Annotated in this window: 104 protein-coding genes, 1 rRNA gene and 1 pseudogene (1 of these 106 only partly in view); 44 read left to right on the top strand and 62 right to left on the bottom strand. The window is 71.0% G+C overall.

What is annotated here, in order from left to right:
• Together ACWDGI_RS00530 and ACWDGI_RS00525 are read left to right on the top strand one after the other, a co-directional pair.
• Positions 1–146, top strand: the end of a protein-coding gene (locus ACWDGI_RS00530; RefSeq protein WP_450753920.1) for a hypothetical protein. Its footprint begins 526 nt before the window's first position; 146 of the gene's 672 nt are visible here — the last part of the coding sequence; its start codon lies off the left edge, out of view; it ends in the stop codon at positions 144–146.
• Positions 143–1,228 carry a hypothetical protein gene (locus tag ACWDGI_RS00525; protein ID WP_450753919.1) on the top strand — a complete coding sequence of 362 codons (1,086 nt, stop codon included), beginning with the start codon at positions 143–145 and terminating at the stop codon, positions 1,226–1,228. Before ACWDGI_RS00530 ends, ACWDGI_RS00525 begins: the two co-directional genes overlap by 4 nt.
• Before the next feature lie 59 nt (positions 1,229–1,287).
• On the opposite strand, the gene ACWDGI_RS00520 is transcribed toward ACWDGI_RS00525, so the two are convergent.
• From ACWDGI_RS00520 to ACWDGI_RS00500, 5 genes are all read right to left on the bottom strand, one after another.
• On the bottom strand, positions 1,288–1,851 hold the full coding sequence (locus tag ACWDGI_RS00520) for a hypothetical protein (RefSeq protein ID WP_450753917.1): 564 nt from the start codon (positions 1,849–1,851) through the stop codon (positions 1,288–1,290).
• Positions 1,848–2,516, bottom strand: a complete 669-nt coding sequence (locus tag ACWDGI_RS00515; protein WP_450753915.1) for a hypothetical protein — start codon at positions 2,514–2,516, stop codon at positions 1,848–1,850. The genes ACWDGI_RS00520 and ACWDGI_RS00515 overlap by 4 nt, the downstream gene beginning before the upstream one ends.
• Positions 2,513–3,091 (bottom strand): hypothetical protein, encoded by a 579-nt coding sequence (locus tag ACWDGI_RS00510; RefSeq protein WP_450753913.1) that lies wholly within the window; start codon positions 3,089–3,091, stop codon positions 2,513–2,515. Before ACWDGI_RS00510 ends, ACWDGI_RS00515 begins: the two co-directional genes overlap by 4 nt.
• A gap of 51 nt (positions 3,092–3,142) precedes the next feature.
• The gene (locus ACWDGI_RS00505; protein ID WP_450753911.1) at positions 3,143–4,315 is read right to left on the bottom strand and encodes a putative T7SS-secreted protein; all 1,173 of its coding nucleotides are present in this window, start codon (positions 4,313–4,315) and stop codon (positions 3,143–3,145) included.
• Between the two features lie 95 nt (positions 4,316–4,410).
• Positions 4,411–4,716: a hypothetical protein gene (locus ACWDGI_RS00500; RefSeq protein ID WP_450753909.1), complete on the bottom strand. Its 306-nt coding sequence runs from the start codon at positions 4,714–4,716 to the stop codon at positions 4,411–4,413.
• A gap of 78 nt (positions 4,717–4,794) precedes the next feature.
• Here ACWDGI_RS00500 and ACWDGI_RS00495 point away from each other — a divergent pair, with 78 nt between their 5' ends.
• Positions 4,795–5,487, top strand: coding sequence for a hypothetical protein (locus tag ACWDGI_RS00495; protein WP_450753907.1), 693 nt, complete (start codon positions 4,795–4,797; stop codon positions 5,485–5,487).
• A 67-nt stretch (positions 5,488–5,554) separates the two neighbouring features.
• On the opposite strand, the gene ACWDGI_RS00490 is transcribed toward ACWDGI_RS00495, so the two are convergent.
• Positions 5,555–5,860, bottom strand: a complete 306-nt coding sequence (locus ACWDGI_RS00490) for a WXG100 family type VII secretion target (protein ID WP_351317920.1) — start codon at positions 5,858–5,860, stop codon at positions 5,555–5,557.
• Between the two features lie 237 nt (positions 5,861–6,097).
• On the opposite strand from ACWDGI_RS00490, the gene ACWDGI_RS00485 reads away from it, so the two are divergent.
• The gene (locus ACWDGI_RS00485; RefSeq protein WP_450753905.1) at positions 6,098–10,663 is read left to right on the top strand and encodes an FtsK/SpoIIIE domain-containing protein; all 4,566 of its coding nucleotides are present in this window, start codon (positions 6,098–6,100) and stop codon (positions 10,661–10,663) included.
• A gap of 46 nt (positions 10,664–10,709) precedes the next feature.
• Here ACWDGI_RS00485 and ACWDGI_RS00480 read toward each other — a convergent pair whose 3' ends face one another.
• Positions 10,710–12,464, bottom strand: a complete 1,755-nt coding sequence (locus ACWDGI_RS00480; protein ID WP_450753903.1) for a serine/threonine-protein kinase — start codon at positions 12,462–12,464, stop codon at positions 10,710–10,712.
• 42 nt (positions 12,465–12,506) lie between these two features.
• Positions 12,507–13,355 (bottom strand): menaquinone biosynthetic enzyme MqnA/MqnD family protein, encoded by an 849-nt coding sequence (locus tag ACWDGI_RS00475; RefSeq protein WP_360489078.1) that lies wholly within the window; start codon positions 13,353–13,355, stop codon positions 12,507–12,509.
• Positions 13,356–13,673: 318 nt separating this feature from the next.
• Here ACWDGI_RS00475 and ACWDGI_RS00470 point away from each other — a divergent pair, with 318 nt between their 5' ends.
• From ACWDGI_RS00470 to ACWDGI_RS00455, 4 genes are all read left to right on the top strand, one after another.
• On the top strand, positions 13,674–13,877 hold the full coding sequence (locus tag ACWDGI_RS00470) for a cold-shock protein (RefSeq protein ID WP_003992177.1): 204 nt from the start codon (positions 13,674–13,676) through the stop codon (positions 13,875–13,877).
• 467 nt (positions 13,878–14,344) lie between these two features.
• Positions 14,345–14,992, top strand: coding sequence for a class I SAM-dependent methyltransferase (locus tag ACWDGI_RS00465; protein ID WP_450753901.1), 648 nt, complete (start codon positions 14,345–14,347; stop codon positions 14,990–14,992).
• Between the two features lie 84 nt (positions 14,993–15,076).
• Positions 15,077–15,628 carry a TetR/AcrR family transcriptional regulator gene (locus ACWDGI_RS00460; protein ID WP_450753899.1) on the top strand — a complete coding sequence of 184 codons (552 nt, stop codon included), beginning with the start codon at positions 15,077–15,079 and terminating at the stop codon, positions 15,626–15,628.
• Between the two features lie 10 nt (positions 15,629–15,638).
• Positions 15,639–16,313, top strand: a complete 675-nt coding sequence (locus tag ACWDGI_RS00455; RefSeq protein ID WP_450753897.1) for a response regulator — start codon at positions 15,639–15,641, stop codon at positions 16,311–16,313.
• A 6-nt stretch (positions 16,314–16,319) separates the two neighbouring features.
• Here ACWDGI_RS00455 and ACWDGI_RS00450 read toward each other — a convergent pair whose 3' ends face one another.
• Positions 16,320–17,192: a sensor histidine kinase gene (locus tag ACWDGI_RS00450; protein ID WP_450753895.1), complete on the bottom strand. Its 873-nt coding sequence runs from the start codon at positions 17,190–17,192 to the stop codon at positions 16,320–16,322.
• A gap of 84 nt (positions 17,193–17,276) precedes the next feature.
• Positions 17,277–19,157: an AMP-dependent synthetase/ligase gene (locus ACWDGI_RS00445; RefSeq protein WP_450755239.1), complete on the bottom strand. Its 1,881-nt coding sequence runs from the start codon at positions 19,155–19,157 to the stop codon at positions 17,277–17,279.
• Positions 19,158–19,558: 401 nt separating this feature from the next.
• Here ACWDGI_RS00445 and ACWDGI_RS00440 point away from each other — a divergent pair, with 401 nt between their 5' ends.
• Positions 19,559–20,404 (top strand): MaoC/PaaZ C-terminal domain-containing protein, encoded by an 846-nt coding sequence (locus ACWDGI_RS00440; protein ID WP_450753893.1) that lies wholly within the window; start codon positions 19,559–19,561, stop codon positions 20,402–20,404.
• A 555-nt stretch (positions 20,405–20,959) separates the two neighbouring features.
• On the opposite strand, the gene ACWDGI_RS00435 is transcribed toward ACWDGI_RS00440, so the two are convergent.
• The 8 genes from ACWDGI_RS00435 to ACWDGI_RS00400 all read right to left on the bottom strand — a co-directional run bounded on the left by ACWDGI_RS00435 (position 20,960) and on the right by ACWDGI_RS00400 (position 27,740).
• Positions 20,960–21,673 (bottom strand): TetR/AcrR family transcriptional regulator, encoded by a 714-nt coding sequence (locus ACWDGI_RS00435; protein WP_450753891.1) that lies wholly within the window; start codon positions 21,671–21,673, stop codon positions 20,960–20,962.
• 38 nt (positions 21,674–21,711) lie between these two features.
• Entirely contained in the window at positions 21,712–22,029 is a 318-nt protein-coding gene (locus ACWDGI_RS00430) for a DUF4229 domain-containing protein (protein ID WP_450753889.1), read from the bottom strand.
• 75 nt (positions 22,030–22,104) lie between these two features.
• Entirely contained in the window at positions 22,105–22,629 is a 525-nt protein-coding gene (locus tag ACWDGI_RS00425) for an N-acetyltransferase family protein (RefSeq protein ID WP_450753887.1), read from the bottom strand.
• 234 nt (positions 22,630–22,863) lie between these two features.
• Complete coding sequence (gene mqnE, locus ACWDGI_RS00420) at positions 22,864–24,027, bottom strand: aminofutalosine synthase MqnE (RefSeq protein ID WP_384482077.1); 1,164 nt, start codon at positions 24,025–24,027, stop codon at positions 22,864–22,866.
• 42 nt (positions 24,028–24,069) lie between these two features.
• A complete protein-coding gene (locus ACWDGI_RS00415; RefSeq protein ID WP_073901832.1) occupies positions 24,070–24,525 on the bottom strand; it encodes an Lrp/AsnC family transcriptional regulator in 456 nt (151 codons plus the stop codon).
• A 134-nt stretch (positions 24,526–24,659) separates the two neighbouring features.
• The gene (locus ACWDGI_RS00410) at positions 24,660–25,304 is read right to left on the bottom strand and encodes a UbiX family flavin prenyltransferase (RefSeq protein WP_360489065.1); all 645 of its coding nucleotides are present in this window, start codon (positions 25,302–25,304) and stop codon (positions 24,660–24,662) included.
• Between the two features lie 85 nt (positions 25,305–25,389).
• Positions 25,390–26,292, bottom strand: coding sequence for a menaquinone biosynthesis prenyltransferase MqnP (gene mqnP, locus ACWDGI_RS00405; RefSeq protein WP_450753884.1), 903 nt, complete (start codon positions 26,290–26,292; stop codon positions 25,390–25,392).
• Complete coding sequence (locus ACWDGI_RS00400; RefSeq protein ID WP_450753882.1) at positions 26,289–27,740, bottom strand: menaquinone biosynthesis decarboxylase; 1,452 nt, start codon at positions 27,738–27,740, stop codon at positions 26,289–26,291. The genes mqnP and ACWDGI_RS00400 overlap by 4 nt, the downstream gene beginning before the upstream one ends.
• Before the next feature lie 76 nt (positions 27,741–27,816).
• Here ACWDGI_RS00400 and ACWDGI_RS00395 point away from each other — a divergent pair, with 76 nt between their 5' ends.
• Positions 27,817–28,377: a TlpA family protein disulfide reductase gene (locus ACWDGI_RS00395; protein WP_450753880.1), complete on the top strand. Its 561-nt coding sequence runs from the start codon at positions 27,817–27,819 to the stop codon at positions 28,375–28,377.
• On the opposite strand, the gene ACWDGI_RS00390 is transcribed toward ACWDGI_RS00395, so the two are convergent.
• Positions 28,378–28,878, bottom strand: a complete 501-nt coding sequence (locus tag ACWDGI_RS00390) for a DUF3515 family protein (protein WP_450753878.1) — start codon at positions 28,876–28,878, stop codon at positions 28,378–28,380. It lies immediately after the preceding gene.
• A gap of 86 nt (positions 28,879–28,964) precedes the next feature.
• On the opposite strand from ACWDGI_RS00390, the gene ACWDGI_RS00385 reads away from it, so the two are divergent.
• Positions 28,965–29,231: a PLD nuclease N-terminal domain-containing protein gene (locus tag ACWDGI_RS00385; RefSeq protein WP_450753876.1), complete on the top strand. Its 267-nt coding sequence runs from the start codon at positions 28,965–28,967 to the stop codon at positions 29,229–29,231.
• A 220-nt stretch (positions 29,232–29,451) separates the two neighbouring features.
• Here ACWDGI_RS00385 and ACWDGI_RS00380 read toward each other — a convergent pair whose 3' ends face one another.
• Positions 29,452–29,802, bottom strand: a complete 351-nt coding sequence (locus ACWDGI_RS00380) for a winged helix-turn-helix transcriptional regulator (protein ID WP_450753874.1) — start codon at positions 29,800–29,802, stop codon at positions 29,452–29,454.
• Between the two features lie 133 nt (positions 29,803–29,935).
• Between ACWDGI_RS00380 and ACWDGI_RS00375 the strand changes: the two genes are divergently transcribed.
• The 3 genes from ACWDGI_RS00375 (at position 29,936) to ACWDGI_RS00365 (ending at position 32,482) form a co-directional block, all read left to right on the top strand.
• Positions 29,936–30,586: an FMN-dependent NADH-azoreductase gene (locus tag ACWDGI_RS00375; RefSeq protein ID WP_450753872.1), complete on the top strand. Its 651-nt coding sequence runs from the start codon at positions 29,936–29,938 to the stop codon at positions 30,584–30,586.
• 105 nt (positions 30,587–30,691) lie between these two features.
• Positions 30,692–30,934 carry a chaplin gene (locus ACWDGI_RS00370; RefSeq protein WP_450753870.1) on the top strand — a complete coding sequence of 81 codons (243 nt, stop codon included), beginning with the start codon at positions 30,692–30,694 and terminating at the stop codon, positions 30,932–30,934.
• A 150-nt stretch (positions 30,935–31,084) separates the two neighbouring features.
• A complete protein-coding gene (locus ACWDGI_RS00365) occupies positions 31,085–32,482 on the top strand; it encodes a purine-cytosine permease family protein (protein WP_450753869.1) in 1,398 nt (465 codons plus the stop codon).
• Between the two features lie 39 nt (positions 32,483–32,521).
• Here the strand turns inward: ACWDGI_RS00365 and gcvH are convergent, their stop codons facing one another.
• The 3 genes from gcvH to ACWDGI_RS00350 all read right to left on the bottom strand — a co-directional run bounded on the left by gcvH (position 32,522) and on the right by ACWDGI_RS00350 (position 35,412).
• Positions 32,522–32,905 carry a glycine cleavage system protein GcvH gene (gcvH, locus tag ACWDGI_RS00360; RefSeq protein ID WP_450753867.1) on the bottom strand — a complete coding sequence of 128 codons (384 nt, stop codon included), beginning with the start codon at positions 32,903–32,905 and terminating at the stop codon, positions 32,522–32,524.
• 100 nt (positions 32,906–33,005) lie between these two features.
• Positions 33,006–34,007, bottom strand: a complete 1,002-nt coding sequence (locus ACWDGI_RS00355) for a magnesium transporter CorA family protein (RefSeq protein ID WP_450753865.1) — start codon at positions 34,005–34,007, stop codon at positions 33,006–33,008.
• 91 nt (positions 34,008–34,098) lie between these two features.
• Positions 34,099–35,412, bottom strand: a complete 1,314-nt coding sequence (locus ACWDGI_RS00350) for a PucR family transcriptional regulator (RefSeq protein WP_450753863.1) — start codon at positions 35,410–35,412, stop codon at positions 34,099–34,101.
• Positions 35,413–35,523: 111 nt separating this feature from the next.
• Between ACWDGI_RS00350 and ACWDGI_RS00345 the strand changes: the two genes are divergently transcribed.
• From ACWDGI_RS00345 to ACWDGI_RS00330, 4 genes are all read left to right on the top strand, one after another.
• Positions 35,524–35,976: a nucleoside deaminase gene (locus ACWDGI_RS00345; RefSeq protein WP_360489050.1), complete on the top strand. Its 453-nt coding sequence runs from the start codon at positions 35,524–35,526 to the stop codon at positions 35,974–35,976.
• Positions 35,966–36,949 carry an isopenicillin N synthase family dioxygenase gene (locus ACWDGI_RS00340; protein WP_450753861.1) on the top strand — a complete coding sequence of 328 codons (984 nt, stop codon included), beginning with the start codon at positions 35,966–35,968 and terminating at the stop codon, positions 36,947–36,949. Before ACWDGI_RS00345 ends, ACWDGI_RS00340 begins: the two co-directional genes overlap by 11 nt.
• A gap of 116 nt (positions 36,950–37,065) precedes the next feature.
• The gene (locus tag ACWDGI_RS00335; RefSeq protein WP_450753859.1) at positions 37,066–39,159 is read left to right on the top strand and encodes a hypothetical protein; all 2,094 of its coding nucleotides are present in this window, start codon (positions 37,066–37,068) and stop codon (positions 39,157–39,159) included.
• On the top strand, positions 39,159–40,706 hold the full coding sequence (locus ACWDGI_RS00330) for a hypothetical protein (RefSeq protein WP_450753857.1): 1,548 nt from the start codon (positions 39,159–39,161) through the stop codon (positions 40,704–40,706). Before ACWDGI_RS00335 ends, ACWDGI_RS00330 begins: the two co-directional genes overlap by 1 nt.
• Before the next feature lie 97 nt (positions 40,707–40,803).
• Here the strand turns inward: ACWDGI_RS00330 and ACWDGI_RS00325 are convergent, their stop codons facing one another.
• From ACWDGI_RS00325 to hemL, 8 genes are all read right to left on the bottom strand, one after another.
• On the bottom strand, positions 40,804–41,157 hold the full coding sequence (locus ACWDGI_RS00325; RefSeq protein WP_450753855.1) for an SRPBCC family protein: 354 nt from the start codon (positions 41,155–41,157) through the stop codon (positions 40,804–40,806).
• Positions 41,158–41,182: 25 nt separating this feature from the next.
• Positions 41,183–42,277 carry a c-type cytochrome biogenesis protein CcsB gene (gene ccsB, locus ACWDGI_RS00320; RefSeq protein WP_450753854.1) on the bottom strand — a complete coding sequence of 365 codons (1,095 nt, stop codon included), beginning with the start codon at positions 42,275–42,277 and terminating at the stop codon, positions 41,183–41,185.
• Positions 42,274–43,977, bottom strand: a complete 1,704-nt coding sequence (gene resB / locus ACWDGI_RS00315) for a cytochrome c biogenesis protein ResB (protein WP_450753852.1) — start codon at positions 43,975–43,977, stop codon at positions 42,274–42,276. Before resB ends, ccsB begins: the two co-directional genes overlap by 4 nt.
• A gap of 3 nt (positions 43,978–43,980) precedes the next feature.
• Positions 43,981–44,754: a cytochrome c biogenesis CcdA family protein gene (locus ACWDGI_RS00310; protein WP_450753850.1), complete on the bottom strand. Its 774-nt coding sequence runs from the start codon at positions 44,752–44,754 to the stop codon at positions 43,981–43,983.
• 1 nt (position 44,755) lies between these two features.
• Positions 44,756–45,346, bottom strand: a complete 591-nt coding sequence (locus tag ACWDGI_RS00305) for a TlpA family protein disulfide reductase (protein ID WP_450753848.1) — start codon at positions 45,344–45,346, stop codon at positions 44,756–44,758.
• A gap of 66 nt (positions 45,347–45,412) precedes the next feature.
• On the bottom strand, positions 45,413–46,675 hold the full coding sequence (locus tag ACWDGI_RS00300; RefSeq protein ID WP_450753847.1) for a hypothetical protein: 1,263 nt from the start codon (positions 46,673–46,675) through the stop codon (positions 45,413–45,415).
• Between the two features lie 136 nt (positions 46,676–46,811).
• The gene (locus ACWDGI_RS00295) at positions 46,812–47,495 is read right to left on the bottom strand and encodes a histidine phosphatase family protein (RefSeq protein WP_450753845.1); all 684 of its coding nucleotides are present in this window, start codon (positions 47,493–47,495) and stop codon (positions 46,812–46,814) included.
• Positions 47,492–48,820, bottom strand: a complete 1,329-nt coding sequence (gene hemL, locus ACWDGI_RS00290) for a glutamate-1-semialdehyde 2,1-aminomutase (RefSeq protein ID WP_450753843.1) — start codon at positions 48,818–48,820, stop codon at positions 47,492–47,494. Before hemL ends, ACWDGI_RS00295 begins: the two co-directional genes overlap by 4 nt.
• A gap of 374 nt (positions 48,821–49,194) precedes the next feature.
• Between hemL and ACWDGI_RS00285 the strand changes: the two genes are divergently transcribed.
• The gene (locus ACWDGI_RS00285) at positions 49,195–49,869 is read left to right on the top strand and encodes a hypothetical protein (RefSeq protein ID WP_450753841.1); all 675 of its coding nucleotides are present in this window, start codon (positions 49,195–49,197) and stop codon (positions 49,867–49,869) included.
• Between the two features lie 70 nt (positions 49,870–49,939).
• Here ACWDGI_RS00285 and ACWDGI_RS00280 read toward each other — a convergent pair whose 3' ends face one another.
• The 4 genes and pseudogenes from ACWDGI_RS00280 to ACWDGI_RS00265 all read right to left on the bottom strand — a co-directional run bounded on the left by ACWDGI_RS00280 (position 49,940) and on the right by ACWDGI_RS00265 (position 53,805).
• On the bottom strand, positions 49,940–50,728 hold the full coding sequence (locus ACWDGI_RS00280) for an SAM-dependent methyltransferase (protein WP_450753839.1): 789 nt from the start codon (positions 50,726–50,728) through the stop codon (positions 49,940–49,942).
• Between the two features lie 121 nt (positions 50,729–50,849).
• The gene (locus ACWDGI_RS00275) at positions 50,850–52,514 is read right to left on the bottom strand and encodes a dolichyl-phosphate-mannose--protein mannosyltransferase (RefSeq protein ID WP_450753837.1); all 1,665 of its coding nucleotides are present in this window, start codon (positions 52,512–52,514) and stop codon (positions 50,850–50,852) included.
• A 31-nt stretch (positions 52,515–52,545) separates the two neighbouring features.
• A pseudogene (locus ACWDGI_RS00270) lies at positions 52,546–52,773 on the bottom strand (hypothetical protein); the annotation flags it as partial.
• 21 nt (positions 52,774–52,794) lie between these two features.
• Positions 52,795–53,805, bottom strand: coding sequence for a cytochrome c oxidase assembly protein (locus tag ACWDGI_RS00265; RefSeq protein ID WP_450753835.1), 1,011 nt, complete (start codon positions 53,803–53,805; stop codon positions 52,795–52,797).
• A gap of 322 nt (positions 53,806–54,127) precedes the next feature.
• Between ACWDGI_RS00265 and ACWDGI_RS00260 the strand changes: the two genes are divergently transcribed.
• From ACWDGI_RS00260 to ACWDGI_RS00215, 10 genes are all read left to right on the top strand, one after another.
• The gene (locus ACWDGI_RS00260; RefSeq protein WP_450753833.1) at positions 54,128–54,793 is read left to right on the top strand and encodes a hypothetical protein; all 666 of its coding nucleotides are present in this window, start codon (positions 54,128–54,130) and stop codon (positions 54,791–54,793) included.
• 352 nt (positions 54,794–55,145) lie between these two features.
• Entirely contained in the window at positions 55,146–56,120 is a 975-nt protein-coding gene (pstC, locus tag ACWDGI_RS00255) for a phosphate ABC transporter permease subunit PstC (RefSeq protein ID WP_450753831.1), read from the top strand.
• Positions 56,121–56,122: 2 nt separating this feature from the next.
• On the top strand, positions 56,123–57,481 hold the full coding sequence (pstA, locus tag ACWDGI_RS00250) for a phosphate ABC transporter permease PstA (protein ID WP_450753829.1): 1,359 nt from the start codon (positions 56,123–56,125) through the stop codon (positions 57,479–57,481).
• A complete protein-coding gene (locus tag ACWDGI_RS00245) occupies positions 57,481–59,184 on the top strand; it encodes a phosphate ABC transporter substrate-binding protein PstS (protein ID WP_450753827.1) in 1,704 nt (567 codons plus the stop codon). Before pstA ends, ACWDGI_RS00245 begins: the two co-directional genes overlap by 1 nt.
• The gene (locus tag ACWDGI_RS00240) at positions 59,181–61,787 is read left to right on the top strand and encodes a hypothetical protein (RefSeq protein ID WP_450753825.1); all 2,607 of its coding nucleotides are present in this window, start codon (positions 59,181–59,183) and stop codon (positions 61,785–61,787) included. The genes ACWDGI_RS00245 and ACWDGI_RS00240 overlap by 4 nt, the downstream gene beginning before the upstream one ends.
• 172 nt (positions 61,788–61,959) lie before the next feature.
• Entirely contained in the window at positions 61,960–63,936 is a 1,977-nt protein-coding gene (locus ACWDGI_RS00235) for an Ig-like domain repeat protein (protein ID WP_450753823.1), read from the top strand.
• A 74-nt stretch (positions 63,937–64,010) separates the two neighbouring features.
• Positions 64,011–64,925 (top strand): sortase, encoded by a 915-nt coding sequence (locus tag ACWDGI_RS00230; RefSeq protein WP_450753821.1) that lies wholly within the window; start codon positions 64,011–64,013, stop codon positions 64,923–64,925.
• 14 nt (positions 64,926–64,939) lie between these two features.
• Positions 64,940–65,812 carry a phosphate ABC transporter ATP-binding protein PstB gene (pstB, locus tag ACWDGI_RS00225; protein ID WP_450753819.1) on the top strand — a complete coding sequence of 291 codons (873 nt, stop codon included), beginning with the start codon at positions 64,940–64,942 and terminating at the stop codon, positions 65,810–65,812.
• Positions 65,813–66,118: 306 nt separating this feature from the next.
• Positions 66,119–66,382 carry a hypothetical protein gene (locus ACWDGI_RS00220; RefSeq protein WP_450753817.1) on the top strand — a complete coding sequence of 88 codons (264 nt, stop codon included), beginning with the start codon at positions 66,119–66,121 and terminating at the stop codon, positions 66,380–66,382.
• A 347-nt stretch (positions 66,383–66,729) separates the two neighbouring features.
• The gene (locus tag ACWDGI_RS00215; RefSeq protein ID WP_450753815.1) at positions 66,730–68,529 is read left to right on the top strand and encodes a phosphatidylglycerol lysyltransferase domain-containing protein; all 1,800 of its coding nucleotides are present in this window, start codon (positions 66,730–66,732) and stop codon (positions 68,527–68,529) included.
• A 50-nt stretch (positions 68,530–68,579) separates the two neighbouring features.
• Here the strand turns inward: ACWDGI_RS00215 and ACWDGI_RS00210 are convergent, their stop codons facing one another.
• From ACWDGI_RS00210 to ACWDGI_RS00190, 5 genes are all read right to left on the bottom strand, one after another.
• Positions 68,580–70,031, bottom strand: coding sequence for a HAMP domain-containing sensor histidine kinase (locus ACWDGI_RS00210; protein WP_450753813.1), 1,452 nt, complete (start codon positions 70,029–70,031; stop codon positions 68,580–68,582).
• Positions 70,032–70,754: a response regulator transcription factor gene (locus ACWDGI_RS00205; RefSeq protein ID WP_450755237.1), complete on the bottom strand. Its 723-nt coding sequence runs from the start codon at positions 70,752–70,754 to the stop codon at positions 70,032–70,034.
• 189 nt (positions 70,755–70,943) lie between these two features.
• Positions 70,944–71,537: an FMN reductase gene (locus ACWDGI_RS00200; RefSeq protein WP_450753811.1), complete on the bottom strand. Its 594-nt coding sequence runs from the start codon at positions 71,535–71,537 to the stop codon at positions 70,944–70,946.
• Entirely contained in the window at positions 71,534–72,655 is a 1,122-nt protein-coding gene (locus tag ACWDGI_RS00195; RefSeq protein WP_450753809.1) for an LLM class flavin-dependent oxidoreductase, read from the bottom strand. Before ACWDGI_RS00195 ends, ACWDGI_RS00200 begins: the two co-directional genes overlap by 4 nt.
• A 440-nt stretch (positions 72,656–73,095) precedes the next feature.
• Positions 73,096–75,039 (bottom strand): sigma-70 family RNA polymerase sigma factor, encoded by a 1,944-nt coding sequence (locus ACWDGI_RS00190; protein WP_450753807.1) that lies wholly within the window; start codon positions 75,037–75,039, stop codon positions 73,096–73,098.
• 250 nt (positions 75,040–75,289) lie between these two features.
• Here ACWDGI_RS00190 and ACWDGI_RS00185 point away from each other — a divergent pair, with 250 nt between their 5' ends.
• On the top strand, positions 75,290–76,309 hold the full coding sequence (locus ACWDGI_RS00185) for a thaumatin family protein (RefSeq protein ID WP_450753805.1): 1,020 nt from the start codon (positions 75,290–75,292) through the stop codon (positions 76,307–76,309).
• Between the two features lie 34 nt (positions 76,310–76,343).
• On the opposite strand, the gene ACWDGI_RS00180 is transcribed toward ACWDGI_RS00185, so the two are convergent.
• Entirely contained in the window at positions 76,344–76,814 is a 471-nt protein-coding gene (locus ACWDGI_RS00180; RefSeq protein ID WP_450753803.1) for a hypothetical protein, read from the bottom strand.
• Between the two features lie 126 nt (positions 76,815–76,940).
• Between ACWDGI_RS00180 and ACWDGI_RS00175 the strand changes: the two genes are divergently transcribed.
• Genes ACWDGI_RS00175 through ACWDGI_RS00165 form a run of 3 tightly spaced genes read left to right on the top strand, consistent with a single transcriptional unit; the run spans position 76,941 to position 78,282 of the window.
• Positions 76,941–77,279, top strand: a complete 339-nt coding sequence (locus ACWDGI_RS00175) for a YnfA family protein (protein ID WP_360489005.1) — start codon at positions 76,941–76,943, stop codon at positions 77,277–77,279.
• Positions 77,280–77,332: 53 nt separating this feature from the next.
• Positions 77,333–78,106: an SDR family NAD(P)-dependent oxidoreductase gene (locus ACWDGI_RS00170; protein ID WP_450753801.1), complete on the top strand. Its 774-nt coding sequence runs from the start codon at positions 77,333–77,335 to the stop codon at positions 78,104–78,106.
• Complete coding sequence (locus tag ACWDGI_RS00165; protein WP_450753799.1) at positions 78,106–78,282, top strand: hypothetical protein; 177 nt, start codon at positions 78,106–78,108, stop codon at positions 78,280–78,282. Before ACWDGI_RS00170 ends, ACWDGI_RS00165 begins: the two co-directional genes overlap by 1 nt.
• Before the next feature lie 129 nt (positions 78,283–78,411).
• On the opposite strand, the gene ACWDGI_RS00160 is transcribed toward ACWDGI_RS00165, so the two are convergent.
• The gene (locus ACWDGI_RS00160; RefSeq protein ID WP_450753797.1) at positions 78,412–79,605 is read right to left on the bottom strand and encodes an RtcB family protein; all 1,194 of its coding nucleotides are present in this window, start codon (positions 79,603–79,605) and stop codon (positions 78,412–78,414) included.
• A 228-nt stretch (positions 79,606–79,833) separates the two neighbouring features.
• Between ACWDGI_RS00160 and ACWDGI_RS00155 the strand changes: the two genes are divergently transcribed.
• The 3 genes from ACWDGI_RS00155 to ACWDGI_RS00145 all read left to right on the top strand — a co-directional run bounded on the left by ACWDGI_RS00155 (position 79,834) and on the right by ACWDGI_RS00145 (position 83,214).
• The gene (locus ACWDGI_RS00155; protein ID WP_450753795.1) at positions 79,834–80,688 is read left to right on the top strand and encodes a DUF3558 domain-containing protein; all 855 of its coding nucleotides are present in this window, start codon (positions 79,834–79,836) and stop codon (positions 80,686–80,688) included.
• 132 nt (positions 80,689–80,820) lie between these two features.
• Entirely contained in the window at positions 80,821–81,714 is an 894-nt protein-coding gene (locus ACWDGI_RS00150; protein ID WP_450753793.1) for a DUF3558 family protein, read from the top strand.
• Between the two features lie 99 nt (positions 81,715–81,813).
• The gene (locus tag ACWDGI_RS00145; protein ID WP_450753791.1) at positions 81,814–83,214 is read left to right on the top strand and encodes a DUF2637 domain-containing protein; all 1,401 of its coding nucleotides are present in this window, start codon (positions 81,814–81,816) and stop codon (positions 83,212–83,214) included.
• A 63-nt stretch (positions 83,215–83,277) separates the two neighbouring features.
• On the opposite strand, the gene lysS is transcribed toward ACWDGI_RS00145, so the two are convergent.
• Positions 83,278–85,020 (bottom strand): lysine--tRNA ligase, encoded by a 1,743-nt coding sequence (lysS, locus tag ACWDGI_RS00140; RefSeq protein WP_450753789.1) that lies wholly within the window; start codon positions 85,018–85,020, stop codon positions 83,278–83,280.
• Between the two features lie 282 nt (positions 85,021–85,302).
• Here lysS and argS point away from each other — a divergent pair, with 282 nt between their 5' ends.
• Positions 85,303–87,060, top strand: a complete 1,758-nt coding sequence (gene argS, locus ACWDGI_RS00135) for an arginine--tRNA ligase (protein ID WP_450753787.1) — start codon at positions 85,303–85,305, stop codon at positions 87,058–87,060.
• Positions 87,061–87,103: 43 nt separating this feature from the next.
• Here argS and ACWDGI_RS00130 read toward each other — a convergent pair whose 3' ends face one another.
• Positions 87,104–87,553 carry a peptidoglycan-binding domain-containing protein gene (locus ACWDGI_RS00130; protein ID WP_450753785.1) on the bottom strand — a complete coding sequence of 150 codons (450 nt, stop codon included), beginning with the start codon at positions 87,551–87,553 and terminating at the stop codon, positions 87,104–87,106.
• A 223-nt stretch (positions 87,554–87,776) separates the two neighbouring features.
• On the opposite strand from ACWDGI_RS00130, the gene ACWDGI_RS00125 reads away from it, so the two are divergent.
• Positions 87,777–88,277, top strand: a complete 501-nt coding sequence (locus ACWDGI_RS00125) for a helix-turn-helix domain-containing protein (protein WP_450753783.1) — start codon at positions 87,777–87,779, stop codon at positions 88,275–88,277.
• Positions 88,278–88,346: 69 nt separating this feature from the next.
• Positions 88,347–89,120 carry a DUF4253 domain-containing protein gene (locus ACWDGI_RS00120; RefSeq protein ID WP_450753781.1) on the top strand — a complete coding sequence of 258 codons (774 nt, stop codon included), beginning with the start codon at positions 88,347–88,349 and terminating at the stop codon, positions 89,118–89,120.
• Between the two features lie 92 nt (positions 89,121–89,212).
• Here ACWDGI_RS00120 and ACWDGI_RS00115 read toward each other — a convergent pair whose 3' ends face one another.
• Positions 89,213–90,406, bottom strand: a complete 1,194-nt coding sequence (locus tag ACWDGI_RS00115; RefSeq protein ID WP_450753779.1) for an aminotransferase-like domain-containing protein — start codon at positions 90,404–90,406, stop codon at positions 89,213–89,215.
• A gap of 314 nt (positions 90,407–90,720) precedes the next feature.
• On the opposite strand from ACWDGI_RS00115, the gene ACWDGI_RS00110 reads away from it, so the two are divergent.
• Positions 90,721–90,924 (top strand): hypothetical protein, encoded by a 204-nt coding sequence (locus ACWDGI_RS00110; RefSeq protein WP_450753777.1) that lies wholly within the window; start codon positions 90,721–90,723, stop codon positions 90,922–90,924.
• Here ACWDGI_RS00110 and ACWDGI_RS00105 read toward each other — a convergent pair.
• The gene (locus tag ACWDGI_RS00105) at positions 90,870–92,294 is read right to left on the bottom strand and encodes a helix-turn-helix domain-containing protein (RefSeq protein ID WP_450753775.1); all 1,425 of its coding nucleotides are present in this window, start codon (positions 92,292–92,294) and stop codon (positions 90,870–90,872) included. The genes ACWDGI_RS00110 and ACWDGI_RS00105 overlap by 55 nt on opposite strands.
• 176 nt (positions 92,295–92,470) lie before the next feature.
• Between ACWDGI_RS00105 and ACWDGI_RS00100 the strand changes: the two genes are divergently transcribed.
• Positions 92,471–93,196 carry a DUF4232 domain-containing protein gene (locus tag ACWDGI_RS00100; protein ID WP_450753773.1) on the top strand — a complete coding sequence of 242 codons (726 nt, stop codon included), beginning with the start codon at positions 92,471–92,473 and terminating at the stop codon, positions 93,194–93,196.
• Between the two features lie 69 nt (positions 93,197–93,265).
• Here the strand turns inward: ACWDGI_RS00100 and hemB are convergent, their stop codons facing one another.
• From hemB to ACWDGI_RS00070, 6 genes are all read right to left on the bottom strand, one after another.
• Positions 93,266–94,258 (bottom strand): porphobilinogen synthase, encoded by a 993-nt coding sequence (hemB, locus tag ACWDGI_RS00095; protein WP_450753771.1) that lies wholly within the window; start codon positions 94,256–94,258, stop codon positions 93,266–93,268.
• Positions 94,259–94,472: 214 nt separating this feature from the next.
• A complete protein-coding gene (locus tag ACWDGI_RS00090; RefSeq protein ID WP_450753769.1) occupies positions 94,473–96,179 on the bottom strand; it encodes a uroporphyrinogen-III synthase in 1,707 nt (568 codons plus the stop codon).
• A complete protein-coding gene (gene hemC / locus ACWDGI_RS00085) occupies positions 96,176–97,135 on the bottom strand; it encodes a hydroxymethylbilane synthase (protein WP_450753767.1) in 960 nt (319 codons plus the stop codon). Before hemC ends, ACWDGI_RS00090 begins: the two co-directional genes overlap by 4 nt.
• Positions 97,132–98,898, bottom strand: a complete 1,767-nt coding sequence (locus ACWDGI_RS00080; RefSeq protein ID WP_450753765.1) for a glutamyl-tRNA reductase — start codon at positions 98,896–98,898, stop codon at positions 97,132–97,134. The genes hemC and ACWDGI_RS00080 overlap by 4 nt, the downstream gene beginning before the upstream one ends.
• On the bottom strand, positions 98,895–99,653 hold the full coding sequence (locus tag ACWDGI_RS00075) for a redox-sensing transcriptional repressor Rex (RefSeq protein ID WP_450753763.1): 759 nt from the start codon (positions 99,651–99,653) through the stop codon (positions 98,895–98,897). The genes ACWDGI_RS00080 and ACWDGI_RS00075 overlap by 4 nt, the downstream gene beginning before the upstream one ends.
• A 280-nt stretch (positions 99,654–99,933) precedes the next feature.
• On the bottom strand, positions 99,934–100,218 hold the full coding sequence (locus ACWDGI_RS00070; protein ID WP_450753761.1) for a glutaredoxin family protein: 285 nt from the start codon (positions 100,216–100,218) through the stop codon (positions 99,934–99,936).
• 118 nt (positions 100,219–100,336) lie between these two features.
• Between ACWDGI_RS00070 and ACWDGI_RS00065 the strand changes: the two genes are divergently transcribed.
• The 3 genes from ACWDGI_RS00065 (at position 100,337) to ACWDGI_RS00055 (ending at position 104,158) form a co-directional block, all read left to right on the top strand.
• Positions 100,337–101,287 carry an HAD family hydrolase gene (locus tag ACWDGI_RS00065; RefSeq protein WP_450753759.1) on the top strand — a complete coding sequence of 317 codons (951 nt, stop codon included), beginning with the start codon at positions 100,337–100,339 and terminating at the stop codon, positions 101,285–101,287.
• A gap of 540 nt (positions 101,288–101,827) precedes the next feature.
• Positions 101,828–102,670 (top strand): ECF subfamily RNA polymerase sigma factor, BldN family, encoded by an 843-nt coding sequence (locus ACWDGI_RS00060; RefSeq protein ID WP_450753757.1) that lies wholly within the window; start codon positions 101,828–101,830, stop codon positions 102,668–102,670.
• A 234-nt stretch (positions 102,671–102,904) separates the two neighbouring features.
• Positions 102,905–104,158: a DUF5667 domain-containing protein gene (locus tag ACWDGI_RS00055; protein WP_450753755.1), complete on the top strand. Its 1,254-nt coding sequence runs from the start codon at positions 102,905–102,907 to the stop codon at positions 104,156–104,158.
• Positions 104,159–104,262: 104 nt separating this feature from the next.
• On the opposite strand, the gene ACWDGI_RS00050 is transcribed toward ACWDGI_RS00055, so the two are convergent.
• The 10 genes from ACWDGI_RS00050 to rrf all read right to left on the bottom strand — a co-directional run.
• Entirely contained in the window at positions 104,263–105,342 is a 1,080-nt protein-coding gene (locus tag ACWDGI_RS00050; RefSeq protein WP_450753753.1) for a lysophospholipid acyltransferase family protein, read from the bottom strand.
• Positions 105,343–105,355: 13 nt separating this feature from the next.
• On the bottom strand, positions 105,356–106,417 hold the full coding sequence (locus ACWDGI_RS00045) for an NAD-dependent epimerase/dehydratase family protein (protein WP_450753751.1): 1,062 nt from the start codon (positions 106,415–106,417) through the stop codon (positions 105,356–105,358).
• 171 nt (positions 106,418–106,588) lie between these two features.
• Positions 106,589–106,687, bottom strand: a complete 99-nt coding sequence (locus ACWDGI_RS00040) for a 30S ribosomal protein bS22 (protein WP_003948845.1) — start codon at positions 106,685–106,687, stop codon at positions 106,589–106,591.
• 129 nt (positions 106,688–106,816) lie between these two features.
• Entirely contained in the window at positions 106,817–107,026 is a 210-nt protein-coding gene (locus ACWDGI_RS00035; protein ID WP_067299677.1) for a helix-turn-helix domain-containing protein, read from the bottom strand.
• Positions 107,027–107,156: 130 nt separating this feature from the next.
• Positions 107,157–107,972 (bottom strand): phosphatase, encoded by an 816-nt coding sequence (locus ACWDGI_RS00030; protein WP_450753749.1) that lies wholly within the window; start codon positions 107,970–107,972, stop codon positions 107,157–107,159.
• 84 nt (positions 107,973–108,056) lie between these two features.
• Positions 108,057–109,229 (bottom strand): acetoin utilization protein AcuC, encoded by a 1,173-nt coding sequence (locus ACWDGI_RS00025; protein ID WP_450753747.1) that lies wholly within the window; start codon positions 109,227–109,229, stop codon positions 108,057–108,059.
• Positions 109,180–110,409: an MFS transporter gene (locus ACWDGI_RS00020; RefSeq protein ID WP_450753745.1), complete on the bottom strand. Its 1,230-nt coding sequence runs from the start codon at positions 110,407–110,409 to the stop codon at positions 109,180–109,182. The genes ACWDGI_RS00025 and ACWDGI_RS00020 overlap by 50 nt, the downstream gene beginning before the upstream one ends.
• Positions 110,410–110,490: 81 nt before the next feature.
• On the bottom strand, positions 110,491–111,237 hold the full coding sequence (locus ACWDGI_RS00015; RefSeq protein ID WP_450753743.1) for a VC0807 family protein: 747 nt from the start codon (positions 111,235–111,237) through the stop codon (positions 110,491–110,493).
• A 93-nt stretch (positions 111,238–111,330) separates the two neighbouring features.
• The gene (locus tag ACWDGI_RS00010) at positions 111,331–111,975 is read right to left on the bottom strand and encodes an HAD family hydrolase (RefSeq protein ID WP_450753741.1); all 645 of its coding nucleotides are present in this window, start codon (positions 111,973–111,975) and stop codon (positions 111,331–111,333) included.
• Between the two features lie 73 nt (positions 111,976–112,048).
• Positions 112,049–112,143: ribosomal RNA gene (gene rrf, locus ACWDGI_RS00005) — 5S ribosomal RNA — on the bottom strand; the annotation flags it as partial.

The raw sequence follows: 112,143 nt of genomic DNA, 5'->3' as shown, positions 1-112,143 counted from the left end.
TCAAGACCGGGAAGATCCTGAAGACCAAGCCCAGCCTCAAGGACTACGGCTACTACAAGATCATCATGGTCAAGGTCGCCACGGGTGAGAGCCTCTGGCAGGCGTCCAAGGTGTATATCGAGACGGGAGCGAAGCAGTGCCAGTGAACGGATCACGGCGTACGCCCCTCGGTAGCTGCGCCATTGTCCTTGTCCTGGCGGTCAGCGCTCTCATGCTGGCAGCGCCCAACTCCACTGCAGAGCCGGTGGACTATGGCAAGGGCGGCGACTCGGACCAGAAAGGCGGCGCCGACGACACCAGCATCTACGCCGCCGCAAAGATCCAGTACTCCGGCGCCGTAACCAAGAGCGGCAGTACCGGCAACGTCACGTCCTCCGACGTCAGTTGGACGCCCCCACCCTGCTGGTACGCCCCCTACCTCGGTGCCAAGGACTTCAAGAAGAAGATGTCCGGGCAGATCGAGAGCGCCAAGAACACGCCCGGTATGGGCGGCACCGCGGGCGCGGCGATCGGCGAGATGCAGCGCCACTACGAGGACGATTACGGCTGGACCGACACCCCCGGCTACAAGGACTACAACGTCGACAAGGACGGCAAGGGGATGTTCTGGGCCGCCGTCGAGAACCCCGACGAACCCGACATACTCAAGCGCAGCTCCTGCAACGACCTCCCCTTCTGGGTCGACAACGGCGACACCCCACCCGCCCAGTACGAAGAGGCCATCAAACCGGAGATCCTCGCCGCCCTCGCGTACCAGCGCATGCAACTGCCCGACACCAAGGTGACCCTCGCCCCCGAGGCCACCACCAAGGTGAACCTGCCGACCTGGGCCTGGCTCGACAAGGCCGTCTTCGACGAGGTCCAGGCCACGGCGGCCATCAACGTCCCCGGCTTCGGCATCCAGGCAACGACCACCGCGAAGCCCGTCTCTCTCAAGCTCGAACCCGGCACCGCGGACGCCGAGACCTTCCCCGCCTCCGGCCAGTGCGCCATCAACTCCGACGGCTCCATCGGCCAGCCCTACGCCAAGGGCGACGCGGGCAGAACGCCACCCTGCGGGATCAGGTACCTGCGCTCCTCCGGTGACAGCGTCTTCAAACTCCGGGCGACGATCACCTGGAAGATCTCCTGGACGGGCACCGGCGGCGCGGGCGGAGACCTGCCCGACGGCACCTTCGGCACCACCCAGGATGTCACCGTCCAGGAAATCCAAGCCGTCAATCGCTGATCAGACGCAGGTGACCACGTCGGGGTGTCCGGTCAGGAGGGGCCCGAAAACGGTGCCCCTCACACGATCCACCGCAACGATTCCGCGATCGACTCGCAGAGTCGGCGCATGGGGCCGGTCACTCCGCTGAGCGGCACCGCGAAGGCCAGGGCCAGATAGCCGACGCCTCCGGGCATCCGGACGTAGAGGTCCAGAGTCGTCGGACCGAGGACCTGCACGGCCTCCCCCGCGGGAAGGACGACGGTCGAGACCTCTGCGGCGGACGCGTTCCGCCCTTGCTGCGCTTCGAGTGACTCCTGGAGATCCCGGGGGGTCAGTCCCCCGGGCCGCGGGATCAAGGAGACGATGAGCGAGGCGGGCAGGATGCCGCCGCCGTCCAGCTCCGGTCTCAGGAAGAACTCCAGCGCACCAGTCCTGACCCCCGCCTCGGCGGTGTTGCGCAGGGTGGCCCAGACCTCCTGTTTGAGCTCGGCCGGAACGTTCCTGCCCTCGGCCTGGTGGTCCACGAACGTCTTCAGCTGCGCACGCCACCGGTCCTGGGTGAGATCGATGCGAAACCAGTCCCGGGGGACCAGGAGCCGGTAGTCCTTGGGAGGTGCCGTGGCATCGGGTTCCGTGGTCATCCAGGCATCACCATCGGCTTGCCCGACTCGTTGAACAGGCGGACGCTCTTCACGACGCCGGCGAACATGGCCGAGAAGACCTCCCAGGCCTGCGGTGTGGGGGTGCCCATCTCCAGGACCAGGACCGTCCCGTTGCTGAGCGGTATCTGGACCTGGATGAAGGAGGTCACCACCGGCTCGTCGGCTCCGGACGCGGTGAGACTGCCGGGCAGACTCCCCTTCCGGGTCCCGATGCAGGAGACAGCAGGGCCGCACGGCAGCTCGATCTCGCTGACCTCTCCCATGTTGAGGTGACGCATCGTCGAGCCCAGGAACCCGACGGGATGGCTACCAGCCCTCTCGTCCAGATCGGTCATGCTGACGGAAACCGTCGCCGTGCACCGCTCCCCGTCGACCTCCGTCAGGACGAAGCCGGAGTACTGGATGCCGGCCTCGACGAAGGAGTCGTAGTGCGCGGCGACCATGACCGCCCACTCGAGTTGTACGTCGAAGGTGGCCTCCGGCATCACGGCGCGGGCCAGTTCGACGAGTTGCTCGGCGGTCTCGTCCAAGCTCTCCGAGTCCATCGGAATCTCGAAGAAGCCCTCCGGCATGATCCAGCGGACATCGATGCCCGGCCCACCGATGGAGCCCTGGACATCCTCTTCAGCTGCTACGGCGCTCACGACAGGCCTTCTCTATCGGTGGTTTCCGGTTCGTCCGCTTCGGGACGGAAGGTGGCCGCGAAGGGATACGGCCCGTAGTGGGGATAGTGGGCAGGGATATCCGCCCCTTCCCTGCGCGCGAGATGCGCCAGCTCGCGATATCTCCGCGCCCGGGCGCGGAGATTCTGGCGTACCGGGTCGCCCCAGTGAGCCACGGCGGTACGTACGTACACGACGAGCAGGACCAGGACTACGGCGGCGGCCACGGCCGCATAGGCAACGCGTGCGGTGGCCGACTCCCAGTACTGGACCACGCCGCCCCAGTACACCGCGCCGCCGAAGCCGATGATCGCCAACGGAACACCGGTCTTGAACCCCGCATTGAACATCGCGGTCTCGTCCTCGTGCCGAAGCCGCAGCATACGAAGGACCGCTCCGTCGTCCAGGAAGTCGAAGCGGAGTTCTCTGTCCGACCGGTCTGCGAGCGCCTTGGCGGCAGGGACGGCGGCGATGACCTCGCCAGGGACGAGCCGGACAGGATCCGTGCCCCTGCGGCCGACGAACTCCCCTTCACCGAGGTCAGTCGAGTCGCTCACTTGGATCGACCTCCTTTCGTGCGGTGTGCACCGGCTTCGGAACCACCACGGCTACGCGGCGAGAGCCGCGTGGAACGGCTTCGGCGAGGGCTGGGGCGACGGGCTGGGAGTCGGGGTCGGCTTCGCCGTTTCCGGCTCCTGGTAACCAGTGGTCCCGCCGTTCTCGCCACTGAACATCCGGTGGAGCGCGCTTGCGAGGCCGTTCCCCTTGATGACCGCCGTGATCTGCTTCCCGCCGATGGGTGCGAACCTCTCCGGCAGACCGGCGATGTTGAGCCGCTGCCCGAGTTTGAGGCCTTGGGAAAGGACCTTGTTCGTCATGCTCACACTGAGGCCGTTGAGGAAGTTGTGCCCGACACCGTCGAGCCCTCGGAGGGAGGCCTCTCCCCAGGTGCCGACCTTGCCGAAGGCCTTGAGCTTGGCCAGTCCCCTGAGTTTGGCCACGGCCTTGAATCCCTTGAGCGCGCCGAGCCCCGGGAGGACTCCGAGGAAGTCCGTTCCCAGCTTCAGCCAGTTGACCTTCCCACCGCGCACCGTCATGTCGTAGGCGTGGCCGGCCAGGGCCGCCGCACTGGTGAGCACCGCGAGGGTGGCGAAGATGGGCACCAGGAACTGCAGCGGCGGGATGAACGCACAGACGACCGCGAGGACGGACAGGATCGCGGAGATGTTGGAGAACGTGTCCGCCCAGTCGGCGAGCCAGTTCATGAACCCGCCCGGGTCGCGCACCGCGTCGTGGTGGACCACATCCTTGATATGGCGGGCGGCCCGGTCTCCGGCGTCGTCGAAGATATCCCGGGCGTCCTTGACTTCCTTACGCGCCTGGCCGATGCGGTGCAGCGCCTCGTCGCGCTTCCTCTCCCAGCGCTCGTACTCGGGCTTGTCCGCCTCGGGTATCTGGCTGACGAGGTATTTGTCCGTGAACTTCTTCACTTCCCGATCGGCGAGGTCGTGATCGGACTTGGCCTCACGGTAATCCGCCAAGGCCTTGTCGGCCTTCTTCTGAGCCCGGTGCAACTCTCCGGCGAATTCCTTTGATTCGCCTTCGGCCACCTTGGTGCCCACGGCCTTGGACGCCTCGTCGTACCGCTCGAACGCCTTCTTGAGCCGGTCGCCGGCACCGTCGGCGATCTCGTTGAAGGCTCGGCCGGCATCACTGTCCCAGCCCTCCACCGAGGACAGCGCCTTGATGACCCGCGCCTGTTCGTCGATCATGTCGGCCATCTGCCGCAACTTCCGCCCGAGGGCGGCGACTTCGTCGGGATCCCCCGGAGTGGGATCCTCGTCCCACAGCGGCGGCCAATCACCGGATCGCCTGCTCACTTCTTGCCCTTCCCCGTGTTCTCGGCAATTGCCTTGGCCAACTCATGGTCGATCTCTTCGTACTTCTGGGCCGCGGCTCCGGTGTACTCGGCCAGCTTCTTCAGTTCCTTCGACAGTTTCTTCCGCGTCTTCTTCCACGTGGTACTGAACTCGTCGAAGGCGTCTTTCAGGCCACCGTGCCCCAGTTCGTCCTCGTAACCGTCCGAGGGGTTCCCGTGCTGATCAAACTCATTGTGGAGCTTGCCCAGCGTCCGAGAGCACCCCTTGATCATGTCGAGGTCGTACCTGATTCTGTCCGCCATTGAAAAAATCCCCCATCATGGACATGAGACACTGCCGCGAGACTTCCTTCGGCAAACGACTTGGAAGGTGGAACGGATTTGTCCACGAGCACCGACCGCACCGTACGGGACCGACTCGGCGTCACACCCGACGCAGCAGCCTGGTGCACGATCGGCAAGATCCCCGAGCCTCCGGTCGAAGCACACCGGGCAGCAGGATCGGGGCCCTTGCGTCCGGCCTCCATACGACCGCTCGGCATGCTCGGCGTCGCTCTGGGATCGCCCCTGCTGTTCATCGGCAAGCTGCTGAGTCTCCTCGGCGCCGGTGAAGAGGCCCTCAAGCGCATGCTGTCGACCACAGGGGAACAGGAGCGCCACCGCGCCGCGAAGCTCGATGAGAAGCGGCGGGACGAAGCCGTCGTCGAACTCGGTCTCGACAGGACCTTCGACGGCGACTGGAACGGGGCCGCCGGCCGCTTTCTCCTGCTGTGGTACGGCCGTTCCTCCCACCACCAACGCCTGGTCGCGCTTGCCGGGGACCGCATCCTGCTGGCCGCTCCGCCCAAACGCGTGTCCATCCGCCGGGACGCCCTCATGCAGGTCGTCGCCGAGATTCCGGCCGGGGACGCCACCCTCGCCGACCCCCTCCCCGCGTTCGAGAACGACCGGCTGCTCCTGCGCTTCAAGGACGGTTCGTGGCTCACGCTCACGACCGAGGAATGGCGCAGCGAGCTGCACACCTACCTGATGCGTCGTCCGCAGCCGGGCGAGACCCAGGCCACCGAGGCCTGACAGCCGGGTGCGACGGAGCACTTGACGCGCTCCGTCGCATCCAGTCGTTCAAAGACCTCGGACTTTACTAACCCTTGGCCTGCTTCGCCAGCTGGTCGTCCAGCTGCTCGTACGCTTCCTTGGCCTTCTTCAGGAAGTCCGAGAGGCCGTGCAGGCCCTGGATCGTCTTCGTCGCACCCTTCGTGAAGTCCTTCATGGAGTCGTCGTACGCTCCCGAGGCCTTCTGGGTGGTGAAGCCCTCCTCCACCAGTGCCGAGACACGCTTCTCGATGTTCTTGATCTTGTCCTCGAGCTCGTGCATGTCCTTGATCAGGTCGCCTGCGACCTTCTCCATCTCGGCATAAGTAAGGTCCGTGTCTTTGCCCTTGCCCATGTCGGCATCCCTCCCGTTGTGTTGTGGCCGCCCCAGGGCTCGCCCCCGTGGCTTGCTCGGACGGATCGGCCGGTCCTGACCCGGCCGTCCCATGAGCAAAGATCCTACGGGTGGGAGGCACGTGGCCGCAGGGGCCTCGTGCGAGGGAATCGTGAACCGACGCAATCCCGTTGCGCCCGGGAAAGCCCGTCCGGCTAAGGTCACACCGAATGTGCCGGGCCTGCGAGGAGGACGAACGTGCGCCTGAGTCTGACCGTCGTCGACCCGGTCGGCGGTGCCACCGCCGACGTCGTACTCGACGCCGATCCCGAGTCGACGGTCGGTGACGTGGCCCGGGAGCTGGCCGGGCAGGTCGGTCTGCGCTACCCGGACAGCGGCGAGGTCGCCCAGGTCATACCCATCGGCGCCCCCAGGGGTGCCGCGGCCGTCCGGACGGCCGGTCCCCTCGCCTACGTCGACGGCTACGCCCTCGACCCCGCCGCCACCGTCGTCGGCTCGCCGCTGCGCGACGGTGTCGTCGTCAGCCTGCACGACCCCGCCGGTTGCCTGCTCGGCGAACCCACCGGGATCGTGGAGTTGCGGGTCGCGGGCGGTCCCGCGGCCGGTGCCGTGCACCGGCTCGGAGTCGGGCGGTACGACATCGGCACCGGCCCCGCCTCCCACATCCGCGTCGAGGACCCGGAGCTGCCGGCCCGCGCCGCCACCCTGACCATCGCCATCGACGGCACCTGCAAGGTACAGACACACACCGACAGAGCCAGACTGGACGGCGAGGAGTTCGAGAGCGGCGGTGACTGGCCGCTCGACACCCAACTCGCCCTCGGCAACACCTTGTTGGAGATCACCGGGTACGCCCCGCCCAACGCCGCCCTCAAGTGGTCCGACGACGGTGCCGGACTCGACTACAACCGGCCCCCGCGGCTGCGCCCCGCCGAGCACCAGACGCACTTCTCGCTCCCGAACCCACCCGGCGACTACGAGGCCCGCCCGCTGCCCTGGCTGATGGCGCTGCTGCCGCTCGTCGGCGCCGTCGTCTCCGTGCTGATGTTCGGGCGCTGGTACTACCTGATCATGGCCGTGATGAGCCCGGTCATGCTGTTCGGCAACTACTTCATGGACAAGAAGCACGGGCGCAAGTCCCATGCCAAGCAGCTGAAGGAGTACAAGGAGCACAAGGGGCGGATCGAGAACGACGCCCAGGACGCCCTGAAGACCGAACGGAGCGACCGGCGGGCCGCCGTGCCCGACCCCGCCGCCGTCCTGACGTACGGCACCGGGCCGCGCACCCGGCTCTGGGAGCGGCGCCGTACCGACGCCGACCATCTGCTGATCCGTTTCGGCACCGGGCGCGTGCCCTCCGAGGTCGAGCTCGACGACCCCGAGCAGGACGAGCACAAGCGCAAGGTCCGCTGGTACATCGAGGACGCCCCGGTCGCCCTGTCGCTGCGCGACCTCGGGGTGATCGGCGTGGCCGGGCCCGGTGACGCGGCGCATGCGCTGGGGCGGTGGGCGGTCGCCCAGACCGCCGTCCTGCACAGCCCGATGGACGTGCAGTTCTACGTCCTCACCGACAACGACGCCGGGACCCGCTGGGACTGGGTGCGCTGGCTGCCGCACTCCCGCCCGGGCGGCGGCCAGGACGTGAACGTCCTGATCGGCACCGACTCGGAGACGGTCGCCGCCCGCGTCGGCGAGCTCACCCAGCTCCTCGACGGCCGGCAGAAGGCCCTTCAGCAGGGCGGGCGCAGCAAGACCGACGGGCCCGCCTTCTCCGATCCGGACATCGTGATCGTGTGGGACGGGTCGCGGCGACTGCGGTCCATGCCGGGTGTGGTGCGGCTGCTGAAGGAGGGGCCGGGGGTGGCGCTGCGCTCCATCTGTCTCGACGAGGAGGAGCGGTTTCTGCCGGGCGAGTGCCAGGGCGTCGTCGTCGCCGAGCCGGTGGCGGCCAAGGACGCGCCCGCGACGGCCGTGGCGCAGCAGGCCGCCGGAGGGTTCCCGTCCTTCCAGGCCTGGCACCCGCAGGCGCAGCAGGCCGAGGAACAGGCCTCGCAGGACCTGGAGTTGCGGCTGCGGGTCGAGCAGAGCGGGGCGCTGCGCAAGCGCGACGTACGGCCCGACTTCGTCTCCCCCGCCTGGTGTGCCCGGCTCGCCCGCTCCCTCTCCCCGCTGCGTGACATCAGCGGGGAGGCCGAGGACTCGGCGCTGCCCGCCGCCAGCCGGCTGCTCGACGTGCTCCAGCTGGAGCCGCCGAACCGGGACGCGATCGCCGCGCGGTGGCGGATGGGCGGACAGTCGACGATGGCGGTCATCGGGGAGTCGTACGACGGCCCGTTCGGCATCGACCTGCGGCGCGACGGGCCGCACGGCCTCATCGCCGGTACGACCGGTTCCGGCAAGTCCGAGCTGCTGCAGACCATCGTGGCGGCGCTGGCGGTGGCGAACACGCCGGAGAACATGACCTTCGTGCTCGTCGACTACAAGGGCGGCTCGGCGTTCAAGGACTGTGTGAAGCTGCCGCACACCGTGGGCATGGTCACCGACCTCGACGCGCATCTCGTGGAGCGGGCGCTGGAGTCGCTGGGCGCGGAGCTGAAGCGCCGTGAGCACATCCTCGCCGCCTCCGACGCCAAAGACATCGAGGACTACCAGGACCTGGTGCGCCGCAACCCCTCGCACCCGCCCGTCCCCCGACTCCTCATCGTCATCGACGAGTTCGCCTCGATGGTGCGGGACCTTCCCGACTTCGTCACGGGCCTGGTGAACATCGCCCAGCGAGGCCGGTCCCTCGGGATCCACCTCCTGCTGGCCACGCAGCGGCCCTCCGGTGTGGTCTCCCCGGAGATCCGCGCGAACACCAACCTGCGGATCGCGCTCAGGGTGACCGACGCGGGTGAGTCGACCGACGTCATCGACGCGCCCGACGCCGGGCACATCGCCAAGAGCACGCCGGGCCGGGCGTACGTCCGGCTCGGGCACGCCTCGCTGATCCCCTTCCAGTCGGGCCGGGTCGGCGGCCGGCGGCCCGGTGCGGCCGACCCCGCGACCCTGGCGCCCTGGGCCGGGGCGCTGTCCTGGCAGGACCTCGGGCGGGCCGCGCTGCGCAAGCCCAAGTCCGAGGCCAAGGAGGACGACGAGATCACCGACCTGAAGGTGCTGGTCGACGCCGTGCGCGAGGCCAACACCGCGCTCGCCATCCCGGCCCAGCACTCGCCGTGGCTGCCCGCCCTGGACGACATGCTGCTGCTGGACGACGTGCCGGCCGTGCAGGCGCAGGGCGCGCTGCCCGCCGCCCCGTACGGTGTCGAGGACCTGCCCGCCGACCAGGCCCGCCGTGCGGTCGCCGTCGACTTCGCGAGCTTCGGGCACCTCATCGTCGCCGGTGCCCCGCGCACCGGACGCTCGCAGGTGCTGCGCACCATCGCGGGGTCGCTGGCCCGCACCAACTCCTGCGCGGACGTGCACCTGTACGGCATCGACTGCGGCAACGGCGCGCTCAACGCGCTGACCCGGCTGCCGCACTGCGGTGCGGTCGTCGGCCGTAACCAGACCGAGCGCGTGGAGCGGCTCATGGCCCGCCTCTCCGGCGAGCTGACCCGACGTCAGGAGCTGCTGGCCGACAAGGGGTTCGCGGACATCGGCGAGCAGCGGGCCGCCGTACCGGAGGCGGAGCGGCTGCCGCACATCGTGCTGCTCCTGGACCGCTGGGAGGGCTGGCTGCCCACCCTCGGCGAGCTGAACCACGGTGATCTCACCGACCAGATCATGGTGATGATGCGGGAGGGCGCGAGCGTCGGCATCCATCTCGTGCTCACCGGTGACCGGCAGATCCTGGCCGGGCGGATCTCGTCCCTCACCGAGGACAAGTACGGTCTGCGGCTGGCCGACCGCGCCGACTTCTCGATGCTGGACATCAACTCCCGCAAGGTGCCCGAGGAGATCCCGCCCGGCCGCGCCTTCCGCAGCGAGACGGCCGCCGAGACGCAGTTTGCGCTGCTGTCCGCGGACACCACCGGGCAGGGACAGGCCGCCGCGATCGTCGCGATCGGCGAGGCGGCCCAGACCCGGGACGCCGAGGTACCCCGTTCCCGGCGCCCGTTCCGGGTGGACGTGCTGCCCGGCCGGATCTCCTTCGAGGACGCCTGGGCGATGCGGGATCCCGCCGCGGCGGCTTCGCCGCTGTGGGCCCTGGTGGGTGTCGGCGGCGACGAACTGACCGCCTTCGGGCCGGACCTGGCGCAGGGCGTGCCGGCCTTCGTGATCGGCGGTCCCGCCAAGTCCGGGCGTTCCACGACCCTGTTGGGCTTCGCCCGCTCCTACCTGGCCAACGGCGTGCGGCTCGTCGTCGCCGCGCCGCGGATGTCGCCGCTGCGCGAACTCGACGGTCAGGAAGGCGTGTTGAAGGTCTTCACCGGGCGGGACATCGACGAGGACGAACTGACCGAGGTCATCGCGTCGGCGTCCCGGGCCGAGCCGATCGTCGTGCTGGTCGACGACGCCGAGGTGCTGGACGACTGCGACGCCGAGGACGTCTTCAAGCGGATCGTCGAGAGCGGCGCCGAGGAGGGTCTCGCCGTGGTCATCGCCGGTGACGAGGACGAGATCTGCGACGGCTTCTCCGGCTGGCAGGTCGACGCGAAGAAGGCCCGCCGGGGCATCCTGCTCTCCCCGCAGGAGTCCGGCTCCGGCGAGCTGATCGGCATCCGGACGACCCGCAACATGGTCGGCGGACCCGTCACCCCCGGCAAGGGCATGCTGCACCTGGGCAGCGGGGAGCACGTCACGGTGACCACCCCGCAGTAGTCCTGAGTCCTACGGCGGTCCGGCGGTCCGGCGGTCCGGCGGGGGCTCAGTCCCCCGCCCTCGACATGACCGCCACCGGATTTCCCTCCGCCGAGCTGTCCGACGTGTAGATCAGCTCGCCGTGGCTCGGGGTCAGGTACACCGTGGTGGAGTCCGGGTCGCAGCCGTCGTGGTTGCCCTCGACGCCCTTCGATGTCGCGACGAGCTTCTTGGCGGTGACCGACGTCAGGGTGAGCACGTCCGTGCAGACGCCGCCCAGCTGGTCGGTCTGGCGCAGGCGGCCCAGCTCCCGGCCGACCTCGGTCTGCCGGACGGTGACCCGGAAGGTGCCGATGGGCAGATTGCCGTCCAGGGCGGTGGCCGAGCCCTCCCAGGTGCCCAGGTAGGCGGCCGGGACGGGCCCACTGCCCGACGAGGACGACGAGGACGACGAGGACGACGAGGACGACGAGGACGACGACGCCGAGGGTGAGGTGGCAGAGGCGCCGGTGTCGCTGTTCGGGCCGCCGTCGCCGCCGCCCAGGTACGGCTTCAGCAGGAACCCGGCCCCGACCGTCACCACCGCCAGCGCCCCGGCCACCGCGAGCGCGACCGTACAGCTCACCCGGCGTCCGCGCCCGCCCTCCCCGGCCGGTACGGCGGTCGCGGCGACGCTCACCGAGACCTTCCCCGGGGGGACGCCCGGGGGCACGGCGTCACGCGGCTCGGGTACGACCGCGGGCGGCACCGCCGGCGGCGGCCCGAACTCCCCTGCCGTCACCGGAAGACCCGCGGGGACGCCCGCGGGAACGCCCGCAGAAGCACCCGTGACGGCACCCGTGGAAGCCCCCGTGGGACCGCCACCGGAGGCGTCCACCGAAGGCGTCCTGAACTCCACCGGACCGGAACCCGGTACCGCCGCCTCCGTCACCTCCAGGTTGAGCACCTCCACCGCGCTCCGGCTGACCCGCTCCACGAGCGCCCCCGGCAGCCAGCCGCCCGTCACCAGCCGCGCGGCCCCCTCCGGAGCCAGCCGCCGGGCCACCTCGCCGGGGGCCGGCCGCGCTCCCGCCTCCTTCACCAGGCAGGCCTCGGTGACCTCCCGCAGCTCTCCGCTCAGGGAGCCGAGTTCGGGCTCCTCGTGGACGACCTTGTAGAGGAGGGCGGCGGACGAGTCGCCGGGAAAGGGCGGTACGCCGTTCGCCGCGTAGGCCAGCACCGCGCCGAGCGAGAAGACGTCCGCGGCGCCGGTCACGCCCTTGCCGAGGATCTGCTCGGGCGACATGTATCCCGGGGAGCCGATCGAGACGCCCGACGACGTCAGCGAGGCCGTGCCGTCCGTGGCCCGGGCGATGCCGAAGTCGATGAGCAGCGGGCCGTCGAGGGTCAGCAGCACGTTGGACGGCTTCACGTCCCGGTGCACGAGCCCGAGCTCGTGGACGGCGGCCAGTGCCTCCGCGAGGCCCGCGCCCAGCGCCCGTACCGAATGCGCGGGCAGCGGGCCGCCGTCCACGACGGCGGCCGCCAGGGACGGGCCCGCCGCGTAGGCCGTGGCGACCCAGGGCACCGGCGCGTCCGGGTCGGCGTCCAGGACGGGTGCCGTCCAGGCGCCGCCGACCCGCCGGGCGGCCGCCACCTCGCGGCGGAAGCGGGCCCGGAACTCCTCGTCCAGGGCGAAGTGCGGATGCACGATCTTGACCGCGACGGTCCGGCCGCCGGCCGAACGGCCCAGATAGACGCGGCCCATGCCGCCGGAGCCGAGCCGGCCGAGCAGCCGGTACGGTCCGACGGTCGTAGGTTCGTCACCCGCGAGCGGCTGCATGTCCCCACCCCCCAGTAAGTCCGGGCAGCAGCCTATTGCCTGTCAGGCTTCCAGCAGATCGACCTTCACATCCGCCGCGAACCCGGTCGTCGGGCCGACCCGGCGGGCGAACTCCTCGACCGCGGCCAGCTGTGGCGCGCCGAAGCTGAAGTCGAGGGTGGTGAAGTACTGGGCCAGGGTCGCCTCGTCGAAGGCCTCCCAGCGGGCGGCCTGTTCGGCGACCTTGGCGACCTCTTCCAGGGAGAGGTTGCGGGAGTCCAGGAAGGCGCCGTGCACCTCGCGGGTGATGTGCGGCTCGCGCTCCAGGTAGTCCCGGCGCGCCGCCCACACCGCGAAGACGAACGGCAGTCCCGTCCACTCCTTCCAGAGCGCGCCGAGGTCGTGCACCTGGAGGCCGAAGCGCGGGGCGTCCAGCAGGTTGGCGCGCAGGGCCGCGTCGCCGATGAGCACCGCCGCCTCCGCCTCCTGCATCATCAGGCTGAGATCGGGCGGGCAGGTGTAGTAGTCGGGCTGGACGCCGTAGCGGTCGGCGAGCAGCAGCTGGGCCAGGCGGACCGAGGTGCGCGAGGTCGAGCCGAGGGCGACCCGGCGGCCGTCCAGCTGGTCCAGCGGCACCTGCGAGACGATCACGCAGGACATCACCGGGCCGTCGCAGCCGACGGCGATGTCCGGGAAGGCCACCAGGTCGCCGGCGTTGCGCAGGAACTCGACGAGGGTGATGGGCCCGATGTCGAGGTCGCCGCGCACCAGCTGCTCGCTGAGCTTCTCAGGGGTGTCCTTGGTCAGCTCGAAGTCGAGAAGGGTGCCGGTTCTCGCGAGCCCCCAGTAGAGGGGCAGGCAGTTCAGGAACTGGATGTGGCCGACGCGCGGCCGGGTGCGAGAATTGTCCACATCGCGACACTAGACCCCATGAGGTACGGTGCTGAGACCGCCCCCGCCGTTGGCGCCGAAGCCACCCCGGGCGTCAACCCACTTGCGAGGCCGTTCAAACGTCCGGGTGACGTGATCTTGGCCTCTGTTGCTTTCGGCTGCCCACATGCTAGGCTCGCCGCAAGTTGCAGTTTGGTTTCCCTTGCAGTACAGAGCCTGCGGAGCATGTAACCGCGGGCTCTCGTCGTTTTCAGACGTATGCAGTTGTGCGGCACTTAGTTTGTTTTCACACTTGCAGGTTCTGGAGCAGGGCGACCCTTTTGAGCCCAAGGAGGGCTTATGGCTACCGGAACCGTTAAGTGGTTCAACGCCGAAAAGGGCTTTGGCTTCATTGCCCAGGAGGGCGGCGGCCCGGACGTCTTCGTTCACTACTCCGCGATCAACGCGAGCGGCTTCCGCTCGCTCGAGGAGAACCAGCAGGTGAGCTTCGACGTCACGCAGGGTCCGAAGGGCCCGCAGGCTGAGAACGTCACCCCCGTCTGATCTCACTGATCCAGACACCCCAGAGTCTGATCTCAGACTGAGTGCAGTACCCAAGGAGCCCCGTGCCTTCCGGCGACGGGGCTCCTGCCTTTTCCCGGCCGCCGTATCGGGGGGCAATTCCGCATTCCCGAGAGCGCCGGCGCCCGGAACCACGTTCGCCCGCGTGACGCGGCACGTTCGGCCAGGCAATCCCCGAAGTCCACGGGTTTCCGTTCTCAGGGGCGAGCGTTGCCAGCGGGGGCCATTGCCCGTGGCCACCGTTGTCCGTGGAGGCCGTTGTTCGTGGCCACCGTTGTCCGTGGGGGTCGTTGCCCGTGGCCACCGTTGTCCGTGGGGGTCGTTGCCCGTGGCCACCGTTGTCCGTGGGGGTCGTTGCCCGTGGCCACCGTTGTCCGTGGGGGCCGTTGCCCGTGGCCACCGTGGCCCGTGGGGGCCGTTGTCAGTGGCGGCCGCTAGCGTCCGCGGGCATGACTGCCGACTTTCTCGCCGCCACCCGTACCTTCTACGACACGATCGCCGAGGACTACGCCGACCACTTCCGTGCGGATCTCGCCGACCGGCCGCTGGAGCGGGCCCTGTTGGCCGCGTTCGCCGAATGGGTCGGCGAGGGCGGTGAGGTGGCCGACCTGGGCTGCGGGCCGGGTCGGGTGACCGCCCGGCTGGCCGGCCTCGGGCTGTCGGTCTTCGGGCTCGACCTGTCCGAGTCGATGCTCGCCGTCGCCCGCCGGGAGAACCCCGGCCTCCGCTTCGTACCGGGCTCGATGCTCGAGCTGGCGGTGGCCGACGGGGCGCTGGACGGGGTGTTGTGCTGGTACTCGTCCATCCACACGCCCGACGAGCGGTTGCCGGCGCTGTTCGGGGAGTTCCGGAGGGTGCTGCGGCCGGACGGCCGGCTGCTGCTCGCGTTCCAGGTGGGTGACGTGGCACGGCGGCTGGAGGAGCCGTGGGGGCATCCGGTGGCGCTGGACTTCGAGCGCCGGCGGCCGGAGACCATGGCACGGCTGCTGACGGAGGCCGGCTTCACGCTCCACTCCAGCACCCTGCGGGAGGCCGACACCGCCCTCGACGAAACGAGCCCGCAGGCGTTCCTGTTCGCACGAGCCGGTACAAAATGAGAAGACTTCCCATTCTGTTACGGTTGCCGCGTTGGGCTGAGGGAGAAGAAGGCGCAGCAGGTCCGGGCGGCGATCTACGACGCCATGATCGCGCTCGCCGAGCGGGACGGGTACGAGGCGGCCACGCTGGAGCAGGTCGCCGAGCGCGCCGAGGTGGCGGTCTCCACGGTCTACCGCTACTTCGCCAACAAGGACGCGATCCTGCTCGACCCCGTCGAACGCACCGTCGGTGTGCTCGCCGGGCTCCTCCGGACCCGGCCCGAGGACGAGGCCGTCGCCGTCTCGCTGGGACGGGTCGTGCGCGCCGCCCTCGACCTGGATCCCGACGAACTGGCCCGGATCCGCCGGCTGCGGGCGCAGCTCGACCGCGCGCCCGGCCCGCGGGCGCGGCTGTGGGACCTGGTGTACCGGGAGCGGCTGCTGCTGGAGGACGCGATCGCCGAGCGCAGCGGCCGGGACCCGCTGTGGAACGCGGCCGCCGCCCACCTCACGCTCACGATCGTCGGCATGGCGCACGACCATGCGCGCGACGCCCTCGACGGGACGGCGCCCGCCGACTACGCGGACCGGATCATCGCGATGCTGCACGAGGGCGCCGAGGCACCGATCCCGGTGCCCGAACGGCGAGCGGGGTAGGGGGCCGCGCATGGCCGACGAACCGATCGACGTGGTGATCGCCGACGACCAGGAGCTGGTGCGGGCCGGCTTCGAGATGATCCTCGACGCCCAGCCGGGCATCCGGGTCGTGGGCGTGGCCCGCGACGGCGCCGAGTGCGTGGAGCTGGCCCGGCGGCTGAAGCCGCACGTCGTACTGGTCGACGTGCGGATGCCCCGGCTGGACGGGCTGGAGGTCACCCGGACGCTGACCGCCGGGCACAACGGCGGCCAGGGGCCGAACGTCGTCGTCATCACCACCTTCGACCAGGACGACTACGTACGGGACGCGCTGCGGTTCGGGGCCTGCGGGTTCCTGCTGAAGGACGCCTCGCCCGCGCTGCTGGTGGAGGCGGTGCGGGCCGCCGCGCGCGGCGACGCGCTGGTCGCGCCGGCCGTCACCGTCCGGCTGCTGCGGGAGCTGCGCGCGGGTCCCGGCCCGGACCCCGGCCCGGACACGGCCGGGCTGAGTGCCCGGGAGACGGAGATCATGCGGCTGGTGGCGGTGGGCCGTACCAACCAGGAGATCGGCGAGGCGCTGTTCCTGTCGCTGTCGTCGGTGAAGACGTATCTGGCCCGGATCCAGTCGAAGACCGGCGCCCGTAACCGGGTGGAGGTCGCGGCCTGGGCCTGGGAGCACGGCGTGGTCACCTCGCGGCACCACTGAGCGGGCTCATCCCGCCAGGCGCACCGGCGGGTCCGCCGGGGAGCGCGGCACGCTGGCGCGGACCTCCCACTGAGCGGGATCCACGGCCCCGGCCCAGAACTCGCCGTCGAGCGCCTCGATGCGCTCCCGCAACCCGATCAGCCCGAGCCCGCTCTGGCCGCCCGCCGGACTGCCGGTACGGCGGTGGGCCAGGCTGTTGGTGACCGTGACATGGAGCCAGTCCGGGTCGGCGTCCAGCCGTACGACGACCCGCTCGCCGGGGGCATGGCGGTGCACGTTGGTGAGGGCCTCCTGGACCACCCGGTACACGGAGGTCTCGACCTCGGGGCTGAACCTGCTGGTCCGGGCGGCAACGCCGGCTTCGAACCGGGCGGCGGGGGCGTCGGGGCGGCGCCCGGAGAAGTCGGTGACGAGGTCGCCGAGGCCGGAGAGCAGGTCGGCGGGGCGCAGGGCCTGGTGGTTGTCCTCGCGCAGGACGCGGACCAGACGCCGCATCGACTCCAGGGTCTCCGTCCCGGACCGGGCGATCGCCTCCAGGGCCGGATCGACCTTCTCCGGCGCCGTCGCGTGCACGGTCCGGGCCGCGTTGGCCTGCACGATGATCCCCGTCATGTGATGGGCGATGAGGTCGTGCAGGTCACGGGCGAGGGCGAGCCGCTCGGCGTACCGCACGTCCTGGACGGCCCGCTGTCTGCGGGCCTCCATGGCGCGCAGGAAGCACCCGATGAGGACCGCCAGGGCGAGGGCGACCGTCAGCACGTACTGCCCGGCCACCAAAGTGGCCACCGTACGGCCGCGCAGCGGCAGCATCAGCACGGCGGCGACCAGGGCGGCGACGGTCCATGCCGCGGTGCGGTCGGACTCGGTCTCGGCGAGCACCCGGACGATCAGGAACAGCAGCGCGAGGGTTTCGTCGTGAAGCCGGCCGAGACCTGCCCGAGGGGGCCCTGAGCGCTCCGCGGGCTACCTCTCCTTCGTGTAGAGGCTCTCGATCTCGGTCGCGAAGTCCTTCATGACCGCGTCCCGGCGGAGCTTCATCGAGGGGGTCAGATGCCCGGCCTCCTCGGTGAAGTCGACGGGGAGCATCGCGAAGCGGCGGATCGACTCGGGGCGCGAGACCAGCTTGTTGGCCTCGTCGACGGCCCGTTGCAGGATCGCCTGCAACTCCAGGTCGTCCAGCAGGAGTTCCGGGGGCACCGGGTGCTTGCCGTTCATCTGGCGCCAGTGGGTGAGGCCGTCCCGGTCGAGGGTGATCAGCGCGCTGACGTACGGCAGTCCGTCGCCGACCAGCATCACCTGGGAGATCAGCGGGTGGGAGCGGAGCCAGTTCTCCAGCGGGGCGGGGGCCACCGACTTGCCGCCGGCGGTGATCAGCATCTCCTTCTTGCGGCCGGTGATGGTGAGGTAGCCCTCGTCGTCGAGTTCACCGATGTCGCCGGTGGCCAGCCAGCCGTCCCGGGTCGCCGGGACGACCCCGCCGGCCTGCGGGTCCCAGTAGCCGCGCAGCACATGGTCGCCGGCGACCAGGATCTCGCCGTCGGCGGCGATCCGGACCTTGGTGCCGGGCATCGGCCAGCCGACCGTGCCCAGCCGGGGTTTGAGCGGCGGGGTGACGGTGGTGGCGGCGGTGGTCTCGGTCAGGCCGTAGCCCTCGTAGACCTCGATGCCGGCGCCGGCGTAGAACGCGGCGAGCCGGCGGCCCAGCGGGGAGCCTCCGCAGATGATGTGCCGGACCCGGCCGCCCATGGCGGCACGGATACGGCGGTACACCAGCGGGTCGTAGAAGGCGCGGGCGGTCTTCAGGGCGCGGCCGGGGCCGCTGCCGGTGCCGGTCTGTCTGGCCTCCAGGGCCTCACCGTACCGCTGGGCGACCGCGGTGGCCCGGTCGAAGACCGCGACCCGCCCGCCCGCCTCCGCCTTCGCCCGGGCGGAGTTGAAGACCTTCTCCAGCATGTAGGGGATGGTGAGCAGACAGGTCGGCTTGAAGGCGGCCAGATCCGGGAGCAGGTCCTCGGCCTTGAGGCTGGGGGCGTGGCCGAGGCGGACCCCGGCGCGGATGCAGGCGATCGCCACCATCCGCCCGAAGACGTGGGACATGGGCAGGAAGAGGAGGACGGAGACCTCCTCGTCGTTGCGGGCCTTGAAGATCGGGTAGAGGAGTTCGATCGCGTTGTCGACCTCGGCGAAGAAGTTGCCGTGCGAGAGCGCGCAGCCCTTGGGGCGGCCGGTGGTGCCCGAGGTGTAGATGAGGGTGGCGAGGGTGTCGGGGCCCAGCATGCCGCGCCGTACGCCCACCTCGGCCTCCGGCACCTGCGCACCGGCCTCCGCGAGCCGGTCCACGTGCCCCTTCTCCATCACCCACAGGTGGCGCAGGTCGGGCAGCCGGTCCAGTTCGGGACCGAGCGCGGCGGCCTGTCCGGAGGTCTCGGTGACCAGGGCCACGGCACCGGAGTCGTGCAGGATCCAGCGGGTCTGGAAGACCGACGAGGTCGGGTAGACCGGGACGGTCACCAGGCCGGCCGCCCAGGCGCCGAAGTCGAGGAGCGTCCACTCGTACGTCGTCCGGGCCATGACGGCGATCCGGTCGCCCGGCATCAGCCCTTCCGCTATCAGCCCCTTGGCCACCGCCAGCACCTGTGCGGCGAACTGGGCGGCCGTCACCTGCTCCCAACGGCCCTCACCCGTGGCCGGCTTGCGGCTGAGCACGATCGTGCCGGGCTCCAACTCCGCGTTCTCGAACGGCAGGTCGGCGAGCGAGCCGTGCCGGACCGGCGGCGCGAACGGCGGTACGGAGGCTTCCCGCACCACTCCGTCCAGCCGCTGGACGTGGGGTTCGACCAGGATCGGCTTCCCGTCGTAGTCCGTGGCCTGGACCGCGGCGCCCGGTGAGACAGGGACGGCGTTCTGGAAAGACGAAGTGGACACGGGGCGGCTCCTCGGGCGTGCAGCGAGTGAACTGCTTGCTGCATGTCGTACGCGCCTCGCGCACCGAGGCGTTCACCGGGGCCGGGCCTCAGCATGGCGTTACCGGCGGTTAGGTCTGGAGATCGTACGGGGCCGCTGTGGCGGGGATGTGGGGTTTCGGGGATGGTCCGGGGCCGGGCCTGTGCAATCCCGGAGGTTACGTGAGGGTCTCTCACATTAGGCCCCACTTCCGGACCTTTACAGCCGTGACATAGACTTACCTTCGGTAACCTTACTCCAAAGTAAGCACTTGGGGGCCAAAACCTCGCCGGCGTTGAAAGGTGAACCCCGTGATCGTGCTCAGCAGCGCACCCTCCCTCACGCCGCTTCTCGCGCGCGGTGCCCTGCTGTCGCCGTTCAAGAAGCCCGCCGCCGGTGCCGCGTTCCCCCGTACCCGGCTGGTCCTTCCCGGGCTTCGGCCCGAACTCGGCAGGCTCGCCGCCTACGAACGCGTCTGCGGGTTCGCCACCGGCGAGGAGGGCATGCCGGTCACCTATCCGCACGTGCTCGGGTTTCCGCTCGCCATGCGGCTGATGAGTGAGCGGGAGTTCCCGCTGCCCCTGCTGGGGCTCGTGCACACGTCCGTCGAGATCTCCCGGCACGCGGAGATGCCGGCCGGCGGGACGTACGAACTCTCCGTCCATGTCGCCGGGTTGGGCCCGCACCGGCGGGGGACCGAAGCCGTCGTCGTCACCGAGGTGCGGCACGGGGAGGCCGTCGTATGGGAGTCGCGGAGCAGGTATCTGGCGCGGCATCCGACCTCGCGGACGACCGAGGCCGCCCGGGAGGAGCGAGCACCGCTGCCCGCCGTCGCGCAGTGGCGGATCGCCGCCGACGTCGGGCGGCGGTACGGGGCCGCCTCCGGGGACCGGAACCCCATTCATCTGCACCCGCTCACCGCGCGGCTCTTCGGGTTTCCCCGGGCCATCGCGCACGGCATGTGGACCGCGGCCCGGTGTCTCGCCGCCCACGGGGTGCCGGAACGCGCCCGGGTGGAGGCGGAGTTCAGGACGCCGGTACTGCTGCCGGGGACGGTCACCTACGCGGCGGAGGGGGGACGGTTCGAGCTGCGCGGCGCGTCGGGCCGGGTGCACGTGGCGGGCCGTGTCCGACCGCACGCCGGCTGACCAACCCCCCGGCCCCTTCCGGCACAACGGTTTCGACGAGCAGGGCCGGCCACCCACTACCCGTGCCGCTGGGCACCGGCGACCGGGGGGGCGCGTGCGGCGGGAGGCGCGGAAGATTACCCGGCGAGGCACCGACGGCCCGGGGCGCACGCGGCGGGGGGCGGAAGACTGCTGCCGGGCGAGGCCCGACGGCCCGGGGCGCACGCGGCGCGCGGTGGGGGTACAGAAAGAGTGCCGGGCGAGGCACCGGCAGCCCGGGGCGCACGCGGCAGGGGGCGCGGAAGACTGCCGGGCGCGGCACCGACGGCCCGGGGCGCACGCGGCGCGCGGTGGGGGTACAGAAAGAGGGCCGGGCGAGGCACCGGCGGCCCGGGGCGCGCGCGGCGGGGGGCGCGGAAGACTGCCGGGCGCGGCACCGACGGCCCGGGGCGCACGCGGCGCGCGGTGGGGGTGCAGAAAGAGTGCCGGGCTCGGCACCGGCAGCCCAGGGCGCGCACGGCGGGGGGTGCGGGAGGTTGCCCGGTGGGGTGCCGGGCGGTTGTGCCGTGTGGGGTGTCAGCGGCTCGCGCTCGCCCTGCGCCGCTGGGGCGCCGTGCGGGAACCGGCGTCCGCCGTCCCGGCCGGGTCCGGTGGCGTCGGCGCCCAGGGGTGGCCGTCCATCAGGTTGCCCAGGCCCGCCCACGCGAAGTTCATCAGGGTCGTCGCCGCCTCTCGCGCGGTGACACCGGGAGTGACGTTCGCCCAGGCGGCGAGGGACTCGGCGGCACCGACCAGGGCCTCGGCGAGCCCCGCCACCTCGCGCTCGGGCAGATCGGGATCGCGCCGCGCCTCACGGGCGGCGACCACGATGAGCTGGGTCACGAACTCCACGATCTCCGTGCGCATCGCCGCGACCTCGGAGGCGAACCGCTCGCCGTGGGTGCGCGCCTGCAGATGCAGCACCGACCAGCCGTCGGGGTGTTCGGCGGTGTGCGCGAAGAACGCCTCGAGTCCGTCCCAGAGTTGACGGTCGGCGGGCAGGTCCCGGTGCACGCCGCCGCGGACCGCCTCGGTCAGCGCCTTCGACTCACGGCGGATGCACGCCGTGAACAGGTCGTCCTTGGAGTTGAGGTACAGATACACCAACGGCTTGGAGACACCGGCGAGTTCGGCGATCTCGTCCATCGACGCGGCCATGTAGCCGCGCTGCCCGAAGGTTCGCACGGCGGCGTCCAGCATCTGCTGCTCCCGGACCGCCCGCGGCATGCGCTTGGTCTTCACGGCACCCATGGGCAAAGCCTACGGGGGGCCGGCGGCGAGGGAGTCGCTCAGGAAGAGGTCTGGGCCCGTCCCTGGGGCTGCGCCTGCGCCGCCTCGTCGACGACCTCGTCCTCCTGGCTGCGGTTGGCCTCGATGTTGGCCTTCATCCGGTCGACCCGCTGCGAGACCTGTACCGACGCGCGGTCCCGCTCCTTGCGCAGCACGACGAAGCTGATCGGTGCCGACAGGACCAGGGAGAGCAGCAGGACCCACAGGAGGTTGGAGTCGCCGAAGCCACGCGGGAACGCGCCGGCGTAGACCAGGCCCCAGACGACAAGGAGGCAGCCCGCGAAGATACCGAGGCGCATCAGCGTGTAGCGGAGCATCTCAATCCAGTCTTCCGATGACGAAAAGGGGCACCGTCCAGTGAAGCACGGCCCGGGGCCGATCTTGCAGCGGGGTCAGACGAGCGGCAGCAGCATGGTGATGTCGTCGCGGTCGTCGCCCGGGGCCACGCGGATCGCGGCGGGGACGCGGCCGACCTCCTGGTAGCCGCAGGAGCCGTAGAACTTCTCCAGGCCGTGGCCGCCGCGGCAGCCGAGGCGTATCGCGGCTATGCCGTCGAAGCCGCGGGCCGCGTCGGCGGCGGCCGCGAGGAGGTCCCGGCCGTAGCCCTGCCCCTGGTGCTTCGGGTGCACCATCACCGTGTACAGCCACACCCAGTGCTTCATGAGGCGGTGGGTGTTGAAGGAGAAGAAGGCGGTGGCCGCGACGGTACCGGCCTCGTCGTGGCCGACGAGGAGCCGGTTGCGGCCCTCGGCCATGGCGACGAAGTGCTTGACCAGCTCCGGGCGGATCTCCCCGGGGGTCACCGGGGCGACGAACCCGACGGCTCCACCGGCGTTGGACACGTCCGTCCAGAGGTCGAGGATGCCGTCACGGAGGGCGGGGGTGACAGCCGGGTCCAGGGTAAAGGTAAGGGACACGTCAGGATGCTATCCCTTACACGGAGGCGGGTGCGACGACCATTCACCATGCGGACCGGGGTGCGCTGTCGACTGCGGGTGCGTCGCGGCTTGTCGCGCAGTTCCCCGCGCCTCCAAGGGGGCGCACTGCAGCGGGCCTTCTTTCAGGGGCGCGGGGAACTGCGCGATCAGCCCCCACGCACCCGCACCCGCACCCGCACCCGCACCCGCACCCGGGAACGCCCCCCGGCTCCCTCAGACCCGCATCGGCTGCGGAGACTCCCGGCGCGCCGGGTCGGGGCCGTCGTACTCGCGGATGATCTCGTAGCGCGTGTTCCGCTCCACCGGGCGGAAGCCCGCGTCGCGGATGAGGTCCAGCAGGTCCTCGCGGGTCAGCTTGTTCGGCGTGCCGTAGTTGTCCGCGTCGTGAGTGATCTTGTACTCGACGACCGACCCGTCCATGTCGTCGGCGCCGTGCTGGAGCGCCAGCTGCGCCGTCTGGACGCCGTGCATGACCCAGAAGACCTTGACGTGCGGCACATTGTCGAAGAGGAGACGCGAGACCGCGAAGGTCTTGAGGGCCTCCGCGCCGGTCGCCATCTGGGTGCGCGCCTGGAGCCGGTTGCGGACCTTGCCGTCCTTCATGTCCACGAAGTCGTGCTGGTAGCGGAGCGGGATGAAGACCTGGAAGCCGTTCGTCTCGTCCTGGAGTTCGCGGAGCCGGAGCACGTGGTCGACCCGGTGGCGGGGCTCCTCGATGTGGCCGTAGAGCATCGTGCAGGGCGTCTTGAGGCCCTTCTCGTGCGCCAGCCGGTGGATCCGGGACCAGTCCTCCCAGTGGGTGCGGTGGTCCACGATGTGCCGGCGGACCTCCCAGTCGAAGATCTCCGCGCCGCCGCCGGTGAGGGACTCCAGGCCCGCGTCGATCAGCTCGTCGAGGATCTCCGAGGCCGACAGCCCGCTGATCGTCTCGAAATGGTGGATCTCGGTGGCCGTGAAGGCCTTGAGGGAGACGTCCGGCAGGGCCGCCTTCAGCTCCCGCAGCGACCGCGGGTAGTACCGCCACGGCAGGTTCGGGTGCAGCCCGTTGACGATGTGCAGCTCGGTGAGGTTCTCGCCCTCCATCGCCTTGGCGAGCTTCACCGCCTCCTCGATGCGCATCGTGTACGCGTCCTTCTCGCCCGGCTTGCGCTGGAACGAGCAGTACGCGCAGGACGCGGTGCACACGTTGGTCATGTTGAGGTGACGGTTGACGTTGAAGTGGACGACGTCACCGTTCTTCCGCGTCCGCACCTCGTGCGCGAGGCCGCCCAGCCAGGCCAGGTCGTCCGACTCGTACAGCGCGATGCCGTCCTCGCGGGTCAGCCGCTCACCGGCCCTGACCTTCTCCTCCAGCTCACGCTTGAGCCCGACGTCCATGCCCACACCTTTCGTCACGACCACGACCACCCCACCGTACGGCTAGACCTCTTCGGGCAGTTCCCCGACCCGGTTCTCCCACTTCGTGGACAGCACGATGGTGGTACGGGTCCGGGAGACGCCCTTGGTCCCGGACAGCCGCCGGATGGTCTTCTCCAGGCCGTCGACGTCCGTCGAGCGCACCTTGAGCATGAAGGAGTCGTCGCCGGCGATGAACCAGCAGTCCTCGATCTCCGGCAGGTCCCGCAGCCGCTGCGCCACGTCCTCGTGGTCGGCCGCGTCGGACAGGGAGATGCCGATCAGGGCGATGACACCGAGGCCGAGCGAGGCCGCGTTCACGGTGGCGCGGTAGCCGGTGATGACACCGGCCGCCTCCAGCCGGTTGATGCGGTCGGTGACGCTTGGTCCCGACAGTCCGACGAGGCGCCCCAGCTCCGCGTACGAGGCCCGGCCGTTCTCCCTCAGGGCCTGGATGAGCTGCCTGTCCACGGCGTCCATGCGATCGAAGCCTTCCGCTGAAAGTTCCCGAAGTAGATGAGAGGTACTGCAGAGGTGGTGCCGGGTGATGCCGGGTGGTGCTGCCCCGGTGGTGCCGGGTGGTGCCGGGTGGTGCCGGGTGGTGCAGGGGCCTGCTACCTGCTGCCGCCCCCGAGGTCGCCCTCCCAGCGGCGGTACAGCCGGTGCCCCACACCGGCCGCGTCCAGCACCCGCCCGGCGACGAAGTCCACCAGGTCCTGGATGTGCGTCGCGCCCGCGTAGAACGCCGGGGAGGTGGGGACGACGACCGCCCCCAGGTCGTCCAGGGTGACGAGGTGCCGCAGGGTCTGGCCGTTCAGCGGGGTCTCGCGGACGGCGACGACGAGCGGCCGGCGCTCCTTCAGGTTGACACTGGCCGCCCGCTGGAGCAGGTCCTTGGAGAGCCCGAGCGCGACCCCGGCGACGGCGGCGGTGGAGGCCGGCACGATCAGCATGCCCTTGGTCCGGTACGACCCCGAGGACGGCCCGGCGGCCAGGTCCCCGGCGTTCCAGTACCGCACCCGCGCCAGGTCCGCCTGGAAGGTCCCCGGCTTGCCGTCGGCCCCCCGGGCCAGCCACTCCCCCAGGTCGTCCTGCCAGTGCGCGTCCCGGAAGGAGATCCCGGTCTCGTCCAGCAGGGTGAGCCGCGACGCCCGGCTGACCACCAGGTCCACGCTCTCGCCCGCGTCCAGCAGCGCACGCAGCACAGCGGCCGCGTACGGCGTACCGGACGCCCCGGACACCCCCACGATCCAAGGCACGCGCTGTGTTTCTCCTGCGTTCACACCTTGAGCGTACCGGCGCGCCCGACCGAGTTCAGGACGGGGCCGCGGTGGCCGACGGTACTCAGACCGTCAGGCCCCGGACCAGCAGGTCCAGCAGGGCGCACACGAAGAGGGCAATGCCGATGAACCCGTTGACGCTGAAGAAGGCGCGGTTGAGGCGGGAGAGGTCGTGCGGGCGGACGATGGAGTGCTCGTAGGCGAAGGCGCCGGCGACGATCACCAGGCCCAGCCAGAAGAACCCGCCCGCGTGCGTCGCCACGGCGTACCAGACGAACAGGGCCGTCGTGACCAGGTGGCAGGCGCGGGCGCCCCAGATCGCGGCCGGGATGCCGAAGCGGGCCGGGACCGACCTGACGCCGATCTCGCGGTCGGTCGTCACGTCCTGGCAGGCGTAGATCAGGTCGAAGCCGCCGATCCAGATGCCGACCGCGAGGCCGAGGATCACCGCGTCCCAGGACCACTCGCCGGTGATCGCCAGCCAGCCGCCGATCGGGCCCATGGCCTGGGCGAGACCCAGGATGGCCTGCGGGAAGTTCGTGAACCGCTTGCCGTAGGGGTAGACCACCATCGGGATCACCGCGACGGGGGCGAGGGCCAGGCAGAGCGGGTTGAGGAGGGCCGCGGCGCCGAGGAAGACCACCACCGCGATCAGCGCGCCGGTCCAGGCGTGCTTCACGCTCATCGCGCCGGTGACCAGCTCACGGTGGGCCGTGCGCGGGTTCCGGGCGTCGATCTCGCGGTCGATGATCCGGTTCACGGCCATCGCGAAGGTACGCAGGCCGACCATGCAGATCGTGACCAGGAGCAGCCGCGCCCAGTGGATGTTCCTGTCCCACTCGAACATCGCGGTCAGCGCGGCGATGTACGCGAAGGGCAGGGCGAAGACCGAGTGCTCGATCATCACCAGACGGAGGAAGGCTTTCGTGCGTCCCGGCTGCGGGAGCGCTGCGGAAGCGGAGCTCACAGTCCGTACTCCTTCCAGCGGCGGTCGACCGTCGCCGCCGTATCCGGGTCCGACAGGACCATCTCCGGCCAGCCCCCGTCCCTGGTGTAGCCCTCCTCGGGCCACTTCCTGGTCGCGTCGATGCCCGCCTTGCCGCCCCAGAACTGCTGGTAGGAGGCGTGGTCGAGATGGTCGACGGGGCCCTCCACGACCGTGAGGTCACGGGCGTAGTCGGTGTTTCCGAGGGCTCGCCAGGCGACCTCGTGCAGGTCGTGGACGTCGCAGTCGGAGTCGACGACCACGATGAGCTTGGTGAGGGACATCATGTGCGCCCCCCAGACCGCGTGCATGACCTTCTGCGCGTGCTTCGGGTACTTCTTGTCGATCGAGACGATCGCACAGTTGTGGAAACCGCCGGCCTCGGGGAGGTGGTAGTCCACGATGTCCGGGACGATGATCTTCAGGAGGGGCAGGAAGAAGCGCTCGGTGGCGCGGCCGAGGGGGCCGTCCTCCGTCGGGGGGCGGCCGACCACGATCGACTGCAGGAGCGGGCGCTTCCGCATCGTCACGCAGTCGATGGTCAGCGCCGGGAACGGCTCCTGCGGGGTGTAGAAGCCGGTGTGGTCGCCGAAGGGGCCCTCGGGGAGCATCTCGCCCGGCTCCAGCCAGCCCTCCAGGACGACCTCGGCATTGGCCGGGACCTGGAGCGGGACCGTCTTGCAGTCGACCATCTCGATCCGCCGGCCCGCGATGAACCCGGCGAACAGGTACTCGTCGATGTCGCCGGGGAGCGGGGCGGTGGAGGCGTAGGTGACGGCGGGCGGGCAGCCGAAGGCGATCGCGACGGGCAGCCGCTCGCCCCTGCGGGCCGCCACCTGGTAGTGGTTGCGGCTGTCCTTGTGGATCTGCCAGTGCATGCCGATGGTGTTCCGGTCGTGCCGCTGGAGCCGGTACAGGCCCAGGTTGCGGATGCCGGACTCGGGGTCCCTGGTGTGGGTCAGGCCCAGGTTGAAGAAGGAGCCGCCGTCCTGCGGCCAGGTGAACAGGGCCGGCAGCTGGTCCAGGTCGACGTCGTCGCCGTGCAGGACGACCTCCTGGACCGGCGCTTCCTTGACCTTCTTCGGCGGTACGTGGGCCATCGCGCCGAGCTTCCCGAACGCCTCCCGCACACCGACGAAGCCGTGCGGGAGTTCGGGGCGCAGCAGCCCGCCGATCTTCTCGGAGATCTCGCCGTACGACTTCAGGCCGAGGGCCTTGAGCAGGCGCCGGTCGGTGCCGAAGACGTTCATCGCGAGGGGCATGCTGGAGCCGCGCACGTTCTCGAAGAGCAGCGCCGGTCCGCCCGCCTTCTGCACCCGGTCGACGATCTCCCCGACCTCCAGATACGGGTCGACCTCGGCCTTGACACGCTTGAGGTCTCCCTCGCGCTCCAGTGCCCGGAGCAGGGAGCGAAGATCGTCGTAAGCCATGCGTCCCAGTATCGGCCACCCGGGGCCCGGGCCCGGTCACCGCCCCCTGCGATACCCCCTGCGATACTCGTCGGCCATGATCGTCCGCCGCCGGATACGCCGGTTACCGCTGCTCGCCCTGCTGCTCGTGCTCGCCGCCTGTGCGCCGCGCCAGGACACCGGCGGCTCGCCGGTCTCCCCGCTGACCCGCGTGCCGGCCGCCGACCGCGAGGCCGCCCCCGACCTGTCGGGCAGCGGCCTGGACGGCAGGGCGGTACGGCTCGCCGACTACCGGGGCAAGGTCGTCGTCCTGAACGTGTGGGCGTCCTGGTGCGGGCCCTGCCGGGCCGAGGCGCCCGAACTGTCCAAGGTTCAGCAGGAGTTGGCGGCCAAGGGGGTCCAGGTGTTCGGGGTGGACACGGACGCCCGGCGGGACAAGGGGCGGTCGTTCGAGCGGACGCACGGGCTGGCCTACCCGAGTCTGCACGACCCCGGCAGCCGCAAGCTGCTCCGGCTGCCCCGGGGCTACGCGCCGCAGGCGCTGCCGTACACCCTCTTCATCGACCGGGACGGGAGGATCGCCGCGAAGTACCTGAGCCCGCTCACGGCGGCGGACGTGCGCACCGTCGTCCAGCCGCTGCTGGCCGAGAAGACGTGACTAGTCACCGTTGCTCTCAAGGCACTTGGCGCTCGCCCTGACGGGCGCCACCAGGTGGCTGAGGTCCAGCAGCACCGCGTCCGGGCGGGTCACCGAGTCCGCGATCGAGACCTCCACGGCCGGGCTGCGGCCGTAGGTGACGAGGTACTTGCGGTCCCCGCTGCGGTCCCCCGCCCGGTCCCGCCACACCCAGTCCACGCCGTCCACGCTGACGCACGCGTCCGTCGTCGGGGCGGGCGGGGTGAGGCCGCAGCGCAGCTCCACCGCGCCGTGGCCCCAGACCGCGAGGCCCTCGAAGGTGACCGGGTCCCGGTCGGCGCCGCCGAGGCGGTCGGGGTAGCGGTCGGCGATCCGCGCGCACGCCGGGTCCTTCGCCAGCGGTCCCTGTGCCAGGCCGAACACCGGCGAACTCAGCTCGTACGCCACCAGTCCGGCACCGGCCAGCAGACCGGCCGCGACCACACCGGCCGCCGTCCGCCCCCGGCGAGACCACCTACGCACCCTCACGGATCCCCCTCAGAATCGAGGGGGCCCATCATGCCCACGGCCCCGGCGGCGGACGCCGGCCACCCGCTACTCTGGCCGCCATGCTCAGGTATCTGCCTTTTCTGCTGGTCCTCGCGCTGTGGATCTACGCCTTCGTGGACTGCCTGAACACCCCCGAGGACGAGGTCCGTGCCCTGCCGAAACTGGTGTGGGTGCTGATCATCCTGCTCTTCGGCGAGGTGCTGGTCGGCCCGGTGGCCTGGCTGATCGCGGGCAGGGCCCGGCAGCCCCGGGAGCGGTGGGTCGCGCCGGACGACAACCCGGAGTTCCTGAAGTCCCTGAAGCCGGAGGATCCGCGCACCGACTGACCGGTCGCGTCCCGCCGGACCACCGCCCCGACCTGAGCCGCGGTCAGCTCCCGCTGGAACACCCGCACCTGCTTGACCGAGCCCGGGAACCAGTCGGAGGGGCCGCCACCCGTCTCGGCCGCCGACGAGCCCCGACCAGGACACCCACCACCCGAGCTACCGGCGCAGCTTCACGGACTACGCGGTGCTGGAGCCGGAGGGCGCGCGGCCCTGAGGCGGGTCAGCAGGGCGCATCGGGCAGGTGTTCCTTCGCCCATTCGCCGAGTTCCTTCAGCGACGGCTCGAGCGCGGCGCCCGCCGCGGTCAGGCGGTAGGAGACCCGCAGCGGCGGGCCCTCGTCGACCTCGCGCACGACGAGTCCGGCGGCGCCGAGTTCGGTGAGCCGGTCGGAGAGCATGCGTTCGCTGATGCCGGGGATGGCGCGGCGCAGGTTGGCGAAGTGGGTCGGCTGATCCATCAGGACGGACAGGATCGGGCCGTTCCAGCGCTTTCCCAGCACCTGGAAGACGCGCGTGATGCCGACATCCACACCTTTGCACTGCTCCGGGTCGTGCACCTGGTCCACCGCCATGGAATCAGGGTACAGGTCCATCACGGGGCGGGGCTGAAAAAAAGTAAGCACCTGTGTTATCTATAGCTGAGTACGAATTCTCAGCCCCTCGCGTCTCGCGCCGGGCTCGCTACCCCTGTGTCTGGAGACACCCATGGCCACCCTTCTCCACATCGACTCGTCGCTCATGCCGGGCGCGGCGTCCGCCTCCCGTGCCGTCACCGAGGCCTTCCGCACGGCATGGGAGGAGCAGCACCCCGACGGCACGGTGATCTACCGCGACCTGGCGGCGAACCCGGTGCCGCACATCACCGCGGCCTCCCACAGCGCCGGTTTCGTCGACCCCGCCACCCACTCCCCCGAGCAGGCGGCGGCCTTCGCCGACCGTGTGCAGCTGATCGAGGAGCTGGAGCGGGCGGACGCGATCCTCATAGGCGCGCCGATGTACAACTTCACGATCCCGTCGACGCTCAAGGCGTGGCTGGACAACGTGGTCCTGTTCAACCGCACGATGGGCGAGAACCCCTCCGCCAAGGGCACCCCGGTCACCGTCGTGGCCAGCCGCGGCGGTTCGTACGCGCCGGGCACCCCGCGGGAGCCGTTCGAGTACGTGCAGAACTACCTGAGCGCGGTCCTGGCCGACGGTCTCGGCCTCGAAGTCGACTTCATCGTGCCGGAACTGACGATGGCTCCGCAGAACCCGGCCATGGCCGAGCTCGTGCCGCTCTACGAGGCCTCCCGCGACCGCGCCCTCCAGGAGGCGGCCGACAAGGCGAAGGACCTGGCCGGCCGCCTCGCCGCGTAGCGACCCCGGCGGAGCGGTTTGGGCCGATCGGCCCAGCTCCGGATGCGGGCCCGGTGGCGGGCGGTTGTGATGGACGCGTTGTCACCTCGCTACCAAGGAGCCTTCATGCGCATCCGAGCCATCGCCGCCACCGGCGCCCTCGCCACCGCCCTCGTCCTCGGCGGCACCACCGCCGCCTTCGCCGACAACGGTGCCGACGCCACGGGCTCCGCGGCCAACAGCCCGGGCGTGGTGTCGGGCAACGTCATCCAGCTCCCGATCGAAGTTCCGGTCAACGCGTGCGGCGACAGCATCAGCGTGATCGGCCTGCTCAACCCGGCGGCCGCCAGCTCCTGCACCAACGGCTGACCCGGCCGGAGCACCGCCCGCGGAAGCTTCCGGAGGACCGACCCGCCTCCGGAAGCTTCCGCATGCGTGCAGCTTGTACGCCGGTGAGCCGTCCGAGACGGACAATGCGCCCCTGGGCCGGACCGGACGCGAACCCGACACTTACCTCGTATGACGACTGCTCCCGCCGGTTCCACCACCAGTATCGCGCCCGAGTACGGCGACCGGGTCATCGCCGTGGAGGCGGCGGGCTCGGAACCGATCCCCGACGCCGAACGCCACGGCGGCCCGCTCCAGCTCCTGTGGACCTGGGCCTCTCCCAACATCGAGTTCGCGACCGTCTACATCGGCGTGATCGCGGTCCTCTTCTTCGGCCTGGACTTCTGGACGGCCACCGCCGCGATCCTGCTGGGCACCGCGATCGGCGCGGTCACCCAGGGCGTGCTGTCGCTGGACGGGCCACGGTTCGGCGTCCCGCAGATGGTGGTCGGCCGCTTCTCCTTCGGTCACCTCGGCAACATCCTGCCCTCCGCCGCCAACGGCCTGCTCGCGGGCGTCGGCTGGTTCGCGGTGAACAGCGTGAGCGCGGCCTTCGCCCTGAACACGCTGACCGGGCTGCGACCGCTCCCCTCCCTGCTCCTCGTCGTGGTCGCGGAGATCCTGATCGGCTTCATCGGCCACAACTTCGTGCACACCTTCGAGAAGTACGCGTTCCCGGCCCTCGCGGTGATCTTCCTGCTGGCCGGGGTGTGGACCTTCAAGGACGCGGACCTCGGCGGGGGCGGCTCGGGCGGCGGTGTCGGCGGCTTCCTGCTCGCGTTCAGCGCGGCCTGGGGGTACGCGGCCGGCTGGAACCCGTACGCCACGGACTACTCGCGCTACCTCCCGCGCACCGCGAACAAGGTCAGGACGATCCTCTACCCGGCGCTGGGCCTGTTCGTGTCGGTCTCGATCGTCGCCGTCGTCGGCGCCGCCTCGGCCACGATCATCGCCCCGAAGGACGCCACCCCGACGGCGGCCTTCACCGGTCACCTGCCCGGCTGGCTCGGCGACCTCGTCCTGCTCGCCATCATGCTCGGCGGGGTCTCGGCGAACGCCCTCAACGTGTACTCCGGGGCGATCTCCATCGCCTCCTTCGGCCTGAAGCTCCCCACCTGGCTGAGCCGCAGCGCGCTCGTCGTGGTGTCGGGCATCGCCGGTACGGCGGCGGCCTGGGCCTCGCTGGACGACGCGGGGGCCGCGTACGAGGCGTTCCTGCTGGTCATCGCGTACTGGGTGGCGCCCTGGCTGGGTGTCGTCCTGGTCGAGCGGTGGCTCCAGCGCCGTACCGCGACCGACGAGCAGCTCGCCGCCCGCCTGACCGACCGCTCCTTCACCAACTGGCCGGGGCTCGCGTCCCTGTTGACCGGTGTCGCGGTCTCCGTGCCGCTCTTCTCCAACCAGGAGGACTACGTGGGCTGGGTGCCCGAGCACCACCCCGCCTTCGGCGACATCACGCCGGTCGTCGGCTTCGCGGTGAGCGCGCTGCTGTACGCGGCGCTGCGGGGCCGGGTCCGGCGGACACCGTGACCCGGCCCGGCCGACCGGGAGCCCAGCGCCGTCGCGGTGCTAGGCGTCCCTCGAGGCGAGGTACTCCTCGTACTTCTCGGAGCTCATCAGGTCGTCGAGGTCCTTCTTGTCGGAGACCTGGATCCTGATCACCCACGCGGCGTGCGGCTCGCTGTTGAGCAGCTCGGGTTCGGAGTTCAGGTCCTCGTTCATCTCGATCACCTTGCCGCCCACCGGCATGTAGACCTCGGTCACCGCCTTCACGGACTCCACGGTGCCGAACTCCCGGCCGGCGTCGATCGTGTGGCCCACGGTCGGCACTTCCACGAACACGATGTCACCGAGCTGCTTCTGGGCGAACTCGGTGATCCCGATCTCGGCGGAGCCGCCGTTCACGCGGATCCATTCGTGTTCCCGGGTGTACTTGCAGTCGGACGGGTACATGGCGCGGCTCCTTCGAGGTCGGTTCGGCGCAATCAGCCTGCCACCCCCGTCGCCCTGCGTAACGATCCGGATACACCACCCGGGTGACGGTCCGCCGCGGCTAGCCGTCGTCCCGCAGCCGCCGCCAGATGCGGGTGCGGTGCAGTACGTAGACGGCGACGGCCAGGGTGACCAGCTGGAGGCCCACGGCGAGCAGCCAGAACTCGTCCCGGGTCTCCAGCCGGTTCGTCAGGAAGGTGAAGTTCATGCCGAAGAACCCGGTCAGGAACGACAGCGGCAGGAAGATCACCGACACGATGGCCAGCCGGTTGATCACGCCGTTCTGCTCGCCCGCGACCAGGGACGAGTAGCTGGCCAGGGCGCGGCGCGCGGCGTCCTGGAGGGACTCGATGTCCGTGCGGACCAGACGGGCCGCGCGGGCGAACTCCTGGGCGAGTCGCTGCCGTTCGACCGGGAAGTCGCTGCTCATCATCCGGCGGGTGACCACCTCGTCGACGGCCTGGAGGTAGGGCAGCAGCGAGTGGTGCAGGAGGGCGGCGCGGCGGCGCAGCTGGGACAGCAGGTAGATCTGCTCGGGGTGCCGGTCCTCGAACATGGCGTCCTCCAGCTCCTCCACCTGGAGCAGGGCGTCCACCGTGGCGCGGCGGAACGTCGCCAGCGCCTCCTGGAGCAGCAGGAACAGCGTGGCCACGGCGTCATGGGGCCGCTCGCGCCGCAGCTGGGCCCTGAGGCCCGGCGCCAGGACGGCCCGGCCCCAGTGGGCGGCCACCAGGAAGCGCTCGCCGGCCAGGGCGTGCACGTGCGTGACCCGGTCCTCCACGACCACGGGCACGACGAAACCGGCGATGTCCCCCAGGAACTCGGCCCGCGGCGACTCGTCCGGCACACCGAACCAGTCCAGGTCCTCGTCGTCCAGCCCGAGCCGCCGTGCCACCGGCTCCTCCGCCGGGTCGGCCTCCTGCGGCAGTTGGATCCCGAGGATCAGGAACGGGTCCCCGGCAAGCCGCCGACGGGCCTCCGGCACCGAGATACGCGTCGTGCCCCCGTCCGGCACCGACACCATCGTCACGATCATCGCCTCACCGCTGATCCCGTCGGCCACGGTCCCAGCGTCCGTGCGGTCCCCGGTCCGCGCACGCGGAAGCGCCCGGATGCCGGGCGGGGCGGCCACCAACGGGTGAGAGCCGGTTCGCTCAGGCCACCGTGCGCAGCCCGCTCACCGCCACCGCCGTCCCCCGCACCACCCGGTGCGCGCAGGCAGCCGTCAGCAGTTCGCCCAGCAGGTCGGGGTCGTCGATCTCCAGCCCGAGGAGGGCCTCGATGCGTTCCAGGCGCTGGTAGAGGGACTGGCGGCCGATGTGGAGGAGGGCCGCCGTGCGGGTCGGGGAGCAGCCGTGGCGGAGGTGGACCTCCAGGGTGCGGACCAGGTCGCTGGCGTGGGCGGCCTCCCAGGCCAGCAGCGGGCCGAGGGTGTGCTGGACGAGAGCGGCGAGACGGTCGCGGTTGGCGGCGACACCGCCCCGGGTCAGCTCCCGTTCCAGGGCGAGGGCGCGGGCGGAGGTCACCAACGGGCCCTGCGCCGGGGCCGGTTCCGCGGGCGGCACGGTCAGGGCCAGTTCGAGGGTGGTGCGGGCCGCGCGCAGCGTCTCGCTCCAGTGCAGCCAGCCGCCGCCCGCGTCGACGGCGTGCCCGACGGCGACGGTGAGCCCGGCGCCGGCGACCGTGCGAAAGGCCTCCTGGACCGCGCGGACGGGGTCGCGGGAGCCGAGCCCCGCGCCGAGGCCCGCACCCGGGCCGCCCCGGCCGGCGCCCACACGGCCGCCGGCGCCCGGCAGCACGACCAGCGCGAGTACGTCACCGGGGAACGCCGCCCGCATCGCCCCCGCCCCGCCCAGCAGCCGCACCGCCCGGTCCACGGCTCCGGTCTCCCGCGTCCCGTGCACCGACACCCCGATCAGCCACGCCCCCGGCCCCGGACGGAACCCGGCGAGCGCGGAGCGGGCCTCCACCTCCGGCTGGTTCAGCGCGGCCCGGTCGGCCAGGTCGGCCAGCAGGGCCGCCGTGTGATCGTCGCCCCAGGGCCGCACCACCGCACGCCCGGACAGCCCCCGGGCCACGATCGCCCGGTTGGCGGCCTCGGCGATCCGGACGAAGGGCACCACCCGGTGCAGGGCGAGCAGCGGCAGGCCGAGGCGGCAGGCCTCGTCGGTCACTTCGGGCGGCATGCCGGGCAGGGCCCGCCCGACCTCCACCGCGAGACCGGCCGCACCGCGCGCCGCCAGCTCCCGCACGTACCGGCGGCGGACCTCGTCGGCGGCGTCGGTCAGGCCGAAGCCGTTGGTGAGGAGCAGTTCGCCGCCGTCGAGGAAGTTGGCCCCCTCGTAGACCTCGCTGGAGTGCACCCAGCGCACGGGGCGGTCCAGGGCGCCCTCCCCGGCGAGCAGTTCGGGACGGGCCGCCCGCACGGGGTCGAGGGCCAGGACTTCGCGGAGGGTGAGTGCGGGCACGGGGACCTCCAGGGGACGGGCACGGGCGCTGACATTTCGTCCTGCCGCGGGTTGCCCGGAGGGTACTTTCCGCACGTTGCCCTCGTGTTTCGGCCACAGGAGAGTGAAGACATGGATCAGCTGCAAGCACGGACCTGGCTCGCCACCGCCGTCGCCGAGGCCCGCGCCGGGCTCGCCGAGGGGGGCATCCCGATCGGCGCCGCGCTCTACGGCGCCGACGGCGCACTGCTCGGGCGTGGGCACAACCGGCGGGTGCAGGACGGCGATCCGTCCCTGCACGCCGAGACGGCCGCCTTCCGCGCGGCGGGGCGGCAGCGGTCGTACCGGGGCACCACCATGGTGACGACCCTGTCGCCGTGCTGGTACTGCTCGGGTCTGGTCCGCCAGTTCGGCATCTCCCGGGTGGTGATCGGCGAGGCGACCACCTTCCACGGCGGCCACGACTGGCTCGCCGAGCACGGTGTGGAGATCGTCCTGCTGGACGACCCGGAGTGCGTCGACGTGATGCGCGCCTTCATCAAGAACCATCCGGCCCTGTGGAACGAGGACATCGGTGACGAGTGACACGACCAGCCCCGGCCCCCGTATCCCCACCGTCGATCTGCGGCCCTGGCTCGACGGGGACGAGGACGACCGGCGGGAGATCGCCCGGACCGTCGACGGTGCCCTGCAGACCGCCGGCTTCCTGCTCGTCACCGGGCACGGGGTCGACGCGGAGCTGCGGAACGGGGTCCGGGAGGCCGCGCGGCGGTTCTTCGCGCTGTCCGACGAGGTGAAGCAGGCGTACGAGGCGAAGGTCGGCGGCCGCGGCTGGCTGGGGCCCGGCGCGGAGGCCAACGGCTACTCGGAGGGCACCGAGACCCCGCCCGACCTGAAGGAGTCGCTGACCTTCGCGACCCACGAGCCGTTCGAGGACCCGCTGGTCAACGCCGAGTGGTACGCGCCCAACGTGTGGCCGTCGGAGGTGCCCGAGCTGCGGACGCTCTGCGCGGAGTACCTGGACCGGATGGCCGAGCTGGAGAAGGAGCTGCTGTCCCTCCTCGGGTACGCCCTCGGGCTCGAACGGGACTTCTTCTCCCGGCACATGGACCATCCGACGTACGGCTTCAACATCAACTGGTATCCGGGGACCGAGGTGCTCGGCGAGCCCGCGCCGGGGCAGTTCCGGATCGGACCGCACACCGACTTCGGGACGGTGACCATCCTGGACCGGCAGGCGGGCAAGGGCGGGCTCCAGGTGTTCACGGACGAGGGCGGCTGGGAGGACGCCCCGTTCGACCCGGCCGCCTTCACCATCAACATCGGCGACCTGATGGCCCGTTGGACCGGCGACCGGTGGCGTTCGGGACGGCACCGGGTACTGCCGCCGCCCACCGACGCGCCCGCCGAGGAACTGATGTCCCTCGTCTACTTCGGCGAGTGCACCCCGGGCACCACCGTCGAGTCGGTCCCGGCGCCGGTCGGCCGGGTGGCGTACCCGCCGGTCGACTCGCACGTCTACCTGCGGGAGAAGCTGGACTCCATCACGGTCGGCTGACCACCACCACGAGCGGCGATGTCACTCCCGGTACCGGTTTCGTAACCATACGGACATCACTCGGTCTGGCCCGAAGCAACTACCCCTTCCTACACTGGCGTCAGGGGGGAGATGCCTTGCACAGACGGTTGCACGGGCGTGGGGCGCTGTTCGACGCGGAGCCGGCCGGGCTCATACCGAGGATCGTCGGGTTACGGCCGCACCAGCACCGTGCCCATCCCCTCGAACACCCCGGCGAGCTGCCGTTCGTGGTGCTGACCGGGGCCCGGGGGCTCGGCAAGAGCGCGGTGCTCGGCGAGTTACGGGACGCCTACCAGGGGCACACCCCGGTCGCCCTCGTCGACTGCGCGGAGGCGCAGTTCGCGGCGCCGCCCGCGGAGCGGCCCGCCGAGTCCTGGTCGCCGGTCGCGCAGGCCCTGCTGGTCGTCGCCGAGCAGCTCGCGGAACCGGTGACGGGAGCCGGCCGGATCACCTTCCCGCGCCTCATGTCCGGGCTGGTCGCGGTGGCCGCCGGGGGCTGGGGCGACGCCGACTCGGAGCGGATCCGGCGCGAGGTGGAGCGGATCCTGCTGCTGAACGAGAGCGGCTCCTGGATCAGCGGGTTCGCCGGGCGGTGGGCCGGGAAGGTGGCCGCGAAGGTGGTCGCCGCCGCCACCGGCACCGGCACCGGGCCGCTGGTCTCCGGCGCCATCGAGGCCACCCTGGAGTCGATCGCCGAGGGCTTCGCCAGCCGCCGGCACCAGAAGGCGTCGGTCTGGTACCGCACGTACCCCAACGCGGGCGGCCACGCGCAGCGCGGGCTGATCCTGCTGTCCGGGCACTTCCGGGCCGGCGGCACCTCACGGGAGCACGCCGAGCGCTATCTCGTACGGGCCCTGCTCGCCGACCTGACGGAGGCGTACAGCGGGGTGCTGCCCCGGATGCAGCGGCTCGGCCGGCCGCTGGTGCTGGTCGACGACGCGGGGACCGGGCCGGGCCCGGGCCTGCTCGACGCGGTGCTGCGCGACCGCGCCGACGGGGTCGCCGACCAGGTGGCGTTCGTCGCCGGGCTGCGCGGCGACGGCCGGGAGCTGCTGCGCAACGGCGTACGACGGGAGCTGGCCGAGGTCGCCCGGCGCACCGAGTGGGCCCCGGACGCGGCCGCTCCGTCCTCGCGGGCGCTGCTGGTGGCGTTACCGCCGCTCTCCCCCGACGACACCCTGCACCTCGTCGCCACCCCGGCCGCACCCCAACTTCCGCACGCCGTCCACCGGTTGACCGGCGGGAACCCGCTGGGCATCGCCGTGCTGGCGGAGGCCGCGGCCCAGCACCCGGACCGGGCCGGCGCGCTGGGCGACCTGCTCACCGCCGAGGTGCGCCGCACGGAGGACGGACCGTCCGCCCCGGTCTACCGCGAACTCCTCGACCGGCTGGTCCCGCGGGACCGGCTCGACGAACTGACCGTGCTCGCCGCCGCCCACGACCACGGCTCGGCGTGCGCGCTGGCCGCGGCGCTGCTCCCGGACGACTTCGGTCCGGCGGACGTACGGGCGTTGCAGAGCCGGCTGGCCGGGGAGGGGCTGCCGGTGGTGCCCGGGCAGTTCGTCGGCGACCCCTTCGTACGGACCCTGCTGCTGCTCCGGCTTCATCTGCGGGACCCCGACCACGGCGGCTGGCGCACCGCCCACGAGACGCTGGTCGCGTACTACACGCAGGACCGCCCGGACGGGCAGGCCCGCTTCCGGCTCCACCACCAACTGGCCCTGGGCCGCACCGAGTCGGCGGTCGCCCACCTCCGCGACACCTTCCCGGTCCTGGACACCCGTGCCTGGCTGGGGACCCTGCGGTTCGTCGCCTCGGCGCCCTACTTCCACGCCCACGACGCCGAGGGCCGCGACTTCGCCGGGCACGGCGACCGGCGGGCGGCGGTGGCGCTGGGCCGCACGGACGCCGGACAGCGGGTACCGGAGGACGTGGATCCCGTTCTGCATCTGCGCATCCGGCGGCTGCTGCACGCGGTGTGGCATCTGACCGATCCGCTGGTACTGCCCGACCCGAAGGTGGGCGACCGGCTCCGCTTCGAGCTGGAGCAGCTGTCCAACCTGCGGCCGGCCGGCAACGCGCTGCTGTGGCGGGCCTCCCGGGACTGGCCCACGGCCGCGCTGGCGGGCCGGCCGCCCGCCGACCCGGAGGACGACGAGGGCGACGACGAGCGGAGCGGGGTGGCGTGATGGCGCGGCGGGGTGTGGGCACGTGGTTGCGCGAAGGCGTCTGGGAGATCCCGCTGCGCCGCTATCTCGCCCTGCTCGTCACGGCGGGGCTGATCGCCGGCCTGGTGGTCGGGGTGCGGGCGGCCGTCCACGACGACCGGTCCTGCGCGCCGGGGGTGGCCCGCCCCGAGGACAGCGACGAGTGCGTGGGCGTGGCGACGACGGCGTTCGACTTCGGGCACCCGCAGCTGCGGGCCACGGTCCGGGCGATCGCCCGGGAGAACGCCCGCCTCAGGCCCGGGCGTTATGTGACGGTGGCGGTGATGCTGCCGTACACCGCGACGGCGGCGGCGAGCCTCGCCGACATCCAGCACGAGCTCCAGGGCGCCTACCTGGCCCAGTACCAGGCCAACCACGACTCCAACGGGGAGTCCCCGGCGATCCGGCTGGTGCTGGCCAACCCCGGTGCGACCAGTCAGTACTGGCGGAAGATGGTCGCGCAGCTGGCTCGGATGACCGGCTCCACGGACCGGCTGCGGGCGGTGGCCGGGGTCGGGCAGAGCACCGACGACAACAAGAAGGCCGTCAAGGAGCTGACCCGGCTGGGGATCCCCGTGGTGGGCTCGTCGATCACCGCCGACGATCTCGCCAACGGGCAGGCCGGCAAGGACCCCTACCCCGGTCTGGCGCGGGTGTCCCCGACCAACACCGACGAGGCCCGGGCGCTCGCCTCCTTCGCCGAGGTCGGCGCGGGCCGGGCGCTGCTGGTCTACGACAAGCCGGGCGACCCGTACACGCGGACGCTCCAGACGTCGTTCGCCGCGCTGATCAAGGGCTCGCCCTACGAGCCCCAGCCGTTCACACCGCCGGCCGACCGCAGCAAGGAGGGGACGACCGCGAACACGTTCCGGCAGATCACCAACCTGGTCTGCGACACCTCGCGGTCGACCGACACGATCCTGTTCGCCGGCCGGCACACGCAGCTGCGGCAGTTCATCAACGCGCTGGGCGGACGGGGCTGCCAGGACCGGAAGTTCACGGTGCTGACGGGGGACGAGGGGTCGTACCTCACCGGCGAGAAGGACCTGGACCGGGACGCGCTCCGGCACAACCTCTCGGTCCGCTACACCGCCCTGGCCCATCCGGACGCGTGGGACAAGGGCAGCCCGAGGACGGGTGGTTCGGCGGCGGACATGGCGACGCTGACACGGCTGCTGAAGGGTGCGGAGAAGTCACCGGTGGGGCCGATCGGGCCGGTGGCCCTGGAGGACGGGCAGCTGATCATCGCGTACGACGCGACGCGGCTCGCGGTGCACGGCATCCGCGAGGCGGTGCCGGAGGGCAGGTCGGTGCCGACACTCGCCGACGTGGGGCTGCAGTGGCCCCAGGTGAAGGGGTCGTTGCGGGTGGACGGGGCGAGTGGGTGGATCTGCCTGGACGCGCACGGGAACCCGTACGACAAGGCGGTGCCGGTGGTGGAGCTGCGCCCGGAGGGCGGGTCGCGGTTCGTGAAGATCGCCTGGCCGGAGGGGAAGCCGCCGGGGGCGGAGTGCTTGCCGCCGTCTTGATCTGCGGGCCGGTGGCGGCTGGTCGCGTCCACGCGGCGGAGCCGCACACCGGCACGGCCCCGCGCCCCTGAAAATCGGGCGCTGCGCGCCCCGGTTCTCATGCCGCCAATTGATCGGCCAGACGTTCGAAACGACTCCGCCACTCCGGCTCTGTCGTCGTCCCGCCCTCGGACTCGTGGGTGAAGCGCAGAGCCGTGCCGGACTCGCCGTCCGGTTCCAGGTGGAAGCGGAGGCGGCCGCCGGGGGCCACCGTGTACTCGGCGATCCGGTCGACGTCCCAGGCCGTCACCCTGCCCGTACCCAGCTCACCAAGGGTGACCGTGCCGTCCAGTCTCGGTTGCAGGACGTCGACCGGGGCGAGCCAGGCGGCCAGGCCCTCCGGGGTGGAGAGGCTCGGCCAGACCTGGCCCATGGGCCTCGGCAGTCGGATCAGCAGCTGAAGGACGGCCATGGCATCAGTTTCGCCCCTCGGCGGCTCACACGCCCGCGTAGGAGTGCTTGCCGGTGACGAAGATGTTGACGCCGTAGTAGTTGAACAGCCAGCAGCCGAAGGCGAGCATCGCCAGGTAGGCGGCCTTGCGGCCCTTCCATCCCGCGGTGGCGCGGGCGTGCAGGTAGCAGGCGTAGGCGACCCAGGTGATGAAGGACCAGGTCTCCTTGGGGTCCCAGTTCCAGTAGCGGCCCCAGGCGCTGCCCGCCCAGATCGCGCCCGCGATGATCGTGAAGGTCCAGAGCGGGAAGACCGCCGCGTTGACGCGGTAGGCGAACTTGTCCAGCGAGGCCGATGCCGGCAGACGCTCCAGGACCGAGGCGGCGAAGCGGCCGGGGGTGCCGCCGGTCTCCAGCTTGTTCTCGTAGGAGTCCTTGAAGAGGTAGAGGATCGTGGCGACCGCGCCGACGTAGAAGACCGCGCCGCAGAAGATCGCGGTGGAGACGTGGATGTACAGCCAGTACGAGTGCAGGGCCGGGACCAGCGGCTCGCTCGCCGTGTAGAGGACGGTGACCGCGAGACCGAGGTCGAGCAGGACCGTGGTGATGAGGAAGAGGCCCATCCAGCGGACGTTCTTCTTCAGGGCCAGCAGCCCGAGGTAGATGGCGACGGCGACCGTGGAGAACGTGATGTTGAACTCGTACATGTTGCCCCACGGCGCCCGCTGCACGGAGGCCGCCCGGGTGACCACCCCGGCGAGCTCCACCAGGAAGGCGAGGGCCGTGAGGGAGATCGCGATCCGGCCGTAGAGGTCGCCCTGCTCGTCGCCGCCGTGGGCGCCGGGGCCGTCCGGCACGTCACGCGAGCCGGCCGCGGCGCGGACCACGACCTTCGGGCGTTCCAGTACGGCGGTGCCGCCGGCCTTCTTGACCGTCACCGCGGGCGCCTTCTTCGCCGCGCCCTCGGTGGTGAGCGCGTTGGCGGTACGCGCGACGCGGCTGCGGCTGCCCAGCAGCCACTCGAAGATGTAGGCGAAGAAGGCCAGCGTGTAGACGGCCATCGAGGAGTAGATGAGCGTGTTGCTCATGCTGGCGAGATGCTCGTTGGTCGCGGCGAGCGTGGTTGCGGCGGCGGAAGTCATCGCTTCTCAGCCCCTTCGGCAGGTACGGGGGATTCTGCGGAACGGTCGTCTTCGTCGGGGTCGGGAGCCCCCGGCGCCTGGTCGTAGAGGATTGCCGCGAGGTCGCCCAGCTCCTCGGGCACCTTCGCCGACTCGCTGCGGCCGAGGCCGGCCATCTCGACGACGGTGACGCCGTCGGGGCCCGGCACGGCCCGCACCCAGACACGGCGGCGCTGGATGAACAGCGAGGCGGCGAGGCCGAAGATCGCGGTGAGGGCACCGCCCAGCGCCCAGCCGCTGCCGGGTTCCTGGACGATCTCGAAGCCGGCCCATTCCTTGACGTCCTTCTCGAACGTCACGGAACCGGCGCCGTTCGGCAGCTGCATGGTCTGCCCGGGCTTGAGGTTGTCGCGCAGCTGCTGCCCCTTGGAGTCCTTGAACTCCTTCATGTGGGTCTTGTCGAGCTGGTAGACGCTCTGCGGGATGCCCGAGTTGACGCCGAGGTCGCCGTGGTACGGCGTCAGGTTCAGCACCGGGTTCTCCAGCGCCGGGAACGTGGACAGGACCGAGGCGCCACCGCCGTAGGTCGGCAGGAAGAACGCCGAGATGCCGAGCTGCTCGCCGACGCCCTGGGCGTTCTTGTAGCCGTCCATCACCTTGACCACGCCCTGGGAGGTGACGTTGGCGTCGAGCGGGAGCAGCGGCACGGCGTCGTGGTAGACCACGTCGCCCTTGCCGTCGCGGACCGTGATGACGGGGGCGTAGCCGTGGCTGACGAGGTAGACCTTGGCGTCGTCGATGTGCAGCGGCTCGTTCACCTTGATGGCGGTCCGCTTCGGCTTGCCGTAGGCGCCTTCGCTGTAGTCGATGTCCGCGCTGAACGTGACCGGTGTGCCCTTGCTGGGGCCGCTGGTCTGGTAGCTGGCGTGGAAGTTCTTCAGGTCGAAGCTGAACGGCACCAGGTCGTCGGTGCTGAACAGGGAGCCCGACTTGAAGTCGTCGTACTGGAGGATCGAGTTGGCGAACCCGTCGCCCTCGACGACCAGCTTGGTGCCGTCCGACTTGTACATCTGGCCGGAGGCGAACGCGATCAGCAGCACGATCAGCGCGATGTGGAAGGCGAGGTTGCCGAACTCGCGGACGTAGCCCTTCTCGGCGGCGACCGCGTCCCCGGCGAGGTGGGCGCGGAAGCGCCGCTTCTTCAGCAGCTTCAGCGCCGCCGCACGGACCTCCTCGGGTGCCGCCGTGGTCCGCCAGGTGGTGTACGCGGGCAGGCGGTTCAGCCGCTTCGGGGCGCCCGGCGGACGGCCGCGCAACTGGCCCACGAACTGCCAGGCGCGCGGGATGATGCAGCCGACGAGCGAGACGAACAGCAGGATGTAGATCGCCGAGAACCACACCGAGCTGTAGACGTGGAAGAGGCCGAGCTTGTCGTAGACCGGCGACAGCGTCTTGTGGGCCTTGCGGAAGTCGTCGACCTTGGAGATGTCGGCGCCGGACTGCGGGATCAGCGAGCCGGGGATCGCGCCCAGCGACAGCAGCAGGAGCAGCAGCAGGGCGATCCGCATGGAGGTCAGCTGCCGCCAGAACCAGCGGGCCCAGCCGATGACACCGATGCCGGGGACGATCGGCGGCTCGTCCTGGGAGGGCGCGGTGGACAGCTGCGAGCCGGCCGCGCCGAGATCCTGATCGTCGGACGCGTTCTTCGGAGTCGTACTCATCGATCAGATCCCTACAGTGAAGCCGTCGGACCAGCCCTGCATGTCCTGTACGAGGCTGTCCCAGGCCCCGGTCAGCAGCAGCACACCGGTCACGATCATCATCGTGCCGCCGATGCGCATCACCCAGACATAGTGGCGCTTGACCCAGCCGAAGGCGCCGAGCGCCTTGCGGAAGGCGACCGCCGCCAGCACGAACGGCACGCCGAGTCCCAGACAGTAGGCGACCGTCAGTATGGCGCCGCGTCCCGCGCTGGCCTGATTGAAGGACAGGGCCGTGACGGACGCCAGGGTCGGGCCGATGCACGGGGTCCAGCCGATGCCGAACAGCGCGCCGAGCAGCGGTGCCCCTATCAGACCGGTCACCGGCCGCTTGTGGAAGCGGAACTCCCGCTGGGTGAACCAGGGCATCAGGCCCATGAAGAACACGCCCATGGCGATCATCAGCACGCCGAGCACCTTGCCGAGGGTGCCGGACTGCTCCTGGAGGGTCTGGCCGAAATAGCCGAACAGCGCCCCGCCCGAGACGAACACGGCGGTGAAGCCGAGCACGAAGAGGGAGGCGCCGGCGACCATCCGGCCGCGCCGGGCCTCCGCGAGATCCGTGCCGGCGACCCCGGTCACGTAGGAGAGGTATCCGGGTACGAGGGGCAGGACGCACGGGGAGAAGAAGGAGACGAGTCCGCCGAACAGCGCTACCGGCAGGGCGACCAGCAGGGCGCCGCTGAACACGGTCTCGTTCTTGCCTGTCTCCGCCGCGAGCGTCAGGAGTGCACTCACGTCACTTCTCCGCGACGACCGGCTTGATCATCTTCAGCAGGTTCTCCTCGCTGAGCGCCGCCAGCGAGCGCGCCGCGACGTTGCCCTGCCGGTCGAGGACCAGGGTGGAGGGGATGGCCTGCGGGTTGAGCGTGCCCTTCTTGAAGCGGAGCATCAGCTTGCCCGTCGGGTCGTACAGGCTCGGGTAGCCGATGCCGTTCTGCTTCTCGAAGGCGACCGCGGAACCGGTGCTGGTGTCGCGGGTGTTGATGCCGACGAACTGGACGCCCTTGCTCGCGTACTCCTTGGAGACGGAGGCGAAGTAGGGCGCCTCGGCGCGGCACGGGCTGCACCAGGAGCCCCACACGTTGATGACGACGACCTTGCCCTTGTAGCTCGCGACGTCCAGCGTGCTGCCGTCGATCGTCTTGCCGGACAGGTCGGGGGCCGCCGCGCGGTGGCCCTTCGCGACCGTGTCGATGCCGTCCTTGCCGGTGACGAAGTTGGTGTTGCCGCCTCCGCCGGAGGTGCCGCCGTTGCCGCACGCGGACAGGGTCAGGGCCGCCGCGGCGGCCATGGCGCCAAGCAGGACGGCGCGGCTACGGGTACTCATGTGAAAAGTTTCGCATGCCCGTTCTGAGGATCTTGCGCACCCCCCTTGGTCCGGGAAACGGCCCTTTCAGGCCGCGGCCCCCTGCTTGAGGAAGGTCTTCCAGCCCCCCGTCGGCCGCCGGCCCACGTCCAGGGTGCGCAGCTTCGCCAGGACCTCGGGCTTCTGTACGTCCATCCAGTCCACGAACTGACGGAAGGAGACCATGCGTACGTCGGCGCCCTTTTCCTTCTCGCGGGCGATGTGCTTGAAGGCCTCCTCGACGGAGTCCATGTAGATGCCGCCATTCCACTGCTCGAAGTGGTTGCCTATGAAGAACGGTGCCCGGTTTGTCGTGTACGCCCGCTCGAATCCGGCTATGTACGACTGTGCGGACTGCCGTCGCCAGCCCGGGTAGTTGTAGGCGGGGGCCTTCGTCGAGTTCACCGACTGGTTGGCGAGCATGTTGTAGTCCATGGACAGGACCTCGAAGGAGTGGCCGGGGAACGGTATCTGCTGGAGGGGCAGGTCCCAGATGCCCAGCTTCTTGTCCGGCCAGGTCTGGCGGCCGCCCGGCGAGGAGGCGTCGTAGCGCCAGCCGAGCTCGCGGGCGGTGGGCAGCAGGTTGTTCTGGCCGAGGAGGCAGGGGGTACGGCCGCCGACCAGCTCCTTGTCGTAGTCGAAGGGCAGGGACGGCAGGTCGGTCCAGCCGCTGTTGGTCCGCCACTCCTTCACGAACGCCTTGGCCTGGTCTATCTCGCTGCGCCACTGCTTGGGCGTCCAGTTGCCGACCGTGCCGTAGCCGCCGCAGAAGTGCCCGTTGAAGTGGGTGCCTATCTCGTGCCCTTCGAGCCAGGCGCGGCGGACGTTGGTGAGCGTCGCCTTGATGTGCTCGTCGGTGAGGTAGCCGATGTCGGAGGCGCCACGGGGGTTGTTCGGCGGGTTGTACAGCCGCTTCTTCGACTCGGGGAGGAGATAGAGACCCGAGAGGAAGAAGGTCATCGACGCGCCGTGTTCCTTGGCGAGGTCCAGGAAACGGGGGAAGAGGCCGTTGCCGACCTCGCCGGCGCCGTCCCAGGAGAAGATCACGAACTGCGGCGGGGTCTGGCCCGGCTCCAGCGGCTCGGGGGCGCCGGGCTGGTGCGGCTGCTTGCCGGTGTTCGAGGTGGAGCCGTCACCGAGGGGGCGGGCGGTGGGCTTGGGCTTGGGCGTTCCGGAGGGCGACCCGCTGGAACCGCCGGCATGGGTCGTGCCGTCCGACGAAGTGTGAGTGGTCCCGCAGCCGGCGAGGCCCAGTCCGGCCGCGGCGCCCGCGCCGACGCCGAGCATTCCCCTTCGGGTGAAGGTCCGCATGGTTCCCCGATTCGTCGCATCCTCTGGTGGTCACCCAGTCAGAGGGCGCGACGAACGATCGGGTTCCTTCACTTCTTCGCTGTTTCAAGCCGAATGCGACGAAGAGGCGGATAAGTACCGTATATCAGGGGGGGCTTTACGCCCCGAAGGCCTTGTCTTTCCCCTTCACCGGCTTGGCGCCGGCGCGGAGGTGGGCCGGGACGAGGTCGATGGCCGGCTCGCTGTATCCGACGGACACGATCCTGTCCCCTTCGTATGTGAAAGTCGTCAGGGAGGCGAGGGTGCACTGCCGCTTGCGCGGGTCGTGCCAGAGCCGGCGCTTCTCGACGTACGACCGCAGGATCCAGATCGGCAGCTGATGGCTGACCAGCACCGCCTCATGACCGCGTGCCTGGTCCCTGGCCGCGTCCAGCGCGCCCTTCATCCGGACGACCTGGTCGACGTACGGCTCGCCCCAGGACGGCCGGAACGGGTTGACCAGGTACTTCCAGTTGGCGGGCTTCTTCAGCGCGCCGTCACCGACGCCGAAGGTCTTGCCCTGGAAGATGTTCTCCGCCTCGATGAGCCGCTCGTCGGTGGCGAGGTCGAGCCCGTGCGCCTTGGCGATCGGGGTGGCGGTCTCCTGCGCCCGCTCCAGCGGCGAGGCGACGACGTACGTCACGTCCCGCGAGGAGAGGTGCTCGGCGACCCGGTCGGCCATCTGCCGGCCGAGCTCGGAGAGGTGGTAGCCGGGAAGTCTGCCGTACAGCACCCCGTCGGGGTTGGCGACCTCGCCGTGCCGCATCACATGGACGAGGGTGATGTCCTGCTGCTCGCTCATGCTGCCGTGGCCTCCGCGGCCGCTCGGGCCGCCGCCGGGAGGGCGTCGGCGATCTTCTGGATGGCCCGCTCGTCGTGGGCCGTGGAGACGAACCAGGACTCGAAGGACGACGGCGGCAGGTAGACGCCGTCGGAGAGGAGGGAGTGGAAGAAGGCGGTGAACCGGAAGGACTCCTGGCCCCGCGCGTCCTCGTAGTTACGCACCGGACGGTTGGTGAAGAACACCGAGAACATGTTGGAGGCGGTCTGCACCTGGTGCGCCACGCCCTCCTTGCTGAGCGCCTCGGTGACCAGCGCCTGGATCTGCGCGGAGACGGCGTCCACCTTCTCGTACGCCGCGTCGTCGAGCAGTCGCAGCTGGGCCAGCCCGGCGGCGGTCGCGACCGGGTTCCCGGAGAGGGTGCCGGCCTGGTAGACGGGCCCGGCCGGCGCGAGGTGCGCCATGACGTCCTCCCGGCCCCCGAAGGCGGCGGCCGGGAAGCCGCCCCCCATCACCTTCCCGAAGGTCATCAGGTCGGGCACCACCCCGTCGATCCCGAACCACCCGGCCCGGCTCGTCCGGAACCCGGTCATGACCTCGTCGGAGATGTACAGGGCGCCGTTCTTGTGGCAGGTGTCCCTGACCCCCTGGTTGAACCCGGGCGCGGGCGGCACGACGCCCATGTTGCCCGGCGAGGCCTCGGTGATCACACAGGCGATCTCCCCGGGGTGCCGGTGGAAGGCCTCCTGCACGGCTTCGAGGTCGTTGTACGGCAGCACGATCGTGTCCCCGGCCTGGGCGCCGGTGACACCGGGGGTGTCGGGCAGCGCGAAGGTCGCCACCCCCGACCCGGCCGCGGCGAGCAGCGAGTCGACGTGACCGTGGTAACACCCGGCGAACTTGATCACCTTGGTGCGCCGGGTGAACCCGCGGGCCAGCCGGATGGCGCTCATGGTGGCCTCGGTTCCGCTGCTGACCAGCCGCACCTGCTCCAGGGGGTCGATCCGGGCGACCATCTCCTCGGCGAGGGCGACCTCGCCCTCGCCGGGCGTACCGAAGGAGGTGCCGCGCGAGACGGCGTCCTGGACGGCGGCGATGACCTCGGGGTGGGAGTGCCCGAGGATCATCGGTCCCCAGGAGCAGACGAGGTCGACGTACTCGCGGCCGTCGGCGTCGGTGAGGTAGGCCCCCTTGCCGGAGACCATGAAGCGGGGGGTCCCGCCGACGGCGCGGAAGGCGCGCACCGGGGAGTTCACGCCGCCGGGCGTGACCGCGGAGGCGCGGTCGAAGAGCGCCTGTGAGGCGGGCGCGTCGTAGGGATAGGGCGTTTCGCTCTGGGCGCTCATGACGTGCGGCTTCTCCGGCTTCTCGGACTCCGGTTGCTGGGTGACCTCCTCAGGGTAGGCGGAGGAGGGTGCTCTGCTCGCAGCGACGGTGGGCTTCCGGGGGCGGAGGGGGTGGTCGGCGGCCCCCTGTGGCGGTCACGGCGGTCTTCTCGCAGCGGAAGACGGCGGTCCCCTCGCGGTGCCCGGGGCATCTGCGAGACTGTGACCCGATACACCCAGCTCATCCGGTACGTAGCCGGCCGGAGGCTGTAAAGATCCTGCGGACTGATGTTTCGACGCACGTTTCGGCGGGCGGCCGTGGGGGAGGTCACTGACACGATGATCGGGTTGCGCGGCGGAGGCCACGCGTCCTAGAAAAGCAGTCGGGTGGAGATATGCATCGCGGTGGCGGACTGGGCGAGGGGACTGATGACCTGGGTCCTCGACGTGCCCGGCGGGGAAGGCACCGACGCGACGCGGAGGAAGCGGCTGAGGCAGCACGTCAGGAACAGGGCGGCGTACCGAGTGAGTCCGAGCGGCGCGACCGACGTATCGATCAGTGGGACCAGAGGGCCCGGCGGATCGATCGCGGAATCGACCGTCTCGAGAGCGGGAGCAGGAATGGTGGTCGGGTGGGGGTGACGTACAAATACTTCGGCGCACCGGACGGCGCGACCGCGGCCCGGGTCCCGATCTCGATGCGCCCCGAGGAACTCGGCGGCGACGAGCTCGGCATGAACGGCATGTTCACGAAGATCAAGCCGGAGACCATGGCCGCGATGGTGCTGACGGGCATCGAAGGCGTGCCTCTGAACAAGGTGCCACCCCTGGAGCTGGTCGTCCTGCACCCGGACTACGCGGTGGTCAAGCTCCCCATGACGGTCGTCGACCCGCTGCGCGGCATAGGCGAGGAAGCGGTCGGCGCGGCCGCCTTCATCTGGTCGACGGTCCCGGACCGGGGCGGCCCGAGGGACGCGTTCAACGTGTACCAGCTGCTGCACGAGTGGCAGGACTTCTCGCACCGGCTGCACGAGGCGGGGCATCAGCCGTATTGCTTGGTGTGGCCCTGAGCCGGGGCTGCAGAGCGGGCGGGCGGGGTTTTCGAACCCCGCCTCTTTCGTGTGCCCGGAGGGGCCCGGTTCAGCGGATGCGGGCCACGCCCGCGTAGATGCCGCTGCCTTCCGGTTCCTGGGTCGGGGCGGTGGGGAACCACTCCGTCGCCGTCACCAGGCCGGGGGACACGAGATCCATGCCGTCGAAGAACCGCTCCACTTCCGGACGGGTGCGGAAGGCGAGCTGGATACCGCCCTTGGCGTACTCGGCGACGACCTGTTCGACGAGGTCCGGGAACATGTCGGACGCGGCGTGCGACAGGATCAGATGGCTGCCCGACGGCAGCGTCTCGACCAGGGCACGGACTATGCCGTGGGCGTCCTGCTCGTCGCTGATGAAGTGCATCAGCGCGATGAGCGACAGCGCGACCGGGCGGTCGAAATCCAGGACGTGCCGGGCGTGCCGGACGATCGCCTCCGGGTCGCGCACATCCGCCTGGATGTAGTCGGTCACCCCCTCCGGCCGGCTGATCAGCAGCGCCTCCGCGTGCCGCAGGACGATCGGGTCGTTGTCGGTGTAGACGACCTTGGCCGACGGGACGACGTTCTGCACGATCTGGTGGAGATTCGGCTCGGTGGGGATTCCGGTGCCTATGTCCAGGAACTGGTCGACGCCCTGGGTGGCGAGCCACGCGGCGGCCCGGTGCATGAACTGACGGTTCTGCCGGGCGGCGTCCCTCGCCTCGGGCGGCAGCTTCTCACCGACCGCCTCGTCGACCGGGTAGTTGTCCTTGCCGCCGAGCAGCCAGTCATAGACCCGTGCGGGGTGCGCCCTGCCGGTGTCGATCGACACGGACGGCTGAGGGTCGGTCGTCATGGCAACTCCATCGCGCCGGTGAGAAGTGCAGAGCGAGTTCGCCGTGATCGTACTCGGGCTCCTCATCTGCCTTGCACAGGGGCCGACTTGGGAAGCGCGGGGCCTGCGCTCACTCCGGCCCTCAGATCCAGCTGTCGAGCCACATCCTGGCCTGCCAGCCGGAGTACGGGATGGTCTGGCCGGTGTAGATCGGGAAGAAGTAGACGAAGTTCCAGGCGATGAGCAGGACCAGTACGCCCGCGGCCACCGCGCCGGTCTGCCGCCGCCGTTCCGCCGAGCCCGGCGGTCCCAGTACGGCTCCGATCATCATCGTCACGGCCAGGCACAGGTAGGGCACGAAGACGACCGCGTAGAAGGAGAAGACCGTACGGTCCTGGTACAGGAACCACGGCAGATAGCCGCCGCCGACCGCGCACAGGACGGCGCCGGCCCGCCAGTCGCGGCGCAGTGCCCAGCGGTAGAGCAGATAGACCAGGGCGCAGCACGCGGCCCACCACAGGACCGGGGTGCCCAGGGCGAGGACCGTCCGGGTACAGGCGGACGCTGCGTGGCAGCCGTCCTCGCCGGGTTCCGGCGAGTCGTAGGAGAACAGCACGGGGCGGCCGAGGACCAGCCAACTCCACGGATTGGACTGGTACTTGTGGGGTGTGTGCAGCCCCACGTTGAACTGGTACACCAGGTACTCGTAGTGCCACAGGCTGCGCAGCGGGGCCGGGATCCACGACCAGGTACCGCCGCGGCCGTCCGCCCAGTGACGCCCCCAGCCGTCGTCGGACAGGAACCAGCCGGTCCAGGTCACCAGGTAGGTCACGACGGCGACCGGCGCGAGGGAGAGCAGCGAGGGGCCGAGGTCCCTGCGCAGCACCGCCCGGTACGGGTGGCGGGCCCCCGCCACCCGGCGCGCACCGACGTCCCACAGCACGGTCAGGACCATGAAGAAGGCCAGGAAGTACAGGCCGTTCCATTTGGTGGAGGCGGCCAGGCCCAGGAAGAGACCGGCCGCGAGCCGCCAGGGCCGCCGGCCCGTTCCCGCACGGTCCCCGGTGTCTCCGTCGGGCCGTACCCGGCCGTCCGCGCCGGCCGGCAGCGCCGCCGCGAGCCGGGCCCGCGCCCGGTCCCGGTCGACCAGCAGGCAGCCGAACGCCGCCAGGGCGAAGACCATCACGACGAGGTCCAGCAGCGCGGTACGGCTCATCACGACATGCAGGCCGTCCACCGCCAGCAGCGTGCCGGCCAGGCAGCCCAGGAAGGTGGACCGGAACAGGCGGCGCCCGATCCGGCACAGCATCAGGACCGACAGGGTGCCCAGGAGGGCGGTCATGAAGCGCCAGCCGAACGGGGTGAGGCCGAACAGCCCCTCGCCCAGGGCGATCACCCACTTGCCGGTCGGCGGGTGCGCGACGAAGGAGCCCGCGTCGGAGAGCGGGATCACCTGCGGGTGGGCGAGGATCTGCGGGTCGGCGATCTTGCGGTCCGGCCAGGTGCCCTCGTAGCCGAGGTGCAGCAGCGACCAGGCGTCCTTGGCGTAGTAGGTCTCGTCGAAGACGATCTCCCGCGGCCGGCCGAGCCGCCAGAACCGGATCGCCCCCGCCAGTACGGCGACCAGTACCGGCCCCAGCCACTCCATCGCCCTCGCGACGCGGACCGCCGCCGCGGGCGCGAGCCCGGCAAGCGTCCCCAGGCGGGGTGACGGTTCCGGAAACGGCGGGACAAGTCGCTCGCGGACGTCGACGGGGGGACGCCCGGGAGCCCACCCCGCGATCCGGCGAGCCAGGGGGCGTTCCATCGCGTCCATTTCATCGAGCAACTGAGCCACGTCAGTTGGACGCGTTTTCCCCCACCGGGGTTGCAGTTCCGGGCACCTCTGGTGTCACTCCTGCATCACAGTCACTCACTTCACAGTCAGTCGCATCACAGCCACTCACTTCACAGTCACTCGCATCGCAGTCACTCGCATCGCAGTCACTCGCATCGCAGCCACTCACTTCACAGCCACTCGCATCGCAGCCACTCACTTCACAGCCACTCACTTCACAGCCACTCGCATCGCAGTCACTCGCATCGCGTCACTGCTCGTCGGGCTCGCCGTGCTGGCGGCGGATCCTCGCGGCCACCTCGTTCTTCTCCGTCTCCCACCAGGGACGGACCCGTTCGGCGGACGCGGCGGGCTGGGCGGACGCGGCGGGCCGGGCGGACGGAGCGGGGGCAGGGACCGCGGCGGCGGCGTGCTGCTGGTCCAGGTGGCGGTCCAGGGCCGCCGTCTGCACCCGTTCCGCCCGCGCCCACTGGAACAGGATCGTCAGCAGGAACGGCAGCGCGACCAGCTCGGCGATGCTCAGCATCGCGCCGCCGCCGATCTGCTGGTCCTGCCGGACGTCCGGGGACCAGGACGGGTGGTGGTGCAGATACCAGGCACCGGCGATCAGCGTGCCGTGCGTCATGACGACCACGCCCGGGATCGCGTCGATCACGCCGTCCAGGAAGACCAGGCCCGCCCGGACCGGGTGGGTGCACCAGGCGGGGAGGGTCTCCTCCCGGGTCAGCACCGGTACGACGAACAGGCAGCCCGCCGCCAGCAGGTGCAGGTACATCAGCTCGTGCAGCCAGCCCACCCGCAGGGCGGTACCGAAGTACGGGGTGAAGTAGATGGTCAGCTCGGTGGCGAGCACCAGCGCCGTGCTGACCAGGGGGAAGGTCAGGAGGCGCAGCACCCGGCCGGTCATCGTGCGGCGGAGCCGGGCCGCCGCGGGCTCCGGGAGCGCCTGCACCGCGAGACGGAGCGGGTCGCCCAGCGCCAGGCCCAGCGGTGCGACGAGGTCGAGCAGGATGTTCTGGACGGCGGCCGGCCAGAACAGCGCGTGGTCGTAGACGGCGAGGGCCGACATCGTCGCCACCACCAGCGCGCCCAGGCCCAGGACCGTGAAGGCGGCGGTGCGGGCCGGCGACCAGGGCTCGCCCTTGGCGCGTACCCGCAGCACGCCCCAGCCGTACAGCCCGCCCAGCACCACGACCAGCAGCAGCGCCGGTACGTCCAGCTGCCACGACGTCAGCAGCCGGCCCGCGGTCAGCTCGGCCATCCCGCTCACCCTCCTCGGGTCTCTGGGTCCCTCGGCCCCACGGCCTCATGGCCCTACGGCCCCACCGTCGGGACGAAACGGTCAGACCCACTGCGCGACGCTATACCCGGCCCGCCCGGCGCTCGCATCAGGGTCGCCTGTGACACGCCTGGCATACCGCCCCGCGTCACAGTTCTGTGCCGGACCGAGGTGACTCTTGTTCACTTTCGCCGGACCGTGCCTAGGGTGATCATCGCGGTTGCGGATCTTGACCGGGTCCGGCTCCGCGGGGACTGGTTCTTGCGCACTGGGGGGCGTTTTCATCATGGGGGAACGGTCTGTCATGCCTCGGCGTGTGCCGGGGCGGTCCGTCGCCGCGGTTCTGGCCGCCGTCGGGATCGTCGCCGGGGTGCTGGTCGGCGGACCGGGGCTGGAGTCGGTGGCCGGGTGCGGGACGTCGGGGGACCTCTATCCGTCGCAGACCGCGCGGGACTGGGTGTCGTACGCCGATCATGTCGTCGTCGCCAGCCCGGTCCGGGAGCGGGAGACCAACCGGCGGAACTACAGCAAGGGGTCGATCGCGTACGCGATGGACCGGCTGGTGAGCTTCCGGACCGAGAGCCGCCTGTGGTCCCGCAGCTCACCCCGGCACACCGTCGGCTCGGAATTCGACATGGTCGCACCGGGCTGGGAGGTCTACCGGTCCAGCGGCACCCGGGTGGCACAGCTGGCCACCGACGCGCCCCGGCTCCAGGCCGGCCACACCTATCTGCTCGCCCTGCGCTGGCGCGAGGGCGGCTGGGTGGTCCTCGGCGAGGGCGGGGCCGTGCCCTTCGACGACCACACCGGCGACCAGGGCGAGTGGTGCGGACGGGTGCTGAGCAAGGAGGACGTGGCCGAGGGCGAGCGGTTCTCCCGGCACGACGACCACAGCCTGGAGAAGGCGGTGCTCGGCCGAAACGAGGACGCCGTCAAACGCACCCTGGACAAGGCCGCCGCAGGCCACTGAGCCGGGCCACACCCGAGCCCCGGCCCGGTCTCCCGGCCCACGGCCGAACCGCCCGGCCCGGCGCAGGGCCGAACCGGCCCCGCCCGCACCCGCCTCCACACCGGCACACCGCCCCGCCGGCGTCGGTCCCGCCTGACCCCCCAGTACACAAGCGCCCACATCTCCCCCACCGAAATGGCATGAACAGTTCACCTGTTCTCCACATTCGACGCGCTGGTGCGCAAGGAACCGGCCATTGACTCTCCCCGCGCGGCACCCCATTCGGGGCCGTGTGGGGAGAATCGTTTCGTATAGGGGGGGCACAGTGGTGTCCGCGCTCGAGGGTTCCGCCGGGGCGGAATCCGAAAGACCCGTGCCCAGGCGGCTGTCCGCTGCCCGGGGGCTCGGGGACCGGATGTTCCGGTACCAGTTGACGGCCACGGGTGGCATCGTCCTTGCCATCATGGCCGCCGTAGGGCTGTTCCTGCTGCTCCGGGCCGGGCAGGCGCTGCGGGCCAGAGGCGTCTGGGCCTTCCTCACGACCGCCGAATGGCAGCCGGACGTGCACCGGTTCGGCATCGCGGCCGTGCTCACCGGCACGCTGCTCATCGCCGCCGTCGCGGTCACCATCAGCGTGCCGCTGGCCCTCGGCACCGCCCTGTTCATCTCGGACGTGGCGCCCCGGCCCCTGCGCCGCACGCTCGTCACGATGGTGGACCTGATGGCCGCCGTGCCCTCCGTGGTCTACGGCCTGTGGGGACTGTTCTTCCTCCAGGAGCACGTGATCGGGCTCTCCCGCTGGCTGTCGGACTGGTTCGGGTGGATCCCGTTCCTGCACGTCGACGGCGTCCAGCCGGGCGAACCCCTCTCCTCCCAGAGCGTCTACACCGCCTCCACCTTCGTCGCCGGAATCGTCGTCGCCCTGATGGTCGCGCCGATCCAGTGCTCGGTGATGCGCGAGGTGTTCGCCCAGGCACCGGCCGGTGAACGCGAGGGCGCCTACGCGCTCGGCGCCACCCGCTGGGGCATGATCCGCGCGGTCGTCCTGCCGTACGGCATGGGCGGGATCATCGGCGGCACCATGCTGGGCCTGGGCCGGGCGCTCGGCGAGACCATCGCGGTCTACCTGATCATCTCCCCGGTCTTCGTGATCCAGCCGCACATCCTGCAGACCGGTTCGAACTCGGTCTCCTCCCTCATCGCCCTGCACTACGGCGATGCCTCCACCTTCGGCATGTCGGCGCTGATGGCCGCGGGTCTGGCGCTGTTCCTGCTCACCCTGGCGGTCAACTTCACCGCCTCCTCGATCGTGGCGCGGTCACGGTCCGGCGCGCAGAGCGAGGCGTGACGATGACCGTCGTAGACCTTGAGAAGAACGTTCCGCAGGACGCCCCCCGGGACGTGCCCGCGGACGGCACCCCGCACGACATCGCCGCCGAACTCCCCGACGTACCGCGCCGGATCGGCGGGCTCACCCGCTCCGGGGTGCTGTCGCTGTTCGGCGCGGCCGCCTCCGGGCTGTGCACCGCCGTCCTGCTCTTCGGTGAACTCGCCCCGTTCTCCGGGGCGTTGGGATTCTTCGTCACCGCATACCTTTCATTCGTAGGTATCTACGCGGTGTTGACAGGCCTTGAGGAGGACGGGCAGGCGGTACGGGACCGGGTGATGACCGTCGTCCTGTGGACCGCGGGCGGGCTGATGTTCCTCGCGCTCGCGATGGTCGTCGGCTTCACCGCGTGGCGCGGCCGGGAGGCCCTGCCGCACGGCAACTTCTTCACCCAGGACATGCAGGCGGCGGGCCCGCTGGACCCGCTGACCCACGGCGGCATCGCGCACGCCATGCTCGGCACCCTCATCATGATCACCATCGCGCTGGCGATCACGGTCCCGCTGGGACTGGCCTGCGCGGTGTACCTCAACCAGATCCGCGGCCGCTTCTCGCGGTTCGTCCGTACGATCGTCGAGGCGATGACCGCGCTGCCGTCGATCGTGGCCGGTCTGATGGTGTACGCGGTCTGGATCCTCGGCCTCGGCATGCAGAAGTCGGGTCTGGCGGCCGGCTTCGCGATCAGCGTGATGATGCTGCCGATCGTGATCCGCGCGGCGGACGTGGTGCTGCGCCTGGTGCCGGGCAACCTGACCGAGGCGTCGGAGGCCCTCGGCGCCCCGCGCTGGCGGACGGTGTGGCACGTGGTCCTGCCGACGGCTCGCTCCGGTCTCGCCACCGCCGTCATCCTCGGCACGGCCCGCGGCATCGGCGAGACCTCCCCGGTCCTGCTCACGGCGGGCTTCACGGCGGCGCTCAACGCCGACCCGACGAGCGGCCCGATGATCTCCCTCCCGCTCGCCGTCTTCAACTTCGTCAAGTCCCCCGAGCCGACGATGATCGCCCGCGGCTTCGGCTCGGCGGCGGTCCTGATGGCCCTGGTCCTGGTCCTTTTCGCGATCGCCCGGGTGATCGGTGGCCGCGGCCCCGGTCACCAGAACAAGCGCCAGGCGAAGAGGGCGGCGCGGGCCTCGCGCAGGGATGCGCAGAGGTTCACGGAACTTCGCACGCCGGGACCGGAGTTGTTCGAGCCCGCTTCCTCCGAAGACGCCGCTGAGACCGAGCGCCCCGAAGGGGGCGCGGGGAACGGCGCGACCAGCCCCCACACACCCGCACCCGACAACGAGGCCGAACACGGCCCCACGGACGGAGACAGCCACTGATGTCCAGCCAGCTCCTCAACGCCCTGAGACGGCTGGGCATTCTCGCCGCGCTGCTCAGCATCCTGACCCCCCTCACCGTCATCGGCCTCACGCAGAGCGCGTCCGCCGACAGCTACACCCCCATCGCCGGCGCCGGCTCGACCTGGGCCGAGAACGCCGTCGACGAATGGCGTCGCGCCGTCAACCAGTACGGCATGCGGATCAGCTACGCCGGCACCGGTTCCTCCGACGGCCGCCGCCAGTTCCTCTCCGGGACCGTCGACTTCGCCGTCTCCGACATCCCCTTCCAGACCAGACCCACCGACGGCAGCGCGGCCGAGCGCCCCGCGAGCGGCTCCTACGCCTACATGCCGATCGTCGCCGGCGGCACCGTCTTCATGTACCACCTCACCGTCAACGGCAAGCGGGTCACCAACCTCCGCCTCTCCGGAGACGTGGTCACCAAGATCTTCACCGGGGCGATCAAGACCTGGGACGACCCGGTGATCAAGGCCGACAACCCCGGCCTCCAGCTGCCGCACCGCGTCATCGTCCCGGTGGTCCGCTCCGACGGCTCCGGCTCCACCGCCCAGTTCACGATGTGGATGGCGAACCAGCACAGGTCGCTGTGGAACGCGTACTGCGCGAAGGTCGGCCGGTCCGGTTCCTGCGGGCAGACCTCGTACTACCCCACCGTCTCCGGCATGATCGCCCAGTCCGGTGACCTCGGTGTCGCCGGTTACGTCGCCCAGAACTACGGCGAGGGCGCGATCGGGTACGTCAACTACTCCTACGCGCTCAACGCGCACTACCCGGTCGCCAAGGTCCTGAACCACGCGGGCTACTACACCGAGCCCACCCCGCAGAACGTGGCGGTCTCGCTCCTCAAGGCGAAGATCAACACCAACAAGAGCTCGGCGGACTACCTCACCCAGCAGCTCGACGGCGTCTACAACGACTCCGACAAGCGCAACTACCCGCTGTCCAGCTACTCGTACATGATCCTGCCGCTGAAGGTGCAGGGCACCTTCACCAAGGTCAAGGGCAAGACGCTCGGCGCCTTCTCCTACTACTTCATGTGCCAGGGACAGCAACAGGCACCAAAGCTCGGCTACTCGCCGCTCCCGATCAACCTCGTGCAGGCCGGCTTCGACCAGATCCGCCGGATCCCGGGTGTGCAGGCGCGGAACATCAACATCAAGAACTGCAACAACCCGACCTTCACGGCCAGCGGCCAGAACCGGCTCGCCCAGACCGCGCCCTACCCCGCCGCCTGTGACAAGAAGGGCGCCGCGCCCTGCACCACGGGTACCGGCGGCACCAAGTCCGGCACCGGCGGCAACGGCGGCGGGGCCTCCGGCGGCAGCGGCGGCACCGGTTCCGGCGGCGCGAGCGGCACGGGCTCCGACAGCGGCGGCTCCGCAGGGGGGAGCAGCGCCACGCCCTCGGTCGACCCCGACACCGGGCAGACCATCTCCCCGGACGGCACCGGCTCCGGCGGCACCAGTTCGTCCGGCGGTACGACGGCCGGCGGCACCGTCGCCCTCGCCCAGCCGGTCGCCGTGGCCACCGCGCACGGCTGGACGGCCACCCAGACGCTGATGCTGCTGGCCGCGGTCCTGGTCTTCGGCCTCCTCCTGCTGCCCTCGCTGGTCTCCCGGCTGGTCGGCAGCAAGGCCGACGGCACCGGCAACGGCCGCTCCGAGGACGGGAGTTCGCGATGAGACGCGCCCGGATGCGCAACGCGCTGATACGCCTGCTCGCCGGCGCCACGATCGGCGCCCTCGCCGGACTCGCGGTCGCCCAGACCGCCCCCACCGCCACCGCGGCCACCGGCTCCGCCGTGACCGTCTCCGGGCGCGGCGAGTTCAAGGACATGAAGTTCACGGTCTCCCAGACCACCCACCTCACCAGCCAGGCCGTCACGGTCAGCTGGTCCGGCGGCGCCCCGACCACCTTCGCGGGCACCCAGTTCAACACCGACTTCGTGCAGATCATGCAGTGCTGGGGCGACGACGACGGCACGGTCCCGTCCAACCCCGGCCCGGCACGCACCCAGTGCCAGTACGGCGCCTCGCCGACCACGGACCGCGGCAGCTGGCCCGGCAACGACTACGACGACACCCGCCGGGTCTTCTACAACGCCGACCCCACCAACTACGGCCAGGACAACCGCTTCGGCGCCGGCAACCCCAACGCCCCCGGCGAGGTCCCCTTCAAGCCGGTGAGCGGCGACATCGTCACCAGCAACACCCAGAACAACCCCTACTTCAACCACAACACCACCAACGAGGTCGACTTCGCCCGCACCGGTGCCGACGGCACCGGCAAGGAGTTCTTCGAGGTCCAGACCGCCAACGAAGCACCGCATCTGGGCTGTGGAATGCCCGTGACGGTCGACGGCGCCACCAAGCCGCGCAGTTGCTGGCTGGTGATCGTCCCGCAGGGTCGTCTCGACCTCGACGGCAAGCCGTACGCCGACCAGAGCCAGGTCAACGCGGGCTCCCCGGTCTCCTCCACCAACTGGAAGAACCGGATCGCCGTCAAGCTGGACTTCAACAGCGTGGGCACCAACTGCGCCCTGGGCGCCGACGAGCGCCCCACCGCCGGCAGCGAACTCGCCGCCGACGCCATGACCAGCTGGCAGGGCGCCCTGTGCGCGGCCGGCAAGGTCTACGGCTACACGGAGATGGGCGAACCCGACGCCCGCACCCGGCTCGGCAACGACGGCTCCTTCGGCCTCGCCTTCACCACCCGAGCGCTGGGCTCCGACCTGGCCACGACCGCGCCCCCGGGTACGACGTCGTACGCGCCGGTCGCGCTCTCGGGAACCGTGATCGCCTTCACGATCGAACGAAGGCCCAGGTCCGACGCTCCCGAGTCGGAGAACAAACTCGCCGGGACCAAGATCGAGTCGATCGACATCACCCCGCGTCTGGCCGCCAAACTGCTCACCGAGTCGTACCGCAACTCCGCCTGGCAGGCGGTGATCAACGGCACCGCCGCCAAGGGGTACGGCTGGGCGAAGAACAACCCGGCCGGTCTCGCCACCGACCCCGAGTTCATCGAACTGAACCCCGAGTTCGCCCATCTGTCGGTCGCCGAGACCCCCGCCACCGACACCGACCTGCTCACCTCGCTGGGCCACTCCGACTCGGCCCGCGCGCTGTGGCAGTGGATCGTGTCCGACAAGGACGCCCGGCAGTTCCTCGCCGGTGTCCCGGACGACTGGGGCATGCGGATCAACCCGTACTACTCCACCAACACCGACCTCAACCCGACCGGCGTCGCCTTCGACCCGTCCCAGACGGACGACTACCCGAAGAGCGACCCCTGGTGCACCATCCCGGCCGGCAGCGGCGCCACCCAGAAGCAGTGCATGATCGACTTCCATCCGTACGTCGACGACATGCACGCCGGCGCGCTGCACACCCGTCGCGCCGACGGCCTGTGGAAGTCGACCTGGGACCCGCTGGCCACCCCGCCCGCGTACAAGAGCCCCGGCCCGCAGACCGTGGGTTCCCGGTTCCTCATCACCGTCACCGACGCGGCGTCCGCCACCCGGTACGGTCTGCAGACCGCCCGCCTGCGCAACGCGGCAGGAAAGTTCGTCGGGCCGACGGAGAACGCCCTGACGTCCGCCGCCGCGAGCGCCTCCGGCAAGGGACTCGCCGAGATCACTCCGTCCGGGGCGACGGCCAAGGACGCCTACCCGCTGGCCCAGCTGGTCTACGCGGCGGTCCGCCCCGGCAAGGTGAGCAAGGCCGCCCGCCAAGACTACGCCTACCTGCTCAAGTACGCGGCGGGCAACGGCCAGATCACCGGCGACGACCCGGGCCGGCTGCCCGTCGGCTACGCCCCGCTGCCGAAGAAGCTGCGCACCCGGACCGACAAGGCGGCCGACGCACTGATCCACTACACCGGTCCGAGCCCGGCCGACGACGGCGGCTCGGCGGACGGCGGCGGCACGGACACCTCCGGTGGCGGCGCGCCCGGCTCCGCAGGGGACACCGGAGGCACGGGTGCCGTCGGCGGCACGGGCACGGGCGCCGGGGCCGGTGGCGCCGGCGCCTCGCCGAGTGCGTCGGCGTCGTTCGGCGGCGGCACGGCGTTGGAAACAACCGCGGCCGGCAACACCCCGGCGGACCCGGCGAACCCGCTGCGGTACGCCGTTCCGGCGGGGGCCGCGCTCGGAGCGGTCGCCGGTGCCGGGGCGCCCTTCGCGGGCGGACGTCGGCTGTCGATCAGTACCGCTCGAACGACGCTACGTCGTCTTCGGGTGCGTCGTGGCTGGTCGCGCCCACGCGGCGGAGCCGCACATGGATAGGGCCCCGCGCCCCTAAGGGGCGCTTCCCTCAGGGGCGTCACAAGCCCCACGGAGCCCAAGTGCTCCCCACAGACGGCCGCCCGCCCCGAAAGGCAGTCGGGGCGGACGGCCCGCACCACCCTGCCAGATCCCCTTCTCTCCTCGCTCCTTCACACAGTCACGGAGACACTCGATGCGCAGAACGCGCTCCACGGCGGCCCTGGTCGCCGCCGCAGTGGTGGCCGGCGGCCTGGCTCTGGCGAGCCCCGCGTATGCCGACCCCACCCCCGCCGGCACCTTCCGCCAGCTCGTCGGCGTGGGCTCCGACACCACCCAGGACGTGATGAACGCCCTGGCCGGCGACACCGTCAACGGCACCTCCTACGCCGACAAGGCCGTGAAGTCGTCCGCCGGCGCGGGCCTCGCCTCCTACGACGCGATCGGCTCCGCCACCATCCAGACCCGCTCCGGCGGCCCGTCCTTCAACCGCCCCAACGGCTCGGGCCCGGGCCGTACGGCGCTCAGCGACTCGCTGACCGGTGACAAGTTCAACGACACCACCGTCGCGGGCCAGGTGGACTTCGCCCGCTCCTCCGGCGGCCCGAGCAACCTGGTGGGCAACGCCCTGACCTACATCCCGTTCGCGCGGGACGCGGTCGGCGTCGCGGTCCGCGGCACCGGCCTGGACACGCTGACGAAGGACCAGCTGTTCGACATCTACAAGGCCGGCGGCACGCGCACGCTGAACGGCCAGACCCTGCACCCGGTCCTGCCGCAGCTCGGTTCCGGCACCCGCAAGTTCTTCCTCGCCGCGATCGGCCTGACCGAGGGCACGGTCGACACCACCCTGCCGACCGTCCAGGAGAACCAGGCCAACGCCGCCCTCACCCAGGACGGCGCGCTCGCCCCGTTCTCCGTGGGCAGCTGGATCGCGCAGAACAACGGCGTCGCCCCCGACTTCAGCTCCGCCGCGGTCGCCGCGGGCGGGCACCTGGCGAGCGTCCAGCTGCCGGGCGACACCGGTGGCGTCACCAGCCCGGTGACCACCGTGGACGGCAAGCTCGCCCCGGTCTCGCACTACTACGAGAACTCCACCTTCGGCCGTGACGTCTACAACGTCGTGCCGAGCCGGGCGATCGACCCGACCAGCATCTTCTTCAACAAGGACATCTACGACGTCTTCGTCACCAGCGGCGACCACGAGGCCGCCATGGCCACGGACACCGCCGAGGACGTCATCGCGGACTTCGGCTTCCTGAACGAGTCGTACAACGGCTCGATCAACCTGGCCAAGCACGCCAAGGTCGGCGGTCTGGAGTCGACCACCACGGGCAACGCGCCCGACAAGCCCACCCTGAAGACCACGGTCGGCGACGCCGGCCTCAAGCTCAGCTGGACCCCCAGCACCATCACCCCGGCCCTGCCGGTGACCGACTACCGGGTCACCCTGAAGGACGCGGACGGCGGCGTCATCAGCACGAAGGACCTGCCGAAGTCCACGACGTCGTTCTCCTTCACCGATCTGGCCACCGGCACCTACAGCGTCACCGTCACCGCCAACAACCTGGTCGGCGCCGGCACCGAGGCCACCTGGACCGGTGCGGTCAAGTACGCCAGCACCACCAAGGCCACCACCGCCACCACCGCCTACGGCAAGACCCCGAAGGTCGCCGTGACGGTCACCGGCACGCACGGCGTCAAGCCGACCGGCAAGGTCACCGTCAAGGACGGCACCACGGTCGTCGGCACCGGCACCCTGGACTCGTCCGGCAAGGTCTCCATCGGCCTGTCGAACCACCTCAAGGTCGCCACGCACTCGCTGTCGGTGTCGTACCCGGGCACCTCCAAGCTCAACGCGTCCTCCACGCTCGTCTCCCTGAAGATCACCAAGGCGTCGGCGGCGGTCTCCACCTCGCACCCGACCTCGGTGAGCCACACCGCCAAGGGCAAGGTCACCGTCAAGGTCACCGCGACCGGCACCACCCCGGGCGGCACCGTCCGCATCTACCAGGGCACCAAGGTCATCGCGACCGGCACCCTGAGCGGCGGCCACGTCACCATCACCCTGCCGAAGCTGGCCAAGGGCAAGCACACCCTGCACGCCTTCTACGTCGGTTCCTCGACCGTCAACTCGAAGGCCGGCGCCAACTTCACCATCACCTCCAAGTAACCCCCTGACGGGCCCGCCGGGAGCCTCGAGGTTCCCGGCGGCCCCGCACTCGTCTTTTGAAGGAGGCGGGCCCCGTGACCGTCGCCGTACCGACACCGAAAGCTCTGGCCGCGGCCGTGCCGCGCAGGCCCGTCCGCAGCCTCACCGTCGTCCGCCACCTCTCGCGCGGCGGACTGCTCAGCCTCGCCGCCCTGCTGCTCGGCATCACCGTGCAGCTGCTGGTGGTCAGCGGGGCCCAGCAACACGCCGCACAGCACGCCGACTTCGACCAGCTGCGCGAACAACTCGCCCTCGGCACCGCCCCGGTGGCCCAGACCGGCCAGGACGGCAAGCTGCTGGCACCGGGCACGCCGCTCGCGATCGTCAAGATCCCGAAGCTGGGCCTGAGCCAGGTCGTCCTGGAGGGCACCGACTCCGCCGTGCTGACCGACGGCCCCGGGCACCGCCGGGACACCCCGATGCCCGGCCAGGCCGGCACCAGCGTGCTGATGGGCCGGGCGGGTGCGTACGGCGGCCCGTTCGGCAGGCTCTCCGAGCTGACCAGCGGCGACACCTTCACCGTGATCACCGGCCAGGGCAAGGCGGACTTCCAGGTCATCGACGTACGACGGGCCGGGGACCCGGCACCGACCGCGCTCGCCGCCGGCAAGAGCCGCCTCGTCCTGATCACGGCGACGGGCCCGAAGTTCGCCCCCTCGGGCATCCTGCGCGTCGACGCCGACCTGGTCTCCGAGGCGTTCCAGACCCCGTCGGCCGTGATCCGCGCCGGCACCCTGCCGGCCTCCGAGGAGCCCCTCGCCCGCCCCTCCGGGGTGCCGTGGCCGCTGGTGATGTGGCTGCAGGCGCTGCTGCTCACCGCCGTGGCCGCCGTCTGGGCCTGGCACCGCTGGGGCCGCCACCAGACATGGATCGTCTTCGCCCCGGTCGTCGCGGTGCTCGGCCTCCAGGTCGCGACGCGGACCACCGAACTGCTGCCGAATCTGCTGTGAACCAGGTGAATGAGATGACCGAGACCGCGACGACCGAGTCCGCGACGAGCGACACCGCCATGACCGACACCGCCGTACTGCCCGCCGCCGTCCCGGTGGTGGACGGCCCCGCCCCCGCCACCCTCGAAGCCCGTGCCGTCTCCGCCTGGTTCGGCTCCCACCAGGTGCTCAGCCGGGTGTCGCTGACCATGCCCGCGGGCGAGGTCACCGCACTCATCGGCCCGTCCGGCTGCGGCAAGTCGACGTTCCTGCGCACCCTCAACCGGATGCACGAGATGATCCCCTCGGCGCAGTTCGGCGGCGAGGTGCTCTTCGAGGGCGAGGACATCTACAACCCGTCGTGGCGGCTGACCGACGCCCGCCGCAGGATCGGCATGGTCTTCCAGAAGCCGAACCCGTTCCCGGCGATGTCGATCTACGACAACGTGGTGGCCGGCCTCAAGCTGACCGGCACGAAGGTGAACCGCCGGGAGAAGGACGAGCTGGTCGAGGAGTCCCTGACCCGCGCGGGCCTGTGGAAGGAGGTCCGCGACCGGCTCCGGCAGCCGGGCGGCGCGCTCTCCGGCGGCCAGCAGCAGCGCCTGTGCATCGCGCGGGCGCTGGCGGTCCGCCCCCGGGTGCTGCTGATGGACGAGCCGTGCTCGGCCCTTGACCCGACCTCGACCCGCCGCGTGGAGGAGACCATCCACGACCTGGCCGGCCAGGTCACGATCGTGATCGTCACCCACAACATGCAGCAGGCTGCGCGTGTCTCCCAGCAGTGCGCGTTCTTCCTGGCCGAGCAGGGCACCCCGGGCGGCATCGTCGAACACGGCGCCACGGACGCCGTCTTCAACTCCCCGCAGGACCAGCGCACGGCCGACTACGTGGCGGGCCGGTTCGGCTGAGCCCCGCCGAGAGCAGCACGCTCCACCGCCGCCGGGCTCCTCGAGGGAGGGGACCCGGCGGCGAGCCGTACCGGTGCGGAGACCACCGGTTCGTCCGGCGCCGTCAGCCCCGCGTACGCCGTGCCGTCACCCGTGCGGACCACGACCGCAGGAAGCTGTGACCGAGAACACCGAGGACACCGGCCGGGGCGCGCTGCCCCCCGTGTCCACGCTGACGTGAATACGCTCGTCCTGAGGCTCTCCCGACCCTACGTATTGTAGGTTCCCCATCGGCCACGGCGGCTCGTCAGCTCATCGGGGGTACTCATGCACGGCACGGACACACAGGAGACGCGGCGCAGCCTCGCCCCCACGGTGGCGGCGCTGGTGGCGAGCCTGCTGGTCGCGGCGGTGGGCGTGTACGAGCTGTCCGGCTTCGGCCTGCACAGCCTCGACCGGCGCCCGCACCTGTTCAGCGACGGGCTGGCGACGGGCGGGGTGATCGTCGCGGCGGTGGCGGCGGGCGCGGCGATCGGGAACCTCGCGTGGGTACTGGCGGCCCGACGACGGGTCGAGCGGGAGCATCCGTAGGAACGGGAGCGGCCGCAGGAACGGGAACGTCCGCAAGAACGGGAACGTCCGCAGGAAAGGAAGCATCCCAAAGGACGGGAGAATCCGCAGAAGGGGAGCATCCGTAAGGACGGGAGCATCCGTAAGGACGGGAACGTCCGCAGGAACGGGAGCATCCGAAAGGGCGGGAGGATCCGTAATCGCGGGAGCGTCCGTAAGAAGGGGGGCTCCCCCTTTCACACCGTTTTCCGCACCGCTTCCGCACCACGGCCGGCCTCCCCACCGACTCTCGCCGTTACCCTACGGACTGTAGGGTCAGCTCCCTCCGCCATCGTCCCCGTCCCCGTCCCCCAAGGTGACCGGTCCCCATGCCCGCACAGCAGTCGACCCTGATCCCCGCGCGCGCGTCCGCCGACCGCCGCGGTCCCGCCGCCACCCCCGGCGGCGCACTCCGCAGGCGGGCCGCCGACGCCACCGTCTGGTACCTGCGGCTGATCGCCGTACTGAACATAGCGGCGGTCATGTCCCTGCCGTTCCGGCAGGAGGTCGACGAGCACAACAACGGCCGCCTCACCCTGCACCTCCACCGGCAGCACGCCCACCACTCCGGCCAGTTCTTCACCCCGTACCTGGCCACGGCCGGCCTGGTCTCGGCCGCCCTCGCCATCTTCTTCGTGCTGGTGATGCGTCGCCGCAAGCGCGCCGCGTGGGTGGTCAACGTCGTCCTGTCCACCCCCCTGTTCGCCCTCTACGTCCTCGCTCTGACCCAGCACGAGTACCGCGCCCACGCCTTCAACTGGGCCTCCGCCGCCCTCACCGGCCTCTTCGTGGCCGCGCTGCTGGTCAGCCGCCGGGAGTTCGACGCGGTCGGCGACCCGTCGAACCCGAGGCTGGCGCTGGCGGTGGGCGTGGGCGGCGTGGCCGTCACCGGCGTCCTGGGCACGCTCCTCGTCCACGCCACGAACAAGCTCCCCGGCGCCACCATCCCCGACGAGATCGCCTACACGCTCCTGCGGGGCATCAGCGTCGGCCCGCTCGCCGACCACGTCACCGCGGTGCACGCCCCGCGCTGGACCGACGTCATCATCAACGCCCTCCTCGCCGCCGCCTTCTGCCTGGTCCTGTACGCCGGCTTCCGCTCCCCGCGCGGCCGCCGCCTGCTCAGTGCCGAGGACGAGTCGAAGCTCAGGGGTCTGCTGGACCGGCACGGCGCCCGCGACTCCCTCGGCTACTTCGCCCTGCGCCGCGACAAGATGGCGATCTTCTCGCCCACCGGCAAGGCGGCGGTCACCTACCGCGTCGTCGGCGGGGTCAGCCTCGCCTCCGGCGACCCGATCGGCGACCCGGAGGCGTGGCCCGGCGCGATCGACGCGTGGCTGACGGAGGCCCGGCAGCACGCGTGGACCCCCGCGGTCATGGGCGCGAGCGAGGAGGCGGGCACGATCTACGCCCGGCACGGCCTGGACGCCCTGGAACTGGGCGACGAGGCGATCGTCGACATCGCCGACTTCACCCTGGAGGGACGCGCGATGCGCGTGGTCCGCCAGGCCCACAACCGCGTCCGGCGGGCGGGTTACACGGTCCGCGTCCGCCGCCACGAGGACATCCCGCCCGACGAGATGTCCCTGCTGATCGACCGGGCCGACCACTGGCGCGACGGCACCACGGAACGCGGCTTCTCGATGGCGCTCGGCCGCCTCGGCGACCCGGCGGACGGCCGCTGCGTCATGCTGGAGTGCCGGGACGCCGACGACGTGCCCCGCGCCCTCCTCAGCTTCGTCCCCTGGGGCGAACAGGGCCTCTCCCTGGACCTGATGCGCCGCGACCGCGACGCGGAGAACGGCCTGATGGAGTTCATGGTCGTGGAACTCCTCCTCAAGGCACCCGACCTGAAGGTGGACCGGGTCTCGCTGAACTTCGCGATGTTCCGCTCGGTCTTCGAACGCGGCTCCCGCCTCGGCGCCGGCCCGGTCCTGCGCCTCTGGCACGCGACCCTGACGTTCTTCTCCCGCTGGTGGCAGATCGAGTCCCTGTACCGGGCCAACGCGAAATACCGCCCGATATGGGAACCGCGCTACCTGCTGTTCGCGCGGAGCAGCGACATCCCCCGCATCGGCTTGGCCAGCGCCCGGGCGGAGGGCTTCCTCACGGTTCCCTGGGGGTCGTGACGAGAGGGTTCGGCCCGACCGTACGGCCGAGGGGGACGGAGAGCGGCGGTTCACCCGCGCGGCGTTCCGCCCCCCGCGAACCCCCCGCCCACCGTGAAGCCGATCACCGCGCCGCCGCCCGCTCGACGGAAGGCGAAGGGGGCGCCGCCGTGGGCCATCGCGACCTCCCGGACGATGGAGAGGCCGAGGCCGGAGCCGGGCAGCGAGCGGGCGTCCGCGGCGCGGTAGAAGCGGTCGAAGATGCGGATCAGGTCGCCCTCGGCGATACCGGGGCCGCGGTCGAGGACCTCGACGCGGACCGTGCCCGGCCGGGCGGGGCCGGTGACGTTGATCTCGATGGGCGCCTTGCCGTCCCGGTCGAACTTGGCCGCGTTCTCGACGAGGTTGGAGACGGCCCGCTGGAGCATGCCGGGGCGGCCGTCGGTGGTCGTGTCACCGGCGGCGCGCAGCAGGATCTCGCGGCCGCTGCGGCGGCGGGCCAGCCCGGCGACGTCCTCCGCGATGTCGGCCAGGTCGACGCGCTGCGGCGGCTCCATATCGGACTGCCCGGCCGCCAGGTCGACCAGCTCGTTGACCAGGTCGGTCAGCTCGCGGGCCTCCTGGCCGAGGTCCGCGACGAGTTCGTCGCGGGTGGCGGGCGGCAGCTCGTCGATACGGCGGAGCAGGGAGATGTTGGTGCGCAGCGAGGTCAGGGGGGTGCGGAGTTCGTGGCCGGCGTCCTGGACCAGGCGCCTCTGGTCCTCCTCCGACTGGGCCAGCCGCCCCAGCATCCGGTCGAAGGCCCTGCCCAGCCGGCCCACCTCGTCCAGTCCCGTCACCGGGACCTGGATGCCGAGCTGCCGGGTCCTGGCCACGTCCTCCGCGGCGGAGGTGAGAATCACCAGCCGGCGGGTGATCCGGCGGGCCAGCCACCAGCCGAACAGCCCCGCGGCCACGACCACCGCCGCCATCAGTGCCAGCGTCCGCTGCTGCAGCGCCTGCAGCAGGTCCTCCGTGTCGCTGAACTCCTGCGCCACCTGGACCGCGCCCCGGCCGTCGCCGAGCGCCACCGTGGCGATCCGGTACAGGTCGTCGCCGACCCGGACGTCCTTGTGCTGGGCCGTCGTCCCGGCCGCCGCGGCCATGGCGGCCGCCCGGTCCGTGTCGGTGACGGGCAGCGCCGGGCTGCCGTGGTCGACGATCTCGCCCCGCGCGCCGAGCACCTGGACGTCGGTGCGGACCGGCCGGACCAGGTCGTGTCCCGGCCGGGAGGAGGAGAAGAAGTCCTGCGGGACCATCCGGTCCTGCTTGACCTCGTCCTGCACGTCGGAGACGACCTGGGTGAACACCGACTGCTCGTCGACACGGACCAGCCGGGCGGCGGCGTTGTACGACAGGATGCCGACGACGATGGTGACGGCGGCGGTGACCGCCGCGAAGGAGAGGACGAAGGTGGTGCGCAGGGAGACGAGCCTGGGCCGACGCCTGACCAGCACCCGCCGGAGCCGCTGGAGGCGGCCCACTCAGTCCTCCCGCAGCACGTAACCCACGCCCCGGACGGTGTGGATCAGCTGCGGAGCGCCGGGCTCGTCGAGCTTGCGGCGCAGGTAGCCGACGTAGACGGCGAGGTTCTTGGAGCCGGGGCCGAAGTCGTAGCCCCAGATTCGGTCGTAGATCGTGGAGTGGTCCAGGACGATCCCGGCGTTGCGGGCGAGCAGTTCCAGGAGCTCGAACTCGGTGCGGGTCAGCTCCAGCTCGCGCCGGCCGCGCCAGGCCCGGCGGGCCTGGAGGTCCATCCGCAGCCCGGCCGCCTCGACCTGCCGGTCGGAGATCTGCGGTTCCCGGCCGGGTTCGGGGGCGGCGCCGCCCGAGCCGCCGCCGGTGGTCACCGGGGAGGTGCGCCGCAGCAGCGCCCGCAGCCGCGCGAAGACCTCCTCGACGTCGAAGGGCTTGACGACGTAGTCGTCGGCTCCGGCGTCCAGTCCCGCGATCCGGTCGGCGGTCTCGACCAGCGCGGTCAGCATCAGGATGGGGGTCCGGTCGCCGCCGGCGCGCAGGACGCGGCAGACCTGGAGGCCGTCGATGCCGGGCATCATCACGTCGAGGACGAGGACGTCGGGCCGGACACGGTGGGCGTGTGCCAGTGCTTCCACACCGTCCGCGACCGCCGTCACCTCATAACCCTCCAGGGTGAGGGCCCGCTCCAGGGCGTGGCGGATGGCGCGGTCGTCTTCGGCGAGCAGCACAGTCTGGGACACGCACCCAGTCTGCCAAGGCCTCCGGCGGTTCGGCCGGGGTGAGCGGGCCTACGATCACCCTTTTTACCTGGCTCTCACCGTCACGGAGGCAACGGGCGTCGAGTTTTCGCTGTCCCCCGGTGGGGGCTGGTCGCGCAGTGCCCCACGCCCCTTACGGGTACGGGGCATCCACAGACCTCAGCTCGCCGCCAGCCTCGCCAGCTGTTCCTCGAACGGCACCACCGGCAGAGCCTCCGGCTGCGCCGGCCGCGCAGCGGTCAGCCCCGTCATCAGCGCCGCCAGCTCCCCCGCGGCCCGCTCGATCCGGTCCTCCAGGCCCTCCGCGCCCCAGTCCTCCGACGCCGCGTAGACGCCCGTCGGTGCGACCACCGCCCGCAGGTACGCGAACATCGGCCGCAGCGCGTGCTCCAGCACCAGCGAGTGCCGGGCCGTGCCCCCGGTCGCCGCGATCAGCACCGGCTTGCCCACCAGCGCTTCCTTGTCCAGGACGTCGAAGAACGACTTGAACAGGCCGCTGTAGGAGGCCGTGAACACCGGCGTGACCGCGATCACGCCGTCCGCCTCGGTCACCGCCTCCAGCGCGGCCGCCAGCCTGCGTCCGGGGAAGCCGTTGGTGAAGTTGTGCGCGATCTCGACCGCGAGGTCGCGCAGCTCCACCGTCTCGACCTCGACACCGTCGGCCTGCCGGCCCACCGCGGCCGCCAGCCGGTCGGCCAGCAGCCGGGTGGACGACGGCACGCTCAGTCCCGCCGAGACGACGACGAGCTTCATGCCCCGACCTCCTTCTTCTCCGCGCCCGAAGCCCCCGAGGCCTCCGAAGCGGCCGCGGCGAGCAGCGAAGCGTGCGTGGGCGCCTCCGGGACGTCTGCCGGACGGCCGTTCGCGAACTCCTTGCGCAGCACCGGCACGACCTCCTCGCCCAGCATGTCGATCTGCTCCAGGACCGTCTTCAGCGGCAGCCCCGCGTGGTCGACCAGGAACAGCTGGCGCTGGTAGTCGCCGGCGTACTCCCGGAAGGCCAGCGTCTTCTCGACGACCTGCTCGGGCGTGCCGACGGTCAGCGGGGTCTGGTCGGTGAAGTCCTCCAGGGAGGGCCCGTGGCCGTAGACCGGCGCGTTGCCGAAGTACGGCCGGAACTCGCGCACCGCGTCCTGCGAGTTGTGCCGCATGAACACCTGGCCGCCCAGGCCGACGATCGCCTGCTCGGGCGTGCCGTGCCCGTAGTGGGCGTACCGGGCCCGGTACAGCTCGACCATCCGCTTGGTGTGGTCGGCGGGCCAGAAGATGTTGTTGTGGAAGAAGCCGTCACCGTAGTAGGCGGCCTGCTCGGCTATCTCCGGCGAGCGGATCGAGCCGTGCCAGACGAACGGGGCGATCCCGTCCAGCGGCCTCGGGGTGGAGGTGAAGCCCTGCAGCGGTGTGCGGAACTTGCCCTCCCAGTTGACGACGTCCTCGCGCCACAGCCGGTGCAGCAAGGCGTAGTTCTCGATGGCGAGGTTGATGCCCTGCCGGATGTCCTGGCCGAACCAGGGGTAGACCGGGCCGGTGTTGCCGCGCCCCATCATGAGGTCCACCCGGCCGTCGGCCAGGTGCTGCAGCATCGCGAAGTCCTCGGCGATCTTCACCGGGTCGTTGGTGGTGATCAGGGTGGTGGAGGTGGAGAGGATCAGCTTCTCCGTGCGCGCGGCGACGTAACCGAGCATGGTGGTCGGCGACGAGGGCACGAACGGCGGGTTGTGGTGCTCACCGGTCGCGAAGACGTCCAGCCCGACCTCCTCGGCCTTCAGCGCGATCGCGACCATCGCCTTGATGCGCTCCCGCTCGCTCGGCGTCCGACCCGTCGTGGGGTCCGGCGTGACATCGCCGACCGTGAAGATCCCGAACTGCATGCTCGCTCACCCTCCAGGTTGTTTACGGTTCAACTATACCCGGAGAACGAGCCCGCACCCGCCGGTATTCCCCACGCCTCGCCATGGAGGCGGCACAGGAAGACCCCGTGACCGAAGCGCCCCTCCAGGGACGCGGGGAACAGCGCGACCGGCCCGCACGCACCCCACAACCGCGCCCTCCAGGGGCGCGGGGAACCGCGCGACCGGCCCCCACCGGCCCGCACCACCCCACAACCCGCGACCGGCCCCCACCGGCCCGTACCACCCCACACCCGCACACCCGCACACCCGCACACCCGCACACCCGCACCGGCCACCCCGTTTCCGTTGTCCCGCCACCCCCGCCCAGGTCTCCCCTACGTAAGCCCACGGGGCGTGAGCCCATGACCCCGAGGGGCCGGTGCCCACCGCCGCACGGCGGTCGCACCGGCTCCCTCCGCTCAGCGCGCCGACTGGAATGCCCGGCCCGCCGCCGTGGCCGCCGTACCGTTCGTGAACAGCCCGCTGCTCGGCTTCGACGGGTCGGCGCCGAGCCCGAACCACGCGTAACGCTGGAGGTAGGGCAGCGCGTCCAGCGCCTTCGCGGACGCGGTGACGAAGTCCGCCTGCTGCTGCGCGGACGGGAAGCGCGTCCCCTGCGAGAAGTCGATCAGCGCGTACTCGGTGAGCCAGATCGGCTTGTGGTACCGCTCGTACACCGACGCCAGATACGAGGTCAGCTGCTGCACGGCCTGCGGGGTGCGGAAGTCGCCGCCGTACCAGTGCAGCGTGATGAAGTCGACCCGGTACCCCTTCGTCTTCGCCCCGGACATGAACCGGTCCAGCCAGCCTCCGGCCGTGTCCGCGCCGTACGCCACCGCCGGGCTGCCCAGCACCTTGCCGGCCCCCATCAGCCTGGGCCACAGCTCCAGCGCCTGCTCGACCGTCATGTTCGACTGCTGCGCCATGTCGGGCTCGTTGAACCCCAGCAGGTACGGCCCCTGCGCACGGGCCTGCGCGAGCGACGCGTCGGTGACGGAGGCGGCGCCCCAGATCATCGGCACGAAGGAGGCCGCGCCCGGGGTCGTCACGCCCTGGTGCTGGGTGTTCCAGGTGTAGTACCAGCTCGCCCCGCTCGCGGCCAGCGCCTGGCTCACGCCGTCGAACGACCACACACCGACACCCTTCCGGGCGCTGGAGGCGACCTGCACGGGGGCCACCGTGCGCGGGGAAGGAGTGGGCTTCACGGACCGGCTCGGGGACGCGCTCGGCCTGGCGGACCGGGAAGGCGACGGGGACGGCGAGGGCGAGTGCGTAGGGCTCGGCGAGGCGATCGCCACCGGCGCGGACGGACGCGGAGCCACCTGGGCCACCGGGGCCGACGGGCCCGCCGTCAGCCGGGCCGCGACCAGCGCGGCCACCGCGACGACCGCGACCGCCGCCGAGCCGCCGGCCACGACCTGCTTGCTCACCACCCGGCGGCCCCGCCGGATGCGCCGGCCCGGATGCCCGTGCCGCCCGCGAGAAGCGCCGGACGTACCCGGAGCGCCGGACGTACCCGAGGTACCGGAAGCACCCGGAGTACCGGAGGACGCCATGACGTGGGCGAGCACCCGCGCCGGATCAAGGCTGGCCGGCACCGCCACCAGCGGCAGACCGCTCAGCAGCCGGTCCATCGGCAACAGCCCCCGCTCCAGGCCGGCGCACCCGCCGCAGCCACGTATGTGGCGGCCGAACCGCTTACGCCACAGAGGACTCGGCGTGCCGTCCCACGGCGCGGCGATCTCGTCCAGCCGGGCACAGCGCGGATCGGCGCCCAGCCCGCGCACCACGCACCGCGAGACCTCCATCTGCTTCTTCATGCGCTGCACCCGCACGGCGGCATGCCGGTCGGACAGCCCCAGCGCACCGGCGAGGTCGGCGCGCTCCAGCTCACCGGTCTCCTCCAGCCACCACAGGGACAGCAGTTCCTGGTCGTCCGGATCGAGCCAGCGTGTCGCCTCGGCGGTCTCCCGGCGCTGCTCGGTCAGGCCCAGCCGCAGGATGGTCAGGCCGGCGAAGTCCAGGTCGGGGTCGGCCAGCACCTCCGCGTCCTCCAGCTGTGCCCGGCGGTCGCGGTCGGTGGCCCGCAGGCTCTCCCGGTTCCGCACCTGCCGGATCGTGATCGCGACCAGCCAGGACCGCAGCGCCGACGGATCCCGCAGCTTCGGCAGCCCCCGCACCATGCGCAACAGCGTCTCCTGTACGACGTCGTCGACGTCGGCGTGACCGTTCAGGGCCCGGCCGACGATGTTGTAGACCAGCGGCAGGCACTGGGCCACCAACTGTTCCAGGGCCCGCCCGTCGCCCGCGCGCGCGGCCGTCACCAGGCCGGGGTCGGGCCCCCTCCGGTGGTTCTCGATCATGTGGGTCTGTTCCTCCGCGCAGGGATCCGGCCGTGGGGCCGACTCTTGGACCGGCTGTGGGGCCGGCTGTGGACCGGCTGCAGGGCCGGCTCTTGGAACGGAGACCCCCCGAGACGCACGGGGACAACAGAAAACCGGCGGGCCGACGTCGAAACCTGTTCGGGTCCGCAATTTATGTTGTACGGCCGCCGTGCACGAGGTCTCCGAGAGGCAGGCGACACATCCGGCACCGCCCGAGGAAGGCCCGAGGATGGCACGAGGACGCAGAAGACACGGCGCGACACCACCGCGACGCCGCTGGTGGTACGCCGCCGCGGCCGCCGCCCTCGCGACGGCGGCCACCGTACTGATCACCTACGGAGCGTGGACACCGGCACCCGGAACCGACACCGCGAGCACAGCGGACCACCGGACGACCGCGGCCGCCCCCTCCGCACCGGCTACCACCTCGCCCGCCCCTTCCGTCGGCCACAGCGCGTCCGCGTCCCCCTCCGCGTCCCCGTCTCCGTCCTCGTCCGCGTCCCGCTCGGCCAAGCCGTCGGCCACCACCGCCCGGAAGCCGGCCACCGCGCCGCGACAGCGGACCCCCGCCTCGGCCCCGGCCGGCCGGCGTCTGATCACGGTCGTCAACCGGACCGCGCAACCGGTCTGGGCCGTCGTCACCAACACCTCCGTCTACCCGGCGGGCCGCAGGCTCGCCCCCGGGCAGAGCCTCTCGCTGACCGTGGCCGACAACTGGGGCGGCCGTATCTGGGGCCGTACCGGATGCACCGGCACCGCCGCCGGCCCCTGCGCCTCCGGCGACTGCACCAGCGTCTGCGCCGGCGCCAACCCGCCCACCACCCTGGGCGAGTTCACCTTCGACGCGTATGCGGGCATGGACTTCTACGACGTCAGCATGGTCGACGGCGCCAACCTGCCCATGTACATCAACATCTCCCACACCACGACCACCGACCCGGTCAGCGACTCCGGCTGCTACCGGGGCGTCTGCACCACGGGGATCGACTGCCCCAAGGCGATGCAGGCCCTCTCCGGCGGTCGGCAGATCGGCTGCAAGCCGCCGTGCGCGGCGTTCGGCGGCGACACGTACTGCTGCCGCGGCGCCTGGGCGGGCCGCGACCACTGCGTCCCCGCCAAATGGCCCGTCGACTACACCCAGGTCTTCAAACGGGCCGCGCCGTACGCCTACTCGTACGCCTTCGACGACGCGGCGACCATGCCCTGCAAGGGCGCCTGCTACTACCGGGTGACCTTCGGCACGACCTAGCGTGCCGGTCGGAAGACGTCCTCGGAAGGCGCCCTCAGAAGGCGTAGGGGTCCCCGGTCGCCAGCACCAGCACCCGCTGCCGGTCGTTCGTACGGTCGTGGTCCACCGCGCCCCCTCCCCACGCCACGTCGACCTCCAGCGTCACCTCCGCCGGCTGCGCCCGCAGCCGTACCGGAACCACCAGCTGCTCGCCGGGCACGTCGACGGCGAGCGGCCCGGTACCGCACACCACCTCCCGGTCGCCGGTGCGGGCACAGGCCGCCGGCAGCCGCTGCGTGTCCGCCAGCGCCGCCGACCAGCTCAACCGCACGGTCGCGTCGGAGACGTCCTCCGGCCCGAGGTTGCGCGGGGTCACCCGCACCTCCACCAGGTCCCCGGTCATCACGACCGACCCGTGCACCTCCAGATCGGCGTCCCCGGCCCACGCGGCACCGCCCGCCCCGACCACCAGCGCGCCCACCGCAACCGCCCCGACCACCGCAAGCCCGTAACGACGCATCGCCATGCCACCCGTCCCGTCCGTGCTGTCCGTCCCGCCCGTCTCCGGCGTTCGTTCGGATGTATGCCACCCGGGCCCCGCCGCAGGCGCCCTCCAACAGGTGACAGCCGGACCGCATGGCAGGCTGCGGACATGCTCATTCTCCGCTCCGCCGCCCTCTTCGTCGTCGCCGCGTTCTTCGAGATCGGCGGCGCCTGGCTGGTCTGGCAGGGCGTACGGGAGCACCGGGGCTGGCTCTGGATCGCCGGCGGGATCCTGTCCCTCGGCGCCTACGGCTTCGTCGCCACGTTCCAGCCGGACGCCCACTTCGGCCGCATCCTGGCGGCATACGGCGGAATCTTCGTCGCGGGCTCGATCCTGTGGGGCGTGGTGGCCGACGGCTACCGCCCGGACCGCTGGGACCTCACGGGCGCGGCGGTCTGCCTGGCGGGCATGGCAGTGATCATGTGGGCGCCGAGGAACGGCGGCTGACCCTCACCTACGCTGGAAGGAGCCGACCGCCCACCGAGCTTCAGGAGCACCGCATGGCCACCGCACCGTCCGCCGCCTCCCGCATCGCCGTCGTCACTGGTGCGAGCAGCGGAATCGGCGCCGCCACCGCCCGAAAGCTCGCCGCCGCCGGCTACCGCGTGGTCCTCACCGCCCGCCGCGAGGACCGTATCGAGGCGCTGGCCAAGGAGATCAACGAGGCCGGCCACCAGGCGACCGCCTACCCGCTGGACGTGACGGACCGCGCGGCCGTGGACGAGTTCGCGACCGCCTTCCAGACGATCGCCGTCCTCGTGAACAACGCCGGCGGAGCCCTCGGCGCCGACCCGGTGGCCACCGGCGACCCGGCCGACTGGCGCACCATGTACGAGACGAACGTCATCGGCACCCTCAACCTCACCCAGGCCCTGCTGCCCAGGCTGGAGGCGAGCGGCGACGGCACGGTGGTCGTCGTCTCCTCCACCGCCGGCCACGGCACCTACGAGGGCGGCGGCGGCTATGTCGCCGCCAAGCACGGCGCCCATGTCCTCGCCGAGACGCTCCGCCTGGAGATCGTCGGCAAGCCGGTCCGGGTCATCGAGATCGCCCCCGGCATGGTGAAGACGGACGAGTTCGCGCTGACCCGCTTCGGCGGCGACGAGGAGAAGGCGGCCAAGGTCTACCAGGGCGTCGCCGAGCCCCTGACGGCCGAGGACGTGGCGGACACGATCACCTGGACGGTGACCCGCCCCAGCCACGTCAACATCGACCTCCTGGTGGTGCGCCCCCGCGCCCAGGCCTCCAACTCCAAGGTCCACCGGGACCTGTGATGCGGGGCCAGCCGGACGAGGACCCCGCGGCCGCCCTGGACAGGCAACTGGAGGAAAGCCGTCTGAAGCAGGAGACCAGGAACGAACGCCAGGTCTGGTACTTCCTGGCCTACTTCCTCTTCGGCATCCACTTCCTCGCCTTCGTGATGATCTACGCGGTCCATCACGCGAAGTGAGCACCGGACGAGCCACTCGGCAGGGATGGCACTCCACCGGACGGCGCGGAGCATGCCGACCGCACAGCCACCGCGTGCGGCGCGAAGCCCCGGTCTCGTCGACCGGGGCTTCGCGCTGCGGTCCGCAGGTCATCCCTTGACACAGACGACCTGCCTGAGCTTCGCCACCACCTCCACCAGGTCCCGCTGCTGGTCGATGACCTGGTCGATCGACTTGTACGCACCCGGGATCTCGTCCACGACACCGGAGTCCTTACGGCACTCCACGCCCCGCGTCTGCTCCTCCAGGTCCTTGGTCGAGAAGCGCCGCTTGGCCGCGTTCCGGCTCATGCGCCGGCCCGCGCCGTGGGAAGCGGAGTTGAAGGACTTCTCGTTGCCGAGGCCCTTCACGATGTACGACCCGGTCCCCATGGAGCCGGGGATGATGCCGTACTCCCCGGCCTGGGCGCTGATCGCACCCTTGCGGGTCACGAGCAGGTCCATGCCTTCGTACCGCTCGCGGCTCACGTAGTTGTGGTGGCAGCTCACCTCACGTTCGAAGGTGACCTTGGCCTTCTTGAACTCCTTGCGGATCACGTCCTTGAGAAGGGCCATCATGAGCGACCGGTTGTACTTCGCATATTCCTGAGCCCAGTAGAGATCGTGCTCGTACGCCGCCATCTGCGGGGTGTCCGCGACGAAGACGGCAAGGTCGCGGTCGATCAGCCCCTGGTTGTGCGGGAGCTTCTGGGCCACGCCGATGTGGTGCTCGGCGAGTTCCTTGCCGATGTTCCGGGAACCGGAGTGCAGCATCAGCCACACAGAACCGGCCGTATCCGTGCAGACTTCGACAAAGTGGTTGCCACTTCCGAGCGTTCCCATCTGCTGATGCGCCCGCCCCTCGCGGAACTTGACCGCGTCCGCGACCCCGTCGAACCGCCCCCAGAACTCCCCCCACCCGGCCGTCGCCAGCCCGTGGAAGTCTCGCGGCTCGACCGGATCGTCATGCATCCCCCGCCCCACCGGAATCGCCTGCTCGATCTTCGACCGCAGTCGGGACAGGTCCCCGGGCAGGTCGTTGGCGGTCAGTGACGTCTTCACCGCCGACATGCCGCAGCCGATGTCGACGCCGACCGCCGCCGGGCACACGGCCCCCTGCATGGCGATGACCGACCCGACCGTCGCGCCCTTCCCGTAGTGGACGTCCGGCATGACCGCGAGGCCCTTGATCCACGGCAGGGTCGCCACGTTGCGCAGCTGCTGGAGCGCCACCTCCTCGACGGCGGCGGGATCCGTCCACATCCGGATCGGCACCTTCGCGCCCGGCATCTCCACGTACGACATAACTTCCTCATTCCCCCGCGGACAGTCAAACAAAAAGGACAAAAGTCCTAATAAAGGCATAACGCAAATGCGTCGCCAAGACCCCCGAAATCAGACTTGGGACCGGCATTCACGGCAGTGCGTGCGGTACACATTGTCTCCAGGGGGCGCCCCGCTGCGGCAAGCGATTAACCAGCGGGGACACTGGAGCAGGACCGAGCGACCCAGTGAACGGAAGGGAGCCTGACCGTGCAGCGGAAGGCGTACGTAACCGGCACCGCCGCCCTCCTCGCGGCTCTGCTGGCCGGCTGCACGAGCGGTTCCAGCGGTGGCGACGACATCAGCGACAAGAACGCGGACACCGGCACCTCCACCGTCGCCGCCCAGCCCGGCAAGTACCGCTCCCTCCCCGAGCCCTGCGGCGCGGTCAGCCAGGACACCCTCGACTCCCTGCTCCCGGGCATCGCCCAGATCACCGACGAGCAGCAGCGCGAAAAGGCGTACGCGGGCGAGGCCGCGCTCACCTACGACACGGACCGCAAGGTCGGCTGTCACTGGAAGGTCGAGTCCACCGACGCCACGGACCGGCTCTCCGTCGACTTCGAGCGCGTGGTCTCCTACGACAACGCGGTCAGCGACGACAACGAGGCGCAGACGATCTACACGCAGCGGGAGTCGGCGGCCGACATCCCCGAGTCCGCACCCCCGAGCGCCACCGAGTCGGAGTCCCCCTCCGGATCGCCGTCCGGATCACCTTCGGGGTCGGCGTCCGGGACACCGTCCCCGTCCGCGTCCTCCTCGGCCTCCACCAGCCCCTCCACCTCGGCCTCCACGTCGGCGTCCGCCTCGACCCCCCCGGCCGACCTGCAGCCCCGCGCCCTCGCCGGTCTCGGCGACGAGGCGTACCTCGACGACCAGCTCAGCGGCTCCGGTTCGACGGCCGAACAGCGCACGGTGACTGTGGTGTTCCGCACGTCCAACGTCGTGGTGACCATCGAGTACGAGGAGCAGCCGATGGCCACCGGGACCGTTCCGGACAGCAAGGAACTGCAGGACAGGGCCCAGAATCTGGCCGCGCAGCTGGCCGAGGCCCTCAACGGCTGAGCACCCGGGCACGCCCTGCGCACGTCTCCCGTAAGGCCCGCGAACCGAAACCGCACAGCTCCCTCACCGCGTACCGTGGCCCCTCGGACCCGATCCGACCGCAGGAACCCCGAACGTATGAGTGAAGGAACCATGCAGCGAGTAGCAGTCCAGCCAGACGACCAGCGCGACCGGAACGACCGGAACGCACAGCGACGGGCAGGGCGCCTGCGCCGCGGCCTCGTCTGTGCGGCCGCCGTCCCCGCCGTGGCGCTGTTCGCGGCGGCCTGTTCCTCGGGCTCCGACGACGCCGCGAAGGAGACGGGCGGCGGCTCCAACCCGGCCACCGCCCCCACCGGTCCCGGCTCCGGTACCGCCGCTTCGCCGACCGTCCAGGCGTCCAAGTACCAGAAGCTGCCGGACCCGTGTGCGGTGCTGTCGAAGAAGACGCTCACCGCACTCGTACCGAAGGGTGCGAAGTCGGGCAAGAAGGGTGCTTCGGACGATGTGGCCACGCGCGGCAGTTGCTCCTGGAGCAGCCTGGACAACAACGGCGTCAAGGGCTCGCAGTTCCGCTGGCTCAACATCTCCTTCCTCCGCTTCGACTCGGACGCCGGCCGCGGCTCCGGCGAGAAGCAGGCCGAGGAGTACTACGCGAGCCAGCTGCAGGAGGCGCAGTCCGTGGCCGGCGCCAAGAACACCAAGTCGGAGCCGGTGACCGGGACCGGCGACCAGGCGGGCGTCGTGCACTACGACCTGAAGAAGAAGGAAGGCGCCTTCCGGCAGCAGACGGTCGTGGCCCGGGTCGCCAACGTGGTCGTCACCGTCGACTACAACGGCGCGGGTCTGGCCGGCGAGAAGACGCCGGACGCGGGCACTCTCACGAAGTCCGCGGAGAAGGCCACCAAGGAGGCGGTGGCCTCGGTCGCGACGGCCAACGGCTCGGCCGCGGCTCCGAGTTCACCTGCGGCGACGCCCTCGAAGAAGGCCTCCAAGTCGCCCTCCGCGAGTGCGTCGCCTTCCAAGTCGTCCACCAAGAAGGGCTGACCGGCAACACGCGCGCCGCACTGATGTGCCACCCTGTTGCGCGCAACAACACGCAAGGGGAGGGGAGTACCGGTGGCCGCGCCCATACAGCTGACTCGGATGCACCGCGTTCTCATCGGTGTGGTCGTGACCGGCGCGATGATCATCGCCGGCATCGGCTTCGCCGGCTCGTACGCGGCCGTCCGTGAGCTGGCCATCAAGAAGGGCTTCGGGAACTTCGCCTACGTCTTCCCGATCGGCATCGACGCGGGCATCTGCGTCCTGCTCGCCCTGGACCTGCTGCTGACCTGGATCCGCATCCCCTTCCCGCTGCTGCGGCAGACGGCCTGGCTGCTGACCGTCGCGACGATCGCCTTCAACGGCGCGGCGGCCTGGCCGGACCCGCTGGGCGTCGGCATGCACGCGGTGATCCCGGTCCTGTTCGTGGTCGCCGTCGAGGCCGCCCGCCACGCGATCGGCCGGATCGCGGACATCACGGCGGACAAGCACATGGAGGGGGTCCGCCTCACCCGGTGGCTGCTCTCCCCGGTCCCCACGTTCCTCCTCTGGCGCCGGATGAAGCTGTGGGAGCTGCGCTCCTACGACCAGGTCATCAAGCTGGAGCAGGAACGTCTCGTCTACCAGGCGAGACTGCGCTCCCGCTTCGGCCGGGCATGGCGCCGCAAGGCCCCGGTGGAGTCCCTGATGCCCCTGAGGCTGGCCCGCTACGGCGTCCCCCTGGCCCAGACGGCTCCGGAGGGCCTGGCTGCGGCGGGCATAGACCTGCCGGCACTCCTGCCGGCTCCGGCGCCCGCGGCTGTCCCCGGCTCCGTTCCGGCAGCCGCAGCGCCCGCACTCGCTCCCGACCCGGCCGCGGGCAGCCGTGCCGCCGGGGCGGCACCCGTCCCGCAGCAGGCGGCACCTCCCGGCGAGCAGCGCCCCGAGCTGGTCCCCGCCCCCAACGCCGAGCAGCCCGCATATGTGCCCGACCCTCAGCTGAACCCCTGGCTGCACGCGAGGGACCCCCAGCAGATCGAGTACCACGGCGACTACGACCCGACGTTCGAGCCCCGGTACACCGAGGAGCAGTACGCGGCGGCCTGGCAGGCACAGCAGCAGTACCAGCAGGACCAGTACCAGCAGGAACTGCTGAGGCAGCAACAGCAGTTCCCGGCCACGCAGTTCGCGGAGGAGCAGTTCGCGGAGGAGCAGTTCCCGCCGGAGCGGCAGGGCCTGCCCGAGGAGTCCCCGTCGGAGACGACCGGCAGCTTCCCCATCCCCTCCGGCCCGGGCCGCACCCGTGAACTCGGCGAGGGCGGTGGCTCTCCGGAGCCGACCGAGGAGGACTTCTACCTGGTCTTCAAGAAGTCCATAGACGGCGGCTACCCCAGTTCGAGCCAGTTCCGGGGCGACGTGGACGCGACCTACGGCATCACGCTCGCGCAGCGTGACGCGGAACGCATGGTCAACCGCTTCACCAACCGCCACACGGCGGAACTGCAGGAAGACCACATCGCGTAGGACGCACGACGGCATGACATGAGGAAGGGGCCCTCCGAGGAGGGCCCCTTCGCCGTGTCGGCCTTACGCCCCGAGCAGGGCCCGCACCCGCTCCTGCCCCACGGCAAGCAGCAGCGTGGGCAGCCGGGGCCCGGTGTCGCGTCCCACCAGCAGGTGGTACAGCAGGGCGAAGAACGTCCGCTGGGCGGTCTTGATCTCGGCCGGCAGCTCCTTGGCCGTCGCGTCGGCGGAGAACCCTGCCTGCACCTTGGGCACGCCGTACACGAGGTGGGTGAGCCCGTCCAGCGACCAGTGCTCGGCGAGCCCGTCAAGCAGCAGCCGTACCGACTGCTGGGACGCCTCGTCGAGGGACTTCAGCAGCTCGGCGTCCGGTTCGTCCCGCACGATGGTGCGCTGGTCGGCCGGTACCTGGGTGTTGATCCAGGCCTCGGCCTTGTCGTACCGCGGCCGTGCCTCGTCCACCGATCCCAGCGGGTTGGCCGGGTCCAGTTCACTGAGGATCCGCAGCGCCTGGTCCTCGTGCCCGGCGGTGATGTCGGCGACCGAGGCCAGCGTCCGGTACGGCAGCGGCCGCGGGGTGCGCGGCAGCTCGCCGCCGGCCGTGCCGACGGCTCGCGCGTGCGCGGCGAGGTCACCGGGCAGCGCGGACCCCTCCGCCACCTTCGCGTCCAGCTTGTCCCACTCGTCGTAGAGCCGCTGGATCTCCTGGTCGAAGGCGATCTTGAAGGACTGGTTGGGCCGGCGGCGGGCGTAGAGCCAGCGCAGGAGCTGCGGCTCCATGATCTTCAGCGCGTCGGCGGGCGTGGGTACGCCACCTCGCGAGGACGACATCTTCGCCATCCCGCTGATGCCCACGAACGCGTACATCGGCCCGATGGGCTGCTGGCCGCCGAAGATCCCGACGATCTGGCCGCCCACCTGGAAGCTCGACCCCGGCGACGAGTGGTCGACACCGCTCGGCTCGAAGACGACGCCCTCGTACGCCCAGCGCATCGGCCAGTCGACCTTCCAGACCAGCTTGCCCCGGTTGAACTCGCTCAGCCGGACGGTCTCCGTGAAGGCGCACTCGGTGCAGACGTACGTCAGCTCGGTGGTGTCGTCGTCGTACGCGGTGACGGTCGTCAGGTCCTTGCCGCAGCCACCGCAGTACGGCTTGTACGGGAAGTACCCGGCGGAGCCCGCGGAACCGTCGTCCTCGCTCGCCGCGCCCGAGCCCTCCTCGGCCTCCAGCTCGGCCTCGTCGACGGCCTTCTGCTGCTGCTTCTTCGCGGGGGCCTTCTTGGTCCGGTACTGGTCGAGGATCGCGTCGATGTCACCGCGGTGCTTCATGGCGTGCAGGATCTGCTCCCGGTACACCCCGGAGGTGTACTGGGCGGTCTGGCTGATCCCGTCGAACTCCACGCCCAGCTCGGCCAGCGCCTCGACCATCGCGGCCTTGAAGTGCTCGGCCCAGTTCGGGTACGCGGACCCCTCCGGGGCGGGCACCGAGGTGAGCGGCTTGCCGATGTGCTCGGCCCAGGAGCCGTCGACGCCCGCGATGCCGGCCGGCACCTTGCGGTACCGGTCGTAGTCGTCCCAGGAGATCAGGTGCCGGACCTCGTGCCCGCGCCGCCGGACCTCGTCCGCGACCAGGTGCGGGGTCATGACCTCGCGCAGGTTCCCCAGGTGGATGGGGCCGGACGGGGAGAGCCCGGACGCGACGACGACCGGTTTGCCCGGGGCCCGACGCTCCGACTCCTCGATGACCTCATCCGCGAAACGGGAGACCCAGTCGGTGGTCTCGGTGCTCTGAGCCACGATCGGCACGTCCTTCTTTCTGGCACGGGACAGCCGGTACGGTCGCACGGCTGACCGCTCCATTCTCCCAGCCGAGGCCGAATCCACGAAAACGGGTTACGGGCGCGCCCCCTGAGAGGCGGCGCAGCCGTCTTTTGGGGGGGGCGGGGAACTGCGCGACCAGCCCCCACGGCGCCGCACCCGGCCACCCACCACACACACCCCCGAGCTCGTAGCCGCAAAAACCCCTTTACCCCCCGTGAAATACTGGTCGCGTCCACCCGCACCCACGAGGAGAACGGCTCCCACCCCATGGCCTCGGTCACGTCGCTCACCGATCTCGTCAATCAGCGTCTCGCGGACGCCCTCTCGGCAACCCTGCCGGAGGCCGCCGTCGACCCGCTGCTGCGACGCAGTGACCGGGCCGACTTCCAGGCGAACGGCATCCTCGCCCTCGCCAAGAAGGCCAAGGCCAACCCCCGGGAGCTGGCGACCCAGGTCGTCTCCCACGTCGTCACCGGCGCGGACCTGATCAAGGACGTCGAGGTCTCCGGCCCCGGCTTCCTCAACATCACCCTCTCCGACAGGGCGATCACCGAGAACCTGGCCGCGCGGTACGCGGACGGCGACCGGCTCGGCGTGGCCGCCAAGGAGAACCCGGGTGTCACGGTCATCGACTACGCCCAGCCGAACGTCGCCAAGGAGATGCACGTCGGCCACCTGCGGTCCGCGGTGATCGGCGACGCCCTGCGCGGCATGCTCGACTTCACCGGCGAGAAGACGATCGGCCGGCACCACATCGGCGACTGGGGCACCCAGTTCGGCATGCTCATCCAGCACCTGATCGAGAACCCGGACGAGCTGTCCGCGGAGACCGACACGGACGGCGAGCAGGCCATGTCGAACCTGAACCGGGTCTACAAGGCGTCCCGGGCGGTCTTCGACACCGACGAGAACTTCAAGGAGCGGGCCCGCAAGCGGGTGGTCGCCCTGCAGTCCGGCGACAAGGAGACGCTGGACCTGTGGCAGCGGTTCGTGGACGAGTCGAAGGTCTACTTCTACTCGGTCTTCGAGAAGCTGGACATGGAGATCCGGGACGACGAGATCGTCGGCGAGTCGGCGTACAACGACGGCATGCCCGAGACCGCCCGGCTCCTGGAGGAGATGGGCGTCGCGGTCCGTTCCGAGGGCGCGCTCGTGGTCTTCTTCGACGAGATCCGGGGCAAGGACGACCAGCCGGTCCCGCTGATCGTGCAGAAGGCGGACGGCGGCTTCGGCTACGCGGCCTCGGACCTGACGGCGATCCGCAACCGGGTCACCGACCTGCACGCCACCTCGCTGCTCTACGTCGTGGACGTGCGGCAGTCGCTGCACTTCAAGATGGTGTTCGAGGCGGCACGGCGGGCGGGCTGGCTCACCGACGACGTCACCGCGCACAACATGGGCTACGGCACGGTGCTGGGCGCGGACGGCAAGCCGTTCAAGACGCGTGAGGGCGAGACCGTACGGCTGGAGGACCTGCTGGACGAGGCGGTGCAGCGGGCCGCCGGGGTCGTCCGGGAGAAGGCGCAGGACCTCACCGAGGCGGAGATCCAGGAGCGGGCCCAGCAGGTCGGCATCGGTGCCGTGAAGTACGCGGACCTGTCGACGTCGCCCAGCCGGGACTACAAGTTCGACCTGGACCAGATGGTCTCGCTGAACGGCGACACGTCCGTCTATCTCCAGTACGCGTACGCCCGGATCCAGTCGATCCTCCGCAAGGCGGGGGACGTCCGGCCCGCCGCGCACCCGGAGCTGGAGCTGCACGCGGCGGAGCGGGCGCTGGGCCTGCACCTGGACGCGTTCGGCGACACGGTCTTCGAGGCGGCGGCGGAGTACGCCCCGCACAAGCTGGCCGCGTATCTGTACCAGCTGGCGTCGCTGTACACGTCGTTCTACGACAAGTGCCCGGTGCTGAAGGCCGACACCCCGGCCCAGGTGGAGAACCGCCTCCTCCTGTGCGACATGACGGCCCGCACCCTCCACCAGGGCATGGCCCTGCTGGGCATCCGGACGCCCGAGCGGCTCTGAGGCCTGAGGCTGGAGCCTGAGCCGCCCGGGCCGTCCGGGCGGCTCAGCAGTAGGCGTTGAAGTCCCAGAACGCGGACTTGGTCGCCGGTCCCGCGACGCCGTCGACGTCGAGGTTGTAGCCGTACTGGTTCAGGTAGCGCTGCAGCGCCCTGATCGTGTTCGGTCCGACGACCCCGTCGACGGTGCCGGCGCCGAGGCCCTGGTCGTTGAACATCTGCTGAGCCGCCTTCCAGCTGTTGGTGCCCAGCTGCCCGTCGATCGTGCCGGGGTTGTAGCCCCACCTGGCCATCCAGCACTGCCAGTTCGCGGCGTGGGCGGTGTCCAGGCCGAGGTTGTTCACCGCCTGGACGGCGGCGGTCCGGGAACTCACCGCCACCTTGGCGGCCGGCTGCGAGGCCGCGAAACTCGTGCCCGCGGCGGCCACGCTTCCGGCGGCGAGCCCCGCCACGGCGGCGACACTGACGAGGGTCCGGGCCACAACGTTCGATCGCATGCGTTCCTCTTTCCGGTCGCGAGAACAGATCGACACGAGCGTGCGGCCCGGACGCCGGCGGAAGCCACACCTCCCCCACAAGTGACGGCCGGGCGGGACGCCGTACCCGTTGACCTGCGCGAAAGCCGTCCACCACGGCGGTACGGCAGGACGGGCGCCGCCAAACTCATACGGGCACCGCGCCCGATCCGTCAGCCGGACAGGGACGACGATCGGGGGGTTCATGTCGCGGCACGGGAAAGCGCTGCCTGTCGAACTGGAGCCGTGCTTACGGCAGTTGATCGTCCGGTTGCGCCGGCTGAAGGAGCGCAGCGGGCTGAGTCTGCACCGGCTGGCGTCGCACACCGGGTACAGCCCGAAGTCCTGGGAGCGCTATCTGGCGGGCCGTTCGCTGCCGCCCCCGGAGGCGGTGGCGGCGCTGGCCCGGCTCGGCGGCGGGGATCCGGTGGGGCTGCTCGCGCTGCACGAGGTCGCGGCCCGGGGCGGCGACGCGGAGGCGGTACCCGCCGCCCTGCGTGCGTTACGGGACCGCACCGGGCTGAGCCTGGCGGGGCTGGCGGCGAAGACGACGTTCAGCAAGTCGTCCTGGCAGCGCTATCTGGGCGGCCGTGCCCTGCCGCCACGCGCGGCCGTGGAGCAGCTGTGTGCCCTGGCCGGAGAACCGGCCGGGCGCTGTCTGGCGCTGCGGGAGGTGGTCGCGGCGCAGGGGTACGGCGGGGGGTGACGGGACCGACGGGACCGCTTCCCGTGGCCGCCAACGTCGTTGTCAGTGGCCGCCCTTACAGTCTGTGCCATGGCGACTCTTCCCAACCCGCTGCCCAAGCTGGCGACCGACCCGAGCGGTCGGTCCCTGGGGCTCCAACTCCCGCCCGGGACACTGCTGGACGAGACCCTGGACGGCCCGTGGCACCAGCCGTTGCTGTGGTACGCGGGGCAGCCCGCCGGTCCCGGGACCTGGACGGCGCTGGGTGCGCCTGCCGCCCGTGCGGGGCTGCTGCCGGTGCTGATCGACGTCTCCGAGATCGACGACTGGGACTTCGCGCCCGAGGAGACGTCGTACCCCGGGGACCACGACGCCGACGAGGTGCTGGAGGACTACTGGGAGGAGGACCCGCCGGACGGCGAGGAGTGGCCGGGGCTGGCCCTCGCCCCGACGCTGGTCGCCGACCCGGACGCGCGGGCCGCCGACGTCGCCGACACGCTCAGCCAGGGGCGGCCCTGGCTGAAGGAGCCGCACCTGGCGCTGGTGTCGGCCCGGCGCAGCGCGGACATACCGGCGGCCGTCGGCTGGAGCGGGCCGGTCGACTACGAGGAGGACGTGGCCCGGCTGTGCGCGGTGCTGCGCTCCTGGGAGGACCGCTTCGGGGTACGGGTGGTGGCCCTCGGCCTGGACCATCTGGCCGTCTCCGTGGCCGCCCCGCCCGCCGACCTCGACGAGGCGGAGGCGGTGGCCGCCGAACACTTCGCGTTCTGCCCGTACAGCGTGCTGCCCGGCGCGGACGACACCCTGTCGTCGTACGCCGAGCAGCTGGTCGGCGAGCGGCTGTGGCACTTCTGGTGGGACTGACCCGGAGGGGCTGATCCGGTGGGGCTGATCCGGTGGGGCTGACCCCGTGCGACTGATCCGATGGGGGCTGATCCGATGGGGGCTGATCCGCCTCAGCCTCTGAGCCCTGTGGCCAGCCTGCGCAGCCCCTCCCCGATCTCCTCGGGTGTCTGGGTCACGAAGCACAGCCGCAGGGTGGAGCGGTCGGGGTCGGCGGCGTAGAAGGGCTCACCGGGGACGTAGGCCACGTCGTGCTCCACCACCCGGCGGAGCAGGGCGGTGGTGTCGTACGGTTCCGGGAGCCGGGCCCAGAGGAACATGCCGCCCTCGGGCCGGTTCCAGGTGGAGCCGGCCGGGAGGGCGTCGGCGAGGCCGGCCAGCATGGCGTCCCGGCGTGCGCCGTACACGGCGCGCACCGTGGCGACATGGCCGTCCAGGACGTCCAGGTAGCGGGCGGCGGCGAGCTGGTTGAGGGTCGGGGTGTGCAGGTCGGCCGCCTGCTTGGCCACCGCGCAGGCGCGGCGCAGCGCACCCGGGGCGCGGAGCCAGCCGAGGCGCAGGCCGGGGGCCATCACCTTGGAGAAGGAGCCGAGCAGGACCACCCGGTCCGCGGCGCCGGGGAAGGACGCGATCCAGGGAACGCGGTCGCCGTCGTAGCGGAGTTCGCCGTAGGGGTCGTCCTCGACGATCCACAGGCCGTGCCGGGCGGCGGTGGTGGCGAGGGCGGCGCGGCGGGCGGCGGGCATGGTGCGGCCGGTGGGGTTTTGGAAGGTCGGGACGAGGTAGAGGAGCTTGGGCCGCTCGGCGCGGATGAGTTCCTCCAGGGCGGCCGGGTCGACGCCGTCCGCATCGCCCGGGACGGGCAGGATCCGGGCGCCGGCCAGCCCGAAGACCTGAAGTGCCGCCAGATAGCAGGGGCTTTCGACGAGGACCGTGTCACCGGGGTCTATCAGCGCGCTCGCCAGGAGGGAGAGGGCCTGCTGGGAGCCGGTGGTGATCAGGAGGTCGTCGGGATCGGTGGGCAGGCCCTGTGCGGTGACGCGGGCCGCCAGTGCGGACCTCAGGGCCGGCTCGCCCTCCGTGGTCGAGTACTGCAACGCCCGCTCCGGCGACTCCTCCAGCACTGCCCGGAAGGCGGCCGCGATGCCCTCCCGGTCGAAGAGTTCGGGGGCCGGCAGCCCGCCCGCGAAGTTGATCACCTCGGGGCGTGCGGTCACCGCGAGGATCTCGCGCACCGGCGAACCGCCGACGGCACGGGCACGGGCCGCGAGTGGCGGCAGGGCGGCGGGGGCACTGGTGGCGGTCATGGACGGCTCCTCGGGCTGGTCCTCGTCTTGGCCGGAGCCTAGAGAGACAGATGCCGTCTACACCCGTGATTCCGCGATACGGACGAACGACGCCCGGCTCCCCTGTCCGGGCGCCCGGGCGTCCCGTACCGGCGTCCCACGGGATGGGATCCGTGCAGGTCGGGGGCGTGGACCGGACTCACCCGTCCCGAATCGTCCGGGAGGTCTGGCAATCCGGGCGTCCCGGCCCACAGGCTGGGGACACACCGAGATCGCCGACCACGTGATCATGTCGATCACGCCGAGCACGCCGCCGACGTCAAGGGAGCCCTCGCATGTCCGCCGCCAAGCACCCCGCCCCGGCCGCCGGCCGCCGCCGTCTCCTGGCGGCGGCAGCCCTGGCGCTGGTCACCGCGACCGCCCTCAGCGGCTGCCGGGACGGCGAGGGCGTACGCGACGAGGGTCCCTCGGCCGCGTCCCCGTCTCACCCCGCCGACGACGCGGTCCGCCAGGCCTCGCCGCCCAGCGGGAACTCGTAGGCGGGCCGCCCGTTGTTCCCGCTCGTGCGGAACGGCCGCCCCTTGTCGTCGATCCGCAGCGTCCCGTGCCGCGACCCGCTGGACCAGGACAGCTCGAGGTACCAGCCCACGTAGTACGCCGAGGCGTCGGCCCTGATGTAGAACACCTCGGGGTCCGACTCGCTCACCTTGAAGGGGAAGTCCCGGTGCCCGGCCTCCGGCACGACCGCCGGCCGCATCGCGTCCAGGGCGACGGTGAAGGAGCGGGTGGGCACGTTCCCGCCGCAGCCGACGCCCGGGTATCCCATCGCGTAGTCGTTCCAGGCGAGCGGCGAACTCCGCTCCGCCGTACGGACCGTGAGCCCGTCCAGCACCACGGACTCGCTGCCGGTGCCCTGCACGGTCAGCGTGACGTACTGCTCCCGCGAGGAGACCGCCTGGTGCGCGGTCACCCACGCGGTCGCGTCGGACTCCAGCGGCGGCGGCGCCACGTCGGCCGGGGCCCGGTCGATCAGGTAGTGCTGGGAGCAGGGGCTCTCCCAGCTGTAGGGCCGGGTGTTGACGGTGAGCGGGGGTGCGGCGGTGCTGTCGTCCGCGGTGGGCGAGGAGCCGGCCGACGCGGTGTGGCCCGCCGGACCGGCGGCCGACGCCGAGGACGAGGCGGAAGGGGTCCGCGAGGCGGCGGACGAGCCGGCCGTCGGCGCCTTCGAGGAGCGGTGCGTGCGGTGCGGAACGGGGCCGGCCGCGGTGGTGACGCCCACCGGCCCCGTGCCCTTGTCGTCCGTCCCGCCGGAGGGCAGCTGTACGGCGGCCAGGGCGGCGCCGAACAGGGCGACGACCGCGATCCCGGCGAGGAGCGCGGGCCGCGGAACCCGGCGGCTCCGCGCGGCGGTACCCGGCCCGACCACCACCTCCGGCACCGGCATGGGGTCCGACTCCGGCACCGGCACGGGGTCCGACTCGCGCTCCGGCACGGGGTCCGGGTCCGGCTGCGGCTCCGCTGTTACGACCGCCTCGGCCGGTGTCACGACCGCCCCGGCCGGCTTCTCCGGAGCGTCCGCCTTGCCCGGGGCGTCCGCCTTCTCCGGGGCGTCCGCCTTGTCCGGGGCGTCCGCCTTCTCCGGGGCGTCCGCCTTCCGTCCCCGTCCCGCATCCGCCAGCACCCACCGCCGATGCAGCTCGACGAGTTCCTCGGGGCCGGCCTTGCAGAGCCGGGCGAGACGTTCCACGGGGGCGTAGTCCGCCGGTATGGCGTCCCCGTTGCAGTACCGGTGCAGGGTCGAGGTGCTCATGTGCAGCCGCTTGGCGAGCGTGCCGTAACTCAGTCCCGAGCGGTCCTTCAGCTCCCGCAACAGCTCCGCGAAGCCGCTTGCCGCAGCACTGTCCGACACGGTTCCTCCGTCCCCCGCATCCCGTTCCCGCGTTCCAGGGAAGGGATGTTCTCCCAGGTCAAAGCCGATATGGCCGTTCCAGCGTCCCTGATCGTCCGGCAACTGTGGCGGACGGGACGGAACGGCCCACAGGCTGTGGCCATCCAAGCACGCCGCCACTCGAAAGAGGATTCGCCATGCGTACCGCCCGTCGTGTCCGCCTGCTCGCCGCCACCGGCGCCGCCGTCGCCGCCCTCGCCCTGACGGCCTGTGAGAACGGAACGGGCACACGGGACGAGGGAGCGTCCCGGCCGACGACGACCACGTCGGCGCCGACGGCAGCGACGCCCAAGCCCTCGGAGACCGCCGACGGCGGCACCGGGACGGGGACCGGCACCGGCACCGGCACCGGCACCGGCAAGTCCACGCCCGCTCCCGTGAGCGACACGGCCACGAAGACGCCGAGCGGCGGCGGAAGCGGCGGCGGCAAGTCCACCTCCGAGCTGTGCGACGGCTCCAACACCGCCGTCACCGTCCAGCCGCTCTCCCGTCCGCTGAACCACATGCTGATCACGGTGAGGAACACCGGCAGCAGGACCTGCTACCTCACCTACTACCCCGTGCTCCGCTTCGACGAGATGCAGTGGGTCCCGCAGCCCGCGGAGGAGACCCACCCGCAGGCGGTCACCACCCTCGCCCCGGGCGAGTCCGGGTACGCGGGCGTGCTGCTGTCCGCGGCCGACGGCAGTGGCGACGGCGGGACGACCGGCCGCAAGCTGGTCGTCGCCTTCCAGGGCATGTCCCCGAACAGCAGCGGCGGCGCCTCGGCGACACCGTCGCTGCCGGCGAAGGGCGTGTACTACGACAGCTCGCTGCGGGTGACGTACTGGCAGCAGGACCGCGAGGACGCCCTCAACTGGTGAGCCGGCGGCCCGAATGGGCGGTGCCCGCCGCGAGATCTCGCGGCGGGCACCAAGCCTTGGCTCCGGGGCTCAGCCGAGCATCCGGGCGGCCTCGACCGCCCAGTACGTGAGGATGTTCTGTGCGCCGGCCCGCTTGATGCCGGTGAGGGTCTCCAGGATGGCCCGGTCCCGGTCGATCCAGCCCTTCTCGGCGGCGGCCTCGACCATCGAGTACTCGCCGGAGATCTGGTAGGCGGCGACCGGCACGTCCACGGCGTCGGCGACCCGGGCGAGGATGTCGAGGTAGGGCCCGGCCGGCTTGACCATCACCATGTCGGCCCCCTCCGCCAGGTCCAGGGCCAGCTCCCGCATGGACTCCCGCGCGTTGGCGGGGTCCTGCTGGTAGGTCTTCCGGTCGCCCTTGAGGGACGAGCCGACGGCCTCCCGGAAGGGCCCGTAGAAGGCGGAGGCGTACTTCGCGGTGTAGGCGAGGATCGCGACGTCCTCCCGCCCGATCTGGTCGAGGGCGTCGCGGATGACGCCGATCTGCCCGTCCATCATCCCGCTGGGCCCCACGACATGGGCGCCCGCGTCGGCCTGCACCTGGGCCATCTCGGCGTACCGCTCCAGGGTGGCGTCGTTGTCGACGCGGCCCTCGGCGTCCAGCACCCCGCAGTGCCCGTGGTCGATGGTCTCGTCGAGACAGAGGTCGGACATGACGAGCAGTTCGTCGCCGACCTCGGCCCGCACGTCCCGCAGCGCGACCTGGAGGATCCCGTCCGGGTCGGTGCCGGGCGTGCCGAGGGCGTCCTTCTTGCCCTCCTCCGGGACCCCGAACAGCATGATCCCGGAGATGCCCGCCTCGACGGCCTCCAGGGCCGCCTTCTTCAGCGTGTCCCGGGTGTGCTGCACGACGCCGGGCATCGCGGCGATCGGCACCGGTTCGGTGACGCCCTCGCGCACGAACGCCGGGAGGATGAAGTCCGCGGGGTGCAGCCGGGTCTCGGCGACCATGCGCCGCATGACGGGGGTGGTCCGCAGCCGACGCGGCCGCGTGCCGGGAAAGGAACCGTACTTCGTCATGCCGCCTACGCTACGCCCGTCACCTGGCCGCACTTGCCGACGTGGCGTCGGCACTCCGGCAGCCGCCGACGGAGGTCACCGGCCCGACAGCGACGCGCCCCGACAGGGGCGCGGGGAACTGCGCGACAAGCCCCCCCGGGCCCGCAGTTCCCCACCCACCCGCAAAAAAGAAGGGGGTCCAGGGGGCGCAGCCCCCAGACCCCCGCGGCTCACCTCACGTAGTGCTGCGGCGCCGCCGGGCCCCCGGCCGTCGCTCACTCGGCCGCGTCACCGGATCCCCGGCCTCCAGCGCGCTCGCGCGCCTCCGCAGCCCGAACTCCGCCAGCGCCTCCGCCAGCTTGCCCACCGACGGCTCCGGAGCCATCACGTCCACCCGCAGCCCGTGCTCCTCGGCCGTCTTGGCCGTGGCCGGCCCGATGCACGCGATGACCGTCACGTTGTGCGGCTTCCCGGCGATGCCCACCAGGTTCCGCACGGTGGACGACGAGGTGAAGAGCACCGCGTCGAAGCCGCCGCCCTTGATGGCCTCCCGGGTGTCGGCCGGCGGCGGCGACGCCCGCACGGTCCGGTAGGCCGTGACGTCGTCCACCTCCCAGCCCAGCTCGATCAGGCCGGCGACCAGGGTCTCGGTGGCGATGTCGGCGCGCGGCAGGAACACCCGGTCGATCGGGTCGAAGACCGGGTCGTAGGGCGGCCAGTCCTCAAGGAGTCCGGCCGCGGACTGCTCGCCCGACGGCACCAGGTCCGGCTTCACGCCGAAGGCGACCAGCGCCTTCGCGGTCTGCTCGCCGACCGCCGCGACCTTGATGCCGGCGAAGGCACGCGCGTCGAGCCCGTACTCCTCGAACTTCTCCCGTACGGCCTTGACCGCGTTCACCGAGGTGAAGGCGATCCACTCGTACCGCCCGGTGACCAGGCCCTTGACCGCGCGCTCCATCTGCTGGGGCGTGCGCGGCGGTTCGACGGCGATCGTCGGCACCTCGTGCGGCACGGCGCCGTACGACCGCAGCTGGTCGGAGAGGGTCGCCGCCTGCTCCTTCGTACGCGGCACGAGGACCTTCCAGCCGAACAGCGGCTTGGACTCGAACCACGACAACTGGTCGCGCTGGGCGGCGGCGGACCGCTCACCGACCACGGCTATCACCGGTCGGCCGCCCTCCGGGGAGGGCAGCGCCTTCGCCTGCTTCAGGGTCTGGGCGACCGTACCGAGGGTGGCGCTCCAGGTCCGCTGCCGGGTGGTGGTGCCGGCGACCGTGACCGTCATCGGGGTGTCCGGCTTGCGGCCGGCGGCGACCAGCTCCCCGGCGGCCGCGGCCACCGAGTCGAGGGTCGTCGACACCACGACCGTGCCGTCCGAGGCGCCGACCTCGGTCCAGCACCGGTCGGAGGCGGTACGGGCGTCCACGAAACGCACGTCCGCGCCTTGGGCGTCCCGCAGCGGCACACCGGCGTAGGCGGGTACGCCCACCACCGCCGCGACACCCGGGACCACCTCGAAGGGCACACCGGCGGCGGCGCAGGCGAGCATTTCCTCGGTCGCGTACGTATCAAGTCCCGGGTCCCCGGAAACCGCACGGACGACCCGCCTGCCGCCCCGTGCGGCCTCCATGACAAGATGAGCGGCATCCCGCGCTGGCGGGAGCGCAGCGGTGGTTGACGCTCCGTCAACAACCGTTAGTTGAGGCGTGCCTGTGCCCTGATACGGGTCCGACGAGGAACCCGGATTCGTGGGTACGACGGAGACGCCCTGCCTGGCGTGGGCTCTGATCACGTCGAGCACGTCGTGCTCGGCGACCAGGACGTCCGCGCTGGACAGTGCCTCCACGGCACGCAAGGTCAGCAGTCCCGGATCCCCGGGTCCGGCACCCAGGAAGGTGACGTGCCCGTGTTCAAGGCCGGCGGGAAGGTTGGTGGGGCTCACTGTGCTCGCTCCCCCATCAGACCGGCCGCGCCCTGGGCAAGCATCTCGGAGGCGAGTTCGCGACCGAGCGCCGTCGCCTGGTCGTTTGTCTCGGGCACGGGACCGGTGGTGGACAACTGCACCATCCGTGTGCCGTCGGTCGTGCCGACGACGCCACGCAGGCGCATTTCCTTGACAATCTGCCCGTCGGCCAGAAGGTCGGCCAGCGCACCCACAGGGGCGGAGCAGCCGGCCTCCAGGGCGGCGAGCAGTGATCGCTCGGCGGTCACGGCGGCCCGCGTGAACGGGTCGTCGAGTTCCCCGAGCGCGGCGATCAGCGACGCGTTGTCCGCGGCGCATTCGATCGCCAGTGCCCCCTGGCCGGGGGCGGGCAGAACCGTGTCGACCGACAGGAAGTCGGTCACCTCGTCGAGGCGGCCGATGCGGCTGAGTCCGGCCGCGGCCAGCACCACCGCATCCAGCTCGCCGTCGTGTACGTATCCGATCCGCGTGTCGACGTTCCCGCGGACCGGGACGGTCTCGACGTCCAGCCCGTGGGTGCGTGCGTACGCGTTCAGCTGCGCCGCCCGGCGCGGCGAACCGGTGCCGACGCGGGCCCCGCGCCGCAGGTCGGTGAACTTCAGCGCGTCCCGGGCGACGATCACGTCCCGCGGGTCCTCGCGCACCGGTACGGCGGCCAGGACCAGTTCCTCGGGCTGCGTGGTCGGGAGGTCCTTGAGCGAGTGAACCGCGAAGTCGACCTCGCCGCGCAGCAGCGCGTCCCGCAGGGCGGTCACGAAGACCCCTGTGCCGCCGATCTGTGCGAGGTGCTCGCGGGAGGTGTCGCCGTAGGTGGTGATCTCGACGAGCTCGACGGGCCGTCCGGTCACCCGGCTCACGGCTTCCGCCACTTGCCCGGACTGGGCCATGGCGAGTCTGGATCGCCTGGTCCCCAGTCGCAGTGGGTTGTCACTCATGCCGGTCGGTCCTTCTTGTCTGTGCTGTCCACGGCCCGGGAGACGGCGGCCACCGTCTCGGGGTCGAGGTCGAACAGGGTCCGCAGTGCGTCCGCGTACCCGGCGCCGCCGGGCTCGGCCGCGAGCTGCTTGACCCGTACGGTCGGCGCGTGCAGGAGCTTGTCGACGACCCGGTGCACGGCCTGCCGGATCTCTCCGCGCTGCCGTTCGTCCAGGTCGGGCAGGCGCCCGTCGAGCCGCGCGATCTCACCGGCCACCACGTCGGCGGCCATGGTGCGCAGGGCGACCACGGTCGGCGTGATGTGCGCGGCCCGCTGTGCCGCCCCGAAGGCGGCCACCTCGTCGGCGACGATCCCCCGTACCTGGTCCACGTCGGCCGCCATGGGGGCGTCCGCGGACGCCTCCGCCAGCGACTCGATGTCCACCAGCCGCACCCCGGCCAGCCGGTGCGCGGCGGCGTCGATGTCGCGGGGCATGGCGAGGTCGAGGAGGAAGAGCTCGGGCGCGGGCCGGACGAGGCCGGCGACCGGCTCGGGCCTGCGCAGCTCGGGGATGCGCCCCACCCGGGCGGCGGTCGCGGCGAGCGCGCCGATCAGCTCCGCGTCGGCCTCGGGCGTACGGCGCCCGGCCTCCCGGATGTCGACGGTGGCGTTGTCCACCCAGGCCGCGTGCTGCTCCAGCTCGGCGGCGGCCATCCCGGCGACGGCGGCCTCGCCCATCACGGAGAAACCACTCTGCTCGGCCGCGAGGTCGAGCGGGCAGTTCTCGTCGGAGTCCGGCAGGCCGCGGGCATGGGTGCCGCTCGGGGCGACCGGGGTCCCCCCGGTCGGGCGAAGCCGGGACTGGGAGAGGACGGACCCGGGCGGCAACCCGTCGGCGCCGGGTCCGGTGACCGGCTCCCGGCCCGCGGCGGCGTCCGGTACCCGTCCGCCGACCGCTTCGGCGACCGCCTCCGCGGTCAGCACCAGTCCCGTCGCACCCGTGCAGGAGACGGCGACGTCGGCACGTGTCAGCTCGACCGGCACCGAGTCCATCGGTACCGCGCGGGCCACCACGTCCGTGTCGTCGCTGTCGTTGAGGATCTGGGCCAGGCGCTCGGCACGGTCGTACGTCCGGTTCGCCACGACGATCTCCGCGACGCCCGCCCGTGCCAGCGTGGCGGCGGCCAGCGAGGACATCGAACCGGCGCCGATGACCAGCGCCTTCCTGCCCTTGGCCCAGGTCTCGACGTCGGTACCGGCGGCGAGCTGTGCCAGGCCGAAGGTGACGAGGGACTGTCCGGCCCGGTCGATCCCGGTCTCGGAGTGGGCGCGTTTGCCGACTCGCAGGCCCTGCTGGAAGAGGTCGTTCATCAGCCGGCCGGCGCTGTGCGTCTCCTGCGCCAGGGCGAGCGAGTCCTTGATCTGCCCGAGGATCTGTCCTTCGCCCACGACCATCGAGTCCAGCCCGCAGGCCACCGAGAACAGATGGTGGACGGCCCGGTCCTCGTAGTGCACATAGAGATAAGGGGTGAGCTCGTCGAGGCCGACCCCGCAGTGCTGGGCGAGCAGGGTGGACAGCTCGGCGACTCCGGCGTGGAACTTGTCCACGTCGGCGTAGAGCTCGATGCGGTTGCAGGTGGCGAGGATCGCCGCCTCGCCGGCCGGTTCGGCGGCGACCGTGTCCTGGACCAGCTTGACCTGGGCGTCCGTGGTGAGCGCGGCCCGTTCCAGGACGCTGACCGGGGCGCTGCGGTGGCTCAGCCCGACGACGAGGAGACTCATGCCGGCATCACGGCGGGTACGTCCCCGTCCGGTCCCTGCTCGGTGGAGTCCTGGCGGACGGCCGCGACGGGCGCGACCGTCCCCTCGTGCTCCTCGCCGGCCTTGCGCTGCTCGTGGAAGGCGAGGATCTGCAGCTCGATGGAGAGGTCGACCTTGCGCACGTCGACACCGTCGGGGACGGTCAGCACGGTCGGCGCGAAGTTCAGGATGGAGGTGACCCCGGCGGCCACGAGGCGGTCGCAGACCTGCTGGGCGGCACCGGCGGGCGTGGCGATGACCCCGATCGACACACCGTTGTCGGTGATGATCTTCTCGAGCTCGTCGGTGTGCTGCACCGGGATGCCCGCCACCGGCTTTCCGGCCATCGCCGGGTCGGCGTCGATGAGGGCCGCGACCCGGAAACCGCGGGAGGCGAAGCCGCCGTAGTTGGCCAGGGCGGCGCCGAGGTTACCGATACCGACGATCACAACCGGCCAGTCCTGGGTCAGGCCCAGCTCACGGGAGATCTGGTAGACGAGATACTCGACGTCGTAGCCGACACCGCGCGTTCCGTACGAGCCCAGGTAGGAGAAGTCCTTGCGCAGCTTCGCGGAGTTGACCCCCGCGGCGGCCGCCAGCTCCTCGGAGGAGACCGTGGGGACCGAGCGCTCCGACAGTGCGGTCAGCGCCCGGAGGTACAGCGGAAGCCTGGCGACGGTGGCCTCGGGGATCCCTCGGCTGCGGGTCGCCGGTCGGTGAGTTCGGCCAGTTGCCACGGTGCTCCTGCGGGTAGAGCGGGGCTGCGGACGGTCACACGTTCCCAGACCGCCCCGTCGACAGCAGGCTATGTCTTTGTGAACGCGTGCACAAAGATTGTGTCCGATTTGCCCGGCCAACGTGACCGGGGTCACGCGCCCCCGGCGCAGTCGCGGGGAACCGGCGCAAAGGCGCTCGCGCTCCATCTCGGATGGGGGCAAAACAGTACACACTCCTCACGAATCCCGCCCCCGAGACCAAGCCGCCGTCGATCCTAAGCGACTTTCCGGCCCGTTTGGACTAGTCGGTCAGTGCCTTGCGGAGGCGCTCTTCGTTCACACGCCAGAAGGTGTGCTGTTCACCGTCGACGAGTACGACCGGAATCTGCTCCCAGTACAGATCGTGCAGTTGCGAATCCTGGGTGATGTCCCTCTCTTCCCAGTCCACCCCCAGCTCGCCGCACACCTTCTCGACCACGACCTGTGCGTCATCGCACAAATGACAACCCGGCTTACGGATCAGAGTGACCAAACGCGCACGAGACGCAGGTGCCTTGCGGCCGAAGAGAGGACTCATGCGGTCCATTCTCCCGCCCTGCCACGCCCTGTTCGACGCCTTGTTTAACGGACCGGTCGCGGAGAGTTCACACCCGCCCAACTCCCGCGACTCCGGGACCACCGAACAGACTGGCTATGCTCACGACATGGCCGCTCTCGGATGGCTCACTCCCCGTAGGCGCTCCGCCACGGCGCGGAGCGTGTTGGCAGGCGAGGCCTCGGCGGAGGCCGCGCGCAAGAGCCAGGAAGCCCTGGCCGAGGACGCGTCGGCCCCGGCCGACGGCTTGTCCAAGGACGCCGCGGAACCGGACTTCCCGGTGCTCGGCGACACCAAGGCCGCCGCGTTCTTCGACCTCGACAACACGGTCATGCAGGGCGCCGCGATCTTCCACTTCGGCCGGGGCCTGTACAAGCGGAAGTTCTTCGAGACCCGCGACCTGGCCAAGTTCGCCTGGCAGCAGGCCTGGTTCCGGCTGGCCGGCGTCGAGGACCCGCAGCACATCCAGGACGCGCGGGACTCCGCCCTGTCCATCGTCAAGGGCCACCGGGTCGCCGAGCTGCAGACCATCGGCGAGGAGATCTACGACGAGTACATGGCCGAGCGCATCTGGCCCGGCACCCGCGCCCTCGCCCAGGCCCACCTGGACGCGGGACAGAAGGTGTGGCTCGTCACAGCGGCGCCGGTGGAGATCGCCGGCGTGATCGCCCGCCGGCTGGGCCTGACGGGAGCGCTCGGCACGGTCGCCGAGTCGGTCAACGGCATCTACACGGGCAAGCTGGTCGGCGAGCCCCTGCACGGCCCGGCGAAGGCCGAGGCGGTACGCGCGCTCGCCGCCGCCGAGGGCCTGGACCTGTCCCGCTGCGCGGCCTACAGCGACTCCCACAACGACATCCCGATGCTGTCCCTGGTCGGACACCCGTACGCCATCAACCCGGACACGAAGCTGCGCAAGCACGCCCGCGAGATGGACTGGCGCCTGCGCGACTACCGCACGGGGCGCAAGGCGGCGAAGGTGGGCATCCCGGCGGCGGCCGGGGTGGGAGCGGTGGCCGGCGGCACGGCGGCGGCGATCGCGCTGAGCCGGCGGCGCCGGTAGCGCCACGCCTGCCCGGACAGCGCCGTAGAACTGCGGGCCGCGTCCCGGCCGCGGGTGGCCTGTGGCGCTCGCGCAGTTCCCCGCGCCCCCTACGGGGCCCGTCGTGGCTGCGGGCAGTCGCGCCTCCCCCAGTGCCTCAAGGGCCTGGGAGGTGCCCGCAGACGGCACGGGTGGGCGCTGGGGGTACCCCCTCTGAGGGAGGCACCCTGCGAGCGCCGGGAAGCGAAGCCCCCCACCCCCACGCACCCGCACATCTCGGCGCCCAAACCTCGCGCGCCCGAATTATCGCGCCGCCAGCCCAACACGCCCTCGACTCCGCCTCAACACGCATCTTTCTGATCAACAACCGATCACCCTGCGGCACTTGAACCACCCCAAATCGGTTACAGAAGCGACGCAATCGGTGATTTGAGCAACTCGGTGTAGCAGTGCCTGCACGAAGCGTTATTCTCCTCAGACGCAAACCGGTACCCCTCCGTCGCTACGACGGGTGAAAGGTTCCGTACTGCACGTGATGGAAGCTCTGCCTCTGGGAGTCCCGTGTACCCACACGTCGGGGTTGACGCCTCGGGCCTGGCTACGCTGCGCGCAACTGTCGCAACGGTCAAAGAGACGCTGCGCGGCCTTGTCCCGACCGCGTACGCCGTCCCCGCCTTCGCCGCCACCGCCGCACCGATCGGCCCGTGCTACGCACTGGCCGACGGCATGGAACAGGTGCCGGCGCGCAGCGCCGTCGTCGAGGGGCGGCGGTCGGGCGACGGGCGCGCCGTCGGCAGACGTGGCCGTGCCACCGGCACCGCCGCGCCCACCGCCCGCCGCCCTGCCGCGGACAGCGACAGCGCTCGGATGATGGACCTCGTGGAGCGCGCCCAGGCCGGCGAGTCCGACGCCTTCGGACGCCTCTACGACCAGTACAGCGACACCGTGTACCGCTACATCTACTACCGCGTCGGCGGCAAGGCGACCGCCGAGGACCTCACCAGTGAGACGTTCCTGCGCGCTCTCCGGAGGATCGGCACCTTCACCTGGCAGGGCCGCGACTTCGGCGCCTGGCTGGTCACCATCGCCCGCAACCTGGTCGCCGACCACTTCAAGTCGAGCCGTTTCCGGCTGGAGGTCACCACCGGCGAGATGCTCGACGCCAACGAGGTCGAGCGCTCCCCGGAGGACTCCGTCCTGGAGTCCCTCTCGAACGCGGCGCTCCTGGACGCCGTACGACGACTCAACCCCCAGCAGCAGGAGTGCGTGACGCTCCGCTTCCTCCAGGGCCTCTCGGTCGCCGAGACCGCCCGCGTGATGGGCAAGAACGAGGGCGCCATCAAGACCCTCCAGTACCGGGCCGTGCGCACTCTCGCCCGGCTCCTCCCGGACGACGCACGCTGAGCCGGGCACACTCGGCGACACCCAACTCACGCTCGGTGAAAGCCTGTTGCCTTTCTCAGTCGATCGCCGGTCGTCCGTAACCCAAGTGCCGAGCCACTCGTTGTGCGGGATACAGGCTCCCTGTGGTCACGTCCAGCAAGACCCTGATCACACGTTCGTGTGGATCGGTCGAGGGCGTGCAACCCTCAGGACCCCCTGGGGAGTCGACCGTCATGACGAGAGGAGGTGCCGCCAGTGATCGCGAACGTATCGGCGCACCGGCGGGCGAACGCCTTCGCCCAGGCCCTGGAGGAGCAGCCCGACCGGGACCCGGCGGCCGAGCGGTCCGAGGTACCGGCGGGCGATCCGCCGGCCACCGCGGACCGGGCCGAACGGACCGAGCAGGGCGAGCTGTTGGCCCTGGCGACAGGGCTCGCCGCACTGCCCAAGCCGGTGCTCGACCCGCAGGTCAAGGTCGTCCACCGGGCCCAGCTGGTGGCCGCTATGGAGGCCATGCTGGCGGAGGGCACCCTGGGCGGGGCGGCGGACGCGTCGCTTCCCGAGCAGCGCTCCCACCGGGCCAAGGGCGCACACCGGGCCAGCCCGCTGGGCAAACTGCGACCGCGTTCCCGGCTCACCAAGGGGCTCGCCGCGGGCGGCCTGAGCGTCGGCGTGGCCGCCGGAGCCTTCGGCGGGGTCGCCGCCGCCAGCTCCGACGCCCTGCCCGGCGACTCGCTGTACGGCCTCAAACGCGGCATCGAGGACTTCAAGCTGAACTATCTGTCCGACGGCGACGACCAGCGCGGCCAGACCTACCTCGACCAGGCCTCGACCCGGCTGATGGAGGCCCGCCGGCTGATGGAACGGGACCGCGGCGGCCACCTCGACCACGAGTCCATCGGCGAGATCCGCCGCACCCTGTCCGGGATGCAGCACGACGTCACCGAGGGCCACCGGCTGCTGCACGAGGCCTACGAGCGCGATCCGAACTCGCTGGGCCCCATCCAGGTGCTCTCCGCCTTCGCCCAGTCCCACCGCCAGGCCTGGGGCGCACTGCGCGACAGGCTCCCGGTCCAGCTCGGGGACGTCAGCCAGCAGGTGTCGTCGGTCTTCGACGCCATAGACGAAGAGGTCGCCCCGCTGCAGTCCCTGCTCCCCCAGCCCTCCCAGAGCACCGGGAGCGGCACCGGCAAGCAGGGCACCGGCACGGCGTCCACGGGCACCTCCGGCAGCCACCGGTCGACGGCCCCGTCGTCCTCGGGCAGCTCCGCCTCGGGCCACGAGTCGGGCACCGGCAGCCCCAGCGGCTCGGCCTCCGGCAGCGCCGACGACGGCCTGATCGGCGGCACCGCGGGCGGCCTCCTGGACCCCCCGAAGACCGGGAGTTCGGGCGGCAGCAGCGCGTCCCCGTCGAAGAGCCCGTCCAGCGAACCGGACGTCACCCTGCCCCCGCTCCTCCCCGGCCTGCTACCGGGCCTGGGCATCGACAGCGAGGACGCGAACGGCTGACCGGATGTTCCCCGCGTCCCCAAGACGGCGCAGCCGCCGTTCAGGGGCGCGGGGAACTGCGCGACCAGCCCCCACCGGACCCGCGGCGACGCACGACCGAACCGCTAGAAGAACACCGACCGCCGCTGCACGAGCAGCTTGTACAGCGTGTGCTGGATCTGCTCCCGCACCTGATCCGTCAGGTTGAACATCAGCATCGGATCCTCGGCCGCCTCCGGCGGATAGCCGTCCGTACGGATCGGCTCCCCGAACTGAATCGTCCACTTCGTCGGCAGCGGCACCGCCCCGAGCGGCCCGAGCCAGGGAAACGTCGGCGTCAGCGGGAAGTACGGAATCCCCAGCACCCGGGCCAGCGTCTTCGCGTTGCCGAGCATCGGGTAGATCTCCTCGGCCCCCACGATCGAGCAGGGAATGATCGGCGCCCCCTGCCGCAGCGCGGTCGAGACGAACCCGCCCCGCCCGAACCGCTGGAGCTTGTACCGCTCGCTGAACGGCTTCCCGATGCCCTTGAACCCCTCCGGCATCACCCCGACCAGCTCACCCTGCCCCAGCAGCCGCTCCGCGTCCTCCGCGCACGCGAGCGTGTGCCCGAGCTTGCGCGCCAGTTCGTTCACCACCGGCAGCACGAAGACCAGATCGGCCGCCAGCAGCCTGAGGTGACGATTCGCCGGATGATGGTCGTGCACCGCGACCTGCATCATCAGCCCGTCCATCGGCAGCGTCCCGGAGTGGTTGGCGACGATCAGCGCACCGCCCTCGGCCGGGATGTTCTCCATGCCCTTCACCTCGACACGGAAGTACTTCTCGTACACCGGCCGCAGCATGGACATCAGGACCTGGTCGGTCAGCTCCTCGTCGTACCCGAAGTCGTCGACCTCGTAGTCCCCGGTCAGCCGTCGGCGCAGGAACGCGAGACCGCGTGCGACACGCTGTTCCAGGCCGGCGTCGTCGTGCGGCTCCGGCACGTCCGTCTCAGCGCTCTCCCGGGTCACATGCACATCTTCCTGCGCGGGGATCCGCCCGGCGAGAGGCTGGACCTCACGCACCACCCCGGACTCGCGCACCACCGCCTGCTCGCCGCCGTCCTTGCGCCGGTTGCCCGGCCCCCGGCGCCGGGCCGGCCGCTGCACGGCGGCTCCGCGGGACCGGTCGTCGTCGAACGGAATGACCTTGGCGTCCGCCATCGTGTTGCGCTCCTCAGTTGGCGCTCTGCGTCGGTGTCTTCCCGCCGCTCAGGACGGGCAGGGCGGCGATCCGGTCGACGGCCGCGGCCACCGCCTGCGGCGGCAGCAGCCCCGTGGCCTGGGCGCGCACGAAGTCCGCGAACGTCTCCGCCGTCGTGTACTTCGGCCGGAATCCCAGCGTCTCGCGCATCTGGCCGGTGGAGACCACCCGGCCGTGCGTCAGCAGCCGGATCTGCTCGGGCGAGAAGTCGGTCATACCGAGCGTCCGTACCAGGGACCCGGCCCAGGTGACCGCCGGCAGCAGCAACGGCACGGTGGGCCGCCCCAGCCGCCGCGAGCACTGGGAGAGCAACAGCACGCCGTCGCCCGCGATGTTGAACGTGCCGCTGTTCAGGGTCCCCCGCGCCGGATCGTGCGAGGCGATCCGCAGGACGTCGATCACATCGTCCTCGTGCACGAACTGCAGCCGGGGGTCGTACCCGAAGACGGTGGGCAGCACGGGGAGGGAGAAATAGGAGGCGAGCGGGGTGTCGGCGGTCGGCCCGAGGATATTGGCGAACCGCAGCACGCACACCGCCACGTCGGGCCGCCGCCTGGCGAACCCCCGCACATACCCCTCCACCTCCACCGTGTCCTTCGCGAACCCCCCGCTCGGCAGGGACTTCGGCGGGGTCGTCTCGGTGAAGACGGCGGGATCCTTCGGCGCGGAGCCGTACACGTTCGTGCTGGACTTGATCACCAGGCGCTTGACGTTCGGCGACTTCTGACAGGCGCCGAGCAGCTGCATGGTCCCGATGACGTTGGTCTCTTTCACGGTCGCCCGGCTCCCGCTGCCGAGCGGCGTACCGGTCACGTCCATGTGGACGACGGTGTCAGCGCCGGTCTCGGCGAGGATGCGGGCGATGGTCGGCTGGCGGATGTCGGTCTGGATGAAGTCGGCCCCGCCCAGATGATGCTCCGGCGGCACCGCGTCCACGGCGACGACCCGGTCGACGTCGGGGTCACGCTGGATCCGTCGTACGAACCGGCCCCCAAGTTGACGGGCCACTCCGGTCACGAGCACGACCTTCCCCAAGATCAGCGCCTTTCTTCCGTGTTCCCGTATGCGGGCCAACTTAGCGGGTTGATGTTGCGCTGGCATGACCCCCAGCAGGCCGGGGTGAGCCGTCGCGGCCGGAAAATGCGTATGGCCCCCCACCGTACTGGTGGGGGGCCATACACAAGCTCTCGCGGCTCGGCGCCGTAATTACTTCTTGTTACGGCGCTGAACACGCGTGCGCTTGAGCAGCTTGCGGTGCTTCTTCTTGGCCATCCGCTTGCGCCGCTTCTTGATAACAGAGCCCACGACTACCCTCGCTCACTTCTCATCACTCGGTGCTGGGCATCATGGGCCCATACGACCTACGAGGGGCTAGCCTACCCGCCCGAGCGCTGAGCTCGTAATCGAGGTGCTCCGGGTATCCCGAAACCGTCGTCAGGCGGTCTCCACCCCCACATAGCTCTCGCGAAGGTACTCGTGTACCGCTTGCTCGGGGACGCGGAAGGACCGCCCCACCCGGATCGCGGGCAGATGACCGCTGTGCACCAGCCGGTACACGGTCATCTTCGACACTCGCATCACCGCGGCGACCTCCGCCACGGTAAGGAACACAACCTCGTTGAGAGGCCTCTCGCCAGCTGCCATGACACACCTGAACCTTCCGCACTCGACGGGCCACCGGCTTCCCCTTCCGGTGACTCTTCGTCGTTGCGTGCTCACTCCCCAATGTAGGGGCGGGTGATGCGAGTGGGGAAGAGGTGCACCCATCGGCGGCCTACTGTGACAGACACGCTCGATTGAGTACGTAGCGGGTAAGCGGCGTGTAGCAATCGGACCGCACGCCGTCATCAACCGGAACGGCGACGGACACGACCCCCTCGGCCTCGCCCACAAAGAGCGCGGGGTCATCCGTATCCGCCAGCCCAATGGCCTCGAACCCGAGCTGACCAGCACCGCAGACCCACCCGTGGTCTCCCACCACCAGCTCGGGCAACGGCCCGCCGCCGTCCGCCGCCGCATCCAGCGCCACCCGAACCGGCAGCGGTGAGTGCGTGTGCGTACCCGGCGCACAACCGGGGCGTTCACCTCCCGATTCCCGCACCAACCCGACACCTTGTACGTAATCAAGGTTGCACGTACGTAGACCGAACCGGGTCGTTATGTCGACACAGCGACCCTGCGCGGGGGTGAGAACCTCACACCCCGCCGCCGACAACGCGTCCGCGAGACCGGCGTAGAAGCCGAGCAGCCGGTCGGGGTGCCCGGTCCCGAACAACACGGGCGCCCGCCGCCGGGCGACATCTCCCAACCGCTCCGCGAAGGCATCGAGCGCGGCGACGGTCAACTCAGGATCGATCACATCATGCCCTGAAACACACCGGGGATCGTCCGAAACTCCACACCGGCCCGCCATCAACCGAATCAACTCCCGCTCACTCCACGCCCCTTGCGGATCAATACCGATCAACACCCGAGGATCCCGAGCCGCGAACAGCCGATAACGCCGAAGACTCCGCTCCCGGGCGGAGGCCACCACCCCCGCCAGCCCCACGGCCACCAGATAGTCCCGAAGCCCACCACCACTCGACACGCCAGAAATAGTGCGGGATCAGGCCGCCCGAAAACCCCGGAAGCAGCGCAACACCCCACGGTTGGCGTAACGATCAACCAACCCCTAGGCCAACAGCCCCCGCAACGGAAACACGGCCCGCCGCGTAGCCAATACCGCCTGGTCCAGGCGGTCGGCGGGGTCGTAGCCCGCCTCCCACTCCGCCCACCCCACCGGCCACCGCCCGTCCGTCATCCGCCCCGGCCCCAACTGCCGGGTCCGAGCGAACACCTCCTGCCGCCAGGCCTCGGGAACCAGCTCCTCCGGCGCGATCTCCCGCCCCGCGGCGATCGCCACCAGATGCGTCCACGACCGAGGCACCACATCCACCACCTCGTATCCCCCGCCGCCCAGCGCGACCCACTTCCCGCCGGCGTACTCGTGCGCCAGCTCGTGGCAGGCCACCTGCACGGCCCGCTGCGCATCCAGCGAGACGGCGAGGTGCGCCAGCGGATCCTCGAAGTGCGTGTCGGCGCCGTGCTGAGTCACCAGGACCTGCGGCCGGAAGTCGCCGACCAGCTCCGGCACGACCGCGTGGAAGGCCCGCAGCCACCCCGCGTCCCCGGTCCCCGCCGGCAGCGCCACATTCACCGCGGAGCCCTCCCCCGCCCCGGACCCGACCTCCTGCGGCCACCCGGTCTGCGGGAACAACGTCCGGGGATGCTCGTGCAGCGAGATCGTCAGAACCCGCGGATCCTCCCAGAACGCGGCCTGCACCCCGTCCCCGTGGTGCACGTCCACATCCACATAGGCGACCCGCTCGGCACCCAGCTCCAGCAATCGCGCAATCGCCAGCGAGGCGTCGTTGTAGATGCAGAACCCGGAGGCCGCTCCCGGCATCGCGTGATGCAACCCGCCCGCGAAGTTCACGGCGTGGTCGACGTCGCCCCGCCACACCGCCTCGGCGGCCCCCACCGACTGCCCGGCGATCAACGCGGACACCTCGTGCATCCCGGCGAACGCGGGATCGTCCATCGTCCCCAGCCCGTACGACTGATCGGCCGCCGCGGGATCGGCCGAAGCCGCCTTCACCGCCTCGACGTAGTCCTCCCGGTGCACCAGCCGAAGCGTCGACTCCCCGGCCGGCTTCGCCGCGACGACGTCCATCGCCCGGTCGAGCCCGAACGCATCGACCAGTCTCCGGGTCAACGCCAGCCGGACCGGATCCATCGGATGGCCCGGACCGAAGTCATATCCCGTTACTGCCTCGTCCCACATCAGCTGTGCGCGGCCGCTCATGCCCGCCACCGTATCGGTCCGGTTGAGTCGCGAACGAACGGGCGTACACCAACGTCACCAGCACCAACACCATCGGCACCAGCATCGCCCCGCGATAGCTCCACGCGTCGCCCAGCGCACCCACCAACGGCGAACCGATCAGGAAGCCGACGTAGTTGAAGATGTTCAGCCGGGCGATGGCGGCATCCGAATCCCCCGGGAACAACCGCCCGGCCGCCGCGAAGGTCTGCGGCACCAGGACACACAGCCCCAGCCCCAACAGGGTGAACCCGGCCATCCCGACCCAGGCCCCGGACGCCCCCGCCACCACCGCGAACCCGACCGCCGCCACCAGCGCCCCCAGCCGTACCACCGCCACGGCCCCGAACCGCCGTACCCCGAAGTCCCCGATGGCCCGCCCGACCAGCGTGGTCACCATGTACACGTTGTACGGCACGGTGGCCAGCTGCTCACTGCTCCCCAGCACGTCCTTCAGATACTTCGCACTCCAGTTGGAGACGGTCGAGTCCCCGATGTAGGCGAACGTCATCACCAGACACAGCGGCAGCAGCAGCTTGAAGACGACACCACCGCCCGCACCGGCGCCCGCCCCGACCGCGACGTCCCCGGCGTCCTCCGCCGGCTTTCCGTCCACGTACCACCGGCTCGCCACCAGCGCGGCCGGCAGCAGCACCGCGACGACCGGCAGGTACGACACCCACAGCGCGAGATGCCAGTGCGCCCCCACCCAGGCCAGCGAGGCCCCCAGAATCCCGCCCAGGCTGTAGGCGGCGTGGAAGCTCAGCATGATGCTGCGCCCGTACGTCCGCTGCAGGCTCACCCCGAGCATGTTCATCGAGGCGTCCAACGCCCCGACCGCCAGCCCGAACGCGGCCAGCGCGACCGCCAGCTCGGCCACCTGGCCGCCGGCCCCGACCCCGAGCAGCGCCAGCATCACCACGGGCTGGGACCAGCGCAGCAGCCGGCTGGGCCGTATTCGCTTCACCAGCTGCTCGGTGGTCACACTGCCGACGCCGGCCAGGATCGGCACGGCGGCGAGAAAGACCGGCAGCAGCGCGTCGGAGACGCCGTACCGGTCCTGGATGGCGGGGATGCGCGTCACGAGCAGCGCGAAAGTGGCGCCCTGCGTGAAGAAGCTGAACGCCAACGAGGCCCTACCGCGCCGCAGCACATCTGTCATGGCGGCGAGCGTAGGGCCCCGGCGTACTCGTGGGTAGATCCAGCCAAAGATGAATTTCCTTCACCTTTACCTACGGCGGTGTCAGGCGGCGACAGCCACCTCACGCTGCACGCTGCCCGCCGTCTCCTCCGACGTCTCCTCCATGGCCTTCACCTCGTCGGAGATCATCCGGGCCATCGGCTCGGCGGCGAGGCCGCCGCTGACCACCATCCCGATCCCGATCGCGCCGACCAGGATGACCGTGCCGAGCCACACCATGGTGTCCACGGGCAGGGTGTACGCCCCCACGATCCGCACCACGCACTCGGCGAGCAGCAGCACACCCCAGACGAGAGAGTAGACCCGCTCGGACCGCCGGAACGCGGCCGACCCGGACCGCAGGCGTTCGAAGGCCGCCGCCCTGGCCGCGTCACCCTTCAGCACGAACGGCTTCAGCCCCTCGGTCATCATCGGCCGCCCCATCGCCACCGACACCAGGATCGCGATCCCGATCGCGCTGCTGACCCCGCTGTCTTTCGCGAGCATCAGCCGCGGGTCCCCGGAGACGAAGCTCAGCGCCAGTGACACCAGGTTCACCAGCAGGATGAGCCCCGCGAACGCGTTGCCCCGCCGCTCCCTGGCCACGCTCCACACCGTCCGCAGCGCCGGCACCACACTGCTCCAGGCGAGCGCCGCGAAGGTGCTCATCCCGAAGGCGCCCTTGAAGAGGTAGTACGACCCGAGGGGAACCGCCACGTCCACGATCAGCGGCCTGAGGTTGTCGAGCACGCTGGGCTGCCGCTTGTCCTGGTTGCTGTTCGGGGACCCGGCGTTCGTCGTCTTCGTCATGCTCTTAGCCTGGCGTCCGGGCCGGGTCCTTCAGTAGAAACGATCGTCCGTAGCTCGGCATGACAATTGTCAGCCCCGCCATGATGCCCTCGGTCATTCGAGCAGGTCAGCCAACTGCCCCAGGTCGGAGAAGAGTTGGGTGGCCCCGTGCAGCCGGTCGGCCGGCGTCATCGCCGTGTACCCGTACACGTCCATACCGGCCGCGACAGCCGCCTGCACGCCCAGCGGGCTGTCCTCCACGACGGCACAGCGCTCCGGCGCGACCCCCATCCGCTCGGCCGCGTACAGGAAGAGATCCGGCGCCGGCTTGCCCCTCCCCACGTCCTGCGAACTGAACACCCGCGACTCGTCGAACCACCGGTCGAGCCCGGTCGTACGGTGCCCCACGCGAATCCGCTCATGGCTCCCGGACGACGCCACGCAGTACGGGACCTTGTCCGCCGCCAGCCGTTCAAGCACCTCCGCGGCGCCGGCGACGGGCTTCAACTCCGCCTCGAAGGCGGCGAACACGCGCGCGTGGAAGACGTCGTCGAAGTCGTCGGGCAGCCGCTGCCCGGTGCGCTCCTGGACGAGCTCGTGGACCCGGTGCATCGCGGATCCCATGTAGTCCCGTATGGAGTCCTCGTAGGAGGTGGGGTGTCCGAGCTCGGTGAGACAGGCGGCCAGGAGCCGGTTGGAGATGGGCTCACTGTCGACGAGGACGCCGTCGTTGTCGAAGATAACCAGGTCGTAGCGCATACCACCGAGCTTAAACGCACCCGTAAACGCAGAAAGGCCCACGCCATGACGGCGTGGGCCTTTCCTAAAATTTGTTCGGCGGTGTCCTACTCTCCCACAGGGTCCCCCCTGCAGTACCATCGGCGCTGTAAGGCTTAGCTTCCGGGTTCGGAATGTAACCGGGCGTTT

It is taken from the genome of Streptomyces sp. NPDC001220 (genome assembly GCF_053597895.1).
Note: the sequence above shows the minus strand (reverse complement) of the source record. Positions and strands in the feature narration are given on the sequence as shown.

Bases quoted from the DNA above. Each gene is read 5' to 3' on its own strand.
- ACWDGI_RS00520 (WP_450753917.1), bottom strand. From the start codon at position 1,851: ATGACCACGGAACCCGATGCCACGGCACCTCCCAAGGACTACCGGCTC.
- ACWDGI_RS00505 (WP_450753911.1), bottom strand. From the start codon at position 4,315: ATGGCCGACATGATCGACGAACAGGCGCGGGTCATCAAGGCGCTGTCC.
- ACWDGI_RS00500 (WP_450753909.1), bottom strand. From the start codon at position 4,716: ATGGCGGACAGAATCAGGTACGACCTCGACATGATCAAGGGGTGCTCT.
- ACWDGI_RS00490 (WP_351317920.1), bottom strand. From the start codon at position 5,860: ATGGGCAAGGGCAAAGACACGGACCTTACTTATGCCGAGATGGAGAAG.
- ACWDGI_RS00480 (WP_450753903.1), bottom strand. From the start codon at position 12,464: ATGCAGCCGCTCGCGGGTGACGAACCTACGACCGTCGGACCGTACCGG.
- ACWDGI_RS00470 (WP_003992177.1), top strand. From the start codon at position 13,674: ATGGCTACCGGAACCGTTAAGTGGTTCAACGCCGAAAAGGGCTTTGGC.
- ACWDGI_RS00465 (WP_450753901.1), top strand. From the start codon at position 14,345: ATGACTGCCGACTTTCTCGCCGCCACCCGTACCTTCTACGACACGATC.
- ACWDGI_RS00460 (WP_450753899.1), top strand. From the start codon at position 15,077: ATGATCGCGCTCGCCGAGCGGGACGGGTACGAGGCGGCCACGCTGGAG.
- ACWDGI_RS00455 (WP_450753897.1), top strand. From the start codon at position 15,639: ATGGCCGACGAACCGATCGACGTGGTGATCGCCGACGACCAGGAGCTG.
- ACWDGI_RS00435 (WP_450753891.1), bottom strand. From the start codon at position 21,673: ATGGGTGCCGTGAAGACCAAGCGCATGCCGCGGGCGGTCCGGGAGCAG.
- ACWDGI_RS00430 (WP_450753889.1), bottom strand. From the start codon at position 22,029: ATGCTCCGCTACACGCTGATGCGCCTCGGTATCTTCGCGGGCTGCCTC.
- mqnE (WP_384482077.1), bottom strand. From the start codon at position 24,027: ATGGACGTCGGGCTCAAGCGTGAGCTGGAGGAGAAGGTCAGGGCCGGT.
- ACWDGI_RS00415 (WP_073901832.1), bottom strand. From the start codon at position 24,525: ATGGACGCCGTGGACAGGCAGCTCATCCAGGCCCTGAGGGAGAACGGC.
- ACWDGI_RS00400 (WP_450753882.1), bottom strand. From the start codon at position 27,740: ATGGCTTACGACGATCTTCGCTCCCTGCTCCGGGCACTGGAGCGCGAG.
- ACWDGI_RS00395 (WP_450753880.1), top strand. From the start codon at position 27,817: ATGATCGTCCGCCGCCGGATACGCCGGTTACCGCTGCTCGCCCTGCTG.
- ACWDGI_RS00385 (WP_450753876.1), top strand. From the start codon at position 28,965: ATGCTCAGGTATCTGCCTTTTCTGCTGGTCCTCGCGCTGTGGATCTAC.
- ACWDGI_RS00380 (WP_450753874.1), bottom strand. From the start codon at position 29,802: ATGGCGGTGGACCAGGTGCACGACCCGGAGCAGTGCAAAGGTGTGGAT.
- ACWDGI_RS00375 (WP_450753872.1), top strand. From the start codon at position 29,936: ATGGCCACCCTTCTCCACATCGACTCGTCGCTCATGCCGGGCGCGGCG.
- ACWDGI_RS00370 (WP_450753870.1), top strand. From the start codon at position 30,692: ATGCGCATCCGAGCCATCGCCGCCACCGGCGCCCTCGCCACCGCCCTC.
- ACWDGI_RS00365 (WP_450753869.1), top strand. From the start codon at position 31,085: ATGACGACTGCTCCCGCCGGTTCCACCACCAGTATCGCGCCCGAGTAC.
- gcvH (WP_450753867.1), bottom strand. From the start codon at position 32,905: ATGTACCCGTCCGACTGCAAGTACACCCGGGAACACGAATGGATCCGC.
- ACWDGI_RS00345 (WP_360489050.1), top strand. From the start codon at position 35,524: ATGGATCAGCTGCAAGCACGGACCTGGCTCGCCACCGCCGTCGCCGAG.
- ACWDGI_RS00330 (WP_450753857.1), top strand. From the start codon at position 39,159: ATGGCGCGGCGGGGTGTGGGCACGTGGTTGCGCGAAGGCGTCTGGGAG.
- ACWDGI_RS00325 (WP_450753855.1), bottom strand. From the start codon at position 41,157: ATGGCCGTCCTTCAGCTGCTGATCCGACTGCCGAGGCCCATGGGCCAG.
- ccsB (WP_450753854.1), bottom strand. From the start codon at position 42,277: ATGACTTCCGCCGCCGCAACCACGCTCGCCGCGACCAACGAGCATCTC.
- resB (WP_450753852.1), bottom strand. From the start codon at position 43,977: ATGAGTACGACTCCGAAGAACGCGTCCGACGATCAGGATCTCGGCGCG.
- ACWDGI_RS00305 (WP_450753848.1), bottom strand. From the start codon at position 45,346: ATGAGTACCCGTAGCCGCGCCGTCCTGCTTGGCGCCATGGCCGCCGCG.
- ACWDGI_RS00300 (WP_450753847.1), bottom strand. From the start codon at position 46,675: ATGCGGACCTTCACCCGAAGGGGAATGCTCGGCGTCGGCGCGGGCGCC.
- ACWDGI_RS00295 (WP_450753845.1), bottom strand. From the start codon at position 47,495: ATGAGCGAGCAGCAGGACATCACCCTCGTCCATGTGATGCGGCACGGC.
- hemL (WP_450753843.1), bottom strand. From the start codon at position 48,820: ATGAGCGCCCAGAGCGAAACGCCCTATCCCTACGACGCGCCCGCCTCA.
- ACWDGI_RS00285 (WP_450753841.1), top strand. From the start codon at position 49,195: ATGCATCGCGGTGGCGGACTGGGCGAGGGGACTGATGACCTGGGTCCT.
- ACWDGI_RS00280 (WP_450753839.1), bottom strand. From the start codon at position 50,728: ATGACGACCGACCCTCAGCCGTCCGTGTCGATCGACACCGGCAGGGCG.
- ACWDGI_RS00275 (WP_450753837.1), bottom strand. From the start codon at position 52,514: ATGGAACGCCCCCTGGCTCGCCGGATCGCGGGGTGGGCTCCCGGGCGT.
- ACWDGI_RS00265 (WP_450753835.1), bottom strand. From the start codon at position 53,805: ATGGCCGAGCTGACCGCGGGCCGGCTGCTGACGTCGTGGCAGCTGGAC.
- ACWDGI_RS00260 (WP_450753833.1), top strand. From the start codon at position 54,128: ATGCCTCGGCGTGTGCCGGGGCGGTCCGTCGCCGCGGTTCTGGCCGCC.
- pstA (WP_450753829.1), top strand. From the start codon at position 56,123: ATGACCGTCGTAGACCTTGAGAAGAACGTTCCGCAGGACGCCCCCCGG.
- ACWDGI_RS00245 (WP_450753827.1), top strand. From the start codon at position 57,481: ATGTCCAGCCAGCTCCTCAACGCCCTGAGACGGCTGGGCATTCTCGCC.
- ACWDGI_RS00240 (WP_450753825.1), top strand. From the start codon at position 59,181: ATGAGACGCGCCCGGATGCGCAACGCGCTGATACGCCTGCTCGCCGGC.
- ACWDGI_RS00235 (WP_450753823.1), top strand. From the start codon at position 61,960: ATGCGCAGAACGCGCTCCACGGCGGCCCTGGTCGCCGCCGCAGTGGTG.
- pstB (WP_450753819.1), top strand. From the start codon at position 64,940: ATGACCGAGACCGCGACGACCGAGTCCGCGACGAGCGACACCGCCATG.
- ACWDGI_RS00220 (WP_450753817.1), top strand. From the start codon at position 66,119: ATGCACGGCACGGACACACAGGAGACGCGGCGCAGCCTCGCCCCCACG.
- ACWDGI_RS00215 (WP_450753815.1), top strand. From the start codon at position 66,730: ATGCCCGCACAGCAGTCGACCCTGATCCCCGCGCGCGCGTCCGCCGAC.
- ACWDGI_RS00200 (WP_450753811.1), bottom strand. From the start codon at position 71,537: ATGAAGCTCGTCGTCGTCTCGGCGGGACTGAGCGTGCCGTCGTCCACC.
- ACWDGI_RS00195 (WP_450753809.1), bottom strand. From the start codon at position 72,655: ATGCAGTTCGGGATCTTCACGGTCGGCGATGTCACGCCGGACCCCACG.
- ACWDGI_RS00190 (WP_450753807.1), bottom strand. From the start codon at position 75,039: ATGATCGAGAACCACCGGAGGGGGCCCGACCCCGGCCTGGTGACGGCC.
- ACWDGI_RS00185 (WP_450753805.1), top strand. From the start codon at position 75,290: ATGGCACGAGGACGCAGAAGACACGGCGCGACACCACCGCGACGCCGC.
- ACWDGI_RS00180 (WP_450753803.1), bottom strand. From the start codon at position 76,814: ATGGCGATGCGTCGTTACGGGCTTGCGGTGGTCGGGGCGGTTGCGGTG.
- ACWDGI_RS00175 (WP_360489005.1), top strand. From the start codon at position 76,941: ATGCTCATTCTCCGCTCCGCCGCCCTCTTCGTCGTCGCCGCGTTCTTC.
- ACWDGI_RS00170 (WP_450753801.1), top strand. From the start codon at position 77,333: ATGGCCACCGCACCGTCCGCCGCCTCCCGCATCGCCGTCGTCACTGGT.
- ACWDGI_RS00165 (WP_450753799.1), top strand. From the start codon at position 78,106: ATGCGGGGCCAGCCGGACGAGGACCCCGCGGCCGCCCTGGACAGGCAA.
- ACWDGI_RS00160 (WP_450753797.1), bottom strand. From the start codon at position 79,605: ATGTCGTACGTGGAGATGCCGGGCGCGAAGGTGCCGATCCGGATGTGG.
- ACWDGI_RS00150 (WP_450753793.1), top strand. From the start codon at position 80,821: ATGCAGCGAGTAGCAGTCCAGCCAGACGACCAGCGCGACCGGAACGAC.
- ACWDGI_RS00145 (WP_450753791.1), top strand. From the start codon at position 81,814: ATGCACCGCGTTCTCATCGGTGTGGTCGTGACCGGCGCGATGATCATC.
- argS (WP_450753787.1), top strand. From the start codon at position 85,303: ATGGCCTCGGTCACGTCGCTCACCGATCTCGTCAATCAGCGTCTCGCG.
- ACWDGI_RS00130 (WP_450753785.1), bottom strand. From the start codon at position 87,553: ATGCGATCGAACGTTGTGGCCCGGACCCTCGTCAGTGTCGCCGCCGTG.
- ACWDGI_RS00125 (WP_450753783.1), top strand. From the start codon at position 87,777: ATGTCGCGGCACGGGAAAGCGCTGCCTGTCGAACTGGAGCCGTGCTTA.
- ACWDGI_RS00120 (WP_450753781.1), top strand. From the start codon at position 88,347: ATGGCGACTCTTCCCAACCCGCTGCCCAAGCTGGCGACCGACCCGAGC.
- ACWDGI_RS00115 (WP_450753779.1), bottom strand. From the start codon at position 90,406: ATGACCGCCACCAGTGCCCCCGCCGCCCTGCCGCCACTCGCGGCCCGT.
- ACWDGI_RS00110 (WP_450753777.1), top strand. From the start codon at position 90,721: ATGTCCGCCGCCAAGCACCCCGCCCCGGCCGCCGGCCGCCGCCGTCTC.
- ACWDGI_RS00100 (WP_450753773.1), top strand. From the start codon at position 92,471: ATGCGTACCGCCCGTCGTGTCCGCCTGCTCGCCGCCACCGGCGCCGCC.
- hemB (WP_450753771.1), bottom strand. From the start codon at position 94,258: ATGACGAAGTACGGTTCCTTTCCCGGCACGCGGCCGCGTCGGCTGCGG.
- hemC (WP_450753767.1), bottom strand. From the start codon at position 97,135: ATGAGTGACAACCCACTGCGACTGGGGACCAGGCGATCCAGACTCGCC.
- ACWDGI_RS00080 (WP_450753765.1), bottom strand. From the start codon at position 98,898: ATGAGTCTCCTCGTCGTCGGGCTGAGCCACCGCAGCGCCCCGGTCAGC.
- ACWDGI_RS00070 (WP_450753761.1), bottom strand. From the start codon at position 100,218: ATGGACCGCATGAGTCCTCTCTTCGGCCGCAAGGCACCTGCGTCTCGT.
- ACWDGI_RS00065 (WP_450753759.1), top strand. From the start codon at position 100,337: ATGGCCGCTCTCGGATGGCTCACTCCCCGTAGGCGCTCCGCCACGGCG.
- ACWDGI_RS00050 (WP_450753753.1), bottom strand. From the start codon at position 105,342: ATGGCGGACGCCAAGGTCATTCCGTTCGACGACGACCGGTCCCGCGGA.
- ACWDGI_RS00035 (WP_067299677.1), bottom strand. From the start codon at position 107,026: ATGGCAGCTGGCGAGAGGCCTCTCAACGAGGTTGTGTTCCTTACCGTG.
- ACWDGI_RS00025 (WP_450753747.1), bottom strand. From the start codon at position 109,229: ATGAGCGGCCGCGCACAGCTGATGTGGGACGAGGCAGTAACGGGATAT.
- ACWDGI_RS00020 (WP_450753745.1), bottom strand. From the start codon at position 110,409: ATGACAGATGTGCTGCGGCGCGGTAGGGCCTCGTTGGCGTTCAGCTTC.
- ACWDGI_RS00015 (WP_450753743.1), bottom strand. From the start codon at position 111,237: ATGACGAAGACGACGAACGCCGGGTCCCCGAACAGCAACCAGGACAAG.
- ACWDGI_RS00010 (WP_450753741.1), bottom strand. From the start codon at position 111,975: ATGCGCTACGACCTGGTTATCTTCGACAACGACGGCGTCCTCGTCGAC.